Here is a 112,360-nt window from a genome sequence, read left to right as displayed (position 1 = left end):
TCACCGAGGAAGAGCTTGACCGTCGCCTAGACGTGTTGGACATGGCTAACACCGATCGCGACTAACCCCCCGATCCTAACCAGCCCGGCGCTTGATCTTTCAAGCGCCGGGCTTTTTCTCCTCATGACAGATTCCTTTTCCCAGCTAAAGAACGCCGCCGGCGCCAATCGACCCGTCGTAGTCGGTGGCATCATCGTGCTCCTAGTCGCGCTAGCAGCGGCCGTGATCGCCGGCTGGATTGCGCTTTCCGACGACCAATCGGCCCCAGCGCCTCCGACTCAGGTGACTGTCACCGCCACGCCCGAAACCCCTGGATTCTCCCCAGATAATCCTCCCGAGGGAACATATGTCGGCGAGTTGACTAGCCTTGCCGACGACACCCAAGGCGAGCGCTGGCAAGCAGTAGCTACCTTTGGCGGTGGCAGCGGCATGATTACGTATCCAGATCAAGGATGCGCGGTATCACTGAAGCCCAAGGAGGCAGATACCTACTCCTCCACCGCGCTGACGAGAAAATGCACTGGTACCGAGGGGTCGTGGGTAATCACTACTCCGGAATCTGGGCTGGTCGACTTGGTCTATCTCTTGGATGGCAAGCCGATCGTCGAGGGAACTTTATCCCTCGGGTTCCCCGTCCACGCGCAGTAGCCTCATTAGGTAATCATTGGGGGTAATGACAACGGCCTGTGCTTCACGATCAAAGGACGAGAGGGTCTCAACGACGCCCTCGTGCCAGAAATGGACCAAACGAGACAGTGGTCGCGCCGTGGGATATGTGATGGCCATTTTCGCCACGTCGTTGAGCGCATCGATGAGCTCTTTGCCTTCGGATACTGGGCACACAAGGATCGTTGAATAAGAAGGCATCGCGAAAAGCAGTCCCTTGGAACGATCGACTCGAGGGGCAAATGTGTCCAAGACCAGATCAAGATCGATTGCAGCATTCGCGATTTCGGAGCTCACCGCTTCAATGGCCACCATGTTGTCCGGCAGTTCTTTCACATCGACGTCATAGGTCGACTCGATATCTTTGCGGAGATTTACGCGCGCTGCGTGGTGGAGAGTTTCAAGATCGTCGATACGCGCCAGCGCAGCGTTTGCCATTCGCTTGTAGCCTTCCCCCGTATCGATCACCACAGTGAGCGAGGTGTCATTTGTGAAGTCGCCATTGCCGTCGGCAACCGCGATGAGGCGGGGACGCAGGGAAGCATAGACGTTTGCCGTCTTCGAGCCCCTTCCTTGGGGCCCTGCGAGCATCTGGTCCACTAATGCCTGGGCGATGCGCTGTGGTGCTTTGGGGTGGACGTTTGCTGAAAGTTGCCGAATCGCTCCCGAAAGGTCAGCATCAATTGTGCCGAATCTCGGATGATCCAGCAGCACGCTGCGTCCTGTAATGCGGACCGATGCGCCGCGGTGAGCGGCTGCCTGGCGAAGTTCAGTGCGCAGTTCCGTCGCACGAGAGCGATCGAGACCCGGAAAGTTTGGATCAGGCTCTGCTGGCTTGCGCTTGGCTTGGTTGAATATTCCCACGCTTGCCACCTTCCTTCTTCTGCTTCCACTCTAGGCTAGGACCATGCCTAAGTTTCTACCGAGCGTAGACGGAGTTGGGCCGTGATGAAAGGCGTTGGGATTATCGCCCTAATTCACCGTTCCGAATGTTTGTTTAGCGCGGTGTAATATGTGAGCAATAAGCAGCACATGTTTATTTCTGATTGATTCTCTCGTTTCTGATGCTGGGCTAGGTTTTGACCAGCTCGCCAGAATCCAAGAACTCCAGGCACGCCCTCGCTTGCGGATTTTTCTATTTTCCGGACTGATTTACCAATTTGATAAAGGAGATTGAGTGGTAACCAACCACCAAGAGCAGGCCCCACGTATCGGTCTCGTCTTTACGGCGCTTGTCACAACCATGCTGATGAGCTCCCTCGGACAAATGATTTTCGCTACCGCATTGCCGACGATCGTCGGCGAGCTTGGTGGCGTCGAGCAAATGAGTTGGGTAATCACCGCCTTCCTTGTATCCATGACAATTGCCATGCCGATTTTCGGCAAAGTCGGCGATGCGATCGGGCGAAAGTGGCTCTACATCTTCGGTATCGCAGTATTCGTCATTGGATCATCGGTGGGTGGTTTCGCCGACAGCATGGAAGGACTTGTCATCGGCCGTGCGATCCAGGGCTTTGGCGGCGGGGGCATGATGGTCACGTCTCAGGCGATCGTGGCAGAAGTGATTCCTGCCCGGCAGCGTGGAAAGTTCATGGGCATCATGGGCGCTACCTTCGGCGTATCCTCGGTGCTCGGCCCTGTCCTTGGCGGTTGGTTCACCGATGGCCCCGGCTGGCGCTGGGGCATGTGGATGAACATTCCACTTGGTATTGCCGCCATCACAATTTGTATCTTGGTCCTCCGCCTTCGCGCTGGAACCAGCGACCGCAAGCCTTTTGACTGGCTGGGTACGCTTCTTATGGCTGTCTCCACCTCGAGCCTGATCCTCCTGACCACATGGGGCGGAAATCAGTACGCATGGCTCTCGCCCACAATCTTGTCCCTTATTGCTCTTACCGCCGTCACCGCTGTCCTGTTCGTCATCGTTGAGCTCAGGGTCGAAGACCCACTCATCCCAATGGGACTGTTCCGGAACCTCAATATGACCCTGACCACCGCTGCCGGCACTGTTCTCGGACTTGCGATGATGGGTGCGCTAGCCTACTTGCCCACCTACCTGCAGATGGTCCACGGCATGAGCCCTTCGGCTGCCGGCTTGATGATGACGCCCATGATGATTGGCATGCTTGGTACGTCGACGGTAGTGGGCATGGTGATTACGCGTACAGGCAAATACAAGATTTATCCGATTATCGGTATGGCTATCGTGGCGGTGTCGTTACTGCTGATGTCGCGTCTCACCGCGGACAGTTCGCTTGTCACAGTCGGCGTGTACTTGTTTGTCTTTGGCTTCGGGTTGGGACTGGTGATGCAGGTTCTGGTCCTGATCGTGCAGAATTCGTTCCCCATCACTGTCGTGGGCACGGCAACCGCCGCCAACAACTTTTTCCGCCAGATCGGCTCCTCGTTGGGCTCGTCGCTAATCGGCGCTTTGTTCATCGGCAATCTGACGAGTCAGCTAGACACCAACATCCCGCAGGCACTAGAGCGGATGGGGCCAGAGGGCGCACCCTATGCAGAGGCCTTCGCCGCAGGTGGCAGCGGAACGCAGTCGTTGACGCCCGCGATGGTCAACGACCTGCCCGAGGTGCTTCGCCACGCGATTACCGTCAGCTACAACGATGGTCTTACTCCGGTTTTCGCGCTGATGGTGCCGCTGGCGATTCTTGCCCTGGTGCTTCTTTTCCCAATCAGGGAGGACACTCTGAAGGACACAGTGGAGTAACTAGTAGTTTTCTGCTGCTTCTTCTTTTTCTTCAGGCTTCGGCAGCAGCTTCTCGTAAACATCGGTGTCACGCCACTGCCCCGCCATTTCGCCGTATGTCATTTTGGCTAGGTGGTGGTAGGTTCCCACTTTTTCGAATCCGCGAGAAAGGTGAAGTGCCGCAGAACCTTCGTTTTCGGGGAAGACCCACGCATGGATCGCCCACTTGTCCAGCTCGGTGCAGACTTCGATGAGGCGATCGAGTAGAGCTCCCGCAACTCCCCTGCCACGGGCATCCGGATGAATGTAGATCGAGTCTTCGACAACGCCATGAAAAACACTTCTCGACGAAGCCGGCGCCGCTGAAACCCAGCCCAGCAGTTTATCGTCATTGTCTTCTTCCACTGCGACAAAGACCGTTTCAATCAGCTTTGCCCGAGTGAATTGTTCCCACGTTGGACTTTGAGTCTCGTAGGTCGCGTGGCCCGTAAAGAGGCCCATTTCGTAAATTGAGCGTACCTGGGGGTAATCCTCCGGACGCACTGGTCGCAACTTAAAGCCAGTGTTGGTCATGCTGCCCCATTGTTCCCGATAGAGGCAGCACGACGCAACAATTGTGTTTAGTTGCCGTCTTCAAGAAGGTCTGTGACCAATTCCGCAATGGCAGAACGCTCGGAGCGATTCAGCGTGATATGCGCGAAAAGGTCGTGACCCTTGAGCTTCTCGATAACAGCCTGAACTCCGTCGTGGCGACCAACGCGAAGGTTGTCGCGCTGCGCGACGTCGTGGGTGAGAATAACGCGGGAGCCGCGTCCCAGACGTGAGAGAACAGTGAGCAAGACATTGCGCTCTAGCGACTGGGCCTCATCAACGATGACGAAGGAGTCGTGCAAGCTGCGACCACGAATGTGAGTCAGCGGCAGGACCTCAAGTAGGTCGCGGTCCATGATTTCTTCCATGACGTTGTCAGACACAACGCCCTCAAGGGTGTCATACACTGCCTGTGCCCATGGATTCATTTTGTCGGTCTCACTGCCTGGCAGGTAACCCAGGTTTTGGCCGCCTACTGCGTAGAGCGGGCGGAACACCACGATGCGCTTGTGTAGGCCGCGCTCCAACACGGCCTCAAGGCCTGCGCACAGTGCCAGAGCGGACTTTCCGGTGCCCGCGCGACCACCGACGGACACGATGCCCACGGAGTCGTCGAGAAGCAGGTCGAGCGCGATGCGCTGCTCTGCTGAGCGACCGGATAACCCAAAGGCGTTAATGTCGCCGCGAACCAAGCGCACTCCGCCGCCCGGTGCCACTCGCCCAAGCGCGGACTGGCTACCGGAGTTCATCTTGACACCGCAGTGGACTGGCAGGTCTTCGGTGTCGATGGCCACGTAACCGGTGGCGAAGAGCTCATCGATATCGTCGCTGTTGACATCGAGCTCGGCCATACCCGAGTAGCCGGTCAGCACAACGTCCTGTGCGTGGTACTCGTCTGCAGGCAGACCGACGGAACCCGCTTTGACGCGTAGCGGCACATCTTTGGTAACAAGGACGGTGTCAATGCCCTCATGCATGAGGTTGAGTGCGCAAGCAAGGATGCGGTGATCGCCTTCGGTTCCACGGAATGCCGCGGGAAGAAGCGACTGGTCTTGGTGGTTGAGCTCGACGCGGAGGGTGCCACCATCAACATTGACGGGCACTGGCTGGTCTAGTCGGTCGTAGTTTTGGCGGAAGTCTTCCAACATGCGAAGAGCTTGGCGGGCGAACCAGCCAAGCTCTGGGTGATGACGTTTTTCTTCCAACTCAGTGATAACCACGAGTGGAAGAACGACGTGGTGTTCGGCGAATTTCCGCAGGGCCCAAGGATCTGACAACAACACGGATGTGTCGAGAACATACGTTTTCACCCCCACCTTATTGCCAAAGTTTTCCGTGAATTCGGAAGAGTAATCAAGTTCGGTGACGGATGGCTCAAACATCAGGTTGCTCCCCTAGCTTTGTTTTCCGGACAACACCGACGCTAAGGGAGCAAGGTTTAAATTACATTGTTGGAAGATGAACTTCAGGTGACCAGGTCTCAACCTGTGGGACAGAGTTAGTTTTGTTCGATCTCTGCTTCCCACTTGCCATTATTTTGTACCCAGTTGATCACGCCGTTGGTAAACGTCTGGGTCCATCCTCCGTCGATCTCCTCTTCAGGCCCGGTCGGCAGACCGATGGTGTTGTTCAATCCACCGTCGTTGGCCCACGTTTCAGCGATCTTGCCCACCAGCGGGGCCGCACCAGATTCCTGTGCCCAAGCGAGAAGGTTCCCCTCCTTGAAGGATGCCAACGCACCGTGGGCATCTTGCTGGATCGTCTCTGGGTCACCCCACTCGCCGACAACCTCATCGATCGCAGCCTTGAAATCTGCAGGCACCAGGGTCACAGTGCCATCAGCGGTCTTCAGTTCGACTGACTCGCTAACCTCGCCGTCGGTGGCTTCAGCACCGCTCTCCTGCGATGCCGACTCGGTGGCGGACGTCGCTGCAGATTCCGCGTTGGTATCCGCGTTGGTATCCGCGCTAGTTTCCGCGGTTGATTCTGACGGAGTATCAGTTGGCTCAGAACCGCAGGCGGAAAGTCCTCCTGCTAAAGCCACAACAGATACGAGAGCAACCAATGTGCGCTTCATGATGGATGGTCCTTTTCACTCAGTGACGGCGATATTCGAACATGTCCGTACCGTCGCTACCTTTTCAATACGATTTCAATTATCTAAGATACCGCTTAGCGACCTCGACGTTGCCCCCTCTTTAGGGGTTGTTTACCTCCCCGACGCGCCTCCTTGGCCAAGCGCTTCTCCTTCGCATTGCGCTTCGGCGCGGCCACACGCGACGAGTTAGCAGTCCTCCCCTTGGCGATTCCCACAAAATCCTGAATCGCATCGTCGTCGTCAGTTTTCCGCCATACCAGAGCGATCGTTGTTTGTTCCTGTGGCCCATTTTTTAAGGTCAACGGCACAACTTGCTTCTTCGACAACACCTTCAGCAGGGGCTTCGGCGCAAACGCCACGCCGACGTTCGCAGCGACCACCTGCAAGGCAGCACGCAAATCCGCGATCGTCCCGCCATCGAAATTTACGTGTTCATCGACAACATCGTGCATCTCCACCGCCTCGCCCACCTCGGCATACACGGATTCCTTGGGCACTGCCACGCCCGGTTCTTCGTCGTAAAGCCGCACAACATGGAATTCTTCGGTGATTCGTGCATCTGGCAGCCTCGTCAAAGCAAGGTCACACCGCTTATCGACGAGATCCTGGAACGCGTCATCGGAATCGAACGAAGAAAGGCCGTGAGTGGTGGAGCGCTGAAAGCGCCTGAACCATTTGGTCGGCTCAGTTCCGGTGACAAACGCGAGGGTCAACATGGGTTAAATGCTACCGTCGACACTATGAGTGAAGAATTAAACTTCGACAATGAGCCATCCGGCCGGGCGATGAAGCCTGCGACAGCAGCAAAGAAACTTGGCATCTACCTACCTGCAACCCCGCAGGAATTCCAGGACGGCGCCGTGACCCACGGGCAGTTGCGCGATCTGCAAGACAACCCGCCTGAGTGGCTGACTGAGCTACGACTCAACGGCCCGCACCCACGCCCTGAAGTTGCCCGCAAGCTTGGGATCTCCATCACCGCATTGAAGCGCAATGACATGGACAAGCCACTGACCACTGCCGAAATCAAGGAGCTGCTAGCTAATCAGCCGGAGTGGCTCAGCACGGCCCGCACTGAATTGGCCGAAAGCCGCGAAGGAAAAGACTCCGCCGAGTCTTAGACTGCAACTGCCTTCGCTTCGGCATTGTAGAACTCTCGCTTCAAGTAAAGCTCCCCATCAAGGTGGAGCTTTACTTTTGTCGCCTGGTCGCGCAGTTGCAGCTTCACCCGCAGATCATGGCCATTGGTTGAGACGTGGTACGCGATTTGTTGATCAACGAAATGGCTGATGCATACATCCGCCGTGGCGATCCATGGGTTGGTCTTTCTCAGATGAATAAGTTCGCGGTAAAGCTTAAACATCCAGTGCCCGAAGCCGAAAAGCTGGTCCGGGTAGTCTGGCAGCTCAGGCCGGAGAGCATCGTCTGCTTCCCAGCCTTCTCCTTTCTCGCCGCGGAATGCTTGCTCATCCCCGTAGTAAATGGACGGCAAACCAGGAATCGTTAGCAATACGACCGCCGCCAAGGCTGCGCCCGCATCACCCGTTGTGCTGGCGATACGCGAAACATCATGGTTGCCCACGAATGTTTGCATCAAGTTGCGGGAAGAAAACTCCTGATGACGTTGTAGAGCATGATCCAGTTCCCAAAAATTGTGCTGCGCCACAGAGTTCCACACGGCGTGCCAGACTTCGTATTGCGTCATGGTGTCAAGCTTTGCATCGTGTGCAAACTGTGCGTAATCGCCGTGAATCATCTCGCCAAGGAAGTAGGCATTGGGATGGCGTTCACGAACGCGGTCAGTTACCTGCTGCCAGAACCACGTGGGAACGTCGTACGCCACATCGAGGCGCCAGCCGGCGATTCCTCGATCGAGCCAGAAGTTCATTACATCAACGACAAAATCGACGGTTCGGGGATCGTCGTGGTCGAGTTCAGCAAGGGTGCCGTCCCCCTCCCAATCTGCGAGTTGGCCGTCACCGTTTCGCTTTACGGGTCCGCCATACTTTACAAAATCATGGTGCACACAAACGTGGTTGAATACGCCGTCGAAGACGACATCGATGCCGCGGGCACGGGCTTCGTCGATAAGCACCTGCATGTCACCTTCAGTTCCCAAGCGGGAATCGATGGCGAAGTGATCTAGGGTGTCGTAGCCATGGGCCGTGGATTCGAATACCGGCCCAAGAAGTAAACCGGTTACACCGAGCTCTGCGGCGTAGTCCAGCCAGTTCACAAGGCGCAAGATTCGGTGGCCTGCGTCTGAACCATCTGACGGTCGGTTTCGAATGGGAGCGCCTGTTGCTCCCAAGGGATAGACCTGCCACCAGATGTGCTCAGCAAGGTTGAGTTCTAGATTGGTCATGGCAACAATCTAGCCCGTTTGATCATCTCTTTCGAATTTCCGACACGGTAATGAGGCAAGTTCGCACTTGACGACGAAGCGCGCCACAGATCACAACTTGATCTGCGGCGCGCGTCAAAGCACTCGGAAGCTGAAGTGTTAGAGCATCTTCCAGTCTTCAAGCCCCTCGTACAGTGGGTACTGCTCAGCGAGCTTGGTCACACGCTGACGAAGTGCAGCTACATCAGCGTTCTTGCCGGCCGCGAGTGCAGTACCGATGATGTCGGCAGTTTCTGTGAACGCAGCTGCATCGAAGCCGCGGGTAGCAAGCGCAGGAGTGCCGATACGCAGGCCAGAAGAAACGGCTGGTGGACGTGGATCGAAAGGAACGGAGTTGCGGTTTACGGTGATGCCAACCTCGTGCAAGAGGTCCTCCGCCTGCTGGCCGTCCATCTCAGAGTTGCGCAGGTCAGCCAGAACCAAGTGAACATCAGTGCCACCGGTCAAAACGTCCACGCCTGCAGCCTTGCAGTCGTCCGCGGTCAGTCGCTCGGCAAGGATGCGGGCGCCCTCAAGAGTACGTTCCTGGCGGTTCTTGAATTCCTCAGAAGCCGCGACCTTGAGCGCAACCGCCTTTGCTGCCACAGCGTGCATGAGAGGTCCACCCTGCTGGCCAGGGAACACCGCGGAGTTGAGCTTCTTACCGTGCTCTTCCTTGGCCAAGATCATGCCGGAGCGAGGGCCGCCGATGGTCTTGTGAATCGTGGTGGACACAACGTCAGCGTGTGGCACAGGAGATGGGTGCAGTCCAGCAGCCACCAGACCTGCGAAGTGAGCCATATCGGTCCACAGGATCGCTCCGACTTCATCGGCAATAGAACGGAAAGCTTCGAAATCCAGGGTGCGTGGGTACGCGGACCAGCCAGCGATGAGAACCTTTGGTCTCGCCTCAAGCGCGATCTCGCGGACCTTGTCCATGTCGATGCGCATGGTCTCTGGATCAACTTCATAGGCCACAACGTTGTAAAGGCGGCCCGAGAAGTTTGCCTTCATTCCGTGAGTGAGGTGGCCACCGTGGGCCAAGGACAGACCCATGATGGTGTCGCCCGGACGAGCCAACGCGTGCAAGACTGCAGCGTTTGCCTGAGCGCCAGAGTGCGGCTGAACATTGGCGTATTCAGCGTCGAACAGCACCTTAGCGCGGTCAATAGCGAGGTTCTCAATGACGTCAACGTTCTCGCAGCCACCGTAGTAACGCTTGCCCGGGTAGCCTTCGGCGTATTTGTTGGTCAGAACCGAACCCTGCGCCTGGAGGACGGCACGTGGCACAAAGTTTTCGGACGCAATCATTTCGAGAGTGGTCCGCTGGCGGGTGAGCTCGCCGACAATTTGAGCATGGACCTCAGGGTCCAGCTGGGCGAGTTCTTGGTAGAGGACATTATCCGACATAGAAACCTCTAGGCACCTTTCAGGAATTTTCGGGATTACCAGGATGATCTTACGACATACACCTTTGTTAACTGGGCCTAAGCTCGCTTTAATTGCGAAAGGTGCAACAATTGCACCCATGGCCCGCAGTACCGACTCAAGCCCATACCTCGATTTCGACCGCGATGCGTGGCGAGATCTCCGCGCCACCATGCCCCAGGTGCTTACCGCCTCCGAGCTGGAAACACTCCGTGGTGTCGGTGAGAACATCGACATGGACGAGGTTTCCGATATTTACCTCCCCTTGTCGCGTTTGATACATCTACAGGTCTCCGCGCGCCAAGGGCTCACTGAAGCGACGGAAACTTTCTTAGGCGATAACCCCGGCCATGTCCCGTTCGTCATCGGTGTTGCAGGTTCGGTTGCCGTGGGCAAATCAACAACCGCCCGTCTCCTCCAGGTTCTGCTCCAGCGTTGGGAGTCCCACCCACGCGTGGATCTTGTGACCACTGACGGTTTCCTTCTCCCCACCGAGGAACTCGAACGACGCCGACTGATGTCACGCAAGGGTTTTCCTGAATCCTACGATCGTCGCGCATTGCTTCGCTTTGTCACCGACGTCAAGTCCGGAAAACCTTCTGTAAAAGCACCTGTCTATTCACACACCGCCTACGACGTGCTTCCCGACGAATACCAACTCATCGAGAAACCTGACATTTTGATCCTCGAGGGCCTCAATGTCTTGCAAACCGGGCCGACTCTGATGGTCAGCGACCTCTTCGATTTCTCGGTATATGTCGATGCGCGCACTACTGACATCGAGCATTGGTATATCGAACGTTTTCTCAAGCTGCGCCAGACTGCTTTCCGCGAGCCCGGCGCGCACTTCGCCGGCTACGCCGACCTTGATGATGCGCTCGCTTCACACGAAGCGCGCGAAATCTGGCAGTCCATCAACTTGCCCAACTTGGTAGAAAACATCCTCCCGACCAAGGTACGAGCAAGTCTCGTGCTCTACAAGGGTCGCGATCACCTTGTCGAAAGAGTAAGGATGCGCAAGATTTAGGCTGCAGCGTCTCGGGCCCACTGCTCAACTGCATCAAGCTCTGCGAAATCCACATGATCAGTGTCTTTTCCGTAGCTCTCGATCATTGCTTTTTCGTTCGCGGACTTCTTTGGCTTCAACTTCAAGCTGTTGATGATTCCGAACATCACGGCCTTGTGTGCTGCCGAAAGCTCGGAATAGTTTAGTCGCCCAGGGAGGTAGAAACGACGAACATCGGCACGCTCGTCGCCGAGCGCTGCCTTGAGGTAATCGCTGCGGCGAGCTTCGTCGATAAGCGTCATGCCCACCGCGCACACAGCGACGGGGCGCTCCCCCAACGAGTGGGTCTTAACAAAGCTCACGGCAGGGATTGACGGGCCGTGCACTGGAGAGAAAACGATGAGGGGACCATCACCAGTAGGGGCATTGTCCCCGATCTCTTCGGCGGTGGTGCCAAGTCGCTGAGCCAGTTCTTCGGCGTAGTCGCGTGCGGATCCATAATTGGTTGCGTAGAACACGGAGGTCATGCAGACAACTTTACTTGCCAAACCGCCTGGATCGTTGGGAATACTCACGCAAAGCACGCAAGAAGTCGATCTTGCGGAAAGCCGGCCAATACGTATCCGTGAACCAGATCTCCGAGTAAGCCGCCTGCCACAGCAAAAACCCGGAGAGGCGTTGCTCGCCCGAAGTACGAATCACGAGGTCAGGATCCGGCTGGCCCGAGGTGTATAGGTGTTTCGAGATCGACTCCACCGTAACTGCGTCGGGCAGCTCCCCTGCAGAGACGCCTTTATCCAAAGCATCGTGGAGCAGATCCTTTACCGCGTCGACGATTTCTTGGCGTCCGCCGTAGCCCACAGCGATGTTCACGGTGAGTCCAGGCTTTTCCGTGGTAGCTGCTGCTGACGACTTCATGCGCTCTGCGACTTCTGGGGGAAGCAAATCAAGATGTCCAACGAGGCGAACCTTGCATGTGAATTCCTCCGCGGCAAGATCCTCAATCACCTTGGAGATAATGTCGAAGAGCAGCTCGACTTCCCCCTGGGTGCGCTGGAGATTCTCAGTGGACAGAAGGTAGATCGTGATTACTTCCACCTCGGTGTCAGCGCACCACCGAACCAGCTGCCCGATCTTGTCGGCACCTGCTCGGTGGCCGTGCGAGACATCTGTAAAGCCCGCCTCGCGCGCCCACCTGCGGTTACCATCTGCCATGACGGCAATGTGCTTCGGCTGCTTCTTTCCGCGCAGCTCACGTTCCAACCGCGCCTCATACAGCGGATACAGGATTCGTTCGAGCACATTCACGCCCTTCAGTGTAGCCCGAAGCTACTTTCCTCTGCGAGTGCGTACCGCATGTGCGAACTCTTCCAGCAGATCAATCGTGGAATCGAAATCCATACAGGCATCAGTCACGCTCTGCCCGTACACCAAACCCTCACCACCATTAACCTTCAACTTCTGTGGGTCGAGCTTTTGCGCACCGCCCACCAAGAATGATTCCAACATCACACCAGCAATTGCCTGGTTTCCAGCGGCGATCTGGCTGGCAACGTCGCGTGCAACATCGACCTGTCGTTCGTGATCCTTGTTGGAGTTGGCGTGAGAGGCATCAATCATCAAGCGAGAGCCGTCCGGAAGCTTCGAAAGAGCGCCTTCCACGGAAGCTGCATCGAAGTTTGGTCCATTAGTGCCACCACGCAAGATAACGTGACAGTGCGGGTTGCCTTCTGTCTCTACAACGCTTGGAACACCGTCGTCGGAGACGCCAAAGAAAAAGTGCGGGTGCTCTGCTGCACCCACTGCGTCGATCGCCACTTGAAGCGAACCATCAGTGCCATTTTTGAACCCAATAGGCATCGACATTCCGCTTGCCAGCTGACGGTGCACCTGGGACTCTGTCGTGCGAGCGCCGATCGCGCCCCACGCGACGGCGTCCGCGTAGTACTGCGGGCTCGACGGTTCTAAGAACTCACACCCAGCCGGCAGCCCGGTTTCCACCACGTTGGTTAACACTTCCCTAGCCAAGCGCAGGCCCTTTTCAACCTCGAAAGACCCGTCAAGGTTGGGATCGTTAATCAGGCCTTTCCAGCCGACGGTGGTGCGCGGCTTTTCAAAGTACACGCGCATCACGATCTTTAGATCTTCGTCAAGCCGCTTGGCCAGTGGAGCCAAGCGATCCGCGTATTCTTGGGCCGCCACAGGGTCATGGATCGAACAGGGCCCGACAACGACGACAACGCGGTCGTCCTCGCCAGCAAAAATGTCAGCGATCTCTTGTCGGTCTTGCTCCACTTTCAAGAGCTTGTCCTTGTCAAGGGGCAGATCCTGCTGGATTTCGAGCGGGCTTGGCACCTGGTGAAAATTACGGACACGCTTGTTGGAGGTCGAAGCCGAGTGTGGAAGGGATACCGGGGTGGACATGTGGTGCGCTACTTTCTGTCGTTTGAGAACTTCGGAATCTGCGGAGTAATGAGGGAAACAAAAAAGCAGCTCCTCAACCCTTTCGGGGAGGCGCTGCTTAGGCTCCAGGTATGTTCGGTCAGGCAAATAAACAAGACCGGGTCATCGACCCTGGAGCCTTGTCAAAATAAAATCGCTGTGCGAACATGCCCACACCGTACCACGAAGATGTAACGAGTGTGTCTGAAGTCTCTAGAACTTCGAATCTTCGCGCAGATCAAGCACTCCGGCATCGGCCATCGCCTTGTCCACTGCTTCTTGATCAAATACATCAAGACCGTGTGCTTCGGCGAACATGCGACGACGATTGAAGCGAGAGTAACGGCGGTGGAAGAACCAACCCACCGTCAAAATGATCACGGCCAAGCCCACCAAAATGAGAAACCCGATAGGTGAGGCTTTACCAAACTCGGGGCCAAGCGGGCCGTCGTTCGGCTGCTGTGCCAACACATCGACGACCATAAGCTGGCTTTGCGCCGCCCAGGTCTGAATCGTCTGCGTCATCATTTACGGATCACTCCTCGTCTTCCGCTGCAGCTGAATCTTCCTCCAGCTTGATTCCAGCGAATAGGTCGTCTTCCGGCATGTGCGTAGACACCCGGGTTCGAGCCAGCTCGAACTCCTCTGTTGGCCAAAGCTCCTGCTGGTCTGCTACTGATGTTGCCAAAAAGGCACCCGCCGGGTCAATCTGCGTCGCATGCGCCAAGAGCGCCTGCTCGCGGTTGGAGAAGTACTGGGAGCACTCCACCTGAGTGGTAACGCGCGCCATGATGTCTGCACGGTTTTCCTCCCAACGCTTAATCATCGGTCCATAGGGACTGCGCTTACCGGCAGCGCGCAGGCGCTCGTCGAAAAGCTGCATGCGCTGCAAAACGAACCCGTGCGTGTAATACATCTTCAATGGAGTCCACGGCTCGCCAGCCTCAGGAGCAAACTCGGGGTCACCAGACTTTTCCCATGCCATCATCGAAATCTCGTGCACCATGAGGTGGTCTGGGTGTGGATATCCGCCGTTTTCATCGTACGTAATGATGACGTGCGGGCGGAACTCACGGTAGAGCTTGACCAGCTTCTTGGTCACCTCGACTGGATCCTGCAAAGCGAAACAACCTTCGGGCAAAGGTGGCTTTGGGTCGCCCTCGGGAAGTCCTGAGTCTTCATAGCCGAGCCAGATTTGTTGTACACCGATGGCTGCTGCGGCCCGGGCCATTTCTTCACGACGAACTTCGATGATGTTTTCCAAGACCCCGGGGCGCTCCATCGCGGGGTTCAAAATAGAGCCACGCTCGCCGCCAGTACAGGTAACCACGAGGACTTCGTGGCCTTCATCAACGTACTTCGCCATGGTCGCTGCACCCTTTGAAGATTCATCATCAGGGTGGGCATGGACCGCTATGAGACGCAAGCCGCTCACTCGAATTCCACCTTCCGCTCGGGTTTTCAAATGCTTCACCTTTAGGTTATTGATGACCAATCTTAGTACCCTTAGGGCTAAAGTCATTTATGTCTCTTGTTTATCGTCAGTTGTGTGAGGTTTAACGTCTGTGACCACCCCGAATCAAGCTCGCCCTGCAGATCGATATGGCAAGCAAAAAGATCCCAAGAAGCCACAGGGTATCGCGGGGAAAGTGGTTGCGATCGTCCTCGTCTTGGTCTTCGCTGCAATTTTGATCATGGCGGCACGACTGCTGTATTCCAAGGATGCCTCCCCTGTTAGCGCCTCATTCATTACGCATGAGCGTCTCGACGACACCACCTCCCGAGTCTGGATCGATGTTGTCCGTGAGGACACCTCTAAGCCGACCTACTGCATCGTCACTGCCTTGAATTACGGTATGGCCGAGGTTGGTCGTCGCGAAGTGATCCTGCCTGCCGGTGGAGAGGAGCAGGTGCGCATGTCCGTAGATCTACCGGTGCGCGAATACCCCGTCTCCGGCAAGGTCTACGGCTGCGCCGAGGACATCCCGTTCTACATGAACGTGGACGATCCCACCTACACGCTGGACTAACTACCAAGGCTTTTGATTGCCTATGGTAGTATTCCCCGATAGTTATTTTGGGCACCATGATCGTCTTCTACGCTTAGCGACGATCCCTACCGCCAACATGTTTCCACAAGGGAAGGTTTGTCACACATGGCTGAAGTTCAGAAGCAATACATCACCCCAGAAATGAAAGCCAAGCTGGAGCAGGAACTCCAGCAGCTGATTGATAACCGCCCAGCCATCGCCGCTGAGATCAACGAGCGTCGAGAGGAAGGCGACCTCAAGGAGAACGCGGGCTACGACGCAGCCCGCGAGCAGCAGGACCAGGAAGAAGCACGCATCAAGCAGATCTCCGAGATCCTAGCGAGCTCCACCACCGAGCGCACCGGCGTTGTCGAGGGTATGGCCCTTGTCGGTTCCGTGGTTCACGTCTACTACAACGGCAACAAGGACGACAAGGAGACTTTCCTCATCGGTACCCGTGCGGCATCGACTGGAAATAAGGACCTTGAGACCTACTCCGAGCAGTCTCCGCTCGGCGCTGCCGTGATTGGCGCGTCCGAAGGTGAAACCCGCACCTACAAGGCTCCCAATGGTCGCGACATTTCGGTCACAATTGTGTCCGCGGCACCGTATGATTCTGACAAGGCCGCAACTCCGCGCGCTCAGTAGGACAACCCAATTTCACTAACTTAAAAGGACTACAAAGGTAACCATGCGTATCTCCCGTAAGCTCTCTGCGATTGCCCTGGCTGCTCTTACTGCAGGCGCTATCTCTGCGTGCACTCCTCCAAACGAGAACCCATCCGACCAGAAGGTTCCAACCGCTGAGACCCAGAACCCAGATTCCCTGAAGGTCGAAGACGCTGAAGGCGCCGAGGGCGCGGAAAAAAAGGAAGCGGAGTCCACCGAGGAAACTTCCACGGACTCAACCTCCACTGAGGCGACCGACGTTGAGGCAACTGACACTGCTACTGCCGACGACACCATGGGTGTTGAGCAGGGTGCAACTGGCACCGGCGTGGCTCAGTAAATCACCTTGTAGGCTCTAAGCAATTCGCACCACCTGGATGCTGCCCACGCAGCCTCCAGGTGGTGTTTTGTGTAGTACAGATGCGCATGAAGAATCCCCCGAGCGAAATCTTCGCTGCGGGGGATTCTTGGATCTTTTAGTTAGCGCCCTACGTAGTCGCGATTAGTCGCGCTGGAAGTAGGACAGCAAACGCAGGATCTCGGTGTAGAGCCACACCAGGGTGACTGCCAGACCAAGCGCTACGCCCCAAGCCATGCGCGCTGGAGCACCAGTGCGGATGAGCTGGTCAGCAACGTCGAAGTCGCTGAGGAAGCTCACTGCAGCCAAGACGATGCAGACCAGGGAGAAGATGATTGCGATGGGACCGCCATCACGAAGAACGTTGAAGTCGAAAAACATCGCGCCAATGAAGTTACCCAGGGCTAGAACTGCCACGCCGATGAGCGCACCCATCAACATGCGGTTAAAGCGTGGGGTGACGCGAATTGCGCCAGTCTTGTACACGAAGAGCATGCCGATGAACACGCCCACGGTGCCAAGGACTGCCTGGCCGATCAACATACCCGCATTCTGGTCGCCGACGACAAAGCCGGACAGAATCAGCGAGATACCACCCACGAAGAGACCTTCGAAAGCAGCGTAGATCAGGGTAACGATCTTGGAGCCGAACTTCTTGCCAAACGAGTGAACGAGCACGGTGATGAAGCCGCCGATCGCACCCACGAGGGTAAGAATCATCGACAATGCCATGCCAGACTGTCCGCCGAATGCGAAAAGGCCGAAGTTGAGCACTGCGAAACCGATAATCACCGCGAGGGTGATGCCGGTCTTGGTGACAACGTCATCCACCGTCATTGGGCGTTCGGTTTGAACTGGCTGCTGATAGCCCTGAGCTTCGTAGCCAGGCTGCTGGTACTGCTGGTATCCCTGGTAACCAGCCTGCTGCTGGTAGCCATAACCTTGTTGATTAACGGAGGCGGGCAGATTCCGCAAGACAGGATTGTTGCTGCGCACGAGTGACCCGTTTCCTTTCTTTGAAACTTTGGTAGAAGTCTTTCACTTAGTGCAACGCCACATCTGTCCAGATGGTTCCCAATCCGGTACAAATAGGTGCTGCAAGTCACAGTAATTGTCTAATGTGCTGGCTAAAGTTGGGTTCATGGGTGCTTTTCAAAGACTCTTCAAGGGATCTCTTCGCGCGCCAGAGGTCGGCGGGGATGCGATCAAGGAAGTGTTTCAGAACAACTTCGGCGATCAGGAACCGATCATTTACGAGTACGGTGAAGTGCCTGTCGTGGCGTACTCCGCTGACGATCCACTACCCCACTTTTTCTATTCCACCTTTGGAATCTCCCGCGTGAACTCGTCAACTCCCGTCGCTGGCATGCAAACCGAACTCACCATCCGTATTCCACGCGACGAAGCGCTTCCCCCATCGTGGCCTGCCAAGCTCCTCAACCGTGTGGCCCAGTACCTCAGTCGCACGGACAATCCGGTCGAGCCGGGCCACCACATGGATTTCGATCTTCCGCTTACCGACGACTCCACGCTCACCTCGCTCATCTTCGTTACCGATCCGATCATGGGCGTGATCGATACAAAAACGGGTTTCGTGCGTTTTACCTACGCGATCGGGATGACCCCCACCGACCTCAATGACGCGCTGATCTGGGACGCACGCAAGTTTGCCGGCGTTTTCGGCGAATTTTTCCCTCTCGGCCTTACGGACCCAGATCGCGCGCCATTGCGAGACATCGACAAGGCCCGCTCCATCCTTGACGATGTCATTGGACGACAGGGGTCGTCGTTAAGCGCCGTCATGGCAAACTACTTGGACTTCACCGACGATGATCCTCTGCGCCTTGATTTAACGACGACAAGCGCCGAGCATCTCTTGCGCGCGGTGCGCTATCGCATCAAGTTTGATCGCAACTTTGCGTTTGTCAGTCGCAAGAAGTGGGTGGAAATGGTGCCTGGTGAATTTGAGGCGGAATTCGAAAAGGATCACCTGCGTTTGGGGATTCCCGATCAATTGGCCAACGAGATCTTGGCAACGTTTGGCACCCGCCCAGGTGCCTATGCAATGACAACCGCGCCTCTGACGATTCACGTCATCGATCCCACCCGATGAGAAACTAGTGCCCCCAGTCGGACTCGAACCGACACTGAATGGATTTTAAGTCCACTGCCTCTGCCGATTGGGCTATAGGGGCCAATCGCATTTCGAGTTTACGCAACAGGTACCCCAAAAAAGGAATCGGGTGGCTATAAACTTTCGGAGTCTAAGAGTAGATTAAGAACAATGACAAGGACTCATTCCGTATCCATGTGGTCCCTGATGGCTTTGATCATCGGTTCGACCGTGGGCGCTGGTATCTTCTCCCTGCCGCAGAACATCGCTTCCGCCGCAGGTCCAGGCGCGATGCTCATTGGCTGGGCAATTACCGCCGTGGGCATGCTCGCTATTGCATTCGTGTTCCAGGTTTTGGCAATTCGTAAACCGAATCTCGACTCGGGCGTGTATTCCTACGTCCGCGCGGGCCTTGGCGACTTTATCGGTTTCGCCTCGGCTTGGGGATACTGGCTGGGCTCTGTAATCGCGCAGGTCGGCTACGCAACCCTATTCTTCGGTACCGTTGGCTTCTATATTCCATTCTTCTCTGCAGAGAACCGCTGGGTCTCCGCAGTTTCTGTTTCTGCTCTGACGTGGATCATCTTCGCACTACTGACCCGCGGCGTAAAGCAAGCTGCGGCGATGAACCTCGTGGCCACCGTGGCCAAGATTATCCCCATCCTTGCCTTCATTCTGCTCGTCGCTTTCCTCGGCTTTTCGTGGGACAAGTTCACCGCCAATTTCTGGGGTAACACCAGTGTTCTCGAACAGATCAAGGGCACGATGCTCTTCACGGTCTGGGTCTTCATTGGCGTCGAGGGCGCTTCGGTATACTCCAAGCAGGCCAAATCGCGTGCCGACGTAGGTCGCGCAACCCTGCTCGGATTCTTCTCAGTCCTCGCTCTCTTGGTGGCAATTTCCACGCTGTCCTACGGCGTGATGTCGCAGGAGGAGCTGGCAGCGTTGCCTGACAACTCGATGGCAGCCGTCCTCAACGCCGTTGTCGGCCCGTGGGGTGGCGCGCTCATTTCTCTTGGGCTGTGTCTGTCGGTGCTAGGCGCGTATGTGTCGTGGCAGATGCTCGCGGCCGAGCCGGTCGCGTTGATGGCTTTTGATGGCCTGCTTCCAAAGTCCTTGGGCAAGGTCAATATCAACGGCGCCCCCTGGGTGGCTCAGTTGATCTCCACCATCGTGATCCAGCTGTGGGTGGTGGTCTTCTTTATCTCCGAGACGGCCTACACCTCGATGGTGCAGCTAGCCACGATCCTATACCTTGTCCCCTACCTCTTTTCAGCCCTCTACCTCGTACTACTCGCGGTGCGCGGGAAGGGACTGACCCACCCCCACGCAGGCACCCGGTTTGACGATTCTGGCCCCGAAGTCTCGGCGCGCGTCAATCGTCGCCACCTGTTCGTCGGTGCGGTAGCAATGGTTTATTCCCTGTGGCTGTTCTACGCCGCCGACCCAGTGTATGTCCTCTACGGAGCCCTCGCAGTCGCGCCGGGGCTGATCCCCTACGTGTGGACCCGCCTCCACGCCCGCGAGCGAGTGTTCAATGCATTCGAGTGGTTCGTCGTTACTTTGATCCTGGTCGCCTCGGTGGCTGCGATCGTCGGTTTGGCTCAAGGCTCGCTGTCTCTGTAACTACTCGCTCACCGAGAAAACCCGGTTCTTTTTGCTTGGCGACGACTCCCCTGTCACCGACACCTTCTCAATATCGAACATGTCACTGAGGAAGTCCGCCATCCACTGCAGCAGTGCAATATCGCGCAGGTTTGGCTGACCAACGCCCTTTCCAGCGCGCGGGAATGCCAGCTGGATAGCTTGTGCCGCCGCCCGGTAGTTCGACCCTGGGTACAGGCGTTTGAGGCGCACCTGCTTGGAATCCGGCAAGTCAACCGGATGGATCTTAATTCGGGTGCCCTGCACCATAACGTTGGCCACGCCGGCCTTGCGCGCTTGGTGACGCAGTCGTGCTACTGCCATCAGGAATTCGACCTCGGTTGGCATCTGGCCGAAGCGGTCGACCATCTCGTCGATAATCTTCTGCAAATCATCATTGTCGCGCGATTCGGCGATCTTGCGATACACCTCCAAGCGGAGGCGCTCGGCGTTGATATATGACTCGGGAATATGAGCGTCCACGGGCAAGTCGATGCGGATTTCCTTTGGCCCTTGGTCGGTGGCATCGACAACTTCTCCACTGGCCAGTGCTTTGTAGGTCTCCACCGCCTCGCCGACAAGGCGGACATAAAGGTCGAAACCCACGCCTGCAATGTGGCCGGACTGTTCTGCGCCGAGCACATTGCCGGCACCGCGCATCTCCAAGTCCTTCTGCGCCACGGCTATACCGGCACCAAGATCGTTGTGTTGGGCGATCGTCGCCAAGCGGTCATAGGACGTCTCCTTCAGGGTCGCGCCCTTCGGGTACAGGAAGTAGGCATAACCGCGCGATCGTGATCGTCCGACGCGCCCACGCAGCTGGTGGAGCTGAGACAGACCCATGTTATGAGCATTTTCGACGATCAGTGTGTTCGCATTGGCGATGTCTAGGCCGGTCTCGACAATCGTGGTACACACAAGCACGTCGAACTCGCGATCCCAGAAACCCTGCACAGTTTGCTCCAGAACCTGCTCGCTCATCTGGCCGTGGGCGACGACAACGCGTGCCTCGGGAACCAGCTCACGCAGCTCACGGGCCTTCTTCTCGATGTCCGAGACCTTGTTATGAATAAAGAACACCTGGCCGTCACGCAGTAGCTCGCGTCGAATCGCAGCAGCAACCTGCTTCTCCTCGTAAGGCCCCACGTAGGTTAGAACAGGGTGGCGATCTTCAGGAGGCGTTGCAATCGACGTCATCTCGCGGATACCCGTCAGGGACATTTCTAGGGTGCGCGGGATCGGGGTTGCTGTCATGGTGAGCACGTCAACGTGGGCTTTCAGGGCCTTGATGTGCTCCTTGTGTTCCACACCAAAGCGCTGTTCCTCATCGACCACGATCAGGCCCAAGTTCTTCCACTGCACACCCGTCTGCAAAAGACGGTGGGTGCCGATCACGATGTCCACCGACCCATCCGCGAGGCCCTTCAACGTCTTCTTCGACTCCGCTGCGGAAGTGAATCGGGACAATTCGCGGATCTCCACGCCGAACCCGTCCATCCGATTGCTAAACGTGGAAAAGTGCTGCTGTGCCAAAAGCGTCGTCGGCACCAGCACTGCTACCTGGGAACCGTCTTGCACGGCCTTGAACGCGGCGCGCACGGCAACCTCGGTTTTGCCAAAGCCTACGTCGCCGACCACGACACGATCCATTGGGACAGGTTTTTCCATATCCTCTTTGACCGCCTCGATGGCTGCCATCTGGTCTTCGGTCTCTACGAACGGGAAGGCATCTTCCATTTCCTTCTGCCAAGGAGAATCCGGCGCGAAAGCATGACCCGGCGCGCTGACACGCTTGGCATAGAGCTGCACAAGCTCACCCGCGATCTCACGGACCGCCGCGCGTGCCTTCTTCTTCGTGTTTTTCCAGTCGGAACCACCCATCTTTGACAGGCTGGGGTGCTCGCCTCCGGAGTACTTGCTTAGGAGGTCTAGCGATTCCATCGGAACCCACAACTGGTCATTCGGCTGACCGCGCTTGCCTGGCGCATACTCCAAGACGATGTATTCCCGACGAGAAGTTTCATCTCCCGAATTGATGGAACGCTCGGCCATCTTGACAAATTTTCCGATGCCGTGTGTCTCGTGTACCACGAAATCCCCCGGTTTGAGCGCCAGCGGATCAACCTTGTTGCGACGGCGCGCCTTCCGACGCTTCGCCCCAACTATATCGCCAACGCGGTTGCCGGTGAGGTCCGTCTCAGTCACCACCACCAGCGGGATCACGGTGCCAGGGAACACCAGGCCCCCATGGGATAGAGCCTGATACAGGGTGATTTGGCCGTCGACGGGTTCAAGCCCCGGGGTCGCGATGCGCGCGGAGATACCGTGCTCGCGGAATCGATCTGCCATGCGTTCCACCGTGCCCTGCGCGGGTGCGATGAACACCGCGGAACCGCCGTCAACGACGTGCTTCTTCAGCTGCGCCATCAGGGCTTCGATTTCGCGAGCATCGCCACGTGGGGCCGGAGCTGGTGCGAATTCAAGCGGCAAGGTTTCGGATTCATCAGCGGTAAACATGCCCGGAGGCGCAAACGTCCACCACGCGTTTCCTGCCTTACGCGCCGAGACTTCCAGTGATTCAAATGAGCGAAACGATGACGCCGAGAGGTCAAGCCCTTCGACCGCAACCGGCCCGTCAGCGCCCATTGCAGCGGCTTCCCAACCTGCCTCGAGGAACTCTCGGTCAGTCGCCTCCAAGTCAGCGATGCGCGCACGCACCTTCTCCGGAGACGTCACAAGCACCACGGACCCCGCTGGCATAAGCTCTGGCAGCACGGAAAACTTCTCCTCAGTCAAGGCTGGGATCAGTGCCTCCATGCCGTTTGCGTGCTGCTTGGCCGATATGCGAGTCAGCAGCTGCACCAGTGTCGGGTTCGTCGGAAATCGCCGTGCTAACTGGTCGGCTTTGTCGGCCACGGTGTCGTCGATAAGCAACTGGCGCGCCGGGTAAATATCTACCTGGTTGATGTCCTCGAGCGTGCGCTGGTCGGCCACCGCGAACGTGCGCAAATCAGTGATTTCATCGCCCCAGAACTCCAAACGCACGGGATGGTCCGCTGTCGTCGGGAAAACGTCAATGATGCCGCCCCGAGTGGCAAACTCACCGCGACCCGCGACCATGTCCACGTGTTCATAAGCAAAGTAGGTCAGTTGATCGGCAAGCTCGGCGAAATCGCGCTCCTGATCCTGCTTAATAACGATCGGCTCCACCACCGGCAACACGGGCTGGCACACTGCACGCGCGGAGGCGACAACGACCTTGAGCTCGTCGATAGTGTGCAGCACCTGGCTACGCTTGCCGACGACATCTGCCGCAGGTGACAGTCTTTCGTGGGGCAAGGTCTCAAACGCCGGGAACATATCCACTTTGGTGTCCCCCAGCATTGCTTTGAGCTCCGCAGTGAGATCTTCTGCCTCATGCCCAGTGGCGGTGACTAGGAGGATCTGCGTCTGACGTGCGAGCGTGCCCACCGCCCAAGGACGGACCTGATCGATGCCCGTGATGTGCAAACTCTCGTGGCCAGCTTGCGAGGCCAACCCTTTGAGCTTGGGGTCAGTCATCGCCTTGGTCAAAAGGCCAGCGAGCATCGGCAGCGTCGGGGTCATTCGTCTCCTACTTCAGAGTTTTCAAGTTCGAGCTTGGGTGCGGCCTCCATACCGCGCAAACCATTCCAGCATAGGTTCACGATGTGCGCCGCGACGATTTCCTTCTCCGGCTTGCGCTCATCCAGCCACCACTGCGCCGTATTCGACACCATTCCTACCAACGCCTGCCCGTACAGCTCAGCGAGTTCTGGATTAAGGCCTCGGTGTTCAAACGCCTTGCCCAGAATATGCGTGACCTGGCTGACGGCAGTATTCAGCAGCGTTGAGTAACTGCGTTCTTCACCTGGGACTTGATCGCGAACCAAAATGAGGAAAGCGTCCGTTTCCTCCTCGACATATGTCAACAGCGCCATGGTGGCTTGTTCAATACGCGCGCGCCACGGACCATCCTTCAACGCATCGGTAATGACACGTTCCAGTGCCAACATCTCACGGTCAACGATGACGGCATACAGGCCTTCTTTTCCCCCAAAATGCTCGTAGACGACCGGTTTGGATACCCCGGCGCGCTGAGCAATCTCTTCTACAGAAGATCCGTCTACCCCACGCTCGGCGAAAACTTCCCGACCAACGGAAATCAATTGCTCGCGGCGCCGTTTACCAGTCATGCGCTGTCTAACCATGGGTTCCAGCCTAGCGCTTGCCACACCGATTTTATGTGCCAGACCTGCCGATTAGGGATTTATGGACAATCCGGTAACATTGTGTGCGTCTTTCCCCATGGTGTAATCGGCAACACTACGGTTTTTGGTACCGTCATTCTAGGTTCGAGTCCTGGTGGGGAAGCTTTTCTATTTCCGGGGCAAAGGGAACACCCGCAAGGTCGATTTATAAGGCGAAATTTGCCTCGCCTAGTCTCCCCGTCGCCCTTGTGAGGCATTCCTTACCCAGCAGTCCCCGTTGCGCACTGTCTACGATGTTCTTCCATGGGCACCACGGACGTGAAACAACAACCCTACGAAGAACACAACGCGAAGCGCTTTATCTGGGCTAACGGCCTCCAAGGCATCGGCGATCAGATTGTTGCGCCCAAGACTGTGTTGCCGTGGTTGTTCAGCGCCGCGGGTGTGCCAGGCTTTTTCACTGCGCTTCTGGTGCCGATCCGTGAGGCTGGATCGATGCTCCCCCAGGCTGCGTGGACCCCGTGGGTAACCACGCAGCGCTCACGTAAGCGCGTTTGGATTATCGGTTCTATCGGCCAGTTCATCGCTGCATCCCTCATCGCGGTGGCAGCCGCGTTCTTGGACGGCATCGCACTGGGTATCGCTGTGATCGCGCTACTTAGCGTGCTAGCCGTATTCCGCGCTTTGTGTTCCATCGCATCAAAGGATGTTCAAGGGCGAACCATTTCGAAAGGTCGCCGAGGACGGATTACCGGGCGCGCCACTGCGCTTTCCGGCGCAATCACACTTGCCGTGGGATTTGGGCTTACGTTGTTGCCTACAGAGATCCCCCGCTGGATTCTCGTCTCGCTCATTGCTGGCGGTGCACTGACCTGGGGTTTGGGCACCATCGTCTTCCAAGGCATTAAGGAACCTTCCTCCGAAGACGAGCCACAGCCGATGAAAAAGGGGTGGTGGGCCGACACATGGGGTCTTTTCACCCGCGACAAGGAATTCCGACAGTTCGTCATCGCCCGATCGCTCCTGCTGGTCACAGCGCTTTCAACAACGTTCATCGTTACCCTTAGCCAAGAGATCGGCCAGGACATCACGGGCCTTGGAATTTTCGTCATAGCCTCTGGCCTGGCATCACTTGTCGGTGGGCGGATTTCAGGAGTGTTCTCCGACGCCTCGTCGAAAAGCACCATGGCGGTGAGCTCTGCCGTGGCCAGTGCCGTCATCGTTGCGCTGGTAATCTCCGCGAACCTCGCGCCTGCAAGCGTGAATGCGTGGGTCATGCCTGCAGGATTCTTCCTTGTCACGCTGGCGCATACCGGCGTGCGTGTTGCCCGCAAGACTTACCTGGTAGACATGGCCGAGGGCGATCTACGCACCCGTTACACCGGTGCTGCAAACACTCTCATGGGTGTTATTTTGTTGCTCGTCGGTGCGCTTTCGGGTCTGGTGGCACAACTTGGTTCGCAGGCGGCGCTGATCTTCTTGGCTGTCATCGGTGTCGCCGGGGTGATTCAGTCGTCTCGTTTGCGCGACGTATCAGCAAATCGTGAGAATAACACCAACTAACCGTTATGCTAGATCCGATCATCCGTTCCCTCTCCAAGGAGACTTAGGTGTCCCATTCAACTGACTGCGCTGTCGTCGTGCTTGCGGCGGGCGCGGGTACTCGAATGAAGTCCACGAAGCAGAAAACCCTTCACCAAATCGGCGGCCGCAGCCTGCTCTCGCATTCCCTGCATGCCGCCGCCGGTGTGAACCCGCAGCACATCGTTGCAGTCGTTGGCCACCAGCGTGACCAAGTCTCCCCTGCCGTAGAGGCTATCGCGGCGGAACTCGACCGTGACATTGCCCAAGCCGTTCAGGAAGAGCAAAATGGCACCGGGCATGCGGTTCAGTGCGGACTTGTTGCGATTCCGGATTTCACCGGCACTGTTGTTGTTACCAACGGCGACGTTCCGCTGCTACAACCAGAGACCATCCAGTCGCTCATCGCTGCACACACCGAGGCACAGGCTGCAGTTACCGTACTCTCCCTCGAACTGGACGACCCGACTGGTTACGGCCGCATCGTGCGTGACGACGAAGGTAACGTCCAAGAAATCGTCGAGCAAAAGGATGCTAACGACGAGCAGAAGAAGATTACCGAGGTCAACTCCGGTGTCTTCGCTTTCGATGGCGCGGTTCTTGCTGACGCTCTCACGCGTATCGACGACAACAACGCCCAAGGCGAGCTCTACATCACCGACGTTTTGGGGATTGCACGCACCGACGGCAAGATCGTAGCCGCTCACATTGCGCCAGACCCAAGCGAGCTTGCCGGTGTCAATGACCGCGTCCAATTGGCCGAGGCGGGCAAAGAGCTAAACCGTCGCAACGTGGAAAAGGCGATGCGTGGCGGAGCTACCATTATTTCGCCAGACACCACCTTCATTGGTGTGGACGTACAGGTTGGACAAGACGTTGTCATCCACCCGAACACGCAGTTGTGGGGTAAGACCGTGATCGGTGACCGCGCAGAGATCGGCCCTGATACCACCTTGACCGATATGAAGATCGGCGAAGGCGCGCAAGTTGTTCGCACCCATGGATCAGAGTCTGAAATCGGCCCGGATGCAACCGTCGGCCCTTACACTTATATCCGCCCAGGCACCGTGTTGGGCGAGCGAGGCAAGCTGGGTGGCTTCGTCGAAGCGAAGAAGGCCACCATCGGAGCTGGCTCTAAGGTCCCACACTTGACCTACATCGGCGATGCCACTGTGGGCGAAGAATCCAATATCGGCGCCTCTAGTGTCTTTGTCAACTACGACGGAGTGAACAAGCACCACACCACGATCGGGTCGCACGTCCGTACCGGCTCAGACACGATGTTTGTCGCTCCGGTGACCATTGGTGATGGCGCGTATACCGGTGCGGGTACAGTAGTCATGGATGATGTTCCAGCAGGTGCTCTTGCGATCAAGGAAGGACGCCAGCGCAACATCGAGGGTTGGGTTGAAGAAAAGCGACCAGGAACCCCAGCGGCGGAAGCCGCTAAGCGTGCACGAGAAAATTCTCCGAAGCAGGAAGGCTAATCAGCACCACTATGTCCGGATACTCCACTGAGGGCCAAAAGAAAATCATGCTCTTCTCGGGTCGTGCTCATCCTGAGCTCGCCGAGGCTGTGGCTAAGGAGCTTGGCACCGAGCTCACCCCAACCACCGCACAGGACTTTGCCAACGGCGAAATCTTCATCCGATTTGAAGAGTCTGTTCGTGGCGCGGACTGCTTTGTCATGCAGTCCCACACCCAGCCGCTGAACAAGTGGATCATGGAGCAGCTCATCATGATCGATGCTCTCAAGCGTGGCTCGGCAAAGCGTATTACCGCCATCCTGCCGTTCTACCCATACGCTCGCCAGGATAAGAAGCACCGTGGTCGCGAGCCTATTTCCGCCCGCCTCGTCGCAGATCTACTCTCCGCTGCTGGCGCAGATCGCATCGTGAGTGTTGACCTACACACCGACCAGATCCAGGGCTTTTTCGACGGTCCCGTCGATCACATGCACGCGATGCCCATCCTTACCGATTACATCAAGAGCAAGTACTCCATGGACAACCTCGTCGTTGTCTCCCCGGATGCTGGACGCGTTAAGGTTGCCGAGAAGTGGGCCAACACGCTGGGCGATGCTCCGATGGCGTTCGTGCACAAGACGCGCAGCACCGAGGTTGCGAACCAGGTTGTTTCAAACCGCGTTGTCGGCGACGTCGAAGGCAAAAACTGCATCCTTCTGGACGACATGATTGATACCGGCGGCACCATCGCCGGAGCCGTCCGCGTGCTTAAGGAAGCTGGTGCAGGTGACGTCGTCATCGCAACCACTCATGGTGTGTTCTCCGAGCCAGCTCGCGAGCGCCTATCTAGCTGCGGTGCCGAGGAAGTTATCACCACCGACACCTTGCCTCAGTCCACCGAGGGTTGGGATAACCTCACCGTCTTGTCGATTGCCCCGCTGCTAGCGAAGACGATCCACGAGATCTTTGAAAACGGTTCCGTGACCACATTGTTCGAGGGGCAGGCCTAATCCCCTTACGCCCTGCGAGGTACAGATTGGCATCGGCCTTTGTTACCGAACGTGAAATAAGTTCGGTAACGAAGGCCATTGTTGTTTTGCTCTTGTCATTCTGCGCGTAATGAGGCTACCTGCGGTTCTCTACGCGTTGCGACATCCTCAGCAGATTTTGACCATAATGGAAATTGTCCCCATATCTTCTACAGCAAAGGACATTTCCATGGGTATTTTCGACAATAAGGTTGCACTTGTCACCGGCGGTGGATCCGGAATCGGTGAGGCGTGTGTGAAGGACCTAGCGAACAACGGCGCTAAGGTCGTCGTCGCTGATCTTAACCTTGAAGCTGCGGAGCGCGTCGCTAACGAGGTTAAGGAAGCCGGCGGCGAGGCCGCTGCATTCAAGATTGACACCGCGTCTGCTGAAGAAAACAAGAACGTGGTTGAATTCGCTGTCGAGACCTTTGGCTCGCTGGAGCTCGCAGTCAACAATGCCGGTATCGGTGGTAAGCAGAACCGTGTCGGCGAAATGGACCTTGAAGATTTCGACCGCGTCATCGCAATCAACCTGCTTGGCGTGGCATACGGCAATCGCTTCCAGATCGAGCAGTTTCTCAAGCAGGACAACACCAACGAGTGCGCAATCGTCAACATGGCTTCCATCCACGGCACCGTCGCAGCTCCTGGCAACTCCGCCTACACCGCTGCAAAGCACGGCGTTGTCGGCCTGACCAAAAACGCTGCCGCTGAGCACGGCCCAGACGGAATCCGCATTAACGCGGTAGGCCCTGCATACATTGACACCCCGCTGTTGGAAAATCTCCCTGACGAGTTCCGCACTGCGCTGATCGGCAAGCACCCCATCGGTCGCCTGGGCGAAGCCGATGAGGTCGCTGCCCTGACGACTTTCCTCTTGAGCCCACAAGCTTCCTTTATCACCGGCTCCTACCACTTGGTAGACGGTGGCTACACCGCGGTCTAAGTATCGCGAAGCCTTTTCGTGCCCGATGCAGAATCGACTCTGCGCCGGGCACGGTTTTAGTTGTGTGACTTGGCTACCCGCGTGGCAACGACATTCACCAGCGCCATGATGAACAGCCCGCCTGCGGCTGCGGCGAATCCTCCCAAGTGGCTCTGGTGATAAATCGGGAGAAAGACAAGTGGTGTCGCCGCATTACCGAAGAAACGGAATGCTTGCACAGTAGATACCATCGTCGATCCGCCTGGTGCGCGTAACACCAACAGGTTCACCGCGATTTGCGTGCCTTGGACCGCCAACACTGCCAACCCCCACGCCACTGCAAGCAACCACATGGTCGGGGCCATGGCTACTGCAAGTAGTGCAACCCCGCCGACGAGCAACCCGCCTATGAGCACTGGGCGTGGACCAAACGTATCCGCCCAATGGCCCAAGATGCGCGCGAAAAGAAACGCGGTGAGTCCGCCGACCATAACGATCGCCCCACGGGTGACCGGCCCAGCGTCAAAACGCTCACCGACTAGCAGCGACACCACAAATGACATCCCGATAACGCCGCTCCCGACAGCGAATAGCGTGAACATCGCCCGCACGTGCCCACCAGTGATTATTCGTTGGCTAGGCGCGCGCGAGTCATCGTGCGGTACCAAAGGTACGCGTACAAGGACAATAAGTAGTGCGAAAAGACCCAGCATCACATAATTAAGCCGCCACGTGACTAGCGACGTTAGCCCCGAAATAAGAGGTGCCGAAAATAGCCCAAACGACTGCATCGCTGCGTACGCACCAAGGGCCTGCCCCAGCTTTTCGTCGGGAGTGATGTGCTTCAGGATCAGCTGCAAAATGGGGGTAGTAAACGCGTTTGCGATCCCCGCTATTGTGAAGGCAATCAAGAACAGCCACCACTTCGGCGAGAACACCAACACCACCGAAACAACGGCGATCACGATATATGCAACCCGCACTACCTGAGTCGGCGATATTCCTCGCACAAGATACGAGGAAATCAGCATCGTCGAAGCAAACGGCAGCGAATAAGCCGTCATCGTCAGCGCAGCTAGACCGAGGGAGATTTCGAAATCACCCGCGAACTCCGGCAGAACAACTGCTAACGATTGTGCAGCGAACGGGCCTAAGAAGCCACCGATCATGATGCAGGCATAGCGCAGTTTGTCCATGTGGTGATTGTATGGGTTTATGAGAACTCTCGACGAGGTGCATGCCACGCTCCTCCCCCTTGCCGATCCCTCCCGCGCCGACCAGATGGCCGCATACATGCGTAACCAATTCCAGTTCCTTGGCATTTCTGCGGGCGAGCGTCGATCGTCGACACGCAGCATCGTGCACTTTCGTCCCACCGATTTTGATTTTGCGCAGTTGCTTTTCGACGAGCCCGAACGCGAGTATCACTACTGCGCCTGCGACCACATTCGCTTCGGACGCTTGACGACGACCGACCTGCCCGATTTGAAGCGCCTAGTACAAACAAAGTCGTGGTGGGACACCGTGGATTCGCTAGCTAAAGGTGTAGGCCAGGCTGCCGACGCGGAATCCATGCTGGAGTGGGCTCAAGACTCAGATTATTGGGTGCGACGCGTGGCGATTATTCACCAATTGGGGTTTCGCACTGAGACGGATTCCGAACTGCTCGCACAGATTATCATGGCCAACCTTGGGTCTAAAGAGTTTTTCATCAATAAGGCGATTGGCTGGGCGCTGCGCGACTATTCCAAGGCAAACCCAGCGTGGGTAGCAGAGTTCATCGCTACCCACGACCTTGCTCCCCTATCGGCGAGGGAAGGCTCGAAGTACATCTAGTACGGGTCCGCGACCGCGATGTACTGGATCTCGGAGTACTCGTCGATGCCTTCTGCCCCACCTTCGCGTCCCATGCCTGAGTGCTTTACGCCACCAAAAGGCGCAGCGGCGTTGGAGGCGATACCGGTGTTGAATCCGAGTAGGCCGAACTCCAAGTTGTCAGAGGCTCGGAACATCGTCGCGGGATTCTCGCTAAACACGTAAGAGGCTAGACCAAACTCTGTGTCATTTGCCAAGCTGTAGGCCTCTTCTTCTGTGCTGAAAGGATAAAGTACTGCCACCGGCCCGAAGATCTCCTCACGGAAAACCCGTGCATTGGGTGTCGCCCCGGTCAGCACGGTTGGCGCAAAGAAGTACCCCGGTCCCTCGACGCGCGTGCCACCCGTGGTCACTTTGGCACCGTGGTCGACGGCGTTGTCGATAAGCGATGCAACGTTGTCCACTGCCTTCTCCTCGATTAAAGGTCCGACGGTGACATCGTCGTCAAAGCCATTGCCTACCTTGAGTTCCTCCATGCGCTGGGTAAGTCGGTGCGAGAACTCGTCGATGAGCGACTCGTGGACGAAGATCCGGTTTGCTGCTGTGCAGGCCTCGCCGATGTTCCGCATCTTTGCTTGCATCGTCCCTTCGACTGCTACGTCAAGGTCCGCGTCTTCAAAGACAAGCACTGGCGCGTTTCCGCCCAGCTCCATCGAGGTACGCAGGATGTTGTCAGCAGCGCCTTTGAGCAAAGTGCGGCCGACTTCCGTGGACCCGGTAAACGACACCTTGCGTAGTCGCGGGTCGGCCATGATCGGCTCCGAAACCGTCGAGGCTGACTGAGAACTCACCACGTTGAGTACACCTGCTGGTAGGCCGGCATCAAGCATTGTCTGCGCAAAATAGTGCGCAGTAAGCGGAGTTAACTTGGCCGGTTTCAACACCATCGTGCAGCCCGCGGCGACAGCGGGCGCTACCTTACGAGTAGCCATTGCCAAAGGGAAGTTCCATGGAGTAATCAGCAGGCATGGCCCCACCGGTTTACGTACCGTCAGCAGCCGCTTCCCGCCCTCAGGCGCTTCAAAAGTCCGGCCGTATTGCCGTACTGCTTCTTCTGAGAACCAACGAAGGTATTCAGCGCCGTAAGCCACCTCGCCCACAGCCTCGGCATAGGGCTTTCCCATCTCCGCGGTCATCAACGTGGCGAATTCTTCCTTGCGCTCGGTCACCAGCTCAAAGGCGCGCCTCAAGATATCGGAGCGCTCGCGGGGGCTTGTGCGCGACCATTCTTTCTGCACGTCACAGGCTGCATTCATTGCGTCAAGTGCATCGCTTTCGCTTGCCGACGACATCGTGGCTAGGACCTCGCCCGTGGCAGGATTCTCAACCTGATAAGTCTCGCCGTCGGACCCATCGCGCCACCGGTCGCTAATAAGAAGCTGAGTGTGTACCTTTTCTACTACCGAAGAAATATCCATACCTCCGGCTTACCACTTTTCAGTCTCCAGCGTTTAAGGATCCTTGCCGATGGCCTCAACCACTTCCGAGCGACGTCGCGTCGTTGCCGCCACCACGATCGGCACCGCCATTGAGTGGTACGACTTCTTCTTGTACTCCGCAACCGCGGGACTTGTGTTCAACCACTTGATGTTTGGCCCAATGGGAGACGGCGCTGCGACAATCGTCGCGTTTCTCACCGTCGGGCTGTCCTTCCTCTTCCGCCCGCTGGGAGCGCTAATGGCTGGACACTTCTCCGACAAACTGGGCCGACGCGTCGTGCTCATGGTGACGCTGTTCGCAATGGGCGGCGCAACTACGCTCATCGGCCTGCTGCCTACCTACGATGCAATCGGTATCTGGGCACCAATCTCGCTGGTTATCCTCCGTATTTTACAAGGCATTTCCGCCGGTGGCGAATGGGGCTCTGCGGTCTTGCTCGCGGTGGAACATGCCCCTGACAACAAGCGCGGTCTTTTCGGGGCCGGGCCCCAGATCGGCGCCCCTGCAGGTCTGTTGATGGCCAACGGAGCCCTTGCAGCGATGAACTGGATCGCGCCGGGCGACGCCTTCATGGAGTGGGGCTGGCGCGTCCCATTCTTGTTCTCCATCGTCTTAGTCATCATCGGCTACCTTGTCCGCGTCGGCGTTGATGAGTCACCGGTCTACACCGAAATGTCGGAGGACCGCACCGCTGCTGAAACGCCAAAGCAACCTGTCGCGGTATTGTTCACGCGCTACCTTCCCTTGGTCATCGTGGGCGCTATCTTGTTCGCCGCCAACGGTGTCGCCGGCTACATGATGGCAGGCGGATACATTCAGAACTACACCACCGGAGCGCTCGGAATGGATCGCGGTCCAATTCTGCTCGTGGTCACTGCATCCGCGGCAGTGTGGATTGTGACTACACTTTTCGCCGGGTGGATCTCTGACCTCATTGGCCGTCGCATGACCTTCATCATCGGATTCGTCGTCCAGGGCTTAGGCGTGCTTACTCTCTTCCCGCTAGTCAATACTGCAGACCTCCGATACGTCTTGCTCGGATTGGGCTTCCTCTCCGTGGGGCTAGGCCTAACCTACGGCCAGACCAGTGCAACGTACGCAGAGCTCTTCCCCGCCTCGATCCGTGGCTCAGGAGTCTCCATCACCTACGCAGTGGGTTCAATTATCGGAGGCGCTTTCGCACCGATGATCGCTGCGGCGCTCGTTGAGCGCACAGGATCTACTCTGGGCGTGACGGTGTACCTGTTGGTGGCGACAACGATCGGGCTATTCACAGCGCTTGCCCTGCGTGACCGCACGGGAATCCCTCTGGGACACGAACACGAAGCAAAGCAGGCAGAGGGCCACTTCGTGCTTTCTCGTTAGGACGTAGATGCTTTTGGATTCTCGCCGGTTACAGTGTTAGGATTGCCTAGTCTCGGCGAGGGTCTGAAACAATTGGGCCGTTATCGACGCGATAAGTATCACAGACTTTCCAAGCCTGCGATCACTCGACGAGCAATCTAAACCGTTTGAGTTGGTCGCAGGATTTTTCATTTGGCGGCCCAATACACCTAGGAGATTCACATGGCTGAAACCCCAGTAATCAAGGCTGAAAAGCGCGAAGAGTTTGGCAAGGGCGCATCCCGTCGCCTGCGTCGCGATGGCCGCCTACCAGGCGTTCTCTACTCCGCTGGCGAAGAGACCCTGCACTTCCACGCTGACCGCCTCGAGGTCACCGCACTGATCCGTAACGACGGTGTTAACGCAATTGCCGAGCTTGAAATCGACGGCGAACAGCACCTTTCCATGGTCAAGTTCATTGACCAGAATGTCATCACCCTCAACATCGACCACATCGACATGCTGGGCATTAAGCGTGGCGAAAAGGTCGAGGTTGACGTCCCTGTCATTGCCGAAGGCGAAGTCTTCTCTGGCGCAATGCTGATCCAGGAAGTCGACACCATCCTCATCGAGATCGACGCTCTGAAGATTCCAGAAGAGATCACCGTTTCCGTCGAGGGCCTGCAGGCTGGCACCCAGATTCTCGCTGGCGACATCCAGCTGCCTGAGGGCGCAACCCTGATCGACGACGCTGAGGCACTGGTCCTCAACATCACCGAGGAAGAGGAAGCAGACCTCGAGACCGATGCTGGTGAGGAAGGCGCAGCTGGCGAAGAATCCGCTGCGGATGCCCCAGCAGAAGCGCCTGCTGAGGACTAATCCTTCGCTTAACGACGACCCGCCCAACCAGCTCTTGGTTGTGGCGGGTTTTCGCCATCTATGATGAGGTGCGTGTCTGACTCCACTATCCTCATCGTCGGTTTGGGCAACCCCGGCGCACAATATGCTGAAACCCGCCACAATGTCGGCGTGAAGGTGATCGAAGAACTCCTCGATCGTGTCACCCCGATGGCCGCTACGTTGTCCGTTCACAAGAAGACGAATACTGAAATCGCAGAACTAGCCGCTGGCCGCCTCACTCCGCAGCGGACCGTTCTCGCGCGGACGCGCGGTTTTATGAATGTCTCGGGGGGCCCAGTGAAAGCCTTGGCCAGCTACTTCGATGTAAAACCAAGAGATCTCTACGTGATCTACGACGAACTCGACCTGGACTTTGGTGCAGTCAAAGTGCGCGGCGGCGGTGGCGACCACGGCCATAACGGACTCAAATCAGTCACCAAATCTCTTGGAACTAGCGAATACAATCGCATTGCAGTAGGTATCGGGCGGCCTCCAGGGCGTCAATCCCCCGGCGACTATGTGCTCAAGCCTTTTAGCAAAAAAGAGGTGGCAGACATGCCATTTGTTGTCGCGGATGCAGCGGACGGTTTGCTCGCTGCCATAGGCTAAAACAGTCTGCCCCGGACCACATTGTGGTCCGGGGCAGGTGGTCGTCGTTAAGCCAAAAGTTAGATGGTCAGCTCGTTTGCAGACTTGCCTTCGTCGCGCTGGCGAGCAATCTTGTGCAGGTTGTATTCCCACTCGCGGATTTCTTCAGGGAGCTGGCCCTTGGAAGGATCGTTGAGGTACTCGCGGCGAGATGCGTCGTAGTCCCACAGCCAGTCGGCGTAGATGAACCAGCCGGTACGCTCTGCCTCGCGGAAGAGCTCATTGCGGATCAGACGGGAGATGCCGTCGACGTGCCACAGTTCGCCCCAGAAACGGCCGGTAGTCTGGATGCGTTCGCAACGAGGAGCGCGCTCTGCGGATACCTCGCGCAAAACCTCTGGCCAGTTGAGCTCGCCCTTAGCGGCGGCCTCGGAGGCGAAAAGTGCCAAGCACTCAGAGTCTTCCATGGCCATGACTGCACCGGACGCGAGGTACTGCAACGGTGGGTGCGCTGCGTCGCCCATGACGATGATGCGATCGGACGCGACCCAGTTCTTGATCGGCTCGCGGTCCGCCATCTGCCACCATGTGTCCAGCCACATGTTCTTCAGGCGACCCTTGACGTTGTCGTGGGTGTGGCCGAAAGCGTTCTTGAATTCCTCGTTGTTGCCCCAGTCCTCTGGCACCTCGGTGCCGTTGGTGAGCGCGTCAAGGTATCGAGGAGACTGGAAGACAGCGACCTGGTTCAGCAGCTCGCCACCGCGCAGTGGGTACTGGATGAAGTGGCAACGCGGGCCAATGTGGCCACGAACATCCTTGAGGTTAGCAACCTCTGGGTCTGGCTCTTCGGCGATCTTGGAAGTGCCACGGTAGGCAACGTATGCGGAAGGAACCGGGTCGTCTTCGACGATCAGCTTGCGGAAGATGGAGTGGGTGCCATCAAAACCAATCAGCATGTCGCATTCGACGTCATCGTATGGCTTCTCGGTATCGAAGTCAGCCAAGTGTACGGTGACGCCGTCGCCGTGGTCATCTGCGCCGGTCACCATGGTGCCGTTAACAAGGTTTGCGCCGGCTTCCTTTGCCGCCTCGACGAGGAGGTTGAGCAGGTCGGAACGGTGAATCACCAGGTACTCGGCGCCGTAGCGCTCAATGAACTCTTCGTCGAAGTTCATCGTCAGGATCGGTTCCGAGGTAACACCGTCGCGGAACTGCATCCGTTCCGGCAGGAAGCCACCAGCGACTACCTTTTCCTTCAGACCCCACTTCTCCAGCATCTTCACACCGTGAGGTCCGATCTGCAGGCCTGCGCCTACCTCGCGAAACTCGTAGTGACGCTCGTAAAGGGTGACATCTGCACCACGAAGCGCAAGCGCGAGAGCACCGGAGGCACCGCCGATGCCACCGCCCGAGATAATGATTTTCTGGCCAGCTAGCTCATTGGTTTTCTGAGGGGACATGGATGAACATCTTCCTTTCATGAAGTGGATAAAAGAAGCTTGGGAGGTCTAGTGCGGGTCCGAGTGGGAAACGACAGTCGAAGTCTCCTGATCGACAGCACCCACCTGTCGACGCTGAATACCCGCAAGGATGAACAGCGACAGGGAGGAGAGCAGCGCCGCGATGGCGAACATGAGGTAGTTGGAGTTGACTCCCAGACCCCAGCTGAGCAGAAGGCCCGCCAACTGAGGAGCTGCCACCGCACCAAGGCGTCCGACACCGAGTGCCCAACCCAGGGCGGTGCCACGAAGCTTGTGTGGGTAGAAGTGCGTCACTGCCGCAATGATCAGGATCTGGGTGCCGTGTGTACCAACACCGGCCAGGACCAGGATGAGGTACACCGCACCGATGGAAGGACCTGTCAGCAGCAGGAGCAAGGCGACACCTGCCACGAATGCAGCGACGGAGCCGGAGAGAACTGGGCCGAACTTGTCTCCCGCCCATGCCGTGACCACGGAGCCGATGATTGCGCCGAGGTTCAGCGCCAGGGTGAAGTTCAGTGCTGCGCCGAAGTCGTAGCCCGCGGTGGTCATAAGCTTTGGCAGCCAGGTGCCCAGGCCGTACCAAGCGAGCAGGGTGACAAACGTTGCGAGTGCGAACCAGATGGACACTGTGCGGTACTGAGGGCCAAGTAGAGCTCCGAAGCCCACCTTCTGCGCTGGGTCGTCCGCACCCTGGTGTGCTTCGTGATCTGCTTGGATCCAGCGATCCGTTGGGATGACGAACCAGGCGATCGGAAGGCCAACGACCAGTGGGACAAATGCGATCAAGAACATGATGCGCCAGCCCCAGTGCGGATCGGAAGGAACGATCCATTGAGCAAGAATTGCCGCGATCGAGCCACCAAGTGGCACACCGGACATCATCACGGTGGACCACGAAGACATCTTGTTCGGTGGAACCAGGTCCGCAGTCATTGCGTTGACGGATGGAACCAGACCACCGAGGCCGATACCAGCGAGCAAACGGAAGATTGCGAATACCACGGGCCCTGGGGCAAAGGCACACGCAATGGTGAAGATCGAGAGGACGACCACGGATCCCAGGACCGCGAACTTGCGCCCAATACGGTCCGAGATACGTCCGATCAGGACGGCACCGATCACCATGCCAAGGAAGGCCGCGGACCCCACGGTGCCAGCCTGCGCCGCGGAGATCCCCCATTCTTCCATGAGGGCACCCTGAACGGTGCCGTAAACGATAAGGTCATATCCATCGAATACGACAAAGAACCAACCGATGAGGACTGCGGCCAAGCGTCGACCGGAAATACCAAGGACGGTAAACCCATGGTTTTCGGACTCGTAGTCGCGAAGATTGTTTGAAGCGCCATCGGCAAGGCGCTGCGGGTCAGAGATTGAAGCCATACTCACATAATCGGCGTGATCGGTATTACAATCAAAGGGATTCCATATAGCGGAAGGTACGATCATGATTCATTCAGGCCCCACCCACGGTGCCCCCCTCGAGAGTTTCTGCAGTCAGTGGACTTGGCACTGGTTCTGATTTTGATACTGCGCGACCAAGGATCCCTCACCATTTCGGGGGCAGCCGAGGCCCTTGACGTCTCCCCTTCGACCGTTCACAGGTCCATGTCAATGCTGGTATATCGCGGTTTTGCCAGTCGATCGGAATCACGCACGTACCTCCCGGGACCCGCCTTGTCAGCGTCCAGCCTCACGCCGGGGATTGGAGCGGAACTAATCCACAACACGCTGGATCATTTGCAGGCAATCGCGGCCGAAACCGGCGAAACAGCAAACCTGATGGCTCTTTCCGGGAACAAGACACACTTTCTTTACTCGGTGGAGGGCAGCCAAATGGTGCGAGTAGGCACCCGCCGTGGACAGGTGATGCCCGCAATGGATAATGCCGGCGGCCTTGCCATGCTGTCGGAGTTTTCCCCCGGCGAGTTGCGCGCCCTGTACCCCACGATGCCAGACGACCTTTTTGAAGATTTACGCAGGACGTTGCACAGAACACGCACCCGCGGCTTTGCCATCAACAACGGCCTGTACGAACACGACGTTTCCGCCGTGGGCCTGGCTCTCAGAAATGAACTCGGCGACACCTTGGGAGCCATTACAATTTCGATTCCGACTCTGCGCTTTCGCAATGTGCACCGGAAGTGCGCGGAAGTGCTTATCAAACACGGGCGAGACCTAAATCGGCGCTTAGAGAAGTTTCGCGCTCCCACCGTTCACGGCATGGGGTGACCGACTTCACCCCCGCCGAGATTTTCCGCGCCCCGGAATACCTTTGAATCACAACGGGAAACTGCCTATGTTCGGAGTCACAACTTAAAATAATTCTGTCTTCACTAACAGGAGGTAAGACCCATGAGTACCGACTACTCAAATAAGCACGTCGACTTCCAAGCACCAGAACCAACTCCAGAGGAGCAGGCTGAGCTCGACGCCATGTACAAGCGCATGGACGAAGTCCACCTCAAGCCACTGTGGCGCCAGATCGGTGGCCTCATGCCAAACTCCCCAGAACCTACCGCGATCGCACACAAGTGGGACTGGGAAGAGCTGTACAAGATGGCACAGCGCTCCGGCGAGCTTGTTCCTGTCGGCCGCGGTGGCGAGCGTCGCGCGATCGGCCTTGCAAACCCAGCTCTCGGCGGAAACACCTACGTCTCCCCGACCCTCTGGGCAGCAATCCAATACCTCGCTCCTGGCGAGAATGCCCCTGAGCACCGTCACTCCCAGAACGCATTCCGCTTCGTTATCGAGGGCGAGGGTGTCTGGACCGTTGTCAACGGCGACGCAGTCCCTATGAAGCGCGGCGACTTCCTGATCACCCCAGGCTGGGCTTTCCACGGCCACCACAACATCGCAACCAAGCCAATGGCGTGGCTTGACGGTCTGGATATTCCATTTGCTCACCAGATGGACACCGGCTTCTTCGAGTACGGCACCGAGAAGCTTACCGACGAATCCACCCCTGAATACTCCCGTGGCGAGCGCCTTTGGGCCCATCCAGGTCTGCGCCCAGTGGCATTCCCAGGCGAGCAGGTCTCCTCTCCAATCGGTCGCTTCGCATGGGAGCACACCGATGCCGCGCTCAAGGATCAGCTTGCACTTGAAGACCAGGGCTTCCCGGGTGTTGTCTCTCCAGGCCACGCTGCGGTTCGCTTCACCAACCCAACCAACGGCAAGGACGTCATGTCCACCGTTCGTGCGGAATTCCACCGTCTGCGCCCGAACGCAACGACCATTCCTGTTCAGGAAGTTGGCAACCGCGTGTTCCAGCTGTTTGATGGCTCCGCAACCGCATACGTTGGCGACGAGAAGTTCGACCTGCAGCACGGCGACGTCTTCAATGTGCCAAGCTGGAAGAAGTGGCACATCGAAGCTGGCGACGGCGGTGCCGACCTGTTCAATTTCTCCGATCACCCGATCTTTGAGAAACTCGACCTTGCACGTACTTACACTCCGGAAGGAATTTAATAAATATGCGTCTTGCAACTATTCGCTCTAACCAGGGCACTTTCGCAGCCCGCGTTGAAACCGACACCACTGCTGTCAAGATCGAGGGATACGCCAACGTTGGCGACCTGCTCCAGGAAAGCAACTGGGAAGAGATCGCAGCAGGCGCTCAGGGCGAAACCATCGAGTTCGCTCAGACCGACCTCGAGGCTGTTGTTCCTGCTCCAAACAAGATCGTCTGTGTTGGCCTGAACTACGCAAACCACATCAAGGAGATGGGTCGCAACCTTCCAGAGCACCCAACCCTGTTTGTTAAGTTCCCCGATGCCCTGACCGGTCCTTTCGATGATGTCCTAGTCCCTGAGTACGCTAACGCGGAGCTCGACTGGGAAGGTGAGCTTGCTGTCATCATCGGCAAGCGTGCACGTCGCGTCAAGGCAGCAGATGCTAACGATTACATCGCTGGCTACGCAGTCATGAACGACTACACCATGCGTGACTACCAGTACCGCACACTGCAGTGGCACTCCGGTAAGTCCTTCGAAAAGTCCGCTGGCTTTGGCCCATGGATGACCACCAAGGATTCCTTCACCTTTGGCGGCGAGCTTGCGACCTACCTCGAAGACGAGAAGATGCAGACCACCCCTACCGATGACCTTGTCTTCGGCCCACAGGCTCTGGTTGAGTACATCTCCCACATCTACCCACTGGACGCAGGCGACGTCATTGTCACCGGTACCCCAGGTGGTGTCGGCCACGCTCGCGACCCGAAGCGCTACATCGGCGACGGCCAGGTTGTCAAGGTCGAGATCGAGGGCCTTGGCTACGTAGCTAACAAGACGGTGTTCGAGTAATGACTTCCTTCCACGACCTATCCATTGAGGAGCGCCTCCAGCTCACCCGCCGTGGCACTGCCCATTACTCGGGTCAGCTGGCGCTCATTGACAACGCTGATTTTGGCCGCGACACACTCCTCGAAGGTTGGGACGTGTCCCACCTGGCTGCACACGTTGCATACAACGCAAACGCACTGTGCAACCTGATGGATTGGGCTAAGACCGGCGTTGAGAACCCGATGTACTCTTCACCGGATGCCCGCGGAAAGGAAATCGAGTTCGGTTCCACTTTGATCCCGGATGCAATTCGCAACCTGCACGATCACACCTTGGTTCGCCTCGATGTAGCATGGCGCGACGCTACCGAAGATGCCTGGAAGGCAGAGGTTAAGACTGCTCAGGGCCGCACGGTGCCTGCGTCTGAAACTCTGTGGATGCGTACCCGCGAAGTCTGGCTTCATGCTGTTGACCTTCACGTCAATGCTGGGTTCGCAGATATCCCAGAAGTTATCCTGTCTACCCTTGTTCCTGAAATCGCAGGCAAGTGGCGTGGCAGCGGTGTCGGCGAGGGCCTTGTCCTCATCAACACTGACACCGACGAGCGCATCGAAGTAACCGGCACCCCCACCACCGAGGTACGCGGCTCGCTTGCGGGCCTTGCGCGCTGGGCCTCTGGTCGCGGTGGCCGTGGTGTTAACGAGGATGCTCCAACGCCTCCACGCTGGCTCTAAGAGATTCGCTTAACGACGATCGCCTGGTCTCCATTCCCATGGAGACCAGGCGATTTGTTGTTGCGGCTCATCGTTCTGCGCTAAGCATCGCGAGAATATCTTTGCCGAGCCCAGCAGTGAAAACCAGGTCTGGGTTTATTGAGCGGTGGAAGAGGGCCCGCTCAATAAACGTCTGCGCTCGCAGCACCCTAGGAAAAGACACGCCTTGCGGAGCCAGCGCTGTTTTGTCGGCAATGAAAGCTTCTATCTCGCGATCCCACTTCCCGATCCTCGCGCCAATCCGCCTCTTCGTTCCCCAGACTGCGAGGTTGATTTCGAAGGCCGTAGGCTCGTCGATTAGCGGAATCAGTGGTTGGTCGCGCAACATTGACCACGCTGTAGCTGCATCCTTGCGGTAAACGACCCGGCCAGCAAAGGCTTCGGTAACAAAGCGCTCCACCTGGATAATGTCCTGAGATGTGAGGCATCGCCAAGGGTTAGGAAAGCCCAAGATTACGGTGGCGAAACCACGTATCGCAGATTCCAATGTTTCCCGGCGGTTTAGCTGAGTGGATAACGCAAGCTCAAAGCTGATCGGACGGTCGGCACGCTGCGCATCGAGCTCGTCTTTCACTTCGGTGATTCGTGGTTCCACCGCCCGGACCGCTCCGCCGGGGAATTCCACAGTGCCAGAGGGCTCGGTCTCCATGACAATCTCTGTGGTCAGGTGCTGGGCTCCCAGGATCATGCGGTCCAGAAACTCTCGTGTGCCTTGAATACCGACATCTTTCCCCGCTTTGAACTCAGACAGCGTCTTCGCTTCCCCGATCGGGCGTACTTCCTTCTCGGAGTAATAGAGTTGTAGGGTCCCGTCTGGGCCCATGAGAGCAACCGGGGTCACGTCGATGAGGGGCCACCCGCCGACATCAGCCCATTCATCGCGCGTGCGTAGAAACCGCGCTTCGGGGTCTTGCAAAGCGGCTAGCGCTGCGTCGAAGGGTTCCACATTGGTAAAGGAAGCCAGTCGGAACAGGATTTGTTTTGCTGCGGTAGCTTCGTCTTCGTCGCAAAGCGACGGGATACCGCGCTCAACACCAGAGTATTTGTCTGCACCAATCAATGACACGTGGGTAGATAGGTTCATACTACTACCCTAGTGTGTCTTAAAAGCTAGATGAACCCCCTCCGCCAGAGAACCCCGAACTAAACGACGTATTCGCCGACGATTCCGCCGCCTGGTGCGCCTGCACGTCTGAATCGTGCCAGGAGGCCATCAAGTAGAAAGGCACATAGTTGTTCACGCCGGTACCCACTCGGTAGTTGGTGTCGTATACGGCAGGCGGAGTGCGGTCCGCCTCGCGATCCACATCGGAAAATTCCTGTGCGTCGACAGTCGCCAGAACCATCGAGACATCGCCCAGGAGAACGACAAACTGCTCTAGGAAGTTCGGGGCAGACAAATCGGAGCGCAGCGTATCTAGCTTGCTGATCTGCTCAGTCACCCTGGCCCGCAGTGAATCCGACTTCACGGTGGTCTCGGCTTGGAGCAAGTCGCTCTTTAACTCATTGAGAAGCTCCAGGCGAGCCCCTTCATCCCCATGCTCTACTTGGTAGATCGTCTCGATATTCTGCTCGGCGGTCTTGACCTGCAGCGTAGTCTCCTCGGCAGTGTTGAGCTCTGCGTAGTGCTCGTGGAACGTGTCATCGTCCGCCGACACAGAAAGTCCACGGAAAGATTGCACCGCGTTATCCAGCTCCAAGAAACGGTCGCGCACATCAGCCCATTGCTTACGAAGTTCAGCATTTGCTAAAGGAGAGGTCAACGAATGCGCACGGATATCGATCTCATCTAGGCGCTGCGCGGTGTCCGCGTAATGCTTCATCACATAGTCATAGTCGCTACGTGCCTCTTCAATCCGATCTCGCTTCTTCTTGCGCCGAGAGTAAGCAATCGCGCCACCTGCGGACATAAGGCCAACAGCTGCGAAGCCTCCCCCAACCCCTAGCGCAATCTTGTCTGCGCGGTCAGAATCTGCCCGATCCTGTGCCACCGCTTCCTCGTCGCCGGCATACGCTACCGAGGCGAGTAAACCGGACGCAATCGCTTTGTCTCGCAGGAAGTCCTTGGCCGATTCCAAAGTCCGATTGAGGTGCTTTCCACTCCACAGATCAAGCTGGTCACACACGTCGTTTCCGCAGTAGACACCATTCATTTGCGGGTCGTACCCCACCGCAACAATCAGGTGGCCATCGGTGAAGTGATCGTCGTCTGGGGCGATCAGATCAGGGCGATTGTCGCGGGCATACTCCTCGACTGTGTCATTGAGGTTTTCGTCATTTTCTGCAAACACCAAGTAGTCCACCTGCTGAACAACGTCCGGGAGGCCTTGCTGTGCAGTCTCGTTTTCTAGCCGTTGAACCTCAATAGGCTTGAGCAAGCCGTGCGGATCCTCGATCGTGACCGTGACTCCTCCTTGCGCAAAAAACTCCTGGGGCAGCCAAGACTACCAGTGTTACGGTTGCTGACGCGGCAAGAAGTCGTCTCATATTTCCTACGGTAGCAGCGTTTCTTGTAGCTGTGAGGCCGCTCCCACGTGAATTCTTTCCGGATCAATCCCAACTAAGCAATACGCATATTCCTGCTCCGCCCGACGGGGCTTTAGCATCGCGTTCAGGTACGGGTACAGCGCAGCCATATCCTCATGCGTTCGGGTAAATTCCGTTTCCATGCCACGCGCATAACGTCCTGAGAATGCACGAGTGCTTATCGACGACCCACCGGCTTCCAACAACTCACGGTTGAATTGGGAGGTGCCGGCTTCGTCGGCAAGCAAGAATGCCGAACCACATGCGACCGACTGGGCGCCGCGCGCAATCAAATCTGCCACGTCTTCAGAGGTACGAGCACCTCCCGCAGCGATCAGGGGCAGCTCGGATACTTCTTGCACAGCAGAAAGGAGCTGCGCAAGCGGCCGCTGGTCTGGTTCCTCGAAAATTGACCAGGTCGAGCGGTGCCCGCCTGCTTCTGGGCCCTGGACGACGAGTCGGTCGGCGCCTCGTCGAGAAGCGATCTCGGCATCGCGCGGATTTGTCACGGTAACCCATGCCTCGATGCCACGTTCGTGGAGCGCGTCGATCTCCCCGACAGTGAAACACCCAAACGTCGAGGAAACCACCGCGGGCGGGTTGTCAAGCGAGAGGATGAGTGCGAACTTCTGCGCGAACCCATTGGTCAAGTCAACACTTGGAACGTCGACAGAAAGCTCCTTGGCCACAGCGTTGATGTCCGAAAGCTGGGGTTCATCGGCCTGCGGATAAAAAAGGTTCACGCCATACGGGGCGTTAACTTGTGCAAGCTGATCTTCGGCCTCCTTCAACGAGCAAGTACCAAGGGCGAGGAAACCGAAATCGACTGCATTGGCCAGCGCAGGAGTCGACGGCCCACCGGCCATGGGGGCAGCGATCACAGGTGGAAGAGTCAGGGCATGGTGAGGGGACGTACTCATGCGCTTCAGTGTAGATATGCGACAATAATTCCGTGTTTGATTTTGTGAAACGCCTGTTTGCTCGATCAGCGTCTGCCACTTCGCCCGCCGCGCGCACTTTGAGCGCTAACGACGCCACCTGGCTGGTTGTTGGACTGGGCAACCCCGGTGCAAAATACGCAGCTACCCGCCACAATGTGGGGTACATGGCACTCGATCATCTTCTCGCGGAAAACGAGACGCACTTGGAACCTGTCCCCGGGGTCAAAGCGAACGTCGCCGTCGCTGGCGATGTGGCATACCTACGCTCGACCACATACATGAACCTTTCCGGCGAGGGAGTCGCTCCGGTAGCACGTTTGTTGGGAATCGAACCGGACCACATCATCGTCATTCACGATGAGCTGGACCTGCCTCCTGGACAAGTGCGACTCAAACTCGGAGGGAACGAGAACGGGCACAACGGCCTGAAGTCCATCACCGAACAGGTGGGTACTCGCGATTACATTCGTGTACGCGTGGGCATTGGTCGACCGACAGACCGCCAGCCCATCCCCGAATGGGTGCTAGGGGTTGTCGAATCGTCCCCCGAGCTCGACGAGCAGATCCACCTCGCCGCAGAAGCCACACAATTGATCACAAAGGAAGGCTTATCCAAAGCCCAAAATCAGGTGCATTCTCGCGGCCGACGATGACAGTTTGTTCATTTCTGTTTCACACCAAAATCATCTCACCTGATCAGGCCATATGCGCCAAATCTTGTAGCTTTCCTTGCCCTTGCCACCGCACGTTTCTGTTGTTTTAGTAATGAATGTGCACTCGGGATCCCTGCACGCCACTATCCACTTCCACTCGATTTCGACAGGAGCGACACATGAACCTCCAGAACATCATTGCCTCCATCATGGCGGCACTCGCAGCATTCGCCGGCGGTATCGGCTCTTCCGTTCCAAACCTTGGTCCGATTGTTGACAACATCGTTGGCGATTGGCTCGATTGGGACGATGATTGGGACGATGACAACGACGATGATTGGGACGATGACTGGGACGACTAACCCACCCACCTAGAATCACCCAGCAAGACCAAAGCCCGGCCTCCCCACAATGGGAAGGCCGGGCTTTGACTCTGATCAATTACTTGTTCAGCTGAGCGGTAATTGTCTCAAGCTCTCCCAAGATGCCCTCAAGCTCACCGGCGCGACGCTCGTTTGGCTGTACGCCGTTCTCGCCAAACTCGGTAAACAGGTTCAAGTCGATCTGGTTGCGCAGGTCATACATGCTGAAGTTTGCAACAATTGTGCGCCAGTGCTCAACCGAACGGGTGCCGCCTGCTGCGCCGTAGGCAACGAATGCGATTGGCTTGCCAGCCCACTCGGAACCGAGCGAGTCGAAAGCATTCTTCATTCCACCTGGAACCGAGTGATTGTATTCAGGAGTAACAAGGATATACGCGTCGCACGCATCGATCGCCTGGGACCACTTGGTCACGTTCTCGTCATCGTACTGCTTGTTCGCAGCGCCTGGCACAACCGAAGACTCCAACAGGGGAACGTTGAATTCCTTTAGGTCGATAAGTTCGTAAGTCGCAGCTTCGCGGCCCGTTGTTGCTTCCATGACCCAGTTTGCTACGGACTCCCCAGCGCGGCCTTCACGAATAGAGCCGAGAATAACGCCAATCTTCATTGTGTCCAACTCCCATAATTGTTGACATGTGTTCATCTTACTTCCGCCATCATACACATCAGTCCAACCCCGGATCGATTTTTCTACCTTCCAGCGACTACTCTCATATCTCATGAGTACGCTTTCGGAAGCACAACGTCGCCGCACATTCGCAGTCATCGCCCACCCCGACGCCGGTAAGTCGACGCTCACCGAAGCGCTCGCGCTGCATGCCCACATCATCACCGAGGCAGGTGCCACCCACGGAAAGGGCAACCGCAAAGCAACCGTTTCCGACTGGATGGAAATGGAAAAGGATCGTGGCATTTCCATCGCGTCCTCCGCACTGCAGTTTGAGTATGCTCCAGAAGGCCACGCCGACGAGCCTTACGTCATCAACCTCGTTGACACCCCAGGCCACGCCGACTTTTCCGAGGACACCTACCGCGTGCTCTCTGCCGTCGATGCTGCAGTCATGCTGATCGATGCCGCCAAAGGCCTCGAGCCACAGACCCTCAAGCTCTTCCGCGTTTGTAAAGCTCGCGGCCTGCCCATCGTCACAGTGATCAACAAGTGGGACCGCATCGGCCGCGAGCCGCTTGAGCTTGTCGACGAGATCGTCACGGAAATCGGCCTCCAGCCCACTCCCCTGTATTGGCCGGTCGGCGAAGCAGGCGATTTCCGAGGTCTTGCACATGTAAACGACGAGGGCGAAGCGGACAACTACATCCACTTCACCCGAACCGCGGGTGGCTCAACCATCGCACCAGAGGAACATTTCTCCCCTGAAGACGCTGCAGCGCGCGAAGGCGACGCATGGGAAACCGCAGTTGAAGAAGCTGAACTTCTCGCGATGGACGGCGCCACCCACAATCAAGAGTTGTTCGAGCAGTGCGAAACTTCTCCACTGATTTTCGCCTCGGCCATGCTGAACTTTGGTGTCCACCAGATCCTCGACACTCTGTGCGAAATCGCGCCTGCACCTCACGGGCGGGAGTCGGACCCAAAGGCGGTGGAGTCGTCGACAAGCGCCATGGATGAGAGTCGCGATCTCAACGACGATTTCTCCGGCGTTGTCTTCAAAGTGCAGGCAGGCATGGACCGGAATCACCGCGATACCCTGGCATTCATGCGCGTGGTGTCCGGCGAATTCGATCGTGGAATGCAGGTCACGCACGCCCAATCTGGCAGAAGCTTTTCTACGAAGTACGCGCTGACTGTGTTCGGACGCACCCGTGACACCGTTGAAACTGCATTTCCGGGTGACATCATCGGCCTGGTCAACGCTGGGTCCCTTGCCCCTGGCGACACGATCTATTCTGGGCGCAAAGTGCAATACCCTCCGATGCCACAGTTCGCGCCGGAGCACTTCCGTACGCTGCGCGCGCAGAGCCTAGGCAAGTACAAGCAGTTCCGTAAGGCCCTTGAGCAGTTAGATGCCGAGGGCGTTGTGCAGATTCTACGAAACGATCTTCGTGGCGACGCAGCACCCGTCATGGCCGCCGTTGGCCCAATGCAGTTCGAGGTCATGCAGTCCCGTATGGAGTTGGAATACAACGTCGAGACGGTCACTGAACCAATTCCGTACTCAGTTGCACGACGCACAGATGCCGAAAGCGCTGCGGAACTGGGTCGTCAGCGCGGGGTGGAGATCTTCACCCGCACCGACGGCGAATACATCGCCCTGTTTGGCGACAAATGGAAACTCGCATTCGTGGAGAAGGAGAATCCACACCTCACGATGGAGCCACTCGTCGCCGATTAAGGGCCGACGATACTGTCCACGAAATCCTCCAAGTCCCGCACAAACTGTTCTTCAGGAGACAGCGGTGGTGGAGGTGGTGGCGGCGGAGGTTCCACAGGCGGTGGAGGTGGAGGAGGCTGAGGCGGAATGTACGGCTCAGTCACCGCATACTCCTCAAATGAACTCGGAGGGGCCTCTACAACTTCCGGCGCTACCGGTGGCGGTGGCGGAGGTTCCACAGGTGGTGGCGGCGGAGGAGGCGTCGAGGATTCCGTCGTAGTTGGCGATGGTGTCGATGTGGACGAGGCCGTAGTCGATGGAGACGACGTTGTGCTTTTCTCGCTCGTCGTAACGGAAGCTTGCTGAGTTGGCTCTTCCGAAGCAGACTGGTCAGGCCCAATCAACGCTGCCGCTCCCGCACCGAACAGGATAACGCCACCGAACACAGCCGCAGCGACCAAGCCAGGAGTGGCCTTCCTCGCCCTTCCCCGGCGCTTTGATTCCGGCCCAGCCGCGTCGAATGGCACGTCTTCCTCTTCAACGATGGGCGCGCCGAACTTGGAGTAGTTATCGTCTTCCTCGGGCTCATGCTTTTTCGCTGCCGCAAATGAGACTGTAGGCTCTCCGCCAGGATAATAAGCGCCATCACTAGTGACCACCGTAAATGGGTTCACGATGAGCGTAGAAATATCATCGACCGGGGAAGCGTAAAACGTTAACGTCGCTTGGGTGCCCAAAGGAGCCTGGTAAGCGCGTGCAACGAGCAATACGCCGAGCTGTTGTAGCTCGCGAGCGAGTGGCAGCAAAGCTTCAGAGTCTTCGGGTTCAAGCACTCCAATCCGCTCACCGTCAAGGGCCACCTCGATGTCATCGCCGCGTGGATGCAGCGCTACAAAGACCTGTGCGCGTCTGCGTGGATCGTCAATCACGTCGGGTCGATCAAAGCGAACGGTACGCAATGGTCCAGGTGGTGCGATCACCCAGTCGGCTTGTGGCGGATGGTTAATCGGCAGACACAAGCCCGGCCGCGGTAAACGCGCAATGACCTCATACGGGGTAATACGCACGGTGATCAGTGGAATGCACTCACGATCGACAACGCGGTCTAACTCGAAGTATGCACGGCGCTCAAAAGGCTCGAGAACTGCAACGGGGCGCTCGTCGATCAGCACCACGAGACCGTCCGTCTTGGAGCTTTCAAAAAGCTCGGCTTCGAGATCGAGTTCGTTCAGCTCACTAGAGTCCAAACGCCACTTTAGGTAGGCAGCGTCAAGCAATGTCAGAGGCACGTCTCTGATTGCTCCCAGCCCATGATCGGGGATGCGGCAGATGGTGCGAGTTCTCACGGTGACCCCCCTTGCATACTTTTCTTCAAAGTCTAAGTATTTTTTCAGCAAGTGACAACCGCTGCAGGTCACAGGGCTAAGAAAGCTGAAGAAACTGCATCCACGATTCCCATTCACGATCGATTTGGTCTAAACCGAGATTATAGGCAACCAAAAGTTTGGACACGTTTCGTTCCCCCACGTCAACCGGCATAGTTTCCGGAAAGAACACTTTTGCTTTACCCGATTCTTCCAAATCAATAATGCGCTGTTTGGAGGCGTTGTAACGAGCCGGGCGGTCAATTTGAGCTTGAGCCACCGCAGGGTATTTCCTGAACAAGCGACGAATCGTCTCCGGTCGCTTGACCTCGGATTTCCAGTAGTCACGGGTACGTGAAGTAAGCACCGCAAACTTGCTGAAGCCGGCGCGTTCGGCGGCGCCGATAAGCAAACCACCGGATTCCCCGAGAGCTCCATCGACAAATGGAGCTCCGTCAATCACACGCATCGGCATGATTAAAGGCATAGTTGACGAAGCTCTCACCCGAACGAGGATATCTTGCTTCTTTTCAATATCTTTTCTGGTCCACGAGACGGTTTCTCCCGTGTCTGCGCGACACCCATCGATGTGAAGCTCTGCCGGGTTGGACTGAAACGTAGCAAAGTCGAATGGAAGTGCCTCGTCGGAATTTTCGTAAATAAACTCGGCATTGAAATATCCCGTTCCGCGCAAGAGCGACTGCCAGCCGCCAAACTCCGGATGCCCCGCAAACGAGGTGAAAGCCTTCTTCGCACGATCTGCATCGCGGGATAACAGACTGCACAGATGCGACGACCCTGCAGACACTCCCCCGACCCAGCCGAACTGCACGTCCTTTTCAATAAACCGGGCAATAGCGCCGGCGGTGTAGGAATTGCGCATTCCGCCACCTTCAATAACAAGTGCAGTGTCGCGAGCATCAATCATGTTGAAAATTGTAGTGGTTAAAGCTGATGTCGGGGTGGCAAGATACTCTTCTTTCATGCGCACTGGCCGATTCACTCTGGGAGTACTTGCCCTTGTGCTGGGTACTGCCGCTGTTGGCACACTGAGCCAGCTCGACGATGCCCCGGCAGCACAGCTGCTTCCTCCGCCAGCAACGCCGGAGCAGGTTGTCACCAGCCCACAGGAGCAGCTGGAAGCACTCGAAGTCAAGGGTAAAGCGGGCAGCGGCGGATATTCGCGAAATCAATTCGGCGCAGACCCGACGGCCTGCGGATTCCGCAATGCAGTCTTGGCCCGGCACGCCCAGTACCTCGCGCTTGACGACGACAACTGCACTGTCACCTGGGGTGTTATTCATGATCCCTACTCTGGAGAAACAATCGACTTTGTCCGCGGCGACGGTCAGATCGAGATAGACCACGTGGTGAGTTTGTCAAACGCGTGGCACACGGGAGCTTTCCAGTGGTCCCCGGAAAAGCGTCAAGAGTTTGCCCACGACCTAGACAATCTGATTCCCACCCGAACTGATCTGAACCAACAGAAAAGTGGCGGCGACGCAGCCACCTGGCTCCCACCGAACAAGTCTTTCCGCTGCGAGTTCGCGTCACTTCAAATTCGCGTGAAGTACAAATACGGCCTGTGGGTGGCTCCCGCCGAACGGGATGCCCTGTCGCGTCAGCTCACGCTGTGCCCGAGCACAGACTAGCTGCACTTAGAACGCTGCTACGCCGAGCGCATGATCTTGACCAGCGCTTTCCCTTTGGCAAGCTCGTCGACAAGCTTGTCCATGTACCTGATTTTTTGCATGAGAGGATCGCCGATGTCTTCCACGCGAATCCCACAGACGACCCCAGTGATGAGCGCTGCATGAGGGGTGATCCCCGGAGCGTGCTCGAAGAATTCTCGCATGGTCTGATCGGACTCCGCCGCGGCATGCAATGAAGCAGGGCTATGGCCAGTAAACCAGCAGAGAACCTCATCGAGTTCGGCGACTGTGCGGTTCTTGCGTTCGACCTTGGCCACATACAGCGGGTAGATAGTGGCAAAAGGCATGGAAAATAGTCGTTCTTGGGCCATGCGGTGATTTAGCCTTTTTTCGCGTTGAGTTTAATGTCCTGTGCAGCCTGCTCTAGTCGTTGTTGAGTATTTGCATAATGAAGCGCGGCCTTACTGGATCGTGGAGGAGCCTGGATCGTGTGCTCCGAGTCGTAGCCAAGTTGCAGCTCCTTGGCGCGAAGGATTTCGGCGTCCAGCTTAACGCCAAGGACCAAGATCACATTCATAATCCACAATGCCATGAGCACCGCAATGATCGTACCCACCGCTCCATAGGCATTTGTTGAGGCAAAGGTGGAGAGATAGAGACTGAAAAGCCACCACACGATGCCGATCGAACAAATCGAGAACACTGACCCAAACGACAGCCAGCGAAACCTTGAGGGACGCACGTTGGGCGCGTAGTGATAAAGCAGCGCAATCATCACGATGGCCAGCACGGCGATAACTGGGTAACGCAGCCACGCCCAAACCGGAAGAAAGATCCCTAGAAGGAAATTCACAGTTCCGGTGATGCCTAATGGCTCAGCGATCGGCTGGAGAAACACCGCCACGATCGATTGCCGCAGGAGAAACGCTCCAAGCATCATGACTGCACCGAGCACCATCACGATCGTCAGGCCCCACATCACCAACCAGGTCGGTACGACGGTGCGCCCTTCGACCCGCCCATAGACGTAGTTCGCGCTCCGGGCGAAAGAACGCACCCACGCAGACGAAGAAAACAATGCGACCAATACACCAACAACCAGCGCAATTGTGCCCTCGGAGGAAGAGCCCACAATGACGTCTACCACCCCGCGGACAGTGTCTGCGATCCCGTCCGGGATGTACTCGGAGATCAGCTCGTCGGTAAGCTCCGTGACCTGCGCTTCATTCTTAGCCAGCGCCAACGTCGCAATCGAGTAGGCGGCGAGGACTGTCGGAGCAAAGGTCAGCAACATGAAAAAGGTTTGCACGGCTCCACGATCCATCATCGCGTTGAGGAAGAAATCGTTCCAAGTGCGCCGCGCTACTAACGCCCAGCTTGCCGACGACAACCTGTTCCCCCTGGCCAATGGGTTCTGCTCAAGCGATCCCCCAGCCACTTCTTCCGCCGTGCTTCCCCCAACTTGCACGATGAAGGCGCTCTCCTCGCTATTCATATTTGTTGATACTAGCTGGCTGCATCAGCCCGCGCCTGCGTTTACTTTTCACCCTAGAATTGAAAATATGAACCTGCATCCAAATATTGAACCGTTCGCCTTCCTGATCGGAACTTGGGTCGGCTCGGGCCGTGGCAAATACCCAACGATCAATGACTTCGAGTACCGAGAGACTGTGACTTTCGCATCAACCCCAGGGAAGCCTTTTCTGCGCTACGAGCAAAAAACCAAGTCTCCCGATGGCGCACCGATGCACACCGAGGTTGGTTTTCTTCGTCCGGTGGGTGATTTGGTCGAGTTCACTATCGCCCAGCCAACTGGCCAGACAGAGCTCCTCGAGGGAACGATCAAGATCCTCGAAGACGGCTCACTGGAACTGCTTCTCGACGAAGGCACTGTGGCCAACACCGCCACCGCGAAACCAGTCGACGGGACCAAGCGTCGCTACGTCTTCGACGCAGACCGTTCCAAAATGACCACTGAGTTTGAAATGGAAGCTTCAGGCCAGGCGATGCAAAACCACCTGATCAGCGAGCTCGCTATCTCCAACGAGGTCTAATTAGCTACTAGAGCAGGCCGTTGTCCGCGAAATATTGCCGGGCGGCGGTCGCATCCTTGAATGAATCGCTACTCCACGCGATTCCCGCGGTGGAGTCGACATAGAAGACGGTAGACAACGCGCATATTTTTGCACCACGCATGCCGTCATCGCTCTTAATGATTTCCGCCTTCTCTTTATCGTCGGCACATTTTTCGCGCTTGATTTTTGCCAGTTTGCGCTCAAAGTATGCGGGGTTGTCGGAAGCTTTCTTGCTGACCATCAAACTCGGATAGTCCAACGTGCCTGGTGTTGCTTCCCGCCCGTTGCCATATTTGGAAAACTTGAAGTACTGGGCATCCGGTCCTTCCCGATCAATCTCGCAATACACCTTGTCGATGTTGATATTGGACCAACACCTGCTCACTCCGTCGTCGATAGCTGTCGGTAGGAGCGCCGCAATTTCATCGGTTGTGCGCGTGATGTTGGCCTCGATAGGCCTGTTGGCGATCCCGAGCCACGCGGCTCCTCCGGCGAGTGCGACTGCTGCCACCGCTGCGACGACGCCAAGTGCTGCCCGAGAAGACATCCTCCGCGAAGTCCCCGCGTGAGGTTTCTCCTTCTTCGTTCGCTCGGTTGTGGAGCTTTCAAGGGATGAGGGCACCGCGGAAGTCTCGGAAGCAGCCTTTGGCTCCTCGATCGCCCCAGCTGGAAAAACTTCGTCCGCGACAGCAAGCAAAGCACCACTTGCAACGGCTGAATTCGGCTCATCAACTTCAATAACTCCGCCGATCCTTTCTAGTGACTTTTGAATCAGCGGGATGCGCGACGATCCACCCGTGAGATAGAAGTCGATCGATCCGCTACCAGCGCTGATGCCGGCATCGGCCAGCACAGCACCGGTTAGAAACGAGAGATCCACCACCGTCGAGCCGATGAGTTCCTCCAACTTGTCCTGGGTGAGTTGGAGCGTGTGCGAGGCTTCCCCTCCGCGCACGGTGATGTCGGCGACGGGGTTCGTCGATAAGTGTTGTTTTGCTTGCCGGATAGCCTCGTTGAGTGAATTTCGCTCGGCGGGGTTTGCCTGGGTGCGCATGTAGTCCCCTAGTCCAGGTGCTAGATCACTTAGCTCCTGATCCACCCAGGTGCGAATCAAGGAGTCAAACCTGCCCCCGCCGATCGCGTCATCGCGCCGGGCAGCCAGCACCTGATAAGTACCCGCTTTAGATTCCAACACCGCGACATCTGTGGCGCCACTACCAATGTCGATGACTACAAACTTTTGCCCCGGCAGGACAAAGTCTCCCTCCTGATAGTGATGAGCCGCAGCGATCGGTTCTGCGACTGTTTTGATACTGTCGGGCGCAAATCCAATGCGCATCGCGCCATCGACCAGCACGGCCACTTCGCGTTCAGACCATGCTTCGGGGTGAGTCAAGACAATGCCGGTCGGGATTTCTCCCCCATGCTGTTGTGCGGCTTGTTTGATCACCGCGACCAGTACCTCGGCGATCAGATCTGCAACTTCGATCTCATTGCCGTTAACCCGTGTGGTTTCGTGAGACACCAGCTTCTTCGGAGAGCTCACCAAACCCGCAGGATGCGTTTGGGCCTTGTGTAACGCGTTTGCTCCAGTGACAAGCTGCGTGGGAGATTCAACATACACCGCGGACGGCATTGTAACGGAGCCATCGTCGAAGAGCAGCGGCTGAACCGCACCTTCGCGTGTAACTGTCGCCGCAGCCGTATTCGTAGTGCCGAAATCGACCGCTAGCAGCCAGTAATTCTTTGTCATGGGTCGCCTTCTTTAGCCTGTGTACGAGAAGCTTATCGACGACCAACTAGCGAAATCGGTGCAAGCAACGGGGAGAGAACAACCAGCGCCCACCACTCGCCCGTGCGCATGTCGAACATTGCGAAATAGTCTTGGACAGTGCCCCCACTGGTGACAACGCCAATGAGGTCAAATGTGTTGGTCAGGATAAACCACACAACACCGTAGCCGAAGTAGTCACGAGTCCGCGTGCCTTTGATACGTGGCAATAGCAACCACGCCATAGCGACGATGCAGGCTGCCAGCAGGATTGCACTGAGCGGGCGCGCGAATCCTTCACCGAAACGCTCGGCAATAACACGGTCCCGCAAGCCGCCGTTGAGGACGGCCAAGGGAATGATAAGCATCCACACAACAACGGCTTGGAAATACCTCTTCATTGCATCTGCACCCTTCACTGAGTGGCGGCAAGGCTTCTACCTTCGAGATTAACGCAGCAACTACTTCTGTGGCCTGTGTTTGAGCTTCGCTCAAGTTGGGTATCCTCACGGTCATGGGATTCATGGACAAGATTCGCGACCTACTCGGCATCGACGATTCGCCGCGATTGGTCAGCTACCCCGATGAGCTGGCGATCACCGAAGTCGATCGGTTGGAAGTGCACACTGCCCATATCGCAGCCGATGCCGACGACGTCATTGTCATCATCACCATGGATCAGCGCGCTTGGACCCTCGTCAAAACCACGCTGGAACCACTTCGCCTGACATGCGACGAGCAACGCGCGGTCACGTGGGTTCCTGTGGATCACCCGGCCGCCCCAGCTCTGGATCCAAACCTTGGATGGATCATCCCCCTCTCGCCCGCAACACACGCAGAGTTGAGCACGCTTCCTGATGGCCCCATTGAGACAGAGCTAGAGTCGATCAACGTTGGTGTAATCGTCGTTAAGCAGGCGTAGGAGCGTGGGGCTGTCACCCATATGTCACCTGAAATTTACCCGTACTGGCAGGCAGAAGACACTCAGACCGAGTACGGTGGATAAACAGCGTTCTTAGAGCGTGTATTTCCTGTCCGTTGAGCAAATATGGAGTTTAAAGAGTGAAGATCGCAATTTTGGGCGGCGACGGTTTCTGTGGCTGGCCAGCATCTCTGCACTTGTCGGATCTAGGCCATGAGGTTGTGATCGTCGATAACCTGTCTCGTAGAGCAATCGATGAGGAACTCGGCGCTGAATCTCTCACTCCGATCTGCTCTATTGACGAGCGCCTCGCGGCATGGAAAGAGGTCTCTGGCAAGGAGATCGGTTTTGAGAACATCGACGTCGCGCAGGATTACGATGGCCTGCTGAACTTCATCAACACGTACAAGCCTGACGCTATCGTGCACTTTGCAGAACAGCGCGCGGCACCGTACTCGATGAAGAACTCGCGCAACAAGCGATACACCGTGGACAACAACACGAACGCAACACACAACCTGCTCGTTGCGATCGTTGAGTCCGGCCTGGACATCCACGTCGTCCACTTGGGCACCATGGGCGTGTACGGCTACGGCACCGCGGGCATGAAGATTCCTGAGGGCTACCTAGACATCAAGGTTGAGGTCGACGAGGACGAGAACGGCAACACCATCGATCCAACCCTGGTGGACCAGCAGATCCTCTACCCCACCAACCCGGGATCCGTGTACCACATGACCAAGGTGCTGGATCAGACCCTGTTTGCGTACTACGCAAAAAACGATGAGCTGCGCATCACCGACCTGCACCAAGGCATCATCTGGGGTACTCACACCGACCAGACTGCTCGCGACGAGCGCCTGATCAACCGCTTCGACTACGACGGCGACTACGGCACCGTGCTCAACCGCTTCCTGATGCAGTCTGCCGTGGGCTACCCGCTCACCGTGCACGGCACCGGTGGGCAAACCCGCGCGTTCATCCATATCCGCGACATGGCTAAGTGCATCCAGATCGCGATTGAAAACCCGCCAGCACGTGGCGAGCGCGTTAAAATCTTTAACCAGATGACCGAGACCCACCGCGTCCGCGACCTGGCTAACCTCATCGCCGACATCTCCGGCGCACAGGTTGAGATGGTTCCTAACCCTCGTAAGGAATCCGCTGAGAACGAGCTCCACGTTGTCAATGACACCTTCCTCGACTTGGGACTCAACCCAACCAAGCTGGCCGAAGGACTGCTGCACGAAGTCGAAGATGTTGCGCGCAAGTACGCAGACCGCGCAGACATGTCGAAGATTCCGGCTCGCTCCTTGTGGACCCAGAACCAGGCCGAGGGTGTCCCACCATCAGTTGCAGAATCCGCTGGTGGCGCCGGAAACCCCGATTCTGCAGCTAAGGCGTAGTTTCTATGCGGATCTCCATGTTCACGGAGGTCTTTCTGCCAAAAATTGATGGAGTGGTGACCCGCATTACCGGCACCCTCGATCAACTGGCAGAGATGGGCCACGAGGTACAGCTTTTCGCCCCTGGCGATCCACCCGACACCTATGCAGGTTTCAAGGTCCAGCGCGTGCGCGGGTTCTCGTTTAAACCGGTGTACCCCGAAATCAAGGTCGGCCTTCCTACTCCTGCCATCGCCAAGCGGATGGAAGAGTTCCAACCCGACATCGTCCACGCCGTAAATCCTGTGGCCTTGGCGGCCTACGGTGTGCTCTCGGCGCGGCGTCGTAATGTTCCGCTGGTCGCATCGTTCCACACCAACGTGCCGGAATACACTGAGTCATTGCGTATCGGGTGGCTCCGCCACCCTGCGGCATGGTGGATTCGAAACCTGCACAACGAGGCGGAGATCAATCTTGTGACCTCGGACCCCATGGTTGAAAAGGCTCGGGAAACAGGCATCCGCAACGTGAAGTTGTGGCCCAAGTCCGTCGACACTGTCGGTTACACGCCTGAACGTTACTCTCACTCGATGCGCGAGCGCCTGACAAACGGCCACCCCGAATCACCGCTTGTGGTCTATGTCGGTCGCATGAGCTTGGAAAAGAACCTCGGACGACTTGCCGGAATCATGAAAGAGCTGCGTGCGATCGTCCCCGATGCTCGGCTTGCGATGGTCGGCTCTGGGCCTCAGATCGATCAACTTAAGAAGATGATGGATCCAGCGTGGACCACCTTCACCGGCTATATGTCGGGCGTTGAGCTCGCTGAGGCTTTCGCCTCCGGCGATGTTTTCTGTTTCCCCTCCACTACCGAAACCCTCGGCCTTGTGGCCTTAGAATCCTTCGCCTCTGGCGTACCTGTGGTGGGCGCGCGTGCCGGTGGCATCCCGTTTGTCATCGACGACGGCGCCACAGGCTACCTGGTCGACCCAGACGATTCCGATGCGCTCTGGGCAAAACAGTTGGCACAAGTGCTTAACGACGACCCCCTGCGCCGCTCCATGTCCGCCGCAGCAAGGGCTGAAGCCGAGCGCTGGTCATGGCGGGCGTCGACCGAGCAAGTGGTGAAATACTACGAAGAAGCCATCGATTTGCACGCGAAGCGCCTGGCAAAGAAGCGCAAGTAATCCTCGCCAAGCAAGCACGAAAAAGCACCTCCTTAAAAGGAGGTGCTTTTCTTCGTCGTGCTACAGGCGTTGCATGACCAAGTCTTGCTCAGCGTAACGCACGCCAGGGAAAGCCTCGATCACGGTGATAACAGTGACTAGTTGGCTTTCGGTGAGGCCGTTCTTAAACGTCACCAGCGCGCCGTGGGTGCGTGGCGTTACGGTGACATTCTCGTCGACTGCAGGCAATGCATTCTGCAGAACGCTGACGATGGACTCAGCTTGCGACGACTCTTCAAAACCAACAATGATGCGGGTCTCGGAGAGGAGGTTATTTTCTTCCACGTTTGGCTCCAGAAGGTTAAACAGCTCAACAGGCAAGGGATTTGTTTCCCCGACGACTGCCTCGACGAGCGAGGCTTCCGCCCACTGCGGCGCTGAATACTGCTCAGCTACCGACGACGCCTGCGGAGAAAGAAGGGACAGAATCATGGAGAACAGTGCAGCTACTGAAGGAGGAACGGCCACCATGGTGAATCCTTTCGCTATGTTGCGGGCAATGGGGGTTTATACGAACCAGTTGAACCAGGTGAATGGGTTCCAGAAGCGGAAGCGACGCTCGTCCTCTTCCTCTTCAGGGGTTGGAGCAGTTACTTCCTGCTCCTCAACTGTTTCCCAATCCCAAGTCAAGAGATCCTCTGGGTTCCAGATGCGCTCACCTGGGTAGTCCGGCGCAGGTGCTGGAGCTGGCTCAGGGTTGTCGATCTCCCAGCCAACCAGATCACCTGGGTTCCAGATGCGGTCGCCGCCCGGTGCAGGTGCAACCGGGTCGGATGGCTGCTCAGGTGCGATGGTGTCTACAGGTGCATCGGATTCTGGAGCAGGCTCAGACGGGTTCTCTGGGGATTCAGGAGTCTCTAGATCCCAAGGTGCCCAAGGGTCCCAAGGCTCAGATGGGTTCCATGGATCATTTGGCTCAGAAGGCTGGGTCGGCTCAATTGGATCGACTGGCTGCTCTGGTGCCCATGGATCAGTTGGCTCGATTGGCTCAGTTGGCTGAGCGCTCTCGGATGGAGATGGGGTTGGCTCTTCTTCCGAAGTCTCAGGGGAATCGGAACCCGGCGCGCCGGAAACAGCTGCAACGGCAGCTCCTGCATCGATCAGGCCGGATCCGCAACCGGAGCAGCCGTTGCGGAATGGGCGCGCGGTCTCGCTCAGAATGCTCTCAATACGATCCGGGGTGAGGGAGGAGTCTTCCGCCAACATCGCCGCAATTACGCCAGAGACAAACGGGGTAGCCATCGAAGTACCCTGGTAGAACGCGTAGTTCGCGCTGCCTGGACGGGTCTTACCGTTGTTCAATGTAGAGACGATGCCCTCGTCACGAGAGTAGTCGCCACCTGGAGCAGTGATGTCCACGTTGCGGCCAAAGTTGGAGTACGAAGCGTATGAACCATCTTCAGCCGATGCGCCGACGGTGATGACGTCGTTGCAGTTAGCTGGCTGAACGTTTGCAGCGTCCTGACGCTCATTACCCGCAGCGACAACGACTACGGAGCCGTTGGCGCGAGCGGTGGAGATTGCATCCTGGTAGGTGCGGGAGCACTGGCCCTGGCCACCAAGAGACATGTTGATCACGTCTGCTGGGGTGTTGTTCGCTGGTGCGCCCTGAACGCGCTCACCAGAAGCCCACAAAACCGCATCCGCAATGTCAGAGGTGTAACCACCACATGCTGCAAGTGCACGGATCGGCTGAACCTTAGCGTTCGGAGCAACGCCTGCCACGCCGATTCCATTGTCTGCGATGGCGGCCACGGTGCCTGCAACGTGAGTACCGTGCCAAGAGGAGTCTGCACCTTCTGGGTTGTTGCCGCACTCGTATGCGCCGTACCAGTCGCCTTCGTCGCGAGGGTTGGAGTCACGACCGTCGCCGTCACGGCCCATTCCTGGGTCAGAGACGAAGTCATAGCCCGAGACAAGGTTGGCATCCAGGTCTGGGTGGCTGACGATGCCGCTGTCGATGACCGCAACAACCTGATCAGCGCCCTTGGATGGGCCTGCTTCCCACGCCTTCTCTACGTTGCCACCATTCTGGCCGTGGAAGTGCCACTGACGCTCGTAGTACTCGTCGTTGGCTGCGAACGGCACCATGATGGTGTCTGGCTCGATGTATTCGATGTTGCCGGTTGCTTCCATCTCAGCCATGAAGTTGTCGGCTGCTTCAGGGTTCAGAACCTCGTCCACAGCGACGATGACGGTTCCATCCGGACGCTCACGGACCTCGCCTGCATCCAGCTCTGTCTTGGTTGCAGCGGCTGCCATCGCACCTTGGCGGGAGTCCTCTGCCTTTGCCTCTTCTTTGTAGCGCACGACGAAGCGGTTGGTCATGCGGGAATCAACCAAGTTCTCGGTGGTGACAACTCGTGATTCGGATACTTGCTTTTCTTCAAGCTGCACTGCGCCAGTTTGGGCCTGTGCTGCTGGTAGCGCGATGCCACCAACCATCAAAACTGAAACTGCTCCCATCGCTGCGCCACGCAACCAGCGCTGACGACGCTGCGAATTGTCCCGTACGGTCATGCCTCTCCGATCTCCAGCCTTCTTAAGGCCAATTCTCACAATACTTAATGTTTATTAAGTTTTGTCCAATTGTTACACATATTTCGAAGAACTCAACATCTTCTCATAATGCAAGTTCACAGCACATAAATGCATCAATTAACTGGTCAAGTGAGGAGATGAAAGGTATACACTTGATCACTGAGGCTTTCCCAGTTGAGGGCTCAGAAGTCTGCACAAAAAGCAAACTGACCGCACCTGATGTGCGATCAGTTAGTTGGGATGTTCAGTTTTTCGTGCGAAGCCAAGGCTAGGCCGGGAGAAAAAGAAACACCCCTGCCATTGTGGCGGTGAGCCACGGCGGCAGGGATGTTCGTCGCTAAGCGAATTAACGAATGTCCGATGGCTCCTTGCGCTCTGGCAGAACGCGAGGACGCACCCCTAGGACCTCTTCGACGATGCGGACTACCTGGTTGGAGTAGCCGAACTCGTTGTCGTACCAGACATAGAGGACCAAGTGATTACCGTTTGCGATGGTAGCAAGACCATCGACGATGCCCGCGTGGGTGGAGCCCACGAAGTCAGTGGACACAACCTCTGGCGAGTGAATGTACTCGATCTGCTGACGCAAGTTTGAGTCGGTGGAAACGCGACGCAGGAAGTTGTTTACCTCGTCCTTGTCCACCTCTGTGTCGAGATCGAGGTTCAATACCGCCATGGAAACGTCCGGCGTAGGAACGCGAATCGCATTGCCGGAAAGTTTGCCCTCGAATTCGGGAAGGGCCTTGGAGACAGCCTTGGCAGCACCAGTTTCGGTGAGAACCATGTTGAGGCCAGCCGCACGACCACGGCGTGGACCCTTGTGGAAGTTGTCCGCAAGGTTTTGGTCGTTGGTGTATGCGTGGACGGTTTCCACGTGGCCGTGCTTTACGCCGTAACGATCGCCGATCACCTTGAGGACTGGGGTGATGGCGTTGGTGGTACAAGAAGCCGCGGAGAGGACACGATCGGATTCCGAGTCAGTAATGTCGCCGTGGTTAATGCCGTAGACGATGTTCTTGATATCGCCTTTACCCGGTGCGGTGAGCAGCGCACGTTCGACACCCTTGGACTTCAGGTGCTGGCTTAGGCCCTCACGATCGCGCCATGCGCCGGTGTTGTCCACAACGATCGCATTGTCGATGCCGTAGGCGGTGTAGTCGATTTCGCCTGGGTTGGAAGCGTAGATCATCTGGATTGGAGTGCCGTTTGCCCAGATGATGTCGTTTTCCTTGTCCAGGGTGATGGTACCGTCGAACGGGCCATGGACGGAGTCACGGCGCAAGAGGCTCGCACGCTTGATGATATCCTCGTCGCCCTTCTTACGGACGACGATCGCACGCAGGCGCGCACCACCGTAGGTTGCTTCGCGTGCGATCAGGATGCGTGCAAGCAAGCGTCCGATGCGCCCGAAGCCGTACAGTACGACATCACGTGGCTCAGGCTTGTCGTTGGAGCCAATGACATCTGCGAGCTCCTCCTTGAGGTAGTCGGCCAGCTCGACGCCTTCGAGGCGACCATAGTTCTTTGCCAGACGCCCTACGTCAATCGACGCGGTGCCCAAGTTCATTTCAGCCAGCTCACGGAAAATCGGCAGGGTTTCATCCAAAGGCAGCTCGCGCTCAACGACTCGGCGTGCGTAACGGTGCGCCTTGATGATGTCAATATCGGTGACCCCGACGAGCAGACGCCCGAAGATCGAGGTAACAACATTGTTCTCGCGATGGAGCTTGCTAATCAGTGGCAACATCTCCTGAGCCTGTTCAAGACGACGGTTCCAGTCGTCCTGGGTGCGCTTCATGCTGTCCTGAATGCTCAATTCGGTCCTCTTCTGTTTTTGATTCTGGTTTTGCGGGAAAACCTGCCACAATCGTGGGTTGATCAAGGCTGCTCACCCGCGTGGATACCCCATCTACAGTACGGAATTTGGAAACAAAATACAGGCAATGGGGGTAGATCTGGGTCACCCTCCACCGCCAATGATGTCACCTGTTTCAGTTTGATCACCAAGGAAAGCGGACAGCACGGCCGACGGGCTTGTTTGGTTAATAAAAGTTTCCCCCACCCAGTAGGGTTGATAATGTTTCTCACATCAACGTTTCCCAGGCAAGAAGGCTCACCAGATGGAACTCGGATATCCCCAATCTTTGCAAGATATCGCCACCGACGGCGCGATCGCTCAGTCAGACATCGACGCATCCACCGCCGCAATTTCAGGCCCCATCGCTGGGATCGAGTTTTCTGGCCCCAACCCTGAAGACGAGGATCGCGACGCACTCGTCGAACTCCGCATTCACCACCAAGACGGTCGCACGTCCGCCGGCACCGGCACCCGGGCCGCACTCATCCGCGACAATGTCTGGCACTGGCGCACAGCCCGCGTGGAATCTTTCCCCGATATCGCCGAGTTCTCCCAAGAACTTCCTGGCGACGACATACACGTCAAAGCTACTCGCACCCTGTTTGGAAATGCTCAAGTGTTCCTCGCACCGCATGCCGATGGGGCGACCAGCGTGGTTGCGATGAACGGCACTCCCCCGACCGGCCCGCTTCGCAGCGCTCTTGTCGCAGGTGCTGCCCAGCTGAGTCCAGAACTGGATACCACGCGTGCCGTCGCGGCGTTCGCAGCATCGCGCGGATTGGGCTTCGCAGAGACCGACACCGGCATGAACCTCTCCGACGGCACAACAATCATCATCGAAGATGACGCCATTTCGCACGTGGGATCTGGTCTCACCCTCCGCGACACCATCGCCGACGGAGTGCTGACTTCAACCGAGCACCAATTTCTGTTCGGCGGCCGCTATCCAGACGCTACCGTGCAGCTCAACCTCGCCGCGGGCCGCGCTCTGGTGCAGCCAAATAACCAGCACCCCTTTGAAGTGGCCGCACAGGTGCTCGCGACAGTTTCCCACGGCACTGCAACGTGGGCATGGGCTGACCAAGGGCTCGCTGGCTCCCCTGCCGCCCAGGCAGCGGGCAGCGTTCGCAATTTCGGGTTTAATAATGGGATCATCGCGCTGCTCCGCCCCACGTTCCCAGAGACCGAGCTAGAGAACTTGGTCACAGCATCAAAGCCGATCACCGGCATGTGGACGCATACAACCGCACAGCTCTCCCCTGACACAAGCGCCATCGTGCTACTGAGCGGTCCGGAGCTTAGCCTCCCGGCTCCGAGTCAGGCAGCAGTCGATGCCACGGTGAACTCGCTTACCGACGACATCGATCGTCCACGAGCTCTCGCCGCTTATGCCCACAACCGTCAGTTAACGCTCGGTGCAGACGGAAAAATTACCGTCTAGTACGTCAACACATCCCGGTACCTCTGGGCTGGTGCCTTGTCAGCAAAGTGCGGGTCTTGGTCTTTGTCCACCAAGACCGCTCGCACTCCTTCCAGGAAGTCCGGTTCGCGACGGATAAGTTCCCCTAGGACTCGCTCATTCTCTAATGCCTGAGCAAGCGTCTTCCCCTTGTTTGCCTCGAAAAGCTCAGCTGACGCCACCAAGGCGGACGGGGACGCCTTCTTCGTCAGCTCTTCCACCATTGCCCTCAGGTCTCCGTCGAGTCGCTGCCAAATCTCATCCCAGGAGCCTTGGAACGCAGTGTCGATGTCGTCGTAAAGCTTTGGCAGCTCCGAATGGCCAGGGTCTTCCGCACGGTCTTCGATCGCCTGGACTCCGTGCTCAACGATGTCTTCTAGCAGGCCATCGAAGCTTGGGACGTAGTGGGTGGCCAACCCGGTAGTGATCATGTCGGCTTCGTTGAGTCGGTATCCGGTTAGACCTAGAAACTTTCCAAAGGCAGTTGACCGGTGGCCGGGGAGATTCTGATAGACGTGCGAGATTCCCACATCCGTGCAGTACCCGATATTCATTTCGGGCATCGAAGCAAAGCTGCCCTGGGTGATCACACGATGTGATCCATGTACAGAGATCCCCAGGCCGCCGCCCATGACGACACCGTTCATTAAGGCGATGTAGGGCTTGGGAAACTCCGCAAGAGCAAGGTTCATGCGGTACTCGGTGGCGAAGAAGTCATCTACGTCTTTTGCTTCGCCGTCGAGGATGCGCTGGCGGGCGTTGCGCACATCGCCGCCTGCACAGAAATGCTTTCCGCTGGAGTAAATAACAACCTGGTCGATAGAGTCATCATCCGCCCACGCATCAAGTGCGCCGGCGATGGTGCCTACCATCTCTTCATTGAGAGAGTTCAATGCCTCCGGGCGGTCCAAAGTGAGGATTCCGGTAGACTTCTTCACAGTAATATCAACGAGCTGGTTCATATAACTAGTGTTCCACATCACTTTAAGGATGGCTATGGTTTCCGCTTCCCCGTCACTTGTCGCACTCGATATGGACGGCACCCTCATCGACGGAACAGGCCAGATCCCTGACGATTTTTGGGACCTTCTCGGCAGAGCACAGTTTGCTGGCATGACTATCGCGCCGGCATCTGGACGCCAACTGGCCACGTTGCGCGACATGTTCTCCGTTACCAACACGCGTCCCGACACATTCATCGCCGAAAACGGCTCTGTGGTCTGGCACCGCGGAAAAATCGTGTCCACTTCTCCGATGCGCCGCGATATTGTGCTGCGCATCTTAGAGGCATTGGATAAAGCCCCCAGTGGGATGCACGTCGTACTATGCAAACCCGACTATTCCTGCACCGCAGAAACCATGCCGCCTGAGGTGACAGCCGAAGTAGACAAGTACTACCACGCGAATCGGCACGTGGCGTCGCTTATCGACGAAGTAGACACGCAAGTAGTAAAGATCGCCCTTTTTGTCGAATCGGACGCTGAGAAAGACGGTGTGCCGCTAGTTTCCGGTGTTGCGCCTGACTACACCGTTGCCGTTTCCTCGAAGCACTGGCTCGATGTGATGGCTCCTGGCGTAAACAAGGGCGTCGCCCTCATGGAACTTGCCAAGGTGCTCGGAATCAAGCAAGAAGACACAGCCGCGATCGGCGACTACCTGAATGACTTTGAAATGCTTCAACAGGCCGGGCTTGCAGTAGCCATGGAAAACGCACACCCTGACCTCAAAGCGATTGCTGACGAGGTCGCCGAGTCAAACATCGAACACGGGGCCTTGAAAAAGATCCGCGAATGGCTGAACTAGCTGGGGACGAACTGTATTCGCTATCTTCCCTGTTCAGAAACCATTTTCTCTGTACTATTTCCCCCACGTGCCAGTGCTTGTGCCAGATGGGTCTAACGGGGGTGGTTTATCTGGCACGCCCGGACCTGAGTTTACCGCCTACTCATGCGCCAGCACAGCCCGGCGCGAACGCTGGTTTTTGAAAAACGTCCCCACCTAAGGCGTTGAATTGCCCGGGGTGGCACCGGAGTACCCCTGAACCCTCACAGGCCGTCTCCGTGGCGTACAGGTCCCGTCTCGCTTGTGTTAGAGGCCCGGTAACAGGCTGTTCGTTACTTTTACACATGCGATTTCCCCAACGGTCGCACGGAACAATCCGCAGCACCGCAGGGGCGCGGCTGCTGGGGGCCGGGGTAGTCCCCTCCCCCCTCACGGTTACCGGGGGTCTTTCCTCTTCCACCACGAATACGACAACATCACCTCGACCGTAAAGGTTCGCCAGGCTGGCTTTGCCGACGCACTGGATACTGAGACTCGCCTGCCGGAGTTGTTCGATGAGCTGGTGGCGACGAAAGTCCTGCCACCCTTCGACCAGATCTAACCCAGATTGACAGCCATTCGGCGGGCACCCGTTCCGCTGTTGGTCGTAAAGGTTTTCGATACGGCCGCTGCCTCCTTACGGGCACGGAGGTGAGCGATGCATGCGATCCGGACGCGCTCGCGCGCGAGGCCTCAGGTTCCCTGCACGAAAAACAGGCCCTCAGAAAAATCGTTTCGAATAAAGAAGTATCCGATGTTTGACGTCAGATAAAACAGGTCTTCGAGCTCTTCTGGCAGGTCGTAGCCAATAATCTGGCCGATAAAGGCGTAGCCCTCGAGCTCTTCGTAATCTTCGTTCTGCAGAAACTCCGGTTCGCCGCCGACGAAGCTGACCTCGTCATCGGTCTCCTGACCAGCGTTTTCGAACGCGTAGACAGGGCTGGTCGTGAATTTGAAGGCACCCTCGTCGGCGATGATTCCCCGCGTGTAGCGTTCGGCGAAAAACTCGGGCTCGTCGCTCGTGCCGTAATAGGAGATGTGATCGAGAAAATACTCGTCTTGATTGAAGTATGAGAAGCCGTACAGTCGTTTGTTGCCGTGCGCTAGGTGCTCTGGTAGTTCGGTGCCGAGGATGCGAGCAATTGCGTCGAGCGAGAAGCTCGCGATCAAGTGCAGCAGTTCTCCGGACTCCGACGTGATGTCATAGCGCTCGTTGAGCTCACAGCCGATGAGAAATTCTGCGTCTTGCGCATTGCTTGCTGGGATCATTGCGATGTTCTGTCTCTTCAAGGTAGCTGCCTTCCTCTGCCCTGGGGCTGATGCACGGTTAGGTGACAGGGTGTAGTCACGCAGCCAGTGCGGCTGGTGTGTTCATGATGGTCTCGAATTCGATCGGGGTCAAACGTCCCAGTCGTGGTTGTCTGCGTCGGCGGTGGTAGGTCCGTTCGATCCAGGTGACGATCGCGATGCGCAACTGTTCTCGGGTAGCCCAGGACTGGCGGTTCAGGACGTTGTTCTGTAGGAGACTGAAGAACGATTCCATGGCGGCGTTGTCGCCGGCAGCACCGACCCGGCCCATTGATCCAACCAGGTCATGACGGGCCAGGGCCCGCAGGAATCTCCTGCTTCGAAATTGCGATCCTCGGTCAGAATGAACCACGCAACCGGTAACATCGTGGCGTCGGGCAACAGCGCTTTCCAGAGCATCCACGGCCAGCTGAGACTTCATCCTTGAGTCGATGGAGTACCCCACGATTCGGTTGGAGTAGATGTCCTTGATCGCGCAGAGGTAGAGCCGGCCTGCAGCGGTGTTGTGTTCGGTGATGTCGACCAACCACAGTCGGTTTGGGGCGTTGGCGGTGAAGTTGCGGCCCACACGGTCGTCATGCACCGGCGGACCAGGCCTGGCCCTCTTGCCGCGGCGTCGTCGTTTACCGAAGGTGCTCCACCACTTGTTCTCGGCGCAGATCCGCCACGCGGTGCGATCCGCCATCGCCTCGCCTGCACTGCGGGCCTCATCAGCCAGGAGGCGGTGGCCGAACTCAGGATCGTCGCGGTGAGCATCAAGCAGTGCGTTTGCGCGATACGCCTCCACCACCTCGCTCTCGGTGATGGGGTCCTTCAGCCACCGGTAGTAGGGCTGGCGGGAGAGCTTCAGTACCCGGCACGTCACCGTCACGGGGATCCCGTCGTCGGCGAGCTCTTTCACGAGCGGGTAGAGCCTTTTCCCGGCAGGTTCGCCTGCGACAAATACGCGGCCGCCCGCCGCAGCACCTCGTTCTCCTGCTCCAGCAACCGGTTGCGCCTACGCAACTCACGCAGCTCCTCAGAGTCACTGCGTGTCTGGCCCGGCACCTGGCCGTCCTCGACCTTCGCGCGCTGCAACCATTTCTGCAACGTCATCGGATGCACACCAAAATCATTCGCGATCTGCTCGAGCGTCACCCCAGAATCACGGTTCCGGGCAACACGCACAACATCCTCACGGAACTCCCGCGGATAAGGCTTGGCCATAATGACATCCTTCCAGCCCACCCTCCCGGGCAAGCCAACTCAGATGTCACCTACTCATGCAGCAGCCCCAAATACTCAGCGGCACTTGCCAGCGACACGTAACCCTCACCGGGCACGGAATCAGAAAAAGCCACGTTGGACACAGTTATCTCCTTGAGATAGCCGTGTCTGACGTGGCTTAGTTCGGCATAACAATGCGACCAGAGCGGTTTAGTTGCCCTAGACAGTAAACAAAGCGGTACAGAGTTGTCAATCCGTGGGCGCTATTGTCCTCACATCGTCTTGCGTGAGGCTCACCCGACCTTGAGGCCGATCATTGACCGGTAACACACCCTTGAGGTGCTTACAAGCCGCATACAACGGTTCTTCGTCCGGGATCTGAGTAGCGCTCCAGGTGCCCTTGTGCCGACTGGAGAACACCACCCCGTAACCGGGCACGTTCGACACGTGCCCCAACAGGCACCCGCGCCAGCACCGGTACGTAGTAAAGGCCGTGGACTGGATAAGTTCGAAATCTATTGAGTCGTCGGTCACAGCCGGATACCCCTTCCAAGTTCCTTCATCACCTGTTCGGTCCTACCTTCTCGCACCTGAGCATAGATCTGGAGGATCGTAGTCAGGTCTTTATCCCCGATGATCTCCCCGACCACGTGCGGCTCAACGCCCTGCTCCAACAGCGCGGTTGTCACAAAGCGCCGCCCCGCGTGAGCGTGAACCCGCTTCACGATCCCGGCGCGTTCCCTCATGCCTGACAGCACCGTTCGATAGGACGTGTCCAAGACGTGCTTACCCGTCCGGGTGGTGGTCAACAGGTCTTCGGCCTTAGGGCCGGTGAAGGTCTCCAGGTGCTCCAGAACGTCCGGGTAGAACACTCGAAACAACGGAACCGTCCGCACACCAGCACCGGTCTTCGGGGAACCCATAGAGACCATTTCACCATTAATGCGCTGAACGTTGTCTTCTACCCGGACAGAGATCTTAAGTTCTTCCGGGCCGTACTCGCCAGCTGAAAGGGGCACGCGCTCAACGATGACGTGCCGCCTCTCCAGACCTAGCGCTTCTCCCACCCGCAAGCCGTGGAACAAGGTCAACGCGGTCACCACCTTGTAGCGCGCCGGGCATTCCCGGTACAGCGCGGTCAGTTCGGCAACGTCGAACAGGGGGCGCTCAAGTTTCGGCTTAGGCTTCCTCCTCGCCGCCTTGACGGTAATCGGGTTAGCGGGGATCACTTCGTCTTCCACAAGGTGAGCGAACGCGCTACGGAGGTGCTGATACGCCTTCGAGTTCATCTCCCCGGACTCAGGCCAGCGCTCTTCCACGGCAGACCACCATTTTCGGGCCTGTGCTGCCGTTACAGCGCTTACCGGCGTGCTAGCGAACTCCCGTACCGCTTTGGGGACGTTATCGCCTGTAATCCGTCGTTCTACCCGTTCCCGGTACTTCGTGAGCGTCGAAATCTTCAGGCCTTCGCGCTCTTTGTGCCTAAGCCACTCTTCGAGCCACACCCGGACGGTCAGAGCGTTCGACTCCGCTTCCGCGCGGGCTTCCGCTTCTCGTTGGGCCGGGGGCTTCCAGACTCCGAGATAGAGAGCTTTCTGTTCGGCCTCCAACCATGAGTAAGCGTCTCCCTTGAGGTGGAAAGTTGCCGGGGCTTTGTGAGTGAGACCGTCCGGGCCGGTGTAACGGGCCTGAAACTTCCCTGACTTTAGTTGTCGAACGTTGCCGAACGTTGACTTCGCCATGTCGTGCCGTGCCTTTCGTGCCAGATCCTGTGCCAGATGTCTGGCACGAACCGGGGTTTTCTGTCCTTTTGTGTCCAACTGCAAGATTAGGCAATCTGGGCTTTGACATGCGAAAACCCCGCTCACCGGGGGTGGTGGCGGGGCCTGATTGTGGTCCTAGCTGGGATCGACTTCTCCGCCTCCGCCGATATCGTTGCCCCGCAATTGCTGGGGTGCTTCCTCACTCACGGTGGCGTGACGGTGCGTTTGACCGAAGTCGAAGCCTACCTCGGTACAGACGACCCGGCCGCGCACACCTATCGCGGACCAACACCTCGGAACGCGGCGATGTTCGGTCCACCTGGACGGCTCTACGTATACCTGTCCTATGGGATTCACCTCGCGGGAAACATAGTGTGCGCGCCACCGGGCACCGGACATGGCTGTCTCTTGCGCGCTGGCGAGGTGGTGGCCGGTGAGGTCGTCGCAAAGCAGCGTCGCGGCGATATTCCTACTTCCAAACTCGCGCAGGGCCCCGGCAATTTGGGCAAGGCACTGGGGCTGAGTTTGGATGACAATGGCAGTGCGATCGACCTGCATGCACGAGGCGAGGAACCCGACTGGGTGCGTGGTCCTCGAATTGGTATCTCGAAAAACGCAGAAGCGCCGTTGAGGTTTTGGATTCCCAACGACGCTTCAGTCTCACGTTTTCGAGGCCGGCCGAAGAACTAGTTTTTCTTCTTCTTGTTCTTTTTTGTCTTTTCGGCCTTCTTGGCTGCCTTCTCCTCGTCGGATTGCTCAAGGCGCGCAGCGTAGTCCGGTACATAGCGGAACTCGCCACGTGGAGGGCGCACGTAGTCGCCGGAATCTGGCCGCTGCGGGATTTCCGGCAGTGGGCGATCGATCTTCTCGTATGGGATTGTCGAAAGCAGGTGTGCAATCACGTTGATGCGAGAGCGCTTTTTGTCCTCAGACTCCACGGTGTACCACGGCGCTGAAGGAATATCGGTGTGCACGAACATTTCGTCCTTCGCGCGGGAGTAGTCCTCCCATCGCGTGATCGATTGCAAATCCATCGGCGAGAGCTTCCAGCGTCGTAGCGGATCTTCCAAACGCGACTGGAATCGCTTGTACTGCTCTTCGTCCGACACAGAGAACCAGTACTTGCGCAGCATGATGCCGTCTTCGACGAGCAAACGCTCAAAGATTGGAGCCTGGTGAAGGAAGCGACGGTACTCCTGCGACGTGCAAAAGCCCATGACTCGCTCGACACCGGCACGGTTGTACCAAGAGCGGTCGAAGATCACGATCTCGCCCGCGGTTGGCAGCTTTTCAACATAGCGCTGGAAGTACCACTGGCCGCTTTCACGGTCATTAGGTTTTGGCAGCGCCTCCACGCGACAGGTTCGCGGATTCAGGTACTGCGTGATGCGCTTGATCGCGGAACCCTTGCCTGCAGCGTCGCGTCCTTCCATCACGATGACAACGCGAGCACCAGTTTCGACGACCCATTGCTGCATTGCGACGAGTTCAGCCTGGAGCCTCTTGAGCTCAGCTTCGTAAGCAACTTTTGAGAGCTTGGGTGGCTTTGTGCTGGACTTTTTAGCGGTTTTCTTTTGTCCCATGGTTGTTACGTTACCGGCGTGCTTCACAGAAAAGAAATGGGGATCACCCCACTATTCCGTGGAGTAATCCCTCTGCTGGCTCAAGTGTCTACTTTTCCACCTGAAATTCAGCCATCTCGTCCCATTCGGTTTTGCCTGGGATCAACGTGTTAATGATCGTCGGGGTTTCACGCAACAGCGTTGGGAAGAGCTCTTGGGCGGCGCGGAAGTGATCAGACTCTACATGTGCTTCTGCTGCATCGTCTTTGAAACTTTCAACGAGGATGTACTCGTCTGGGCGATCGGTGCTGCGGAACCAGTCGAAGAAGAGGCAGCCGTCCTCTGCGCGGGAAGCTTCTGTAAATTCAGCGACCTTCTCGCGGAAGTTTTCGACGTATTCGGGCAGGGGCAGGAATCGGACGTTAATCAGAATCATGCCAACGATGCTATCTGAAATTTGGAGCCTAGAAGAGGAAGTATTCAACCAAGTAGATGGTTCCATCCATGCGAGAGAGCGCTACGCCGAAGCCGTACCCGTCCATTGGGGCGGTCACTACGCCACCGCTCAGCCATGCGATGCGCTCCTGCGCTTGCTGCTCAGTCAGACGGTAAATGTTGCCGGTGCCGTCTTCATTATGTGTGGTGCCCTTGCCCACATCACCGTAGAAGGTTGCTTCCCCTCGGGCCGCCTGGGTGGCCCACTCGTTGGCTATCGCCTTGGCCTCCGCGTTGGCAACGTGGCCTTCACGGGTGAGCTGCTCTTCTGTTACCGCGACCAGCTGTGCATCGGCTTCGGTAGTGGGATCGGTGACCTCAGGAAGCCCATAGTGAGTTTCTTCTACGACTGGGGCAGCCTCAGGAACCGTTAATCCCCATGACGCCGCAAGGGTTATGACTTCCTTAGGAATCTCAGACTTCGCTGGTGACTGAGCCTGAGCGAACGGAAGGGACGACAAAATAACGGATCCCACAAGGGCTAAAGAAACAAGTGCACGGCTGAACTTCTTCATGGGTCTACAGTGCCACGTATTTTACCTGTATGACAGCAATTTTGGTCACATCCCGATAACGATTAGCCTTCCAGCTTCTCGCCTAGCTCAAGCCATTCCATCTCTAGCACTTCATGCTCAGCGCGCACCTCTGCAAGAATTTCGCTCAATTGGGTTAGTTTAGGCAGGTCCGGGTCATCGCTACCTGAAATTTCGGCAAGCTCTTCCTCAAATGTAGAGACTTTATCGGAGAGTTTAGCCATTTTCCGCTCAAGTGAATTCATCAGCTTCTTGATCTCGCGCTCTTCTTGCGAACTCAACCCAATTTTCTGCGCCTGCGGCTCAATGTCACGCTCCCCCAGATCCAGTTCACCGGTAGCGCCGCCCATTGCTTCACGACGACGCAGGTACTCTTCGATTCCCCCGACGAGGTTGGTCAGTTTCCCATCCCCAAACAGTGCCCACGTGGAATCTGCGATGCGCTCGATCAGGTAGCGATCGTGCGAAATGACGACAAGGGTGCCCGCCCAATTGTCCAGGAGGTCTTCGAGCTCCTGGAGGGTATCGATATCCAAGTCGTTGGTTGGTTCGTCGAGAAGCAAGAGGTTCGGCTCGCTCATCAGCACACGAGTGAGCTGCAGACGGCGGCGCTCGCCACCCGAAAGATCGCCTACCGGTGTCCGCTGTCGCTTCGGACTAAAGCCAAGGCGCTCCGCAAGCTGGGAGGCCGACACTTCCTTTTTGCCCAAGGTGACGTAGTTGGCTACGTCTTCGACAGCTTCGATAACCCGGCGGGCTGGATCAAGATCGTCAAGTTCCTGCTTGAGCCAACCAATGCGCACCGTTTGGCCCTCGACACGTTTGCCCGCAGCCAGGGGGTGCGCGCCCGCCAGTGTTTTCAGCAGGGTCGTCTTACCCGAACCATTTACACCGACCAGGCCTATTCGCTCCCCCGGTGCGAGTCGCCATGTCAGGCGATCCACCAAGGTGCGACCGTCTAGAGCATCGATACGCGCATCTTCAAGCTCAACCACAACCTTGCCTTGACGCTGCTTAGAAAAGCTGGTCAGCTCCACTTTGTCGCGCGGCGCGGGCACGTCCGCGATCAGCACCTCCGCCGCTTCAATCCGGTAGCGCGGCTTCGAGGTCCGAGCTGGCGCACCTCGACGCAGCCAAGCCAGTTCTTTCCGGGCAAGATTCTGGCGGCGCTGCTCGATGGCATCCGCCTGCCGAGCGCGCTCCGCTCGCGCAAAAGTCCAGTCGTTGTAGCCGCCTTCATATACATCGACGGTGCCATCGTGGACTTCCCAGGTGAGATTCGCCACGGTGTCTAGGAACCAACGATCGTGCGTGACAACGACAATGGCAATCTTACGGTTGAGCAGGTGCTCAGCGAGCCACTGCACACCTTCCACATCGAGGTGGTTCGTAGGCTCATCAAGCACGATCAGGTCAAGGTCTTGGACTAGAGCTGCGGCAAGATTCACTCGGCGGCGCTCACCGCCAGAAAGGTTGCCCACAGTGGAATCAAGGCCAAGATCGGCAACCCCGGTGCCCGAAAGCACCTCGCGCACTTTCGCATTAGAGGCCCACTCAAATGTCTGCAAACCCAGTGGCTCTACGACGATTTCCCCGATCGTCAGATCGTCGTCAAGATCGAAGCGCTGTGTGACCACCGCCATGCGCAGCTGCGAGTTGTGTGAAACGCGCCCTGAGTCAGGCTCTTCGATGCCGGTGAGAACCTCGAGAAGTGTGGTTTTTCCGCCACCGTTTAAGCCTACGACGCCAATTCTGTCGCCGGTTTGGACACCGAGCGAGACTTCGTCGAGAAGCGTCTTGAGTCCCCAAGTCTTGGACACATTTTCCATGCTGATGAGATTTGCCATGATGGTTGTTTATCTTAGGCGAATTCGGAGGGGTGGAAATAACCCACACTTTTTGATAATCGTTTTCATTATCGTTTAGTCTTTCTGGCATGTTCAAATACTCTCAGCGACTCATCGTCGTCCCACTGATTGCGGCCTCCCTAGCTCTCACCTCGTGCACGAACGGCAAGGCACCCACCGAGGCAGCACCTGAATCCGCAGACCAGCACACCGGCCACAATGAACACAACAAGGGCGAGCACCGCGAAGTGTCCGAGCTCAAACCACGCGTCGTGTTCTCCCATGACAACGGTCTAACCACCATCGACCCCGAAACCGGCGACATCATCAACGAAGTTGATCGCCCCGGCTTCCTCCGACTCAGCGGTGCCGGTGACGGTCGCCACGTCATGGTTACAGAGGGCGACAAGCTCCTCGTGTTTGACTCAGGCCTGATCGACCAGCCACACGGCGAACACTCCCACTACTACGAAGAAACGCCACGCCTCACCGATGTTTCCTACGACATCGAAAAGGCTGGACACGTCGTACCACACGACGGCTCGACTGCCCTATTCTCCGACGGGACCGGCGAAGTTACGGTTGTCCCGACAGATGCAATCGCGGACGCGAAGGCTTCCTCACGAACTATCTCCACAGGCGAGGCACACCACGGCGTGGCCATTCCGCTTGCCGACGACTCCCTCATCCACACCGTGGGTAACGAAGATGAGCGATTCACCATCCGGCAGGTTGATGCGCGAGGTGAAACTCTGACAGAAACCACCGAGTGCCCTAATATCCACGGCGAGGCTGCGTCCAGCGAAGGGTTTGCCTTCGGCTGCACCGACGGTCCCGTTGTCTTCCGTGACGGCGAGTTTCACAAGATTAAGTCCGATGGATACCAGCGCAACGGCAACCTAGCGGGCGCTGAAAACTCTCCGATTGTGTTGGGAGACAACAAGCTTGACGAGGACGCCGAGCAAGAGCACCCTACCTCAATCGCCCTCATCGATACCGAAAAGCTTGAGGTCAAAGAAGTCGAACTGGGTTCCACTTACTGGTTCCGCTCCCTGGGCCGTGGCCCCGGTGGGGAGGGCCTTGTACTGACTAACGACGGCAACCTCACGGTGATCGATGAGGAGACCGGCGACATCACCCAACGCATCGCAGCCATCGAGCCGTGGGAAGAGAAAGAAAAGTGGCAAAAGCCCGGCCCGATCCTCCAGGTAGCCGGTGAATACGCCTACATCACCGATGCTGAAAACCGCGAGCTCATCGTTATCGATCTCTTCGACAACGAAATAGTCCAGCGCCACGAGCTAGACTTCGCCCCGGTTGAGATGGCAGTAGCTACTGGATAACTTCGCGGCCTAGCGCCTATGTTGCAGCAGTGAGACTGTGTGCCGCAGGCGCAGGACCCCTTGCTGCAAACCCCTCGTACGCCACCGTCGATGTCAAAGCATCGACGGTCTTGCGTGCGTGCTCTTCATTTTCGCACAAGATGGCTACTGTCGGCCCAGAGCCGGACACAATTGCGCGCAATACGCCTTGAAGTCGTGCCTCGTGCAAGGTATTGCGCAAATTCGGGTGGAGCTTCACCGCAGCTGGTTGCAAATCATTATGAAGTACCCCGGCAACAGTCGCCGGCTCGCCGCTTACCAACGCTCGTGCAATCGCCGTCGTATCTAGGCGCGGAACCAGTGCCGGGTCGTTGTGGCGCAATTCGTCCAGATATTCAAAGACTCTGCCTGTGGACAGGCCTTCTTTCTGCGAGACAAACGCCCACCAGTATGTTCCTCGCGCCATCATGGGAGCGAGCTTGTCGCCCCTTCCCCGACCGAGTGCCGTACCACCCATCAAACAAAACGGAACATCCGCCCCGAGTGAAGAAGCAATCTCGGCATTGTCGTCGTCGGTAAGCGACGTACTTGTCCAGTATTCCAAGTATTCGTTCGCTGCAATCAACGCTGCCGCAGCATCCGCCGACCCGCCAGCCATACCTCCTGCTACGAAAATCGTTTTATCGACGAAGAGTCGCACGCGAGGAAGATCGACCGCGTGACGCTTCGCACGATCCCGATACCGCTCGACGACAGCATCGACTGCGCGCCAAGCCAAGTTATTCGGTCCATCGATGTCTTCATCCGGTTCATTGACGTGAAACGTAGTAGACATCGACTCCACGACAGATCCCGCCAGCACTCGGTCCGTCTCACCGTTCACGCGCAAGGTGACAGTCTCTGGGCGGTCGACTGCCTGAAAGACTGTGGCTAGCTCATGGTAACCGTCATCGCGCGCCTCGCCCACCCCCAAGTGAAGGTTCACCTTGCCGTAGGCGCGGGCTGCGAATTCGAGCTTAAAATCCGACATGGCTCACCTGCGCTAGTCGAACGTAATCGGCAACATCGAGCTTCTCGCCACGGATTCCAGGGTCGATATCGGCTTTGCGTAGCGCTTCTTCAGCTGATGCGCCAGAGCCATAAATACCTGTGAGGCATGCCCGAAGTGTCTTGCGACGTTGCGCAAATGCCGCGTCGATAAGCGGAAATACCTTGGGGCGCAGATCACGCGACCACCCCATGTCTTGCACGTCGATGCGAACTAGGCCTGACTCAATCTTTGGTGCGGGCCAGAACACGTTCTTGCCAATGGCACCTGCGCGTGTGACTTCACCGTAGAAAGAAGCCTTGACGCTGGGCACTCCGTAGATTTTCGATCCTGGAGCGGCGGCAAGTCGATCGGCAACCTCAGCTTGCACCATAACGAGGACCCGCCGGATCGTAGGAAATTCCTCCAACAAGTGCAGGAGTACGGGCACTGAAACGTTGTAGGGCAGGTTCGCTACCAATGCAGTCGGCGCTGCTGGAAGATCTTCGGCAGTGACCTTCAGCGCATCGATGTTGATCACGTCGAGTCGCTCGGCATAGTCCGCTGCACGCTCATTGACTGTCTGAGCCAAGCGTCCTGCTAGTCGCGGGTCAATTTCTACCGCGATAACGCGCTCCACAGTGTCAACGAGCCCGAGCGTCAAAGAACCCAAACCCGGCCCGACCTCAATCACCACATCATCGGGAGAGAGGTCAGCTGCCGCAACAATGCGACGAACCGTGTTTGGGTCATGGACGAAGTTTTGGCCAAGCTTCTTCGTCGGAGTGACATCCAATTCGGCTGCCAGCTCCCTGATCTCTACAGGGCCTAGCAGGTGGGAGTCAGAAGTGGTCATAGACTCCGAGATTAGCGGATGCCCAACTTAGCGGTGCAGGCAGGCCATGCGCCCCAGCCCTGGGAAGCTTGGGTCTTTTCAGCGATGGCGATCTGCTGCTCGCGGGTTGCCTGGTCGGCAGTAGGAGCATATGCGGTGCCACCGTATGCAGCCCAGGTGGATGGGGAGAACTGCAGGCCACCCTGGTAGCCATTGCCGGTGTTAATGGACCAGTTTCCGCCAGACTCACACTGCGCCAGGGAGTCCCATACAGAGCCACCTGCTACTGCAGGTGCTGGAGCTCCAGTGTTGCCCGAGGTGCTTGGTGCCGAGCTTTCAGAAGATTCGGAGCTGCTGGTGTCGGCCGCGGTGACGGTCTGAACTGGCGCCTTGGTGCCACGTGCAATCTTTGCTGGCTTTGCTGCGCGAATCTCGTCTTCGGAAACAACCTCTTCGGACTCGACCTTGCCGTTGACAATGGTCACGCGGTTGACAATTCGCTTTTCGCCCTTTTCGCCCTCTTCACGGACCTCTTCGGTGCCCTTTTCCAGCTCGGCATCATCTACGTACTCTGCTGGTGCTGCAAAGGTGACGTTCTCTGCGGTTTCCTTCACATCGACTCGGTCGATCTTGATTTCCTGGTTCGCAGAAACCGGGGTGTCCAGCGACGGGGTGACGCGGTCGAAGGAGTCGACGGTGACGCCACGGGAAGAAAGCAGCTCGCCAACAGTCTTCTTTGCAGCGGATGTGTAGGTAACGTTTCCGCCATCGTTGATCGCAACGATCTTCGGGGTGACAACGTCGAGCTTCAGGCCCTCGGTAACCGGTGCATCAAGATCAGCGTCGAAAGCGGAACCAGGATTCACACCGTCCAACTCGTTGACCAAGTCACCAACGGTAGACGCAGTGGAAGTCAGGGTCTTCTCTTCGCCATCAACGACGACGGCAACTGGCTTTGCAGTGCGAACGGTCACGGTGGTGCCGTCGGCAAGCTTCTCGGAAGGAGCCGGGTAGACGAGGTCCTCGGTGCCAACCTTCACGCCGGCTGCCTCAAGCGCGCCCTCGACGTCGCCGGAGAAAGTGGTCAGCTTCTGCTGCTGTCCGTTGACGTCGACGACGACATCCTTCTGTGATGCGCCCGCTACTGCGATGCCTCCAACGGCGAGGGTGCCCAAGACACCACCTGCTGCGATACGTACTGGCAAGGAGGTGAACTTGTTAATCCGCTTAGACGACATAGTAAATCGGTGTCCTCAAAATTGATCGGGGGCAAGAAAACGAACGGATCGATACGGCGATCCATAATCACTGCGAATAACGATACGATAACAGTCTGTTATTTTCCAGATCGTCACCCCCGAAACGATTCCACAATGCAACACCAATAACGCCTTTCACATGCGAAACAAGCCCCCTGCACAAACACATTTGTGACTTTCCTCACACCCTATAAACGCGGGCGAAGGTTTCGCCCAGCTCGGAGGTAATTTCCTCCACCGAAGTTCCCCGAGATTCTGCAACACACAGGGCGGTATATCCGATGAGAGCAGGTTCGTTACGAGCCCCTCGAAACGGCTCTGGAGTCATATATGGTGCATCTGTTTCGATCAACAGCTGACCCGCCGGAGTAAGGGCAGCAATCTCACGCAATTCGGCATTGCGCTTAAACGTAATATTGCCTGCAAAAGACAGAACGTAGCCACGCTTAATCGCCTCACGCGCTACTTCCTTCGGCGAAGAAAAGCAGTGCAGAATCACTTCCTTCGGCCGTGGTGAGTCTGCCAAGATGCGCATCATCTCTTCATCACCCTCGCGATTGTGAATCATCAGCGTCTTGCCCGAATCCACCGCCAGATCGATGTGCCAACGAAAGGCCTCCTCCTGTATTTCCAGTGGAGCTGTCCCATCAGGATCATGTTGCAACCAGTAGGTATCGATGCCGGTCTCCCCCACCGCAACGCAACGCTCATCCCGCGCCATCTCCTGCAATCGCTGGCGTGTGTCGTCGTCAAGCTCATGGGCTCGCGTTGGGTGGATGGCGCAGGCGGCCCACACTTTCTCATTGAAATGCGCAGCTTGGAGTGCAAGTTCAGCCTCAGCTAGGCCGTCGCCGACGGTGCAGATCCGTTCGACTCCTGCATCTGCTGCTCGCGCGACGATCGCATCGACTTCGTCCTTCGTGCGCGCCCTCGCGCTCGCGAGGTGAGTGTGCGCATCTATCAAGCCTGGAATCGGTTGTGCAGGAACAGGTGTGGGGCGCGGCTTCTTCTTCGACATGGCATCCAGCCTAGACTTCAAGCATGTCCTTTTCGCTTATCGACGATGCCACCCAACTACAAATCACCCGTGATCTCGCCGAAGCCGCTGGCCGTGGAATCAACGGCTCGGTGGACGAAATCGTCACCTCTTTTGAACACGACCTCACACATTTCTTAAGCCTCGATCCGGATCTACAACGCGAATTTCAACGCGGTGAAACAGCGCGAGTCTACGGAACAGCACTGGGAGATGCATTCTGCCGAGAACTCGGATTCTCGTGGCAAATCCTGGAGGATGACTTCGGGACGGACCTGATCGTCGCCAGTGCAGATGGATCGAAATACACTGCCCCATTGGTCGTCGTCGATGCCCGATTTGACGATGAAGAGCCAGGAAAGCTAACCACATTCGTCGAGCGGTTTATCGGATGATTCCGCAGCACCTCGTTGATCTATCGCGCCCACTGGACGCTGACCAGCCCCGGTTTCCTTCCGATCCACCAATTCTGCACACCGTTTACCCTGATGACGGTTTTCTGATCGACCACATCGAATTGGTCGGCCCAACCGGAACCCACGTGGATACCCCGCGACATGTGCATCACACTCTTCCCGGGCTAGAAATAGTTCAGCCACTTTTGGCCCTGTTTGTCATTCGCCCCGGCGACTCGGTTGACCACATTGCCCCGGGGACGTTTGTCGCTTTGCACACTGGCTGTGCGCTCACCGACCCCGCTGCGCCTGGGTGGAGCCTCGAACAACTTCGGGTACTTCACAAGCGGGGCGTTGCCGCCGTCGGACACGACACGATGAATACGGATCCTGCAGAATTTGCATTCGATGGCCACTTCCCCGGCCAGCAATTCTGGCTGCGAAATGGGCATTGGCAAGTGGAATCATTAACAAACCTTGACCGAGTGCCTCGCGAAGGCGCGCACATCTTCGTCGGCGTACCCAAGTTATCTAATGCAGGCTCCTTTCCTGCACGTGTGTATGCCCTCTGGGACGATCAGTAAAGGGCATGCCCGCGCCTACCCTTGCGCTGCGAGCGCAAACGGCAACACCTCCGTAGAGAACCCCTCCGTAGAGAACCGCTGTGCTAAATCGGCGCCTGCGACTGTCACCGACCATCCGGTATCAACTACGTCGGTGACTAGTAAGACTGGACCTTGGCTTATGTTGACACCGCTGAGGTCAAAATGGGAGGCCAATCCGTTGACACGAAATGCCGAGTTGTGTGCGGTGACAGCTGCGCCACGCGTGGTGATAACACCGCCAAACTCCATGTGGCCCACCGATGCGACAGCATGTGCCAGCGCAACTATCAGGTCGTGACGGGCGGGATCGGCATTACCCAACGCTACGACTGTCCGAGGCCTTGTGTCCCAGTCCCAATCCGCCAGGACTGCGACGATGCGACGCAGCCAATCGTCGTTTCGCCAATCAGTGTCAGGCCGCCATGTGGATGACGAGAGCAACTCAGCCAAGGCTGGCCCACGCGCGATATCGTTAAGCCGGCCAAGCGCCCGTCCAGGCAGCACGCCCTTGATCTTGCCCTTGCGTACTGAACCCGTCGGCCACATCTTGCGCTGAGTCAATCGGATGCCAGGTGCACGCAATCGTGAATCGACGCGTTCGGCCATTGCTGGATCGACTGATAAGGACCGGCGCTGACCGGTGCAGTTGTCGCATCTCTGGCAAGTTTCGCCAGGAGCCAAAGTTGGATCATCAAGTTGGGCCCGGAGGAATGTCATCCTACACTTCGCAGTGTCTTGATAATCCACCATCGCCTTCTGCTCGCTGTGTCTCGCTGCGGCAAGACCCGCGTAACGTTCGCGGTCGTAGACCCACGGCGCACCCGTGGACACCCAGCCTCCCCGGACTCGATTCACAGCCCCGTCGACGTCAAGAACTTTGAGCGCCTGGTCTATACGGGAGCGCGAAAGGTCGACGAAGTTCTCCAGTTTCGCTGTACTTAAAGGCTCGTCTGACAAGGCCTTTAGTAACTGGTGGACAGCCTGTTCGTCTGGCATCGAGACGCTGGCAAAGTATTCCCATATTTCCTTGTCCGCGGGACCTGGAAGGAGAATTACTTCAGCATGGTCGGTCCCTCGCCCGGCGCGCCCTACCTGCTGGTAGTAGCTAATCGGCGAACTCGGTGCACCGAGATGCACGACAAAGCCTAGATCCGGCTTATCAAATCCCATTCCTAAGGCGCTTGTAGCAACGAGCGCCTTCAGCTGGTTGCCAATGAGGGCTTGCTCCAGCTCTTCGCGTTCTGTCGCTTCGGTGCGCCCAGTGTAGGCTGCGACATTCCACCCTGCTACTTCAAGAGCGTCGGCGAGATCCTCTGCCGCTGCAACGGTCAGACAATAGATGATGCCTGAGCCTGGAAGTGTACCCAGCGCGGATGCGATCCAAGCTGCCCGGTGCGTCGAGTCCGGCAACGTGATCACTGACAAGGAAAGGGATTCTCGATCGAGTCCTCCGCGCAGCACTCCAGTTGCCGGCCCGAGCTGTGCGACAACATCGGCAACAACTCGGTCATTCGCCGTCGCAGTAGTGGCCAATACGGGGGTGTTGGCGGGGAGATCATCAAGCAAGGTCTTGATCCGGCGGTAGTCAGGGCGGAAGTCATGGCCCCAGTCGGAAATACAGTGCGCTTCATCGACTACCACCATGCCCACGGTGTGCGCCAACTGTGGCAAGACTTGGTCGCGGAAGTCGGGGCTGTTAAGACGCTCCGGGCTAATGAGCAAGCCGTCCACCTCGCCTCGCCCCACTTGGACTTGGATGTCTTCCCACTCCGTCATGTTGGCGGAGTTGATCGTGGCAGCTGTGATCCCCGCCCGAGACGCAGCCTCTACTTGGTTACGCATCAGTGCCAACAGTGGCGATATGATTACCGAGGCTCCTGCACCGCGAGCGCGCAGAAGCTTAGCCGCGATGAAGTACACCGCTGATTTTCCCCAGCCCGTTCGCTGTACGACCAACATGCGTCGTTGACCGTTTACAAGGGAATCGATGGCGGTCCACTGATCGTCGCGAAGTACCGCATGCTCCCCCGCGATAAGTTTGAGAAGTTGATCGGCCTCGTGGCGAGTGGCTGGAGTAGTTACGTTCATGCTTTCACGCTAGCAAGGAGCTTCGACATTAGCGTTGAGCTGCAAGTTCATCGTCGATATAGATGCTGCGCGCGCCACGAATGCCTACCAAACCCATGAGCACCGCGAGCAGGATTAGCACCACCAAGATCGGTGCAAACGACTGCAATTGCTCGTACGCAATCCCCACCAGCAGCGGGCCAAGCGCTGCAATAACGTACCCATAGGGCTGAACAAACCCCGACAGCTTCGCGGTGACCAACGGCGACCTCGTGCGCGAAGGAATCAAGCCGATGGCGAGCGGAAAGCACCAACCTCCAACGCCGAGCACCAGTGACCACGTCAACGGTGCAACAGCCGGCGCCACGAGGAGGGCGAGCCAGCCGAGTGCGGTGAGCCCGCCGAAAGCGATCACCCAGGGGGTCAAAGACTTCACGCGCGCAATCACGGTGGGTAGGAGAAGCCCGCCGACTGCACCCGAGAAACCAATGATCGAAAGCCCGATCGCAGCGACTCCCGGTGCAACACCGGCATCGACAAGAATTTTCGGGAGCCAGCCCATTTCGATATATCCGTTCATCGATTGGAGTCCGAAAAACAACATCAAAGCCACTGCCGTAGGCGAGCGCCACATGCTTCCTGCGAGATCCGCCGTTTGCGCACCCGCACGGGGTACGTCCACTTTGACATAAAACAGAACGATCAACCAGACGAGTACCTGGAGTGCAGCGGGGAATGCCCACAATCCCAAAGCGGAGCGCCACGAATCAGACAACAAGGCAGTTAATGGTCCCACAGCGCCCGAGAGTCCGAGCGCACCTGAATACACCATGGTCAGGGCTAGAATATGCTTGATACCGTGCTGCTTGATCCAGGCTGGCAATAACACGTTAGCCACTGCGATGCCGCCGACCACGCCCACGGTGCACACAAGAAATAGACCTATAGCCTCGCTAAAGGGACGGATTGCCAAGCCCAGCGCTGTGAGGATGGCGCCGCCAAGAATCGTCGGGGTCGTACCCACTCGCCTTGCCAAAGGCACAGCGCATAGGCCCATGATGCAGAAGAACGCACCAGGCATTGCGGTGATGATTCCTGCGACAGATGCCGGCGCGTTGAGATCGACAAGAACTTCGTTGAGAACTGCTCCCACCGAAGAAATTCCAGCGCGGAGGTTGATCGCGGCGGAGAACACCGCCACAAACAACAACAACGCTTGCATTCTACTCCTGTACCGGTGCCCACTCTGGGCCAGTCTGGCCCAATTCCGGCTCTAGCTTAGCGACGAGTGGCTTCGGCTTCGACAGGACCGTTCCCGGAGCCACCTCAACGCGGGCCCACACCGCCTGCTGCTCACGGTAATTTCCGGTGATCACTGGGTAAGACTGGCCCTCTTCCGGCAGGCCCACACCGACGAGTTCAAGCTCAGCGTCGTCCACGACTTCGTCGATACGCGGCGCAGCCGCCCAGACGCCTTCGCGTCCGAGGGTTTCGTGAACCGCCTGCGCAGTATGTGGGAGGAATGGGGTCAGCATGGTGTTGCAGTCCGACACAACTTGTAGTGCAGTCCACAAAACAGTAGCGAGGCGCTCGCGCTGGTCCTCCTCCTTCGCCAACTTCCATGGCTCCTGATCTGCAATGTAGGCGTTTGCTTCGCCAACAACGTGCATGATTTTGCCGACGGCATTCTTAAACTTCGCCGCGGCAAGCTCCTCGCCGGCCTCTGTGAACGTGCGCTCGGCAAGGTCGAGGATCGACTTGTCTGCGTCCTGAAGCTCGCCCGGGGAAGGCACCTCGCCGAAGTTCTTGTGCGCCATGCTGACGGTGCGGTTCACCAAGTTGCCCCAGCCATTTGCAAGCTCGTTGTTGATGCGACGGACAAACTCGTCCCAGGTGAAGTCGGTGTCGTTTGTCTCCGGGCCTGCCACTGCAATGAAGTAGCGCAGTGGGTCGGGCCCGAATTCCTTCAAAAAGTCCTTCACGTAGATTACGACGCCCTTAGATGAGGAGAACTTGGAACCACTCATCGTGAGGAACTCGGACGATACGACCTCGGTAGGCAAGTTCAGCTCGCCGTAGGTGTGAGTCTCCCCTCCCTTTGCACCTTTACCCGCGTAGCCCAGCAGCTCAGCCGGCCAGATCTGGGAATGGAAAGTGATGTTGTCCTTGCCCATAAAGTAGAACGATGTGGACTCGGGGTCCTGCCACCAGGTCTTCCAGGCTTCAGGGTTGCCGGAGCGTGCCGCCCACTCAATCGAGGCAGACAAGTATCCGACCACGGCATCGAACCACACGTAGAGTTTCTTGCTGGCGTTGTCTTCCCATCCCTCGACAGGGATCGGAATACCCCAATCGATATCGCGAGTCATTGCGCGTGGACGCATGTCTTCGAGCAGGTTCAGCGAGAACTTCAAGACGTTCGGGCGCCAGTCTTCGCGGCCTTCGAGCCACTCCTTTAGCGCATCGTGAAGTGCTGGAAGATCGAGCATAAAGTGCTCGGTCTCGATGAACTCCGGCGTTTCACCGTTAATCTTCGATCGTGGTTCGATCAGTTCAAATGGATCAAGCTGGTTGCCGCAGTTGTCACACTGATCGCCTCGTGCGTCCTTCGCGCCACAAATCGGACAGGTTCCTTCGATATAGCGGTCCGGCAAGGTACGGCCTGTGGAAGGAGAAATCGCACCGTGAGTGGTCTCTTTAATCATGTAGCCATTGGCGTACAGGCCCTTGAACAGCTCCTGCACAACTGCGTAGTGGTTACGGGTTGTGGTGCGAGTGAACAGATCGTAGGACAGGCCTAGGCCTGCGAGGTCTTCAACAATCTGACGGTTGTAGCGATCCGCCAGTTCCTTGACGGTGACTCCTTCTTTGTCGGCCTGCACCAGCAGAGGTGTTCCGTGCTCGTCGGTGCCGGAGACCATCAGCACATTGTTTCCCACCATTCGCTGGTAACGAGCAAAAACGTCCGACGGAACGCCGAACCCTGCAACGTGGCCAATGTGGCGTGGGCCGTTGGCGTACGGCCAAGCGACGCACACCAGAATATTCTGCGCGGTGGAATTAGTCATGAGTCCTAGCATAAGTTATGGCTCCACATCTGGTTGACGTGGAGCCGGGTTAGAACATCGAAAAGCTAGTACAGGCTTTTACTTATTGCTTTTCGACGACAGCAGCTTGCGTCGACGAGCCTTTTGCTCTTCCGCATAAGCGGCCTCGCGGTGGAGACGACGTTCGATGGCGAGCTGGCGACTGAAACGTTCCTGCTCGCGTTGATCCAGGTAAATCACGTCGTTGCGCAAATCCTTGAGGATGGCGAACATCAGCAGGATCAGGATCAATAGAAATGGGGTCGCTGCGACAATGGTGACGGATTGCAGGGAGTTCAGTGCCTCGTCGCCGCCCGAAATCAGCAGCGTCAGGCCGACCGTGGCAGTACCGATTCCCCAGAGGGCTGAAAGCCACGGCTTTGCATCGGATTTGCCGTTCTGGCTCATGGAGCCCATAACAGTCGATGCGGAGTCCGCAGAGGTGATGAAGAAGGTTCCAAGCAGAATTACTGCGAAAATGCCCATGATCTGGCCGCCTGGAAGATTGTGTAGCAGGTTGAACAGCTGCTGTTCCGAGTTTCCGTCAGCATAAATCGACTGGCCGTTTTGTTCCATGAAGATGGCGGTGCCACCAAAGATGACGAACCACACAGTGGACACTCCCGTCGGAACTAGGAGCACACCGAGCAAGAACTCGCGGATCGAGCGACCTCGGGAAATACGAGCCAAGAACATCCCCACGAATGGAGACCAAGAAATCCACCAGGCCCAGTAGAAGATGGTCCAGCCTCCGAGGAACTCACCAGCGGTACCGTCTGCGGACGCCGCGGTGCGCGATGCCATCTCAAAGAACTGCGCCAAGTAGGCACCGATCGAGGTAGGCAGCAGGTTGAGCAGGTTGACGGTGGGACCAACAATAAATACGAAGATCGCGAGAACTGCTGCGATCACCATGTTGAAGTTGGAGATGTACTGAATACCTTTACCCACGCCGGACATCGCGGACAGCAGGAATGCCAGAGTCAATACAGCGACAATTCCTAGAGTGAGCTGCTTCGAGGGCGAATCCACAAAACCGGAAGCTTGCAGGCCTGAAGAAATCTGCAGAGCGCCGAGACCCAAAGAACATGCGGTGCCAAAAATAGTCGCGAAAATTGCAAGACCGTCAATGATTTTGCCCAACCAACCGTTAGCTCGCTTTTGACCGATAAGGGGGACGAATGCACTAGACAAAAGCTGTTTGCGGCCTACGCGGAAAGTCGAATAGGCAATAGCTAGGCCAATGATTGCGTAGACAGCCCAAGGGTGCAAAGTCCAGTGGAACATAGTCTGGGCCATAGCGGTGCCCACTTCGTGCGGCTCGTGCGCAGGTACGCCGTCGAGGTAGAAGGCTAACGGCTCTGAAGCACCGTAGAACATTAGGCCAATGCCCATGCCTGCCGCGAACATCATGGCAATCCATGACACAGTACGGAACTCGGGTTGCTCGTCCACCGCACCAAGGCGAATTGAACCGAACCTTGATAGCGCCACGACGAGGGCAAACACGACGAATATCGTTCCGAAAAGGACAAACGCCCAACCCAGGTTTTCGATGACCCAGCCGAACGCGGTATTCGCGAACGCGCTGAAACTCTCAGCGCCCGCGAGGCCCCAGGTAACCATCCCGATGACGATCGCTACCAGCGGGATGACGATGGACCAGTCAATCTTTGCGTTCTCGTCGTCGGCAAGCAGTTCAATGGGAGCTTCAACTGCGGTGCTGCCAGCATCCAACTGCGCGTCCGCCTCAATCATCGCGGCTAGCTGGCTGGTCGCCGAAGCTTCCTCGAGCTGATCTTTAATCGTGTGGTAGTCCCCGACTTCTGAAGTAACGGGAGACTCTTCATTGCTATTTTCTAGCGGGTCTTTGTACTCCATAACCTACAGCGTGGTGGAAATCCGGAGCCGATTCAAAGCCAACACACAGTTTCATACGATCTTTGACCTCGCAAAACCTGCTCCGTTACCCATTTGTTACCCGTATAGACTGCAGTACAAACGACTGATCGCGGCTCGGATATAACGGTTCGATAACTACTAACTAATTCAGTGACTTTTCATCGTTTCTAGCGGACAATGCTTCGTAGTAAAGCTCACTAACCTTCAGACCATGTTCTCTGGCGACTTGCTTCGCCGCGTCTTTCAAGCGCATGCCCTCAGATTCGAGCGCCAAGACGATCCCTGCTAAATCTCTGGTGTCCAACTCCGGACCGGTTCCCCCTTCGATGACGCACGTGATTTCGCCTTTAACTCCTTCGCCTGCCCACCGCGCAAGCTCAGCGAGCGTGCCGCGCTTCACCTCTTCATAGGTTTTGGTCAATTCGCGGCACACCGCCGCGCGTCGCTCCCCGCTTAAAACTTCTGCGGCATGCTCCAACGTCTGAGTGATGCGGTGCGGTGACTCGAAGAAACACACGGCACGTTTCTCTGCGACCAGCGATTCGAGCCATGTCTGCCGAGCGCCAAACTTACGAGGCGCAAAGCCGTCAAAGATGAAATGCCCTACATTGAGTCCGGAAAGCGCCAGTGCAGTAGGAACCGCGGAAGGCCCTGGGAAACAGGTGACTGGCACGCCAGCGTCATGCGCCGCCGAAACAAGCGAGTGCCCAGGGTCCGACACCAGCGGCATACCTGCATCGGAAACCACCATGACGAGGCCATGACGGGCTGACTCAATCAGGTCAGCCACGCGACGATCTTCATTGTGATCAAAGTTGGACACAACCCGACCCCGAATTTCGACCCCCAACGCAGCAGCGAGCGCACGGACCCGGCGGGTATCCTCCGCGGCGACAACATCGGCTTTTTCTAACCCTGCTATAAGGCGGAAGGAGGCGTCCGCCACGTTGCCCAGGGGTGTTGCGGCAATGACAACGCCATGCGAAGGTAGGTTTAAAGTCTCGCTATCCATGCTCACCAGCTTCCCACACGTAGCGCCGTATTATCATGTTGCACCTAGTTGTCGGGGAACATACTAGTATTTGACGGGTGAGTACCACTGCCCAAAAGTCGCTACCTGAAAAGGTGCTTAGCGACGACCTCCTAGCCAGACCCGCTCCCGCAGCCCCGATTACGGTGCCGTGGGGAAAATCTGACACGATCGCCACCGTCGCCATTACGGTCATCGCGTTGCTGACGCGCTTTGTCGGCCTGACGTCACCAACCGCAAACGGCACACCGGTGTTCGACGAGAAGCACTATGCGCCCCAAGCATGGGACATGGTGCGTAGCTCCTTTAACCCCATTCTCGGAGGCATCGAGTCCAACCCGGGCTACGGCCTAGTGGTTCACCCACCGCTAGGTAAGCAGCTCCTAGCGATGGGCGAATCAGTTTTCGGGTACACCCCGCTGGGCTGGCGTATCATGACCGCACTCTTTGGTACAGCAGTAATCGTCTTCACGATGCTGCTCGCTCGTCGTATTACCCAGTCGTGGCAGGTAGGAATGTTCGCGGGCATAATCGCCACTTTTGATGGAGTCCTCTTGGTCTCTGCCAAATTTGGCATGTTGGACATCTTCCAGGTGCTTTTCATCGTCGCTGCTTCGTGGACGCTGGCCGGCGACATGCGCCAAGTACACGCTCGCTTTCATGAGGCTTATACCGACGGACGATTCCTTGCTGCTGGCCCGTGGGGGCCACGTGTTGGGTTCCGCTGGTGGCGCTTTGCCACTGGTGTCTTGCTTGGTTTGGCCCTTGGAGTGAAATGGTCAGGTCTGTATTACATCGCCTTCTTCGGCCTACTCAGTGTGTTCTGGGACCTTTTCCTGCGCCGCCGCTACCGTGCCAGCAAGCCCGTCGTCGGTACCCTGATTCGTGACGTCCCAGCCGCACTCGCCTCCATCGTCTTGGTCCCTGCCCTGTTGTATATGTGGGCATGGCGTGCGTGGTTCGCCTCGGAATCGTCGGTCTACCGTCATTCCGCCACCGACGGAACCATCGAAGAAGACAGCTTTCTCCATATGCTTCCCGATGCTTGGGCGGGCTGGTTCCACTACCACTTCTCGGTGCTCGAGTTTCACTCTGAGCTCACTTCCTCAGGTGGCCACTCACACCCTTGGGATTCCAAGCCGTGGTCCTGGCTTGTAGCCGCGCGCCCCATCCTCTATTTCTCCTCCACCGACCTTGAGTGTGGCGAAAACACCTGCCGCCGCATGATCTTCCTGTTCGGCACACCAGCCATTTGGTGGCTGACGATCCCGATTCTCCTGTGGGCGGTATGGGTTTGGATAGTTCGTCGAGAGTTCCGCGTGGTCCTCCCGCTGGTCGCCTTCACTGCAGGTTTTGTCCCTTGGCTGGCAGCGTTCGACCGTCAGATGTATTTTTTCTATGCCACCGCGTTGGTGCCTTTTACCATCGTCTTGATTGCTATGGCGTTGGGCTACCTCACCGCACGAGGGCCGGTAGTAAAAAACTCCCTGATACGGACCATTGCTGGGTTCGAGATCCGCTGGGGGCAAGTCGCCGTCATCGCTTATCTGGCCGTGGTGGTTGCGATGTTTGTGTACTTCTCCCCGATCTTCTATGGATTCAAAATTCCTGATGCGTGGTACGAAGACATGATGTGGCTGCCTAGTTGGAAGTAACTTTTCAGTCGCTGAATCTAGGGCAAAGGAAAAGAGCGTGCGGTTCAATCGCACGCTCTTTTCCTTGATGTAGCTCGCTGGCTACCAAGTTACTGCGCGCGACCAGAACAGCTCGTATGCCGCATCCTCGAACGCTCCTTTGAGCTTGCCCGTCGCCCACACAACCAATGCGATATCGACAATGACGATGAGGCACATAGCCACGGCTGGGCTAAACGCTGGGATCGCAACAAAGGTTGTAATCAGGTGGATCGCGGAAAACATCGCGGGTTGAGATTCTCCCTTGAGCTGATTTACTTGGTAAACCTGCAGCGTCAGAGCGAGCAACCAAACAGGAGCAATAACAAACGCAAGGGTCAGCAGGGTTGGTGGATAGCCCAAGGCAGGGAAGGTCAAAATGAGACCGAATCCGGACAGCCCGGCGATGGAGAGGGTGCGCATCAAAGCGCGGTCAACGTCTCGGAAGAAGTCCATCGTGTGATCTTCAAAACGCTGATACGGCAGCTTTTCGACGAGCCCGTACATGCTGTCGATGCAGCGGCGGAAGACAACGTATTGCGACGCAAAGTACGCGGACTGTGCGATTACTACGGGAATGAGCGCCACGTAGATCGCGACGACGTCAATCTGGTCACGGAAGAAAAATATCAACAAGAACTTATCCGCCCAAAGGATGCCACCATAAAGCAGGCCGTATCCCATCTGGCGAAGAGCCATCTTTTGGTTGATTTCCATGGGCTGTAGGAGCCCGGAAAGACCACTTCGAGATTGCACGAGTCCAGGAATACAACCCAGCAACGGGGCAAGCACCCAAAGCTCTGGCACGAAGAGCATCCAGCTGGCGTAAAGTACCCAGCCCAAAAACACCTCCGTGTATTTGTGTGTTTCCTGCGGCGGGACGGTAAATAAAGCGAAAAGAATGTTGGCGATTAGTCCAACGACGTAGATTCCCAACTGACCCGGGGTGAAATCTGCAGCGGCCAAAACGAAAAGCGTGAAACCGCCTACTGCCAGCATTGCCCACATAGCTACCGAGGGGAATACTCGGTAGAAATCTCGGTAAAAGGCATGCACATCAGAGCGATCAGTGCTAGTCAGAGGCGCATAGATCGGTAGCGTGGCCGCAGATGTAATCCACGGGACGGTAACTGCGACAGCCAATACGAGGTTTTGATGTCCTGCCACAATCAACTCATCCATTATCAATGGGAACGTGGTCATCAGCAGGGCTGTTGGCGAAATCGTGGCCATCAACTGCATGATCGAACTGGAGTCTCGCCCCCATCTGAGCACGCTGTAAATGGCGGCAATGATACCCAAGCCGAGGACGATGACACCCGTGACCGCTGTCAGAATTGTGTCAATATCGGTGGAAGTCAAGACCCAAGCCGCGATAATCAGGGCGGTAAAGAAGACCATCGCTAGGTTGGCCGGGATGTAGAGCTGCCCCGCCGAGGTCCAAGAGGGACGAAATGAGATACTCATGTCGGTCGCGCTCCTCCTCACTGCACCGGGTCATTGCCAGCATCTGTCTGGCGAACATCATTTTATCGGCATCTTCAGCACTACGACAGTTAACACCACGGGCGTAGTGATACTCAATGCTTCTTGGCCCACTCTAAAATGAGCATACCTGAGCGGTTACTGAAAATGAACAATACGGAAACATAGGTCAGGGCGCACGCCGCCGATTCGCCTTGGCCACTCGCGATATTCCGGCTCAAGCGTACAGCGTTTTTATTCACATGGAAAGTTGGACACCACTAAGAAAAGGTGTCCGACGGCACCGCATTCAGCGTGCGCCATGCCCGTCGAAGCTCCGGTCCCCGCTCGGAAAGCCACGTCCACCCCAGGGCAAGGCAACTGACGAACAGGACCAGTAAATCGGTGAAGTGCTCCGAACTCCCCGCAAGAACCCAATCACGCATCGTAAAACCGATGGTGAAGGCGAACATCGTGCCGACAACTAAGAAAAGGGGCGGAATATGCGACGGCCTCCACGCGCAGTAACCGAACGCCATCGCCGCGCCAAGTTTGAAGGCAGCTGCTTGGACGATTAACGCGGCGAGTTGAGGTTGGGCATCAACCGCGAGTATTTCTCCATCCGCACTCGTGAGCATCAAAGCACCGGATTCGTTAATCAGCATAACTGCCTGGAAGATAAAAAGAATAGACAAGAAACCCAGCGCGATGCGTCCAACGGACACGCCAATGATGCGACGGCGCGCCTGCTTGCGCCACTCCGGTTCCACACCTGCCAAGATTGCTTCGCTGAGATCAGCCGGTGGCGCCATTCCACCGTCGACTTCCGCGTAGATCAGAGAATGTGAAAGTGATGTCATCTTGTCCCAATACGCCCTGCACTCGTCACAGTGAGCCAAGTGTGCGTCCACGGCGTCGTCGTCAACGCCCGTTGGTTCGCCGTCAATACGCGCCGACAGGGCTTGCTGGACGTCTTTATGGTTAAGCACGGTTGAGCACCTCATCTAGGCTTGCCCGACCCGCGCCAAAAACTACGATCATCAGCAAGGAGACAAACAGCACCAAGGGGTACTCAATTCCGCCATCGGCAACGAAAAATCCGTTGCCAAGGTGCACAAAGTAGGTTGCAAGCGCGATCAACAACGCCAGTGCGCTGGCGACTAGTGTTGTCAGCAGGCCGATGACCAACAAGGCACCGGCGATCAATTCTGTGCCTGAGGCAAGATAGGCCGACAGTTTGGGCTGCGGAATCCCCCATCGAGCAAATTCGCCTGCCGTGGCACCTATCCCCGTGACAAACCAATGGGTATATCCGCGGGCGACAAACACCACTCCCAGCACAATTCGCACAATGAGGAGTGTTAAATCACGAACCACGGGCCTGTTCATGGTTGTTAGACTACCCTCTCCACTACGAGCATTTCCTTAGGAGGACCCGCAATGTCATCACGCGTCTACTCATCCCCGATCGGATGGTTACTCCTTTCGAGCAATGCCGAGTCTCTGACTCAGGTGGATTTCATCCCAGCTCCCCCGGAAGTGTCAGATGACCACTGCCCGATCCTTGACCAAGCCAGCGCCTGGCTTGACCACTACTTCGCTGGCCACGCTGTCGCCTTCGATGTGCCGCTTTCGCTAGACAACGACACTTTTAGCGAACGCGCTCAACACGCACTAGCGCTCATCCCGGCCGGCCAGACGCGATCCTATACCTGGCTTGCGGATCAGGCTGGATCGCCGGGCGCGGTTCGCGCAGCTGGCACTGCATGCGCAAGAAACCCCCTGCCTATCTTCCTCCCGTGCCACCGCATCGTGCGCTCCGACGGAGTTATTGGGAATTATCGCGGTGGCACCGAAGCAAAGAAGTGGCTCCTCGACCATGAACGGAACCTTTCGGACGCGCGCGCAGTCTAATAGAGCATGAAACCACACAATCCAGACCTTGTTATCGGTGACGATGGACTCGCCCGTCCGATTTGGGCCGTCAATGATCCACAACTGCGCAACTATTACGACACAGAATGGGGCCTGCCCGTCTGTGACGAACAGGGAGTTTTTGAACGCCTTTGTCTCGAAGGATTCCAAGCCGGTCTATCGTGGCGACTCATTTTGCAAAAGCGCGATAACTTCCGCGCAGCTTATTACAATTTTGACCCCGACCTCGTTGCGCAGATGGAAGGCATCGAGCATTTGCTTAACGACGAACGCCTGATCCGAAATCGCCTCAAACTCCAAGCGGTGCTCAAGAATGCACAGGCAACGATAGCGATGCGAGAACATGGTGGTTTGGCTGAGTTCATTTGGTCTTTCCAGCCAGACGAAACTCCGCTTCCCGAAGTGATGGCGGATGTGCCTACGTCGTCGCCCGAATCTATCGCCATGGCAAAGGAATTGAAAAAGCGGGGGTTCTCGTTTGTCGGGTCCACCATTTGCTTCGCTCTGATGGAGGCGATCGGAATCGTCGACACGCATCTTGTCGGCTCGTGGCGACGAGGCTCCTCTGGAGTCTGGCCTTGCTAGTCGTCGTCCTCTGCGGCTTCAAGGGCTTCTTCGATTGACTCCGGCTCCAAGCGAGCTTGTTCCCACACTTCCTTTGCCGCAGTGAAGTTAATCGCTGCAATCAAGAGACCGACGAGGATGTCGAACCAAGCGGAAGGAACAAACATCGATGCAACGCCTGCGCCAATGATGAGAATGTTGCTGATGACATCATTGCGTGCCGCCAGCCAAGCGGCGGAGGTCAACGATGTTCCCATGTGGCGAAGCTGCGACAGTAAAGCCGCGCAAACAACGTTGACGATCAGTGCGCCGACGGCCGTTGCTGTCAGCGTAAGTGGTTCCGGCACCGACGGGTTAAACATCTTATAGATCGCGGTCGCAAGAGCTGCGATCGCTGGAACCATGATGACAACGGACAAAAAGGCGCCGACTCGCCGACGACGCGTGACTGTCCACGTCATGGCGAAAAATACCAAAAAGTTGACTGCGGTGTCTTCGAGAAAATCGACGGAGTCTGCAAACAGACTGACCGAACCAATACCCACTGCGACGCCAAACTCGACGAAGAAGTAGGCCAGGTTCAGCAGGGCGACGATCAGAACTACCCTGCGAATCTTGTGTGTCTTATCCAACGCGACGACCACTTGTTGGTGGGACAAAATCGTCTTCGGATTCGAATTCCGCGTAGGTCACGCCGAGGTGATCAAAGTCTGGCGATTCGTCGTCCATCTCCACGATGACAGCTCCCGGACGACGCAACTCGCGTGGCACCGGTGCCTGTGCATCAGCGCTGCGCACGCCCAAACGTGCGCGTCGCAGTTGACGGATGCGTCGTGCGCGCAACGCTTGTTCCTGCCGAACCAAGTTACGCAGCGCGACGAGGTACCAACCAATGAGGCCAATGGCGACAACCGTTGCCGTCCAAGCCCAGCCACCCACGATGATGCCGACGATCACTGAGACAACAAGGAAGGCCACCAGACCGATGAACGTGCGCTGGCGACGCTGATAGCGTGTCAGCTGATTCGACTGGTCAGCGATCGGGTCCCAGCCTCCACGACCACGGCGTGATTCTGCAAAAGCGATTTCTTCTTCGGTAAGTTCATCAGAAGCAGTAGATCCTGCCTCTTTGTCTTCCTCAGTGTCTTCGGTCTCTTCTTCGATCGACAATTGGGCTATTGAGGTCGATGTGCCGTAGCCCAAATCTTCAGGGGCAAGGTAGGACTCATCGAAGTTGTAGCTTTCCTCGGCGGTGAAGCCCTCGTCGAGATCCTCGTCGTCTTCAGGCTCGTCGGTTTCTGCAGCTTCTTCAGTTTCTTGAGCTTGCGGCTCCGGCTCGATGACCTCACCATCGACGGTGTCGATTTGGTCTTGAGGTTCGTCGCCCTGAGACTCATCGTCCTCAATTTCCACCCGGCTGGTGAACAAGCCCCGGGATGAACGTGGCTCGACGTCATCGATGATTTCGATGGTATCCGCGGTATCCGTAGTGTCGTCGATATCTTCAGCGGCGACTACTTCAAGGTCGTGGGAGTCATCGTCGTAACGGTGCACATCTGCTGCGGTGAGCTTTGGGCGACGACGCGACTGCACAGGCTCGGTTCCGCCTTCGTGCAGCACTCGAGTCTCCTCGTAGGCATCGCCTGCACGTCGGATTGGCTTACTATTCCCGCCCAAAAAGAGCGGGGCGAGCACAAAGATCCACACGACAACGATGAGGAGAATCATCAGTCCGCCGGGCATATCGGTGCCACCTTCCTGATAGAGGCTAGTTACTCAATCAATCAGGGTAATTCGCTGTGGCCAAGTTTGATCCAGCCACGCCGGAAAGCGCGAAGTTGAAACTTTAAAGGCGCAATTATTTCTCCGGCAAGAGTCTTCCGGCACGAATCAGGCGATCCACGGCCGAATCGGGATAGTCGTCAACGTTCTGGGCGACAAAATGGTGATCTTGCCAACGGCCATCAATATGCAGACTCTTACGCAAGAATCCTTCTTCGCGGTATCCCGAAAGTTCGAGCACTCGCCCCGAGGCGGGATTGTGTGGCAGAAATGTTGCGGTGAGCCGATGCAGACCGATGCGTGTGAACGCGTGATCGGTTCCCAGCGAGCACGCTGCCGTGGCTACCCCCTGCCCCATGAAACTCGAGGCAACCCAATAGCCGATCCATGCCTCGCTGATGGAGCCATGCTGAATGTTGCCTACCGTCACTTGGCCGACAAAGTCGCCTTCTAGCTCGATCGCCATCGGCACCACGGTGCCTTGCAGGGCGAGGGTTCGGAGATTCTTAAACGTGCCCTTCCACCCCAAGATGGAATGAGAACTCTCCCAAGTCCCAGACATGGTGGGTTCCACGGGCCGGAGCCACGCTTCGTCGATCAGCCGCAGCTCACGCCACGCGGGGCCATCTGTGGACATGAGGGGACGCAGGCGCATACGTTTCCCGGTAGCAAGAGTGACAAACGAGGTTGACTCGGGCCAGCCGGGATGGCTCGGATCTCGCGGTCCACGTGCGGGCCGTGAAACCTTTTCGGCTCCCCGGCCGAAGTAGTTATACATGGGTGAGCAACCGCTTAAGCCCGTTGCTGCATGAAAAGCACATCGACGACGTCACCAGGACGGACCTCGGTGACATCTTCGGGGATGCGAATCATGGCATTGGCCTCAGCCAAGCCAGCGAGCAAGTGCGCGGGCGCGCCGCCCTTTCCTGAAAGGCCTTCAACAAGATAATCGTGTGTTTCCGCATCGCGCATCAAGCGGGCACGCACGAAACCACGACGCCCTCCGATGGAGTCGATGTGCCCCAAGGCTCGCGCCTGGACTGTGCGTCGCGAAGCAACGCGCTTGCCCAAAGATGTTCGGATAGACGGGCGGATGAGCACTTCGAAAATCACAAGAGAACTCACCGGGTTGGAGGGAAGCAAGAACACCGGTATGCGGTTGTCCCCCAAGAGCCCGAAGCCTTGCACCGACCCCGGGTGCATCGCGACGCGCGTGGTGTCAACCTCACCGAGTTCTTCAAGTACGTCCAGCACCGGCTGAGCACCCGACCCACCGACTGCACCACTAATGATGAGCATTTCGCTGCGTGCCATGTGCGTGGTGATAATTTCGCGAAGTTTGCGCGGTTCAGCATTGGCGATTCCCACACGGTGGACATCTGCTCCGGCTTCGCGGGCGGCGGAGGCTAGGGCGTAGGAATTAATGTCAAAGACTTGGCCTAATCCGGGCGTCCGGTCGATATCGACCAACTCAAGACCATAGGACAAGACGGTGACGCGCGGACGAGGATACACCAAGACTTTGTCTCGACCCGCAGCTGCAAGCAGGCCAATTTGGGCGGGACCAAGGACTGTGTTGGCTGAAACAGCGACATCGCCTGGTTGAATGTCCGCACCCTCTTTGCGGACAAAGTCACCGGAGAACACCGGTTGTAAAGCAGTCATCCGTTTGCGTCCGCGGTCGGACCACTCAAGCGGCAACACCGCATCTGCCAAAGTTGGTATTGGTGCTCCAGTGGACACGCGCACAGCCTGACGAGGCTGCAATCGCATTGGAGTCTGCGACCCAGCGGCAACCTCGCCTACAACGGGGAAAGAACGCTCGCCCGTGGAGGCTTCTTCCCTTTTGCCATGGGAAATTCCCTGTGTGCCGCCGACATCCACGGAACGCACTGCGTATCCATCGACAGCGGCCTGCGCGAATCCGGGGACGGCGCGTGTGGCCTCGACCTCTTCGGCGCACATCAAACCAAGAGCATCAGTAATTCCGATGCGCACCGGCTCAGGGGTTAGAGCTGCATCAACCACCATGGCTAGTTGTTCGTCAACACTGCGCACCGCACATCGTCCTTCCGGTTGTTTGGATCACACACTCGTCGCCAAGCCTAAGCCTCAGGCAGAGCGAGAAGGTTTCTGCATTCTCAACCTACTCGGAAATTGCGGTGTTGTGGCTCTCCGCCTCGAAGTCCGCAAGGATTTGTTTCGCAGCTTTGTAAATTGCAGGCCCATACTGCGGATGACGCAACCCAAAATCCAAATTAGCTGGGATGTAGCCAGCCGGGTTCCCAAGATCATGACGCTTACCGCTGTGTACAACGATGTGCACTGGATGGCCTTCTTGGATCATCAGTTCAATCGCGTCAGTGAGCTGCAGCTCTCCACCCTTACCAGGCTTGATTCTGCGCAGCGCCTCGAAGATCTCACGATCTAGCAAGTACCGTCCGGCCGCGACCAAAGTCGATGGAGCGTCAGCTGGGTCCGGCTTTTCCACCATGCCTCGTACACGCTTGACAGCGCTCGACGGCAGGGATGAGTCGGTTGGGATTTCTTCGATATCGAAAACACCGTAGTTGAACACTTCTTCGGGCGACACTTCGAAAGCACAGAGGACGGAGCCGCCAAGTTCTTGGCGCACCTGTGCCATCTTGGCCATGACATCGCCGGGGAGCACCAGATCGTCCGGCAGCATGACAGCGACAACGTCCTCGTCGTCGTCAAGTACTGCCTCGGCAAGACCTACCGCGTGCCCCAAGCCCAAAGGCTTGTCTTGAGTGACAGAAACGGCGGTGATGAGCTGGCTTGCGCGGGCGACCTTTTGAACTTGCTCGTCTTTGCCACGCGCAGCGAGAGTTTCGCACAGCTCATCAAAAGCGCCGAAGTGACGCATGACCTCACCCTTGTCGGGGGCGGTGATCACTGCGAGCCGTTCAGCGCCGAGCTGGGAGGCTTCTTCAGCGATCAGCTCGATGCCGGGGGTGTCAACGACAGGCAGGAGTTCCTTTGGGACCGTCTTCGTCGCTGGGAGGAAGCGCGTTCCCATTCCAGCTGCAGGAACCACAACTGTCTTCACTCCGTTGGCGAGGGTTTCGTTCGACTTCTGCATAAAATGAGAGTCTACCTTTGCCCACGCCCACATTTGTGTATCGCCCCTCTAAGGTTGTCTTACATGTCAGAAAACGCTTCCGAAATCATCCAGACGAAATCCGCCTTTCGCCAGCAGATGCATGAGAGTCGAGCGCAGACCACGAAGAACTCTGCGGTGAAGAACCGAGCGGACGGCTGCATCGTTGCTTTCGTCGCGGCATTCGTGCGGGCGTTGCCTAATCCGCACCCGCGGGTCGCCGCCTATTCCCCGCTTCCTACTGAGCCGGGTGGATCGTTACTTCTCGACGCGCTTGCTTCCCAAGCTGGACAGATTCTTCTCCCGATCACCATGCCCGATGGCGAGCTGCATTGGGCTGCGTATCGTGGCACCACGGACCTCTCCACAGGTCCGCTCGGTGTGCACGAGCCCACTGGAGAGCGTTTTGATTCCTCCGTCTTGGCCACCTGCGATGTCATTTTTACACCCGCCATGGCGATCGATAGGTCAGGCAATCGGCTGGGCAAAGGTCGCGGGTACTACGATCAAGCCCTTTCTCACCGCTCTGAATCTTCCCCGGTGATCGCCTTGGTGTACTCAGACAACATCGTGGAAGAGCTTCCTGCCGAGGACCACGACGAGCCTGTCGACGCGGTAATCACCGAGCGTGGGATCAGCGAATTTTCCGCTCTTGCGACGGAACCTTCGGAGGCTTTGCGCAGTCTAAAAGGGTATGAGGAATCCCTTTGAGCTAGTCATCCGCCTGTGGCGTGAGAACTTCAGCGCCCCAGGCTACCGGCGCATGGTCGCTTATCGACGACTCACCGCCACCATCCTATTCATGGTCGCGGGAGGCAGCGCCCTACTTTCGTTCCATTCAAACGACGCCCAGATCGTCGTATATGCCAGCAGGGTCGAAGCAGGCGCCGTTATTAGTAAAGAGCAACTAGAACTGCGGACGATACCCCGCGATCTCGTGCCGGACGACGCAGTGTTGCTTATCGACGATGCCGCCGACCGGATCACAACCGCCCATGGCAGCCCAGGGCAGCCAGTGTCTTCATTGCAGTTACTGGGAACCGAGATGGTGGCAGCATTCGAAAACTCACCCGACCCGCAAAGTGAGCTAAAACACACAATGGTGCCAGTAAAGCTCGCCGAGCCAGACATCATCCCCTTGCTTTTCCACGGTGACACGGTGAATATCGTCAGTACTCACGATGCCGATTCAGATCCACTTGTTATCGCAACTGGTGGCCGCATCGTCGGAGTTGGGTCCGAAAGTATGCAGAACTCTGAAACTGTCTTAATATTACTTTCCGAGCGGGATGCACATTCGGTGGCATCTGCTTCGCTATCTCTACCGCTTACCGTTGTATTGACAGGTGCGCGTGCGGATGGCGAGGGAGAAATAGAATCTGGTTTGGACAACTAATCCCCGCACACCGTAATTCCGCGTCGTTAAGTTTTGTTAGTTTTACTACGGCATAGTGGTTTTCCACTGTGCCCTACATCAAGGAGAAATATGCTTCAGGGTTTCAAAGAATTCATCATGCGTGGCAACGTCATCGAGCTTGCAGTCGGTGTTGTGATCGGCGCAGCCTTCACTGCAGTAGTCACCGCGTTTTCCGACAACCTGATTAACCCACTGATCGCTGCACTCGGCGGCGCAGACTTCTCAGGCCTCGGCTTCAATGTTGTTTCCGGTAACGATGCAACGTTCCTCGACTTCGGTGCGGTTATCACCGCAATTATCAACTTCCTGCTGATCGCGCTGGTTGTATACTTTGCGATTGTGATGCCAATGAACAAGATCGACGAGGCTCAGAAGCGCCGCAAGGGCATCGACCCTGAGGCTGAAGAGCCAACCGATGTGGAGCTGCTCGCAGAGATCCGCGACCTGCTTCAGTCCCCTAAGACCGGCACCCTCTAAGCTTTAGTGCCAAACTCGAAATCCCAGCACTATTGTGCTGGGATTTTTCGTTTGCTGCCACCACTACTCGCCGTGATGTGGAGGACGCTGCTCAAGGAAATAGTCGATTCCGTTCGTCGGTTGATCGTCACTATCGTCGAGCGGAACCGTACGGATTTCATCTGTCCCTTGAATAACCTGGGCTCCAGGCGCATCCATCGAACGATCATAGTCAGGGGCGGTTGATCGCTTCTGAACGCGACGTCGTTTCCTCGGCGTAGAACTCATCGTTGCCTCGCAACTCGCGCTATTGCACGCTGTACTTCTGTAGATCGCTGATTAGATGCTCAATCAGAGGGGTAATCGTCGCGATACCGTCACGGATAGCCAGACGAGATGGAGCCAGGTTGACCACAACTGTGGAACCGGAAACTCCACAAATGCCGCGAGAGGTGCTTGCGTCAACAATGCCGCTGACAATTCCTGACGAACGAATCGCCTGGCCGACACCAGGAACAAGCTGATCGATCACCGCGCGGGTTGCTTCAGGTGCTTTATCGCGCGCGCCGACACCGGTGGCACCCACTGTGATTACTAGGTCTACGCCGCCAACAACGGCAGTTTCAATTGCCTTTCGAATGTCCGATTTTTTCGACTTCACGCGAACGACAGCGTCAACCTGGTAACCGGATTCCATCAGCAATTCGCAGACAAGCCGATCGGTGTCATCGTCCGTGTTGTCAAAGCGCCGATCGGAGATCAAGACGACCAAAGCGCGATGCACTGGAGGCAAGTCCGCTTCCTGCTCTGCCGCCAGCAAGGCGGCATCATCAGGTTCAACAAGCTCCAGCGAGTCGAGCGCGTCAGACATTTTCGTACTCCTCAAATTTGCGGGTCGCATGAGGCAACCAGAATGTTTACTTTGAAAATCTACTCTGAACTTAGGGTTACCTCTACCTCTCGAGTCTCTTCAGAGTCTCGGGGGTGAACTTCTAGGGTAACTTTCTCCCCAAAATCATGCGAACGGGTAGCGGCGATAAGAGCATCGGCAGATTCGATCAGTCGATCATTTAGTTTAGTAATAACATCGCCCTCGCTCAGACCCGCCTGGTCGCCCGGGCCCCCTTCAGTGACACCAACGACGAGTGCCCCATTATCAGGGTTGCGGATATCCACCTGCACTCCGAGCATGGGCTGAGTGGCCTCGCCATCATTGATCAACTGGTCAGCGACGCGCTTGGCAAAATTAGCGGGAATAGCAAAACCCAACCCAATCGATCCGGAGCTGCCCTCCGATGCCGAAAGCGAGGCGATGACGGAATTCATACCGATCAGATTTCCGTGCATATCTACCAGTGGACCACCGGAGTTGCCAGGGTTGATGGCAGCATCTGTCTGAATTGCATCGATCAGCGAGCTCTCACCACCACCTTGGGACGCGCGCACTGGACGGTTGAGGGCCGACACGATACCGCTGGTTACGGTTGCAGAAAGTCCCAGAGGTGATCCGACAGCTATTACCTCCTGTCCAACTCGGAGATCATCAGATTCACCAAATTCGAGGACAGGAAGATTTGAAACATCCTTGATTTTGATCACGGCGATGTCGGTATTCACATCTGAAGCGACGAAATCAGCTTCGTGCTTCGAGCCATCATTCATGGTTACCTGAATAACCGCAGGTCCGGAGGAAGCTTCACCGACAACGTGGTGGTTGGTCATCACATACCCGTCCGATGAAATAATCGAACCGGATCCCTCTGCCCCGCCAGCATTCGAGGCAATCTGAATTGAAACCACTGCAGGCAAAACGTTTTCGGCAACTTCTTCCACCGAACCACTCGGGGCCTCGGAAGGCCCACTGACGCTAGGTTCGTTAATTGCATTGAACGGTTCAGTGGCGTCAGCACTGCCCGCTTTACCTGCGACATAGCCGGCGCCGCCACCCGCAAGAAGTGAGATCACGGTTGCAACCGCAACCGCGGTGCCTGCGCCGTTCTTTCTCTTTTCGGCGGGCACCGAAGAATCAGCAAAACCTTGCGGCTGCGGCTGGGTCGGATTCGGCGCTCCATACGGGTTAGTTCCCACCTGTGAGAACGGCTGCGACGAATTTTCACCCTGACTCCCTTGGCTGTGTGGGCGAGGAGGGGTTCCTCCTCCGAGTTGAGAGGAATAGGAATCAAAGTTGTCAGGGGTGTTCATGGCGCTTAATTGTTCTCCTTAGCACTGTGTAAAAACTGGTGTGCGAAACCAACCACCCGTAAGAATACCTGTACATCGGCTAACAGAATTTGTGGCTAGCCCGCATCACCATACAAGTTAAGGCGATTCGACGTTGTCTCTAATCCAACGTTCAGCGAAAAGCTCGCCACGAAGATCACTCGCAGTGTGTCCGTCGTCAGAGCCGGAATCGCTGTCGGAACCGTCATATCCTGGTCGTCCCGAGAAGACCACGCGGAACCGTGCGCCACCGTCGTCGCTTTCTTCCACATCAATTGTTGCGCCGTGGCGATCAAGCACCTGCTTCGTAATCGAAAGCCCCAAACCTGAACCAGGCATCGCGCGGGCTTCATCGGTGCGGTAGAAACGCTCGAAGATGCGTTCGCGTTGTTCTGGTGGGATTCCAGGGCCGGAGTCGTCGACAAGCAAAACGGCTTTTCTGCGAGCGGCCTTGAGGGAAATTCGAACGGTCTCCCCCACTGGCGACCACTTGCCAGCATTGTCAAAAAGATTCATGATGGCGCGTTCCAGCGCCGCACGCTCGCCTTCGACGATCCACGGATCGGCATGGAACTGGAACTGCACATCTGGACGGCGACGGCGCACGCGGTCAAGCGCGTGCTCGAGAACCTCGTCCAGCTCGACAGGCTCCATATCATGCTCAGGGGCTTCTTCGCGGGCAAGGTCGACAAGATCGCCGATCAACGCGGAAAGCTCTTCCATCTGTGCCAGAACATCGTGTTCCAGGTCGTCCAAATCCTCCTTGGACATCTCGCCCAGCTTGCCCATGCGGTAGACATCCATCAAGAGCTCAATATTGGTGCGCATGGATGTCAGCGGGGTCTTGAGCTCGTGGCCAGCGTCAGCAACCAGGCGGGTTTGTCTCACGCGAGATTCTTGGAGTGCGCCCAGCATCTCATTAAATGAAGTGGTGAGCTGCGCCAGCTCATCATTACCAATTACCTCAATCGGCTTGAGGTCATCGGTCTGCGCGACGTAGTCCACCGCGCGCTGCAGTCGTCCGAGAGGGCGCAGGCCAGCAGTGGCGACGACCATACCCACGGCAATGGCGAGCAAAATGCCTAATCCCGAAATGACCAGAAGGACGGCACCCAACGCCCCGACGAGCTTCTGGGTAGAGTCCATGTTCTGCGCAAGCACAACCGTGGTGCCCATGGAATTACGCTTGGTCAGGATTCGATCATTTCCCACCGTGCGGACAGAAGTCTCCTCGCCCACACCGGTTGGGGTGAAATCACCGCCGACTGGGATCGAGTCACCATAGAAGAACGACCAAGCCGGTGGCGACACCGAAATACGAATGTCGGGATGATAGGTCTTGAATCGCTGCACCTCAGAGTTGAGGTTAACCACGTACAACGGGTCGAGCGTTCGTTGCATGAGCAACGACGCCTTCTCGTCGAGGTTTTGGTCCACGGAGGCTGCCAGGGACGTCGACATCGTCCAGTAGGTCACCGTGGTCATAGCTCCTACGGCAATGGTCACCATCGCGGCGGTCATCAGCGCAAGCTGCCACCGAAGCGAGGTTCCTTTGCCGAAGATGGTAAAGCTGCCCAAGTCTGTCGGTGCCATCGCATGGCGTGACTGAGGTTGGGCGGGTTTCCGCAAAATCACGGAGTGGTCTCCCGGAGGACATAACCAACGCCACGAACGGTGTGGATCAGGCGAACTTCACCGTCAGCCTCAGTCTTGCGACGCAGGTAGCCGATGTATACCTCCAGAGCGTTTCCGGATGTTGGGAAGTCATAGCCCCAGACTTCCTCCAAAATGGTCTGGCGAGACAGCACGCGGCGTGGGTTCTGCATCAAAAGCTGGAGCAGTGCGAACTCAGTGCGGGTCAGCGAAATTGAGCGGTCGCCGCGGCGCACGTCCCGAGTTTCCGGATCAAGGCGCAGGTCCTCGAACACAAGCTCGGCAGAGTCCCCCGACGAACCGCCGACGGCATCCTGTTGTGCGCGCCGAAGCAACGATCGCACGCGAGCAAGGAGCTCTTCTAGGGCGAAAGGCTTAGGCAGGTAATCATCCGCGCCAGCATCGAGACCAGCGACACGATCAGACACTCCGTCACGTGCGGTGAGAATTAAAATTGGCAAGTCGTAGCCTGAGGAGCGCAAAGTACGACATACCCCGAGCCCGTCAAGCTTTGGCATCATGACATCAAGCACAACGAGATCTGGGCGATCGCGCTTGATGGCATCAAGCGCTTCCTCCCCGTCTTCTGCGAGGCTGACGTCGTATCCGTTGAATCGCAGGGAGCGTCGCAAAGACTCGCGGACTGCCTGCTCGTCGTCTACCACTAAGACTTTCATGTTTCTATTATCACCCATTGACCTTGAAAATGTGATTAGCAGCGCCAAGTAGCTTGCCAAGTAAACCTCAGTACACGTACTCAAACGTTGATTTTATATAAATATTATTTCAACGGAAACAATTTCGCGGGAAAACTGCCCGTTAACACATAGATACCTGCCCTAGCCACTTCCTATAAAGCTGGCGTCCCATCGGCGAAAATGCTGGCAGAGCACCCAATGTGCCTAAATAGACATTACAAGCACAATGACTGGCCATAGAAACTAAGCGTTTTCGGGTGCCCCCGCCCCTCTGAAAATTAAAGAATCCCAGCCCCCACATAATGTGGGTACTGGGATTCCATTAGGTAAGTGCTGCGTTAACGCGATTTAGAACTCTTCGACGTCAACGAGGCCGAGCTGAGCAGCCTTCACCAGACGGCGTGGGATACGCACGGTCTGGCCATCAATCTTCACTTCCTGCAGCTGAACGTTGTCAGCCTTCCATGCCGCGCGACGGGTGCGGGTGTTAGCGCGGGACATCTTGAACTTTGGGGTTGCCATTTCTTAGTTCTCCTCCTTCGACCTGTTATCGAGAGCGCGAGTAATTTACTCTGCGCCCTTCTTCTTACGACGTGCCATACCGCCAAAGCGACGGTTGAACTTCTCGACGCGACCAGCGGTGTCCATAACACGCTGTGCGCCGGTCCAGAATGGGTGGGACTCGCTGGTGACGTCTACGACGATCAGCGGGTACTCGTTTCCGTCTTCCCACTGCGCAGTGCGGTCAGAAGTAACGGTCGAACGGGTCAGGAACTGGAAGCCAGTACCTGCGTCCTGGAAGACTACTGGGTGGTAGTCAGGGTGGATTTCTTTCTTCATATTTCTTCGTGTCCCTCAGGATAGATACTTCGGGTCGGTTTTCGTCGCCAAGCATGCGTCGAAATCGTGCCCGAGTTGGGTGCGAAAATGTACTCTACCCAGCGCAAATCCCCGCCAAGCAAGGAAATTCGTGGATAACTCGGACTATCTTACAGGTCAGCGGCTGTTTTTCTAAATCTGCTCCGCCACATTAGCTTGTCGACGACAACGCCAATCCCACAGAATCACCGCACCGATGAGCGCTTGAACGACTCCGGAGACAATCCACTCTACTGGCCCCTCTTCGATCGGATAGAGAAGCATCAACGCCGAGCTCCAAATGTGCATGCCGCCGTGTGTGCCAACCGCCCACCACACCGAGCCCGTCCGGAGCACCAGCGCAATGGCAATGATGCTCATGCCCAAAGGCGTGACTAGGTAGAGAATGAAGTCCGAAACACTTTCCTGCCCTCCGCTTGAGACGAGGTGAATGATGGTGAACGCTGCGGTAGTCCACCCCATGGTGAGCCAGAGTCGATCACGGGTGACATCAACCAACCAACCTCGATAGATCAACTCTTCAGGCAGGCCTTGTAAAAACACTGCGCGGGAAATGATCACAAAAGCCACCGCACCCAAAGATCCCACGGTAATACTCTGCCCTGGAGGCGCTAGTTCTTTGGTTATGTCAACGTCAATACCCGAGCCAGCAATCACTGCTACCCCCCAAGTGACAATCACCGCAATGCCCACTAGGGCAAAACCGCCGAAGAACCCCTTCACACCTTCTTTACCGTTGTATAAGCCAGTCCTCGCAATTGAGCTTCGTTCCACCCACCTCATCCAAACCGCGACCAACCCAATCACGATGAGCGAAGTCAACGCCATCGCTCCCGCAACAAGGTACATTCCAGCAACGCTGTCCCCCATCACCTCGTTGACGAGGGTGAGCGCCGGCGCTACGGCAAAGTTACTGATAATGATGAAAAAGAAGGCCACGACGGCACGGAGCAGCAGCCCCCACCAGGTCGCGGGAATACGAGGATGAGTAGTTGAAGTGTTAGTCGCCATGGTTCTTACGCTAGAACCCAATCAGCACTGGAAACAGTGGATCAAGTCATGAATATTTCGTCCCAGAATCATGACCCAAGTCATGTATCAGTCCACGTAGATTGGACGATATGAATCGCGAAACCGCACACAGTCCATTCGGCCAACTCCGTCGGCGATTCTTAGACTATTTCTTCGCCCTAGCCATCGCGGTATACATCGGTGGAATCCTCCTGAGTGGTATCGGTACCTATTCCCTAATCGGAGCAGCCATTGTACTCATTTCAGTCGCAGCGTGGGCATGGTGGCGCAGAAACAATAGCGCAATCTCCACAGCGTTCTTCCTCGTCCCTGCATTGATCCTCTTCCTCACTTCGAGCAGCGGAACCAGCTTGCTCATCTTGTGGCTCACAGTGGTGATGGTGCACTTCGCCTTTGGAAAAGGCGCCGTACGGGTACTTGTCGCTGCGATTGTCATCACTGTTGCGGGAATTCATGCCGCACTCGGAGCATCCCTCTCCTCCATCTTCTTCGAGGCTTCGTATGCGCTGCTCTTAGGGTTCACTGGAGTAGCTCTCGCCCACGTCTTGCAGCGGGGGCTGGAAATCGAACACGACCGCATGAAACTGATTGAAAAGCTCCAAGACGCTTTGCGCGATTCCCGCGAACTGGTCATCGCCCGTGAGCGTGAACGCGTCGCAGCCTCTCTCCACGACGGCCTGGGGCACCGGCTCACATCCATCGGCCTGAGTCTGGACTATTCCGCCCGGATGATCCCCACCGACCCGGAAAAGGCCGCCTTGGAGCTCCAACGTGCACGTGAAACCACCACCGACGCGCTCAACTCCATGCGCTCGACTGTGCGCGCCATGAAACCCATCAAGCTTATCGACGACAACCTCGCCACCACGCTCACCCAGATCGCGTCATCCTTTGAAGGAACGGACCTCAACGTCGAGTTGATCGTCGATAAGCCTGTGGAGACGAATGATGCCTTATCTAACATGGTGATCCGCTTCGTCCAAGAAGCGCTCACGAACGTCGTCCGCCACGCGGGAGCTGATCGAGTGACAATTGAGTTTCAAGGTGAAACGATTTCAGTCGCAGACAACGGCACCGGCAGCGATGCCTCCCCAGATTTCGGCATCACGTCTCTGATGGAGCGTGCTGCAGCACTAAACGCAAAGGTCACCACGGCAACGCACGGTGGAATCGACGGTGGCTTCCTCATTTCTCTCACCCTCCCGAGGCAACAATGATTAAAGCAGTGCTAATCGACGACCACGAGATGCTCCTGCGCGGACTCTCCCTCCTGTTCGAAACAATTGAAGGAATCGACATCGTCGCCACCACCACTGATGGCGCAGAGGCACTCACCCTGGCACACAGCGTAAATGCCGACATCGTGATTACTGATGCGGCAATGCCAGGAACCGACGGGCTCGGAGTGGTGAAACTATGTGCCAACACAATTCCTGTTTTGGTCCTCACAACTTTCGACGACGCCCGCCTCGTGCGGACAATGATTGAGGCAGGCGCTGCGGGCTACATTTTGAAAGATGTCGCCCCCGACGAACTCGCCAACGCAATCCGCGCGGCGGCAAGTGATGGCCTTGTCCTCGATCCCCGCATTGCCAGACACGCGCACTCGTCGAAAAGCGAACAATCGGAATTGGCCATCCGGACACGAGCCGAGCGAGGAATCGCTGAACTGGTCGCTGAGGGGCTCAATAATCGGGAAATTGCAGCGGCACTATTCCTTGCGGAAGGAACCGTGAAAAACCATGTCTCCGCACTTTTACGCAAGCTCGGCGCACGCGACCGAACGGTACTAGCGCTACGATTGGCGAAGTCATTATCTACTCAACCTGGCAATTAGGTTTTGGGCGACCAAACAGGTATCGTTGGATCTCGCTGTTGTCGAAGTACACGTTTACGCCCCGTCAACCGGCTACTTCCAGTGCTCCTCACGCACTCCCGCAACCACACCTCACACCGGTTGCACTTTGAAGTAGAAGTCATGTCGTGGGCGGCAAGGAAGAAAGAAGCTAACCCATGTCGGCTATTTGCCAGGTCACGGGACGGAAGCCGCAGTTCGGCAAGACCGTCTCGCACTCGCACCGCCGCCACTCGCGCCGTTGGAACCCCAACATTCAGCGCAAGCGGTACTACCTGCCCTCTGAGGGCCGCACCATCACTTTGAACGTATCTACTAAGGGTATGAAGATCATCGACCGCGACGGCATCGAGTCCGTTGTTGCATCGATCCGCGCCCGTGGGGAGAAGATCTAACCGATGGCACGTAACGATATCCGCCCTATCATCAAGCTCAAGAGCACCGAGGGCACCGGTTACACCTACGTAACCCGCAAGAACAAGCGCAACAACCCAGATCGTATTTCCCTAAAGAAGTACGACCCGATTGCGAAGAAGCACGTCGAATTCCGCGAGGAGCGATAATTTATGGCTAAGAAGTCTAAGATCGCCAAGAACGAGCAGCGCAAGGAGATCGTCGCTCGCTACGCAGAGCGTCGCGCTGAACTCAAGGCAATCATCAAGGATCAGAACACCTCTGACGAGGACCGTCTGGAAGCACAGTTCGAGCTGAACAAGCAGCCTCGCGACGCTTCCCCGTCCCGCATCCGTAACCGTGACTCGCACGACGGTCGCCCACGTGGCTACCTCCGCAAGTTCGGTCTGTCCCGTGTCCGCATGCGCGAGATGGCTCACCGCGGTGAGCTTCCGGGCGTACGTAAGTCCTCTTGGTAAAGGAAGGATTGCTGAAATGAAGCGCACTAATCACAAGAAGGTGCGGATGGAGCAGTCCCGCCGCCCTAAGAAGAACCCACTCAAGGCCGAAGGCATTGAGAAGGTGGACTACAAGGACATCAAGACCCTTCGTCTGTTCATCTCCGATCGTCACAAGATTCGCTCCCGTCGCGTCACCGGCCTGACGCCACAGCAGCAGCGCCAGGTTGCTACCGCTGTGAAGAACGCACGCGAAATGGCTCTCCTGCCGTTCACCAGCCGCTAAATAGCAGGTTGACGATAACAGCAGCGTAAGAGTTTTCGACACAACACCCGCCCAGGTTTTCCTGTGGTGGGTGTTGCTTTTTCTACATTGCGCAAAACCGTCTGGTTTTCCAGACGCTTTTGCGCAATGCACCCGGCGACACTATTTGATCAGCACTTTGATGCCGGAAGTTCGTCGATAAGCGAATTTAGCCGCTCCGCCATGAGGTTCATCATGTCCTGGGCACTCTGGTAACTACCATCTCCAGGCGCGGCAGTCA

At 57.0% G+C, this 112,360-nt stretch carries 114 protein-coding genes and 1 tRNA gene (2 of these 115 only partly in view); 48 read left to right on the top strand and 67 right to left on the bottom strand.

Going from position 1 to position 112,360, the window contains the following annotated elements:
- Together QP027_RS03710 and QP027_RS03705 are read left to right on the top strand one after the other, a co-directional pair.
- Positions 1-65: the 3' portion of a class II fumarate hydratase gene (locus QP027_RS03710; RefSeq protein ID WP_284826092.1), read on the top strand. Its footprint begins 1,336 nt before the window's first position; the window shows 65 of its 1,401 coding nt (coding positions 1,337-1,401); its start codon lies beyond the left edge, outside the window; it ends in the stop codon at positions 63-65.
- Between the two features lie 58 nt (positions 66-123).
- Positions 124-648, top strand: a complete 525-nt coding sequence (locus QP027_RS03705; RefSeq protein WP_284826091.1) for a hypothetical protein — start codon at positions 124-126, stop codon at positions 646-648.
- Here QP027_RS03705 and QP027_RS03700 read toward each other — a convergent pair.
- Positions 616-1,530 (bottom strand): hypothetical protein, encoded by a 915-nt coding sequence (locus QP027_RS03700; RefSeq protein ID WP_284826089.1) that lies wholly within the window; start codon positions 1,528-1,530, stop codon positions 616-618. The genes QP027_RS03705 and QP027_RS03700 overlap by 33 nt on opposite strands.
- Before the next feature lie 313 nt (positions 1,531-1,843).
- Between QP027_RS03700 and QP027_RS03695 the strand changes: the two genes are divergently transcribed.
- Positions 1,844-3,391 (top strand): MDR family MFS transporter, encoded by a 1,548-nt coding sequence (locus QP027_RS03695; RefSeq protein WP_284826087.1) that lies wholly within the window; start codon positions 1,844-1,846, stop codon positions 3,389-3,391.
- Here the strand turns inward: QP027_RS03695 and QP027_RS03690 are convergent, their stop codons facing one another.
- The 4 genes from QP027_RS03690 to QP027_RS03675 all read right to left on the bottom strand — a co-directional run bounded on the left by QP027_RS03690 (position 3,392) and on the right by QP027_RS03675 (position 6,775).
- Positions 3,392-3,943 carry a GNAT family N-acetyltransferase gene (locus QP027_RS03690; RefSeq protein ID WP_284826084.1) on the bottom strand — a complete coding sequence of 184 codons (552 nt, stop codon included), beginning with the start codon at positions 3,941-3,943 and terminating at the stop codon, positions 3,392-3,394.
- 47 nt (positions 3,944-3,990) lie between these two features.
- A complete protein-coding gene (gene phoH2, locus QP027_RS03685) occupies positions 3,991-5,343 on the bottom strand; it encodes an RNA 5'-3' helicase PhoH2 (RefSeq protein ID WP_284826082.1) in 1,353 nt (450 codons plus the stop codon).
- A gap of 116 nt (positions 5,344-5,459) precedes the next feature.
- The gene (locus QP027_RS03680) at positions 5,460-6,038 is read right to left on the bottom strand and encodes an LGFP repeat-containing protein (RefSeq protein WP_284826080.1); all 579 of its coding nucleotides are present in this window, start codon (positions 6,036-6,038) and stop codon (positions 5,460-5,462) included.
- Between the two features lie 95 nt (positions 6,039-6,133).
- On the bottom strand, positions 6,134-6,775 hold the full coding sequence (locus QP027_RS03675) for a LysR family transcriptional regulator substrate-binding protein (protein WP_284826078.1): 642 nt from the start codon (positions 6,773-6,775) through the stop codon (positions 6,134-6,136).
- Between the two features lie 24 nt (positions 6,776-6,799).
- On the opposite strand from QP027_RS03675, the gene QP027_RS03670 reads away from it, so the two are divergent.
- Entirely contained in the window at positions 6,800-7,180 is a 381-nt protein-coding gene (locus QP027_RS03670; RefSeq protein WP_284826077.1) for a DUF5997 family protein, read from the top strand.
- Here the strand turns inward: QP027_RS03670 and QP027_RS03665 are convergent.
- Together QP027_RS03665 and glyA are read right to left on the bottom strand one after the other, a co-directional pair.
- Entirely contained in the window at positions 7,177-8,424 is a 1,248-nt protein-coding gene (locus QP027_RS03665; protein WP_284826075.1) for an alpha-amylase family glycosyl hydrolase, read from the bottom strand. The genes QP027_RS03670 and QP027_RS03665 overlap by 4 nt on opposite strands.
- A 138-nt stretch (positions 8,425-8,562) precedes the next feature.
- Complete coding sequence (gene glyA, locus QP027_RS03660; protein WP_284826073.1) at positions 8,563-9,852, bottom strand: serine hydroxymethyltransferase; 1,290 nt, start codon at positions 9,850-9,852, stop codon at positions 8,563-8,565.
- Positions 9,853-9,970: 118 nt separating this feature from the next.
- Between glyA and coaA the strand changes: the two genes are divergently transcribed.
- Entirely contained in the window at positions 9,971-10,897 is a 927-nt protein-coding gene (gene coaA / locus QP027_RS03655; RefSeq protein WP_284826072.1) for a type I pantothenate kinase, read from the top strand.
- Here coaA and QP027_RS03650 read toward each other — a convergent pair.
- The 5 genes from QP027_RS03650 to mca form a co-directional block, all read right to left on the bottom strand.
- A complete protein-coding gene (locus QP027_RS03650) occupies positions 10,894-11,403 on the bottom strand; it encodes a flavodoxin domain-containing protein (RefSeq protein ID WP_284826071.1) in 510 nt (169 codons plus the stop codon). The two genes, coaA and QP027_RS03650, sit on opposite strands and share 4 nt — an antisense overlap.
- A 10-nt stretch (positions 11,404-11,413) precedes the next feature.
- Entirely contained in the window at positions 11,414-12,184 is a 771-nt protein-coding gene (locus tag QP027_RS03645; RefSeq protein ID WP_284826070.1) for an isoprenyl transferase, read from the bottom strand.
- A 21-nt stretch (positions 12,185-12,205) separates the two neighbouring features.
- Positions 12,206-13,300: a 3-deoxy-7-phosphoheptulonate synthase gene (locus tag QP027_RS03640; protein WP_284826069.1), complete on the bottom strand. Its 1,095-nt coding sequence runs from the start codon at positions 13,298-13,300 to the stop codon at positions 12,206-12,208.
- Between the two features lie 231 nt (positions 13,301-13,531).
- A complete protein-coding gene (locus QP027_RS03635; protein ID WP_284826068.1) occupies positions 13,532-13,846 on the bottom strand; it encodes a hypothetical protein in 315 nt (104 codons plus the stop codon).
- Positions 13,847-13,853: 7 nt separating this feature from the next.
- Positions 13,854-14,753 carry a mycothiol conjugate amidase Mca gene (gene mca, locus QP027_RS03630; protein ID WP_284826065.1) on the bottom strand — a complete coding sequence of 300 codons (900 nt, stop codon included), beginning with the start codon at positions 14,751-14,753 and terminating at the stop codon, positions 13,854-13,856.
- A gap of 130 nt (positions 14,754-14,883) precedes the next feature.
- On the opposite strand from mca, the gene QP027_RS03625 reads away from it, so the two are divergent.
- The 3 genes from QP027_RS03625 (at position 14,884) to QP027_RS03615 (ending at position 16,357) form a co-directional block, all read left to right on the top strand.
- Positions 14,884-15,348 carry a DUF4307 domain-containing protein gene (locus tag QP027_RS03625; protein WP_284826064.1) on the top strand — a complete coding sequence of 155 codons (465 nt, stop codon included), beginning with the start codon at positions 14,884-14,886 and terminating at the stop codon, positions 15,346-15,348.
- A gap of 126 nt (positions 15,349-15,474) precedes the next feature.
- Positions 15,475-15,996 (top strand): transcription elongation factor GreA, encoded by a 522-nt coding sequence (gene greA, locus QP027_RS03620; RefSeq protein ID WP_284826063.1) that lies wholly within the window; start codon positions 15,475-15,477, stop codon positions 15,994-15,996.
- A 43-nt stretch (positions 15,997-16,039) separates the two neighbouring features.
- Positions 16,040-16,357, top strand: a complete 318-nt coding sequence (locus QP027_RS03615; protein ID WP_284826060.1) for a hypothetical protein — start codon at positions 16,040-16,042, stop codon at positions 16,355-16,357.
- 162 nt (positions 16,358-16,519) lie between these two features.
- On the opposite strand, the gene QP027_RS03610 is transcribed toward QP027_RS03615, so the two are convergent.
- Complete coding sequence (locus QP027_RS03610; RefSeq protein WP_284826058.1) at positions 16,520-17,371, bottom strand: Bax inhibitor-1/YccA family protein; 852 nt, start codon at positions 17,369-17,371, stop codon at positions 16,520-16,522.
- Between the two features lie 145 nt (positions 17,372-17,516).
- On the opposite strand from QP027_RS03610, the gene QP027_RS03605 reads away from it, so the two are divergent.
- Positions 17,517-18,488: a suppressor of fused domain protein gene (locus QP027_RS03605; protein WP_284826057.1), complete on the top strand. Its 972-nt coding sequence runs from the start codon at positions 17,517-17,519 to the stop codon at positions 18,486-18,488.
- 8 nt (positions 18,489-18,496) lie between these two features.
- On the opposite strand, the gene QP027_RS03600 is transcribed toward QP027_RS03605, so the two are convergent.
- Positions 18,497-18,570, bottom strand: a tRNA-Leu gene (locus QP027_RS03600).
- A gap of 89 nt (positions 18,571-18,659) precedes the next feature.
- On the opposite strand from QP027_RS03600, the gene QP027_RS03595 reads away from it, so the two are divergent.
- Positions 18,660-20,114 (top strand): amino acid permease, encoded by a 1,455-nt coding sequence (locus tag QP027_RS03595; RefSeq protein WP_284826055.1) that lies wholly within the window; start codon positions 18,660-18,662, stop codon positions 20,112-20,114.
- On the opposite strand, the gene mfd is transcribed toward QP027_RS03595, so the two are convergent.
- Positions 20,115-23,720: a transcription-repair coupling factor gene (gene mfd / locus QP027_RS03590; RefSeq protein WP_284826905.1), complete on the bottom strand. Its 3,606-nt coding sequence runs from the start codon at positions 23,718-23,720 to the stop codon at positions 20,115-20,117.
- A gap of 14 nt (positions 23,721-23,734) precedes the next feature.
- Positions 23,735-24,361, bottom strand: a complete 627-nt coding sequence (locus QP027_RS03585) for a TetR/AcrR family transcriptional regulator (RefSeq protein ID WP_284826053.1) — start codon at positions 24,359-24,361, stop codon at positions 23,735-23,737.
- A gap of 303 nt (positions 24,362-24,664) precedes the next feature.
- Here QP027_RS03585 and QP027_RS03580 point away from each other — a divergent pair, with 303 nt between their 5' ends.
- The 4 genes from QP027_RS03580 to QP027_RS03565 all read left to right on the top strand — a co-directional run bounded on the left by QP027_RS03580 (position 24,665) and on the right by QP027_RS03565 (position 29,385).
- Complete coding sequence (locus tag QP027_RS03580) at positions 24,665-25,924, top strand: MFS transporter (protein WP_284826052.1); 1,260 nt, start codon at positions 24,665-24,667, stop codon at positions 25,922-25,924.
- A 47-nt stretch (positions 25,925-25,971) separates the two neighbouring features.
- Positions 25,972-27,429 carry a bifunctional UDP-N-acetylglucosamine diphosphorylase/glucosamine-1-phosphate N-acetyltransferase GlmU gene (gene glmU / locus QP027_RS03575; RefSeq protein ID WP_284826050.1) on the top strand — a complete coding sequence of 486 codons (1,458 nt, stop codon included), beginning with the start codon at positions 25,972-25,974 and terminating at the stop codon, positions 27,427-27,429.
- 11 nt (positions 27,430-27,440) lie between these two features.
- Positions 27,441-28,418: a ribose-phosphate diphosphokinase gene (locus QP027_RS03570; protein ID WP_284826049.1), complete on the top strand. Its 978-nt coding sequence runs from the start codon at positions 27,441-27,443 to the stop codon at positions 28,416-28,418.
- Between the two features lie 208 nt (positions 28,419-28,626).
- A complete protein-coding gene (locus tag QP027_RS03565; RefSeq protein WP_284826047.1) occupies positions 28,627-29,385 on the top strand; it encodes an SDR family NAD(P)-dependent oxidoreductase in 759 nt (252 codons plus the stop codon).
- A 56-nt stretch (positions 29,386-29,441) separates the two neighbouring features.
- Here the strand turns inward: QP027_RS03565 and QP027_RS03560 are convergent, their stop codons facing one another.
- Positions 29,442-30,560, bottom strand: coding sequence for an MFS transporter (locus QP027_RS03560; RefSeq protein WP_284826045.1), 1,119 nt, complete (start codon positions 30,558-30,560; stop codon positions 29,442-29,444).
- 19 nt (positions 30,561-30,579) lie between these two features.
- Between QP027_RS03560 and QP027_RS03555 the strand changes: the two genes are divergently transcribed.
- Positions 30,580-31,200, top strand: a complete 621-nt coding sequence (locus tag QP027_RS03555; RefSeq protein WP_284826043.1) for a DNA alkylation repair protein — start codon at positions 30,580-30,582, stop codon at positions 31,198-31,200.
- Here the strand turns inward: QP027_RS03555 and QP027_RS03550 are convergent.
- On the bottom strand, positions 31,197-32,657 hold the full coding sequence (locus QP027_RS03550) for an NAD-dependent succinate-semialdehyde dehydrogenase (RefSeq protein ID WP_284826041.1): 1,461 nt from the start codon (positions 32,655-32,657) through the stop codon (positions 31,197-31,199). The genes QP027_RS03555 and QP027_RS03550 overlap by 4 nt on opposite strands.
- Before the next feature lie 49 nt (positions 32,658-32,706).
- Between QP027_RS03550 and QP027_RS03545 the strand changes: the two genes are divergently transcribed.
- The 3 genes from QP027_RS03545 (at position 32,707) to pth (QP027_RS03535) (ending at position 35,511) form a co-directional block, all read left to right on the top strand.
- Positions 32,707-34,044 (top strand): MFS transporter, encoded by a 1,338-nt coding sequence (locus tag QP027_RS03545; RefSeq protein WP_284826039.1) that lies wholly within the window; start codon positions 32,707-32,709, stop codon positions 34,042-34,044.
- A gap of 201 nt (positions 34,045-34,245) precedes the next feature.
- Entirely contained in the window at positions 34,246-34,881 is a 636-nt protein-coding gene (locus tag QP027_RS03540; protein ID WP_284826038.1) for a 50S ribosomal protein L25/general stress protein Ctc, read from the top strand.
- 72 nt (positions 34,882-34,953) lie between these two features.
- Positions 34,954-35,511: an aminoacyl-tRNA hydrolase gene (gene pth, locus QP027_RS03535; RefSeq protein ID WP_284826036.1), complete on the top strand. Its 558-nt coding sequence runs from the start codon at positions 34,954-34,956 to the stop codon at positions 35,509-35,511.
- Between the two features lie 59 nt (positions 35,512-35,570).
- Here the strand turns inward: pth (QP027_RS03535) and QP027_RS03530 are convergent, their stop codons facing one another.
- Positions 35,571-36,950: an FAD-dependent monooxygenase gene (locus tag QP027_RS03530; protein ID WP_284826034.1), complete on the bottom strand. Its 1,380-nt coding sequence runs from the start codon at positions 36,948-36,950 to the stop codon at positions 35,571-35,573.
- A 48-nt stretch (positions 36,951-36,998) separates the two neighbouring features.
- Positions 36,999-38,357 carry an MFS transporter gene (locus QP027_RS03525; RefSeq protein WP_284826033.1) on the bottom strand — a complete coding sequence of 453 codons (1,359 nt, stop codon included), beginning with the start codon at positions 38,355-38,357 and terminating at the stop codon, positions 36,999-37,001.
- 117 nt (positions 38,358-38,474) lie between these two features.
- Here QP027_RS03525 and QP027_RS03520 point away from each other — a divergent pair, with 117 nt between their 5' ends.
- From QP027_RS03520 to QP027_RS03505, 4 genes are all read left to right on the top strand, one after another.
- On the top strand, positions 38,475-39,206 hold the full coding sequence (locus QP027_RS03520) for an IclR family transcriptional regulator (protein ID WP_349293176.1): 732 nt from the start codon (positions 38,475-38,477) through the stop codon (positions 39,204-39,206).
- Between the two features lie 123 nt (positions 39,207-39,329).
- Positions 39,330-40,445, top strand: coding sequence for a cupin domain-containing protein (locus QP027_RS03515; protein ID WP_284826031.1), 1,116 nt, complete (start codon positions 39,330-39,332; stop codon positions 40,443-40,445).
- A gap of 5 nt (positions 40,446-40,450) precedes the next feature.
- Complete coding sequence (locus tag QP027_RS03510; protein ID WP_284826029.1) at positions 40,451-41,278, top strand: fumarylacetoacetate hydrolase family protein; 828 nt, start codon at positions 40,451-40,453, stop codon at positions 41,276-41,278.
- Positions 41,278-41,991, top strand: coding sequence for a maleylpyruvate isomerase family mycothiol-dependent enzyme (locus tag QP027_RS03505; RefSeq protein ID WP_284826027.1), 714 nt, complete (start codon positions 41,278-41,280; stop codon positions 41,989-41,991). The genes QP027_RS03510 and QP027_RS03505 overlap by 1 nt, the downstream gene beginning before the upstream one ends.
- 67 nt (positions 41,992-42,058) lie before the next feature.
- Here QP027_RS03505 and QP027_RS03500 read toward each other — a convergent pair whose 3' ends face one another.
- The 3 genes from QP027_RS03500 to QP027_RS03490 all read right to left on the bottom strand — a co-directional run bounded on the left by QP027_RS03500 (position 42,059) and on the right by QP027_RS03490 (position 45,476).
- Positions 42,059-43,114, bottom strand: a complete 1,056-nt coding sequence (locus QP027_RS03500; RefSeq protein WP_284826025.1) for a hypothetical protein — start codon at positions 43,112-43,114, stop codon at positions 42,059-42,061.
- 19 nt (positions 43,115-43,133) lie between these two features.
- On the bottom strand, positions 43,134-44,408 hold the full coding sequence (locus QP027_RS03495) for a DUF5129 domain-containing protein (RefSeq protein WP_284826023.1): 1,275 nt from the start codon (positions 44,406-44,408) through the stop codon (positions 43,134-43,136).
- Positions 44,409-44,522: 114 nt separating this feature from the next.
- Entirely contained in the window at positions 44,523-45,476 is a 954-nt protein-coding gene (locus QP027_RS03490; protein WP_284826021.1) for a nitronate monooxygenase, read from the bottom strand.
- Between the two features lie 32 nt (positions 45,477-45,508).
- On the opposite strand from QP027_RS03490, the gene pth (QP027_RS03485) reads away from it, so the two are divergent.
- Both pth (QP027_RS03485) and QP027_RS03480 read left to right on the top strand, forming a co-directional pair.
- The gene (gene pth / locus QP027_RS03485; RefSeq protein WP_432418605.1) at positions 45,509-46,150 is read left to right on the top strand and encodes an aminoacyl-tRNA hydrolase; all 642 of its coding nucleotides are present in this window, start codon (positions 45,509-45,511) and stop codon (positions 46,148-46,150) included.
- A gap of 179 nt (positions 46,151-46,329) precedes the next feature.
- Positions 46,330-46,512 carry a hypothetical protein gene (locus QP027_RS03480; protein ID WP_284826020.1) on the top strand — a complete coding sequence of 61 codons (183 nt, stop codon included), beginning with the start codon at positions 46,330-46,332 and terminating at the stop codon, positions 46,510-46,512.
- Positions 46,513-46,591: 79 nt separating this feature from the next.
- Here QP027_RS03480 and QP027_RS03475 read toward each other — a convergent pair whose 3' ends face one another.
- Positions 46,592-47,140: an NADPH-dependent FMN reductase gene (locus QP027_RS03475; protein ID WP_284826018.1), complete on the bottom strand. Its 549-nt coding sequence runs from the start codon at positions 47,138-47,140 to the stop codon at positions 46,592-46,594.
- 112 nt (positions 47,141-47,252) lie between these two features.
- Between QP027_RS03475 and QP027_RS03470 the strand changes: the two genes are divergently transcribed.
- Positions 47,253-48,884: a peptide chain release factor 3 gene (locus QP027_RS03470; RefSeq protein WP_284826017.1), complete on the top strand. Its 1,632-nt coding sequence runs from the start codon at positions 47,253-47,255 to the stop codon at positions 48,882-48,884.
- Here QP027_RS03470 and QP027_RS03465 read toward each other — a convergent pair.
- Both QP027_RS03465 and QP027_RS03460 read right to left on the bottom strand, forming a co-directional pair.
- Entirely contained in the window at positions 48,881-50,209 is a 1,329-nt protein-coding gene (locus QP027_RS03465) for a hypothetical protein (RefSeq protein ID WP_284826015.1), read from the bottom strand. The genes QP027_RS03470 and QP027_RS03465 overlap by 4 nt on opposite strands.
- A 76-nt stretch (positions 50,210-50,285) precedes the next feature.
- Positions 50,286-51,155, bottom strand: a complete 870-nt coding sequence (locus tag QP027_RS03460; RefSeq protein WP_284826013.1) for a patatin-like phospholipase family protein — start codon at positions 51,153-51,155, stop codon at positions 50,286-50,288.
- Positions 51,156-51,210: 55 nt separating this feature from the next.
- Here QP027_RS03460 and QP027_RS03455 point away from each other — a divergent pair, with 55 nt between their 5' ends.
- Complete coding sequence (locus tag QP027_RS03455; protein WP_284826011.1) at positions 51,211-51,879, top strand: HNH endonuclease family protein; 669 nt, start codon at positions 51,211-51,213, stop codon at positions 51,877-51,879.
- Between the two features lie 17 nt (positions 51,880-51,896).
- On the opposite strand, the gene QP027_RS03450 is transcribed toward QP027_RS03455, so the two are convergent.
- On the bottom strand, positions 51,897-52,250 hold the full coding sequence (locus tag QP027_RS03450) for a DUF2200 domain-containing protein (protein ID WP_284826010.1): 354 nt from the start codon (positions 52,248-52,250) through the stop codon (positions 51,897-51,899).
- Positions 52,251-52,258: 8 nt separating this feature from the next.
- Positions 52,259-53,374, bottom strand: a complete 1,116-nt coding sequence (locus QP027_RS03445) for a YihY/virulence factor BrkB family protein (protein WP_284826008.1) — start codon at positions 53,372-53,374, stop codon at positions 52,259-52,261.
- Between the two features lie 67 nt (positions 53,375-53,441).
- Here QP027_RS03445 and QP027_RS03440 point away from each other — a divergent pair, with 67 nt between their 5' ends.
- Positions 53,442-53,933 (top strand): heme-binding beta-barrel domain-containing protein, encoded by a 492-nt coding sequence (locus QP027_RS03440; RefSeq protein WP_284826007.1) that lies wholly within the window; start codon positions 53,442-53,444, stop codon positions 53,931-53,933.
- A 7-nt stretch (positions 53,934-53,940) separates the two neighbouring features.
- On the opposite strand, the gene QP027_RS03435 is transcribed toward QP027_RS03440, so the two are convergent.
- Both QP027_RS03435 and QP027_RS03430 read right to left on the bottom strand, forming a co-directional pair.
- Complete coding sequence (locus tag QP027_RS03435) at positions 53,941-55,707, bottom strand: Hsp70 family protein (RefSeq protein WP_284826005.1); 1,767 nt, start codon at positions 55,705-55,707, stop codon at positions 53,941-53,943.
- Positions 55,708-55,739: 32 nt separating this feature from the next.
- Complete coding sequence (locus QP027_RS03430; RefSeq protein ID WP_284826004.1) at positions 55,740-56,126, bottom strand: hypothetical protein; 387 nt, start codon at positions 56,124-56,126, stop codon at positions 55,740-55,742.
- 122 nt (positions 56,127-56,248) lie between these two features.
- Here QP027_RS03430 and QP027_RS03425 point away from each other — a divergent pair, with 122 nt between their 5' ends.
- From QP027_RS03425 to QP027_RS03415, 3 genes are all read left to right on the top strand, one after another.
- A complete protein-coding gene (locus QP027_RS03425; protein ID WP_284826002.1) occupies positions 56,249-56,647 on the top strand; it encodes a hypothetical protein in 399 nt (132 codons plus the stop codon).
- 140 nt (positions 56,648-56,787) lie between these two features.
- Positions 56,788-58,053, top strand: coding sequence for an NAD-dependent epimerase/dehydratase family protein (locus QP027_RS03420; RefSeq protein ID WP_284825999.1), 1,266 nt, complete (start codon positions 56,788-56,790; stop codon positions 58,051-58,053).
- A 5-nt stretch (positions 58,054-58,058) separates the two neighbouring features.
- The gene (locus QP027_RS03415) at positions 58,059-59,219 is read left to right on the top strand and encodes a glycosyltransferase family 4 protein (RefSeq protein WP_284825996.1); all 1,161 of its coding nucleotides are present in this window, start codon (positions 58,059-58,061) and stop codon (positions 59,217-59,219) included.
- Between the two features lie 60 nt (positions 59,220-59,279).
- Here QP027_RS03415 and QP027_RS03410 read toward each other — a convergent pair whose 3' ends face one another.
- The 3 genes from QP027_RS03410 to QP027_RS03400 all read right to left on the bottom strand — a co-directional run bounded on the left by QP027_RS03410 (position 59,280) and on the right by QP027_RS03400 (position 63,597).
- The gene (locus QP027_RS03410; RefSeq protein ID WP_284825995.1) at positions 59,280-59,729 is read right to left on the bottom strand and encodes a hypothetical protein; all 450 of its coding nucleotides are present in this window, start codon (positions 59,727-59,729) and stop codon (positions 59,280-59,282) included.
- A 36-nt stretch (positions 59,730-59,765) separates the two neighbouring features.
- A complete protein-coding gene (locus QP027_RS03405) occupies positions 59,766-61,778 on the bottom strand; it encodes a S8 family peptidase (RefSeq protein WP_284825993.1) in 2,013 nt (670 codons plus the stop codon).
- Positions 61,779-62,145: 367 nt separating this feature from the next.
- Positions 62,146-63,597, bottom strand: a complete 1,452-nt coding sequence (locus QP027_RS03400; RefSeq protein ID WP_284825991.1) for a glyceraldehyde-3-phosphate dehydrogenase — start codon at positions 63,595-63,597, stop codon at positions 62,146-62,148.
- Between the two features lie 322 nt (positions 63,598-63,919).
- Between QP027_RS03400 and QP027_RS03395 the strand changes: the two genes are divergently transcribed.
- The gene (locus QP027_RS03395) at positions 63,920-65,098 is read left to right on the top strand and encodes a DUF6882 domain-containing protein (protein ID WP_284825990.1); all 1,179 of its coding nucleotides are present in this window, start codon (positions 63,920-63,922) and stop codon (positions 65,096-65,098) included.
- Here the strand turns inward: QP027_RS03395 and QP027_RS03390 are convergent.
- Positions 65,095-66,078: a 3-hydroxyisobutyryl-CoA hydrolase gene (locus QP027_RS03390; protein WP_284825989.1), complete on the bottom strand. Its 984-nt coding sequence runs from the start codon at positions 66,076-66,078 to the stop codon at positions 65,095-65,097. The two genes, QP027_RS03395 and QP027_RS03390, sit on opposite strands and share 4 nt — an antisense overlap.
- A 34-nt stretch (positions 66,079-66,112) precedes the next feature.
- Here QP027_RS03390 and QP027_RS03385 point away from each other — a divergent pair, with 34 nt between their 5' ends.
- The gene (locus QP027_RS03385) at positions 66,113-66,919 is read left to right on the top strand and encodes an HAD family hydrolase (protein ID WP_284825988.1); all 807 of its coding nucleotides are present in this window, start codon (positions 66,113-66,115) and stop codon (positions 66,917-66,919) included.
- Positions 66,920-67,630: 711 nt separating this feature from the next.
- Here the strand turns inward: QP027_RS03385 and QP027_RS03380 are convergent.
- The 3 genes from QP027_RS03380 to QP027_RS03370 form a co-directional block, all read right to left on the bottom strand.
- On the bottom strand, positions 67,631-68,227 hold the full coding sequence (locus QP027_RS03380) for a hypothetical protein (RefSeq protein WP_284825987.1): 597 nt from the start codon (positions 68,225-68,227) through the stop codon (positions 67,631-67,633).
- A gap of 55 nt (positions 68,228-68,282) precedes the next feature.
- Positions 68,283-69,451 (bottom strand): IS3 family transposase gene (locus QP027_RS03375; RefSeq protein WP_284825985.1). Its coding sequence is split into 2 segments (ribosomal slippage): positions 68,283-69,164 and positions 69,167-69,451, totalling 1,167 coding nucleotides; the frame shifts between segments, so codons are not numbered across the junction.
- Between the two features lie 530 nt (positions 69,452-69,981).
- Positions 69,982-71,193: a tyrosine-type recombinase/integrase gene (locus QP027_RS03370; protein WP_284825984.1), complete on the bottom strand. Its 1,212-nt coding sequence runs from the start codon at positions 71,191-71,193 to the stop codon at positions 69,982-69,984.
- Between the two features lie 150 nt (positions 71,194-71,343).
- Between QP027_RS03370 and QP027_RS03365 the strand changes: the two genes are divergently transcribed.
- Entirely contained in the window at positions 71,344-71,904 is a 561-nt protein-coding gene (locus QP027_RS03365) for a DNA-3-methyladenine glycosylase (protein WP_432418618.1), read from the top strand.
- On the opposite strand, the gene ppk2 is transcribed toward QP027_RS03365, so the two are convergent.
- The 4 genes from ppk2 to QP027_RS03345 all read right to left on the bottom strand — a co-directional run bounded on the left by ppk2 (position 71,901) and on the right by QP027_RS03345 (position 75,651).
- A complete protein-coding gene (gene ppk2 / locus QP027_RS03360; RefSeq protein ID WP_284825983.1) occupies positions 71,901-72,797 on the bottom strand; it encodes a polyphosphate kinase 2 in 897 nt (298 codons plus the stop codon). The two genes, QP027_RS03365 and ppk2, sit on opposite strands and share 4 nt — an antisense overlap.
- 88 nt (positions 72,798-72,885) lie before the next feature.
- Positions 72,886-73,212: a putative quinol monooxygenase gene (locus QP027_RS03355; protein WP_284825981.1), complete on the bottom strand. Its 327-nt coding sequence runs from the start codon at positions 73,210-73,212 to the stop codon at positions 72,886-72,888.
- Positions 73,213-73,240: 28 nt separating this feature from the next.
- Positions 73,241-73,786 (bottom strand): hypothetical protein, encoded by a 546-nt coding sequence (locus QP027_RS03350; RefSeq protein WP_284825979.1) that lies wholly within the window; start codon positions 73,784-73,786, stop codon positions 73,241-73,243.
- Between the two features lie 62 nt (positions 73,787-73,848).
- Positions 73,849-75,651, bottom strand: a complete 1,803-nt coding sequence (locus QP027_RS03345; RefSeq protein ID WP_284825977.1) for an ABC-F family ATP-binding cassette domain-containing protein — start codon at positions 75,649-75,651, stop codon at positions 73,849-73,851.
- Positions 75,652-75,740: 89 nt separating this feature from the next.
- On the opposite strand from QP027_RS03345, the gene QP027_RS03340 reads away from it, so the two are divergent.
- A complete protein-coding gene (locus tag QP027_RS03340; protein WP_284825976.1) occupies positions 75,741-76,994 on the top strand; it encodes a hypothetical protein in 1,254 nt (417 codons plus the stop codon).
- A gap of 16 nt (positions 76,995-77,010) precedes the next feature.
- On the opposite strand, the gene QP027_RS03335 is transcribed toward QP027_RS03340, so the two are convergent.
- From QP027_RS03335 to QP027_RS03320, 4 genes are all read right to left on the bottom strand, one after another.
- On the bottom strand, positions 77,011-78,003 hold the full coding sequence (locus tag QP027_RS03335) for a 4-(cytidine 5'-diphospho)-2-C-methyl-D-erythritol kinase (RefSeq protein ID WP_284825975.1): 993 nt from the start codon (positions 78,001-78,003) through the stop codon (positions 77,011-77,013).
- On the bottom strand, positions 77,990-78,856 hold the full coding sequence (gene rsmA, locus QP027_RS03330) for a 16S rRNA (adenine(1518)-N(6)/adenine(1519)-N(6))-dimethyltransferase RsmA (RefSeq protein ID WP_284825974.1): 867 nt from the start codon (positions 78,854-78,856) through the stop codon (positions 77,990-77,992). The genes QP027_RS03335 and rsmA overlap by 14 nt, the downstream gene beginning before the upstream one ends.
- 11 nt (positions 78,857-78,867) lie before the next feature.
- A complete protein-coding gene (locus QP027_RS03325; protein WP_284825973.1) occupies positions 78,868-80,073 on the bottom strand; it encodes a resuscitation-promoting factor in 1,206 nt (401 codons plus the stop codon).
- A 202-nt stretch (positions 80,074-80,275) separates the two neighbouring features.
- Positions 80,276-81,112 (bottom strand): TatD family hydrolase, encoded by an 837-nt coding sequence (locus QP027_RS03320; RefSeq protein ID WP_284825972.1) that lies wholly within the window; start codon positions 81,110-81,112, stop codon positions 80,276-80,278.
- A 23-nt stretch (positions 81,113-81,135) separates the two neighbouring features.
- Here QP027_RS03320 and QP027_RS03315 point away from each other — a divergent pair, with 23 nt between their 5' ends.
- Both QP027_RS03315 and QP027_RS03310 read left to right on the top strand, forming a co-directional pair.
- Complete coding sequence (locus QP027_RS03315; protein ID WP_284825970.1) at positions 81,136-81,525, top strand: DUF3806 domain-containing protein; 390 nt, start codon at positions 81,136-81,138, stop codon at positions 81,523-81,525.
- Positions 81,522-82,109: a cyclase family protein gene (locus QP027_RS03310; protein ID WP_284825969.1), complete on the top strand. Its 588-nt coding sequence runs from the start codon at positions 81,522-81,524 to the stop codon at positions 82,107-82,109. The genes QP027_RS03315 and QP027_RS03310 overlap by 4 nt, the downstream gene beginning before the upstream one ends.
- Positions 82,110-82,124: 15 nt before the next feature.
- On the opposite strand, the gene QP027_RS03305 is transcribed toward QP027_RS03310, so the two are convergent.
- The 5 genes from QP027_RS03305 to rsmI form a co-directional block, all read right to left on the bottom strand.
- Positions 82,125-84,218 carry a RecQ family ATP-dependent DNA helicase gene (locus QP027_RS03305; RefSeq protein WP_284825967.1) on the bottom strand — a complete coding sequence of 698 codons (2,094 nt, stop codon included), beginning with the start codon at positions 84,216-84,218 and terminating at the stop codon, positions 82,125-82,127.
- Between the two features lie 28 nt (positions 84,219-84,246).
- Positions 84,247-85,419: an MFS transporter gene (locus QP027_RS03300; protein ID WP_284825966.1), complete on the bottom strand. Its 1,173-nt coding sequence runs from the start codon at positions 85,417-85,419 to the stop codon at positions 84,247-84,249.
- Position 85,420: 1 nt separating this feature from the next.
- On the bottom strand, positions 85,421-87,277 hold the full coding sequence (gene metG, locus QP027_RS03295; RefSeq protein ID WP_432418604.1) for a methionine--tRNA ligase: 1,857 nt from the start codon (positions 87,275-87,277) through the stop codon (positions 85,421-85,423).
- Positions 87,278-87,343: 66 nt separating this feature from the next.
- Positions 87,344-89,164, bottom strand: coding sequence for a BCCT family transporter (locus QP027_RS03290; protein ID WP_432418603.1), 1,821 nt, complete (start codon positions 89,162-89,164; stop codon positions 87,344-87,346).
- Positions 89,165-89,327: 163 nt separating this feature from the next.
- Positions 89,328-90,197 (bottom strand): 16S rRNA (cytidine(1402)-2'-O)-methyltransferase, encoded by an 870-nt coding sequence (rsmI, locus tag QP027_RS03285; protein WP_284825963.1) that lies wholly within the window; start codon positions 90,195-90,197, stop codon positions 89,328-89,330.
- A gap of 77 nt (positions 90,198-90,274) precedes the next feature.
- On the opposite strand from rsmI, the gene pmt reads away from it, so the two are divergent.
- Complete coding sequence (gene pmt, locus QP027_RS03280; protein WP_432418602.1) at positions 90,275-91,870, top strand: protein O-mannosyltransferase; 1,596 nt, start codon at positions 90,275-90,277, stop codon at positions 91,868-91,870.
- A gap of 81 nt (positions 91,871-91,951) precedes the next feature.
- On the opposite strand, the gene QP027_RS03275 is transcribed toward pmt, so the two are convergent.
- The 3 genes from QP027_RS03275 to QP027_RS03265 all read right to left on the bottom strand — a co-directional run bounded on the left by QP027_RS03275 (position 91,952) and on the right by QP027_RS03265 (position 94,741).
- Positions 91,952-93,355: a hypothetical protein gene (locus QP027_RS03275; protein ID WP_284825961.1), complete on the bottom strand. Its 1,404-nt coding sequence runs from the start codon at positions 93,353-93,355 to the stop codon at positions 91,952-91,954.
- A 278-nt stretch (positions 93,356-93,633) separates the two neighbouring features.
- Positions 93,634-94,341, bottom strand: coding sequence for a zf-HC2 domain-containing protein (locus QP027_RS03270; protein WP_284825960.1), 708 nt, complete (start codon positions 94,339-94,341; stop codon positions 93,634-93,636).
- On the bottom strand, positions 94,334-94,741 hold the full coding sequence (locus tag QP027_RS03265) for a DoxX family protein (protein ID WP_284825959.1): 408 nt from the start codon (positions 94,739-94,741) through the stop codon (positions 94,334-94,336). Before QP027_RS03265 ends, QP027_RS03270 begins: the two co-directional genes overlap by 8 nt.
- 51 nt (positions 94,742-94,792) lie before the next feature.
- On the opposite strand from QP027_RS03265, the gene QP027_RS03260 reads away from it, so the two are divergent.
- Both QP027_RS03260 and QP027_RS03255 read left to right on the top strand, forming a co-directional pair.
- Positions 94,793-95,266, top strand: a complete 474-nt coding sequence (locus QP027_RS03260) for a methylated-DNA--[protein]-cysteine S-methyltransferase (RefSeq protein WP_284825957.1) — start codon at positions 94,793-94,795, stop codon at positions 95,264-95,266.
- 6 nt (positions 95,267-95,272) lie between these two features.
- Complete coding sequence (locus QP027_RS03255) at positions 95,273-95,872, top strand: DNA-3-methyladenine glycosylase I (RefSeq protein WP_284825955.1); 600 nt, start codon at positions 95,273-95,275, stop codon at positions 95,870-95,872.
- On the opposite strand, the gene QP027_RS03250 is transcribed toward QP027_RS03255, so the two are convergent.
- From QP027_RS03250 to QP027_RS03230, 5 genes are all read right to left on the bottom strand, one after another.
- Entirely contained in the window at positions 95,869-96,483 is a 615-nt protein-coding gene (locus QP027_RS03250; RefSeq protein WP_284825954.1) for a cation efflux transmembrane domain-containing protein, read from the bottom strand. The genes QP027_RS03255 and QP027_RS03250 overlap by 4 nt on opposite strands.
- Positions 96,476-97,594, bottom strand: a complete 1,119-nt coding sequence (gene sepX, locus QP027_RS03245; protein WP_284825952.1) for a divisome protein SepX/GlpR — start codon at positions 97,592-97,594, stop codon at positions 96,476-96,478. Before sepX ends, QP027_RS03250 begins: the two co-directional genes overlap by 8 nt.
- A 115-nt stretch (positions 97,595-97,709) precedes the next feature.
- Positions 97,710-98,411: a GNAT family N-acetyltransferase gene (locus QP027_RS03240; RefSeq protein ID WP_284825951.1), complete on the bottom strand. Its 702-nt coding sequence runs from the start codon at positions 98,409-98,411 to the stop codon at positions 97,710-97,712.
- Between the two features lie 14 nt (positions 98,412-98,425).
- On the bottom strand, positions 98,426-99,691 hold the full coding sequence (gene glp / locus QP027_RS03235) for a molybdotransferase-like divisome protein Glp (RefSeq protein WP_284825949.1): 1,266 nt from the start codon (positions 99,689-99,691) through the stop codon (positions 98,426-98,428).
- 88 nt (positions 99,692-99,779) lie between these two features.
- Entirely contained in the window at positions 99,780-100,736 is a 957-nt protein-coding gene (locus tag QP027_RS03230) for a UTP--glucose-1-phosphate uridylyltransferase (protein WP_284825948.1), read from the bottom strand.
- A 63-nt stretch (positions 100,737-100,799) separates the two neighbouring features.
- On the opposite strand from QP027_RS03230, the gene QP027_RS03225 reads away from it, so the two are divergent.
- The 3 genes from QP027_RS03225 (at position 100,800) to mscL (ending at position 102,648) form a co-directional block, all read left to right on the top strand.
- Positions 100,800-101,465, top strand: a complete 666-nt coding sequence (locus QP027_RS03225) for a 5-formyltetrahydrofolate cyclo-ligase (protein WP_284825947.1) — start codon at positions 100,800-100,802, stop codon at positions 101,463-101,465.
- Positions 101,449-102,150 (top strand): CpaB family protein, encoded by a 702-nt coding sequence (locus tag QP027_RS03220; RefSeq protein ID WP_284825946.1) that lies wholly within the window; start codon positions 101,449-101,451, stop codon positions 102,148-102,150. Before QP027_RS03225 ends, QP027_RS03220 begins: the two co-directional genes overlap by 17 nt.
- A gap of 90 nt (positions 102,151-102,240) precedes the next feature.
- The gene (gene mscL / locus QP027_RS03215; RefSeq protein WP_284825944.1) at positions 102,241-102,648 is read left to right on the top strand and encodes a large conductance mechanosensitive channel protein MscL; all 408 of its coding nucleotides are present in this window, start codon (positions 102,241-102,243) and stop codon (positions 102,646-102,648) included.
- Positions 102,649-102,711: 63 nt separating this feature from the next.
- On the opposite strand, the gene QP027_RS03210 is transcribed toward mscL, so the two are convergent.
- The 8 genes from QP027_RS03210 to QP027_RS03175 form a co-directional block, all read right to left on the bottom strand.
- Positions 102,712-102,915, bottom strand: a complete 204-nt coding sequence (locus QP027_RS03210; RefSeq protein WP_284825943.1) for a hypothetical protein — start codon at positions 102,913-102,915, stop codon at positions 102,712-102,714.
- 19 nt (positions 102,916-102,934) lie between these two features.
- Positions 102,935-103,498 carry a MogA/MoaB family molybdenum cofactor biosynthesis protein gene (locus QP027_RS03205; protein ID WP_284825942.1) on the bottom strand — a complete coding sequence of 188 codons (564 nt, stop codon included), beginning with the start codon at positions 103,496-103,498 and terminating at the stop codon, positions 102,935-102,937.
- A gap of 59 nt (positions 103,499-103,557) precedes the next feature.
- Positions 103,558-104,829, bottom strand: a complete 1,272-nt coding sequence (locus tag QP027_RS03200; protein WP_284825941.1) for a S1C family serine protease — start codon at positions 104,827-104,829, stop codon at positions 103,558-103,560.
- Between the two features lie 117 nt (positions 104,830-104,946).
- Positions 104,947-106,482, bottom strand: a complete 1,536-nt coding sequence (locus QP027_RS03195) for a sensor histidine kinase (protein ID WP_284825940.1) — start codon at positions 106,480-106,482, stop codon at positions 104,947-104,949.
- Positions 106,479-107,177 (bottom strand): response regulator transcription factor, encoded by a 699-nt coding sequence (locus tag QP027_RS03190; protein WP_284825938.1) that lies wholly within the window; start codon positions 107,175-107,177, stop codon positions 106,479-106,481. The genes QP027_RS03195 and QP027_RS03190 overlap by 4 nt, the downstream gene beginning before the upstream one ends.
- Positions 107,178-107,546: 369 nt before the next feature.
- Positions 107,547-107,720 carry a 50S ribosomal protein L32 gene (gene rpmF / locus QP027_RS03185; RefSeq protein WP_284825936.1) on the bottom strand — a complete coding sequence of 58 codons (174 nt, stop codon included), beginning with the start codon at positions 107,718-107,720 and terminating at the stop codon, positions 107,547-107,549.
- A gap of 45 nt (positions 107,721-107,765) precedes the next feature.
- A complete protein-coding gene (locus QP027_RS03180; RefSeq protein ID WP_284825935.1) occupies positions 107,766-108,038 on the bottom strand; it encodes a type B 50S ribosomal protein L31 in 273 nt (90 codons plus the stop codon).
- Positions 108,039-108,209: 171 nt separating this feature from the next.
- Positions 108,210-109,088, bottom strand: coding sequence for a CPBP family intramembrane glutamic endopeptidase (locus tag QP027_RS03175; protein ID WP_284825933.1), 879 nt, complete (start codon positions 109,086-109,088; stop codon positions 108,210-108,212).
- 110 nt (positions 109,089-109,198) lie between these two features.
- Between QP027_RS03175 and QP027_RS03170 the strand changes: the two genes are divergently transcribed.
- From QP027_RS03170 to rpsR, 6 genes are all read left to right on the top strand, one after another.
- Complete coding sequence (locus QP027_RS03170) at positions 109,199-110,326, top strand: sensor histidine kinase (RefSeq protein WP_284825931.1); 1,128 nt, start codon at positions 109,199-109,201, stop codon at positions 110,324-110,326.
- The gene (locus QP027_RS03165) at positions 110,323-110,946 is read left to right on the top strand and encodes a response regulator (RefSeq protein WP_284825929.1); all 624 of its coding nucleotides are present in this window, start codon (positions 110,323-110,325) and stop codon (positions 110,944-110,946) included. Before QP027_RS03170 ends, QP027_RS03165 begins: the two co-directional genes overlap by 4 nt.
- A gap of 176 nt (positions 110,947-111,122) precedes the next feature.
- Entirely contained in the window at positions 111,123-111,359 is a 237-nt protein-coding gene (gene rpmB / locus QP027_RS03160; protein WP_284825927.1) for a 50S ribosomal protein L28, read from the top strand.
- Between the two features lie 3 nt (positions 111,360-111,362).
- A complete protein-coding gene (gene rpmG, locus QP027_RS03155; RefSeq protein ID WP_018297575.1) occupies positions 111,363-111,527 on the top strand; it encodes a 50S ribosomal protein L33 in 165 nt (54 codons plus the stop codon).
- A gap of 3 nt (positions 111,528-111,530) precedes the next feature.
- On the top strand, positions 111,531-111,836 hold the full coding sequence (gene rpsN, locus QP027_RS03150) for a 30S ribosomal protein S14 (RefSeq protein WP_284825924.1): 306 nt from the start codon (positions 111,531-111,533) through the stop codon (positions 111,834-111,836).
- Between the two features lie 16 nt (positions 111,837-111,852).
- Positions 111,853-112,101, top strand: coding sequence for a 30S ribosomal protein S18 (gene rpsR, locus QP027_RS03145; protein ID WP_284825923.1), 249 nt, complete (start codon positions 111,853-111,855; stop codon positions 112,099-112,101).
- A 149-nt stretch (positions 112,102-112,250) separates the two neighbouring features.
- Here rpsR and QP027_RS03140 read toward each other — a convergent pair whose 3' ends face one another.
- Positions 112,251-112,360 carry the 3' end of a serine hydrolase gene (locus QP027_RS03140; RefSeq protein WP_284826897.1) on the bottom strand. 763 nt of this gene lie beyond the right edge of the window, so 110 of the gene's 873 nt are visible here — the last part of the coding sequence; its start codon lies off the right edge, out of view — the gene reads right to left on this strand; the stop codon is at positions 112,251-112,253.

This window comes from Corynebacterium breve (genome assembly GCF_030252165.1).
Classification (GTDB): domain Bacteria; phylum Actinomycetota; class Actinomycetes; order Mycobacteriales; family Mycobacteriaceae; genus Corynebacterium; species Corynebacterium breve.
This window is presented reverse-complemented; position numbering and strand designations above follow the sequence as displayed.

What these genes read in the sequence shown, in the direction of transcription:
- QP027_RS03705 (WP_284826091.1), top strand. Translation starts at nt 124, where the DNA reads ATGACAGATTCCTTTTCCCAGCTAAAGAACGCCGCCGGCGCCAATCGA.
- QP027_RS03690 (WP_284826084.1), bottom strand. Translation starts at nt 3,943, where the DNA reads ATGACCAACACTGGCTTTAAGTTGCGACCAGTGCGTCCGGAGGATTAC.
- phoH2 (WP_284826082.1), bottom strand. Translation starts at nt 5,343, where the DNA reads ATGTTTGAGCCATCCGTCACCGAACTTGATTACTCTTCCGAATTCACG.
- QP027_RS03680 (WP_284826080.1), bottom strand. Translation starts at nt 6,038, where the DNA reads ATGAAGCGCACATTGGTTGCTCTCGTATCTGTTGTGGCTTTAGCAGGA.
- QP027_RS03675 (WP_284826078.1), bottom strand. Translation starts at nt 6,775, where the DNA reads ATGTTGACCCTCGCGTTTGTCACCGGAACTGAGCCGACCAAATGGTTC.
- QP027_RS03670 (WP_284826077.1), top strand. Translation starts at nt 6,800, where the DNA reads ATGAGTGAAGAATTAAACTTCGACAATGAGCCATCCGGCCGGGCGATG.
- QP027_RS03665 (WP_284826075.1), bottom strand. Translation starts at nt 8,424, where the DNA reads ATGACCAATCTAGAACTCAACCTTGCTGAGCACATCTGGTGGCAGGTC.
- glyA (WP_284826073.1), bottom strand. Translation starts at nt 9,852, where the DNA reads ATGTCGGATAATGTCCTCTACCAAGAACTCGCCCAGCTGGACCCTGAG.
- coaA (WP_284826072.1), top strand. Translation starts at nt 9,971, where the DNA reads ATGGCCCGCAGTACCGACTCAAGCCCATACCTCGATTTCGACCGCGAT.
- QP027_RS03650 (WP_284826071.1), bottom strand. Translation starts at nt 11,403, where the DNA reads ATGACCTCCGTGTTCTACGCAACCAATTATGGATCCGCACGCGACTAC.
- QP027_RS03640 (WP_284826069.1), bottom strand. Translation starts at nt 13,300, where the DNA reads ATGTCCACCCCGGTATCCCTTCCACACTCGGCTTCGACCTCCAACAAG.
- QP027_RS03635 (WP_284826068.1), bottom strand. Translation starts at nt 13,846, where the DNA reads ATGATGACGCAGACGATTCAGACCTGGGCGGCGCAAAGCCAGCTTATG.
- greA (WP_284826063.1), top strand. Translation starts at nt 15,475, where the DNA reads ATGGCTGAAGTTCAGAAGCAATACATCACCCCAGAAATGAAAGCCAAG.
- QP027_RS03615 (WP_284826060.1), top strand. Translation starts at nt 16,040, where the DNA reads ATGCGTATCTCCCGTAAGCTCTCTGCGATTGCCCTGGCTGCTCTTACT.
- QP027_RS03605 (WP_284826057.1), top strand. Translation starts at nt 17,517, where the DNA reads ATGGGTGCTTTTCAAAGACTCTTCAAGGGATCTCTTCGCGCGCCAGAG.
- QP027_RS03595 (WP_284826055.1), top strand. Translation starts at nt 18,660, where the DNA reads ATGACAAGGACTCATTCCGTATCCATGTGGTCCCTGATGGCTTTGATC.
- mfd (WP_284826905.1), bottom strand. Translation starts at nt 23,720, where the DNA reads ATGCTCGCTGGCCTTTTGACCAAGGCGATGACTGACCCCAAGCTCAAA.
- QP027_RS03585 (WP_284826053.1), bottom strand. Translation starts at nt 24,361, where the DNA reads ATGGTTAGACAGCGCATGACTGGTAAACGGCGCCGCGAGCAATTGATT.
- QP027_RS03580 (WP_284826052.1), top strand. Translation starts at nt 24,665, where the DNA reads ATGGGCACCACGGACGTGAAACAACAACCCTACGAAGAACACAACGCG.
- QP027_RS03570 (WP_284826049.1), top strand. Translation starts at nt 27,441, where the DNA reads ATGTCCGGATACTCCACTGAGGGCCAAAAGAAAATCATGCTCTTCTCG.
- QP027_RS03565 (WP_284826047.1), top strand. Translation starts at nt 28,627, where the DNA reads ATGGGTATTTTCGACAATAAGGTTGCACTTGTCACCGGCGGTGGATCC.
- QP027_RS03560 (WP_284826045.1), bottom strand. Translation starts at nt 30,560, where the DNA reads ATGGACAAACTGCGCTATGCCTGCATCATGATCGGTGGCTTCTTAGGC.
- QP027_RS03555 (WP_284826043.1), top strand. Translation starts at nt 30,580, where the DNA reads ATGAGAACTCTCGACGAGGTGCATGCCACGCTCCTCCCCCTTGCCGAT.
- QP027_RS03550 (WP_284826041.1), bottom strand. Translation starts at nt 32,657, where the DNA reads ATGGATATTTCTTCGGTAGTAGAAAAGGTACACACTCAGCTTCTTATT.
- QP027_RS03545 (WP_284826039.1), top strand. Translation starts at nt 32,707, where the DNA reads ATGGCCTCAACCACTTCCGAGCGACGTCGCGTCGTTGCCGCCACCACG.
- QP027_RS03540 (WP_284826038.1), top strand. Translation starts at nt 34,246, where the DNA reads ATGGCTGAAACCCCAGTAATCAAGGCTGAAAAGCGCGAAGAGTTTGGC.
- QP027_RS03530 (WP_284826034.1), bottom strand. Translation starts at nt 36,950, where the DNA reads ATGTCCCCTCAGAAAACCAATGAGCTAGCTGGCCAGAAAATCATTATC.
- QP027_RS03525 (WP_284826033.1), bottom strand. Translation starts at nt 38,357, where the DNA reads ATGGCTTCAATCTCTGACCCGCAGCGCCTTGCCGATGGCGCTTCAAAC.
- QP027_RS03515 (WP_284826031.1), top strand. Translation starts at nt 39,330, where the DNA reads ATGAGTACCGACTACTCAAATAAGCACGTCGACTTCCAAGCACCAGAA.
- QP027_RS03510 (WP_284826029.1), top strand. Translation starts at nt 40,451, where the DNA reads ATGCGTCTTGCAACTATTCGCTCTAACCAGGGCACTTTCGCAGCCCGC.
- QP027_RS03505 (WP_284826027.1), top strand. Translation starts at nt 41,278, where the DNA reads ATGACTTCCTTCCACGACCTATCCATTGAGGAGCGCCTCCAGCTCACC.
- QP027_RS03500 (WP_284826025.1), bottom strand. Translation starts at nt 43,114, where the DNA reads ATGAACCTATCTACCCACGTGTCATTGATTGGTGCAGACAAATACTCT.
- QP027_RS03490 (WP_284826021.1), bottom strand. Translation starts at nt 45,476, where the DNA reads ATGAGTACGTCCCCTCACCATGCCCTGACTCTTCCACCTGTGATCGCT.
- QP027_RS03480 (WP_284826020.1), top strand. Translation starts at nt 46,330, where the DNA reads ATGAACCTCCAGAACATCATTGCCTCCATCATGGCGGCACTCGCAGCA.
- QP027_RS03475 (WP_284826018.1), bottom strand. Translation starts at nt 47,140, where the DNA reads ATGAAGATTGGCGTTATTCTCGGCTCTATTCGTGAAGGCCGCGCTGGG.
- QP027_RS03470 (WP_284826017.1), top strand. Translation starts at nt 47,253, where the DNA reads ATGAGTACGCTTTCGGAAGCACAACGTCGCCGCACATTCGCAGTCATC.
- QP027_RS03460 (WP_284826013.1), bottom strand. Translation starts at nt 51,155, where the DNA reads ATGATTGATGCTCGCGACACTGCACTTGTTATTGAAGGTGGCGGAATG.
- QP027_RS03455 (WP_284826011.1), top strand. Translation starts at nt 51,211, where the DNA reads ATGCGCACTGGCCGATTCACTCTGGGAGTACTTGCCCTTGTGCTGGGT.
- QP027_RS03450 (WP_284826010.1), bottom strand. Translation starts at nt 52,250, where the DNA reads ATGGCCCAAGAACGACTATTTTCCATGCCTTTTGCCACTATCTACCCG.
- QP027_RS03445 (WP_284826008.1), bottom strand. Translation starts at nt 53,374, where the DNA reads ATGAATAGCGAGGAGAGCGCCTTCATCGTGCAAGTTGGGGGAAGCACG.
- QP027_RS03440 (WP_284826007.1), top strand. Translation starts at nt 53,442, where the DNA reads ATGAACCTGCATCCAAATATTGAACCGTTCGCCTTCCTGATCGGAACT.
- QP027_RS03435 (WP_284826005.1), bottom strand. Translation starts at nt 55,707, where the DNA reads ATGACAAAGAATTACTGGCTGCTAGCGGTCGATTTCGGCACTACGAAT.
- QP027_RS03430 (WP_284826004.1), bottom strand. Translation starts at nt 56,126, where the DNA reads ATGAAGAGGTATTTCCAAGCCGTTGTTGTGTGGATGCTTATCATTCCC.
- QP027_RS03425 (WP_284826002.1), top strand. Translation starts at nt 56,249, where the DNA reads ATGGACAAGATTCGCGACCTACTCGGCATCGACGATTCGCCGCGATTG.
- QP027_RS03415 (WP_284825996.1), top strand. Translation starts at nt 58,059, where the DNA reads ATGCGGATCTCCATGTTCACGGAGGTCTTTCTGCCAAAAATTGATGGA.
- QP027_RS03410 (WP_284825995.1), bottom strand. Translation starts at nt 59,729, where the DNA reads ATGGTGGCCGTTCCTCCTTCAGTAGCTGCACTGTTCTCCATGATTCTG.
- QP027_RS03405 (WP_284825993.1), bottom strand. Translation starts at nt 61,778, where the DNA reads ATGACCGTACGGGACAATTCGCAGCGTCGTCAGCGCTGGTTGCGTGGC.
- QP027_RS03400 (WP_284825991.1), bottom strand. Translation starts at nt 63,597, where the DNA reads ATGAAGCGCACCCAGGACGACTGGAACCGTCGTCTTGAACAGGCTCAG.
- QP027_RS03395 (WP_284825990.1), top strand. Translation starts at nt 63,920, where the DNA reads ATGGAACTCGGATATCCCCAATCTTTGCAAGATATCGCCACCGACGGC.
- QP027_RS03390 (WP_284825989.1), bottom strand. Translation starts at nt 66,078, where the DNA reads ATGAACCAGCTCGTTGATATTACTGTGAAGAAGTCTACCGGAATCCTC.
- QP027_RS03385 (WP_284825988.1), top strand. Translation starts at nt 66,113, where the DNA reads ATGGTTTCCGCTTCCCCGTCACTTGTCGCACTCGATATGGACGGCACC.
- QP027_RS03370 (WP_284825984.1), bottom strand. Translation starts at nt 71,193, where the DNA reads ATGGCGAAGTCAACGTTCGGCAACGTTCGACAACTAAAGTCAGGGAAG.
- ppk2 (WP_284825983.1), bottom strand. Translation starts at nt 72,797, where the DNA reads ATGGGACAAAAGAAAACCGCTAAAAAGTCCAGCACAAAGCCACCCAAG.
- QP027_RS03355 (WP_284825981.1), bottom strand. Translation starts at nt 73,212, where the DNA reads ATGATTCTGATTAACGTCCGATTCCTGCCCCTGCCCGAATACGTCGAA.
- QP027_RS03350 (WP_284825979.1), bottom strand. Translation starts at nt 73,786, where the DNA reads ATGAAGAAGTTCAGCCGTGCACTTGTTTCTTTAGCCCTTGTGGGATCC.
- QP027_RS03345 (WP_284825977.1), bottom strand. Translation starts at nt 75,651, where the DNA reads ATGGCAAATCTCATCAGCATGGAAAATGTGTCCAAGACTTGGGGACTC.
- QP027_RS03340 (WP_284825976.1), top strand. Translation starts at nt 75,741, where the DNA reads ATGTTCAAATACTCTCAGCGACTCATCGTCGTCCCACTGATTGCGGCC.
- QP027_RS03335 (WP_284825975.1), bottom strand. Translation starts at nt 78,003, where the DNA reads ATGTCGGATTTTAAGCTCGAATTCGCAGCCCGCGCCTACGGCAAGGTG.
- rsmA (WP_284825974.1), bottom strand. Translation starts at nt 78,856, where the DNA reads ATGACCACTTCTGACTCCCACCTGCTAGGCCCTGTAGAGATCAGGGAG.
- QP027_RS03325 (WP_284825973.1), bottom strand. Translation starts at nt 80,073, where the DNA reads ATGTCGTCTAAGCGGATTAACAAGTTCACCTCCTTGCCAGTACGTATC.
- QP027_RS03320 (WP_284825972.1), bottom strand. Translation starts at nt 81,112, where the DNA reads ATGTCGAAGAAGAAGCCGCGCCCCACACCTGTTCCTGCACAACCGATT.
- QP027_RS03315 (WP_284825970.1), top strand. Translation starts at nt 81,136, where the DNA reads ATGTCCTTTTCGCTTATCGACGATGCCACCCAACTACAAATCACCCGT.
- QP027_RS03310 (WP_284825969.1), top strand. Translation starts at nt 81,522, where the DNA reads ATGATTCCGCAGCACCTCGTTGATCTATCGCGCCCACTGGACGCTGAC.
- QP027_RS03305 (WP_284825967.1), bottom strand. Translation starts at nt 84,218, where the DNA reads ATGAACGTAACTACTCCAGCCACTCGCCACGAGGCCGATCAACTTCTC.
- QP027_RS03300 (WP_284825966.1), bottom strand. Translation starts at nt 85,419, where the DNA reads ATGCAAGCGTTGTTGTTGTTTGTGGCGGTGTTCTCCGCCGCGATCAAC.
- metG (WP_432418604.1), bottom strand. Translation starts at nt 87,277, where the DNA reads ATGCTAGGACTCATGACTAATTCCACCGCGCAGAATATTCTGGTGTGC.
- QP027_RS03290 (WP_432418603.1), bottom strand. Translation starts at nt 89,164, where the DNA reads ATGGAGTACAAAGACCCGCTAGAAAATAGCAATGAAGAGTCTCCCGTT.
- rsmI (WP_284825963.1), bottom strand. Translation starts at nt 90,197, where the DNA reads ATGGATAGCGAGACTTTAAACCTACCTTCGCATGGCGTTGTCATTGCC.
- QP027_RS03275 (WP_284825961.1), bottom strand. Translation starts at nt 93,355, where the DNA reads ATGAGTATCTCATTTCGTCCCTCTTGGACCTCGGCGGGGCAGCTCTAC.
- QP027_RS03265 (WP_284825959.1), bottom strand. Translation starts at nt 94,741, where the DNA reads ATGAACAGGCCCGTGGTTCGTGATTTAACACTCCTCATTGTGCGAATT.
- QP027_RS03260 (WP_284825957.1), top strand. Translation starts at nt 94,793, where the DNA reads ATGTCATCACGCGTCTACTCATCCCCGATCGGATGGTTACTCCTTTCG.
- QP027_RS03255 (WP_284825955.1), top strand. Translation starts at nt 95,273, where the DNA reads ATGAAACCACACAATCCAGACCTTGTTATCGGTGACGATGGACTCGCC.
- sepX (WP_284825952.1), bottom strand. Translation starts at nt 97,594, where the DNA reads ATGCCCGGCGGACTGATGATTCTCCTCATCGTTGTCGTGTGGATCTTT.
- QP027_RS03240 (WP_284825951.1), bottom strand. Translation starts at nt 98,411, where the DNA reads ATGTATAACTACTTCGGCCGGGGAGCCGAAAAGGTTTCACGGCCCGCA.
- QP027_RS03230 (WP_284825948.1), bottom strand. Translation starts at nt 100,736, where the DNA reads ATGCAGAAGTCGAACGAAACCCTCGCCAACGGAGTGAAGACAGTTGTG.
- QP027_RS03225 (WP_284825947.1), top strand. Translation starts at nt 100,800, where the DNA reads ATGTCAGAAAACGCTTCCGAAATCATCCAGACGAAATCCGCCTTTCGC.
- QP027_RS03220 (WP_284825946.1), top strand. Translation starts at nt 101,449, where the DNA reads ATGAGGAATCCCTTTGAGCTAGTCATCCGCCTGTGGCGTGAGAACTTC.
- mscL (WP_284825944.1), top strand. Translation starts at nt 102,241, where the DNA reads ATGCTTCAGGGTTTCAAAGAATTCATCATGCGTGGCAACGTCATCGAG.
- QP027_RS03210 (WP_284825943.1), bottom strand. Translation starts at nt 102,915, where the DNA reads ATGAGTTCTACGCCGAGGAAACGACGTCGCGTTCAGAAGCGATCAACC.
- QP027_RS03205 (WP_284825942.1), bottom strand. Translation starts at nt 103,498, where the DNA reads ATGTCTGACGCGCTCGACTCGCTGGAGCTTGTTGAACCTGATGATGCC.
- QP027_RS03200 (WP_284825941.1), bottom strand. Translation starts at nt 104,829, where the DNA reads ATGAACACCCCTGACAACTTTGATTCCTATTCCTCTCAACTCGGAGGA.
- QP027_RS03190 (WP_284825938.1), bottom strand. Translation starts at nt 107,177, where the DNA reads ATGAAAGTCTTAGTGGTAGACGACGAGCAGGCAGTCCGCGAGTCTTTG.
- rpmF (WP_284825936.1), bottom strand. Translation starts at nt 107,720, where the DNA reads ATGGCAACCCCAAAGTTCAAGATGTCCCGCGCTAACACCCGCACCCGT.
- QP027_RS03180 (WP_284825935.1), bottom strand. Translation starts at nt 108,038, where the DNA reads ATGAAGAAAGAAATCCACCCTGACTACCACCCAGTAGTCTTCCAGGAC.
- QP027_RS03175 (WP_284825933.1), bottom strand. Translation starts at nt 109,088, where the DNA reads ATGGCGACTAACACTTCAACTACTCATCCTCGTATTCCCGCGACCTGG.
- QP027_RS03170 (WP_284825931.1), top strand. Translation starts at nt 109,199, where the DNA reads ATGAATCGCGAAACCGCACACAGTCCATTCGGCCAACTCCGTCGGCGA.
- QP027_RS03165 (WP_284825929.1), top strand. Translation starts at nt 110,323, where the DNA reads ATGATTAAAGCAGTGCTAATCGACGACCACGAGATGCTCCTGCGCGGA.
- rpmB (WP_284825927.1), top strand. Translation starts at nt 111,123, where the DNA reads ATGTCGGCTATTTGCCAGGTCACGGGACGGAAGCCGCAGTTCGGCAAG.
- rpmG (WP_018297575.1), top strand. Translation starts at nt 111,363, where the DNA reads ATGGCACGTAACGATATCCGCCCTATCATCAAGCTCAAGAGCACCGAG.
- rpsN (WP_284825924.1), top strand. Translation starts at nt 111,531, where the DNA reads ATGGCTAAGAAGTCTAAGATCGCCAAGAACGAGCAGCGCAAGGAGATC.
- rpsR (WP_284825923.1), top strand. Translation starts at nt 111,853, where the DNA reads ATGAAGCGCACTAATCACAAGAAGGTGCGGATGGAGCAGTCCCGCCGC.